Raw genomic sequence first — 90,671 nt, forward strand, 5'->3', positions numbered from 1 at the left:
CCTGCACAACCTCCTCCAGGCCGGGTGAGGCGGGCGACCGCCGAGCATCGACCCGCGCCCGAGACGCCCGAAGATCAATTACGGGACAGCCCTTACGCCGGTCCGGGCCACTGGAACGACCCGGACATGCTGGAGGTCGGCAACGGCTCCCTCAGCGACACCGAGAGCCGCACCGAATTCAGCCTCTGGGCCGAGATGGCCGCACCGCTGATCGCCGGCACCAACATCGCCTCGGCCGGCGCGAACACCCTCGCCACGCTCACCAACACCCGGGTGATCGCCGTGGACCAGGACCCGCTGGGCAAGCAGGGGACCATGGTCTCCTCCGGCAACGGCCTGGACGTGCTGGCCAAGCCGCTGGCCAACGGCGACGTCTCCGTGGTCCTGTTCAACGAGACCGGCTCGACCGCCGCCATCACCACCTCCGCCGCCGCGATCGGGAAGACCGGGGCCGCGAGCTACGGTCTCACCGACCTGTGGACCGGCGCGACCTCGACCACCACGGGCACCATCAGCGCCACCGTCCCGGCCCACGGCACCACCATGCTCCGGGTCAGCGGCGGCACCAGCGGCGGCACCGCCACCAGCGGACCGGTGCGCGCCGTGGGCGCGGGCAAGTGCCTGGACGTGCCGAACTCGACCACCACCTCGGGCACCCAGGTGCAGATCTGGGACTGCAACAACCAGGCCAACCAGCAGTGGACGCACACCGCCGCCAACCAGCTGACCGTCTCCCTGGGCGGCACACAGATGTGCCTCGACGCGTACGACAACCAGACCGCGCCCGGCACCAAGGCGATCATCTGGACCTGCAACAACCAGGCGAACCAGCAGTGGCGGGTGAACACCGACGGCACGATCACCAGCGTCCAGTCCGGACTCTGCCTCGACGTCACCGGCAGGTCCACCGCCAACGGCGCCCCGGTCGACCTGTGGACCTGCAACGGCCAGAGCAACCAGCAGTGGGCCCTGTGACGCCCCCGCGGCGGCCCGGCGCGCACCCCGGGCCCGCCGCCGTCCACCGCCCCCGCCCCCTCCACCGCCCCACGCCCATCCGACGAGCCGCAGGGAGCCCCCATGCGTGACAGCCGCCGCCCGGAACGACCGACACCCCCGCCCCGCGCCCGACTCCGCACGCTGGCACGCGCGTTCGCCACGGTCCTGCTGCTCGTCGGCACCGCGGTCGGCACCGGAGGACTCGCCGGTACCGCGCAGGCCGCCACCACCGGCCCCTGCGACCTCTACGCGGCGGGCGGCACGCCCTGCGTCGCCGCGCACTCCACCACCCGCGCCCTCTACGCGGCGTACGGCGGAGCGCTCTACCAGGTCCGCCGGGCCTCGGACGGCCGGACGCAGAACATCGCCCCCGTCGCCGCCGGGGGCGTCGCCAACGCGGCCGCCCAGGACGCCTTCTGCGCCGGTACCCCGTGCGTGGTCACGATCGTCTTCGACCAGTCCGGGCACGGGAACGACCTCGCCTACCAGGGCCCCGGCGGCGCCGGCGGCAGCGACACCCCGGCCAGCGCCACCAGCGAGGCCCTCGCCCTCGGCGGGGCCAAGGCGTACTCGCTCTACATCAACCCCGGCAACAGCTACTGGCACGACGGGTCCTCCTCCGGGATGCCGCTGGGCAGCGCCCCCCAGGGCGCGTACATGGTGACCAGCGGAACGCACGTCAACGGCGGCTGCTGCTTCGACTACGGGAACAGCGAGACGGACCGCAGGGCGGACGGCGCCGGAGCCATGAACGCCATCTACTTCGGGACGAGTTGCTGGTTCGGCGGCTGCTCCGGGACCGGCCCGTGGGTGCAGGCCGACCTGGAGTACGGCCTGTACTCCGGCGGCAGCCAGTCCTGGAACCAGAACCAGCGGGCCTTCACCAGCCGCTACGTCACCGCGATGCTGAAGAACAACGGCACCACCCGCTTCGCCCTGAAGGGAGGCGACGCCCAGTCCGGCGGGCTCACCACGCTCTGGAACGGCGCGCTCCCGCCCGGCTACAGCCCGATGAAGCAGCAGGGCGCCGTCATCCTCGGCAGCGGCGGCGACTGCTGCAACGGCAACACCAACCAGAGCCTGGGGACCTTCTACGAGGGCGCCGTCGTCAGCGGCTACCCGTCCGACGCCACGGACGACGCCGTCCAGGCCAACATCGCCGCGGCCGGCTACAGCACCGGCACCGGCAGCACGACCGGGCCGCTGCACGCCGTCGGCGCCGGGAAGTGCCTGGACGTCCCGGGCTCCAGCACCACCGGCGGCACCCGGACCCAGACCTACTCCTGCTCCGGCGGGGCGAACCAGACCTGGACCGCCACGCCCTCCGGCCAGCTGACGGTGTACTCCGGCAGCAGCCAACTGTGCCTGGACGCCGAGGCCAAGGGCACCGCCAACGGCACCAAGGCGATCGTCTGGCCCTGCAACGGGCAGCCCAACCAGCAGTGGGTCCGCAATGCCAACGGCACCGTCACCGGCGTCCAGTCGGGGCTCTGCCTGGACGTCAGCGGAGCGTCGACGGCGAACGGCGCCGCCGTCCAACTGTGGACCTGCAGCGGGCAGAGCAACCAGCAGTGGAAGCTCGGCTGAGCCCCTGAGGGCCGACCGGCCCCCGCCCGGGACCGCCCCGGGCGGGGGCCGCGGTCGACAACGGGCTGACGAACCGCCCGACCTCCGCGACGATCCGCCCCCGTGGTCCCGCGCACCGACCACGCCCACGCGGCCCGCCCGTTCGCCGACGGCGGGCCCCGGGGGCCGGGCACCGTCGAGCAGGGGGTACGCCACGGCCGGGGCGGCGGTGGCGGTGCCGGCGGGGAGCGCCGTGGTGACGGGCCGGGGTGGCAGTCATCCTGGACGGGCGGGGGGCCCGGGGGAATGCCCCTGCCGATCGATTGTGTGAATACCCGTCATCCGTCGGACGGACGGCCGGGCGTCCGCTCCCGGAGTTCGGCGCTGACCCGGGCGGCGGTCTCGCGCAGCCACTGGTGGGCGGCGTCCGGGGTGTGGATGGGGTGCCACCACAGGGCCTCGGTGAGCGGGACGGGGTCGAACGGGCAGGGCAGGGTGCGCACGCCGTCCTGCGGGCCGAGGAGGTGGGCGAGGCGTTCCTGGATCAGGGCGATCCGGCGGGTGCCGGCGACCATGGCGGGCAGCAGCTGGAAGGTCCCCACCGAGACCTCGACCCGCGGTTCGATGCCGAGCAGGGCGAGTTGCCGGGTGGCGGGGGCGTCGTGGGTGCGCTGGTAGACGGCCCAGGGGAGGCGGGCCAGGTCGTCCAGGGTCAAGGCGTCGGCGACCTCGGGGTGGTCGTCGGCGACCAGGCAGACCCAGCGGTCGGTGTACAGGTCGAGGGACGGGTAGCCGGTGATCACGCCGTGCGGCAGCAGCAGTCCGTCGGCGGCGCCGAGGAAGTCGGTGATCGAGTCGACCAGGGTGGGGCCGACCTGCTGGAAGCGCAGCCGGATGCCGGGGGCCTCGGCGTGCAGGACGCGGGCGAGGCGGGCGCCGAAGACGGCGGCGCCGTAGTCGGAGGAGAGCAGGGTGAACTCGCGTTCCGCGGTGGCGGGTTCGAAGGACGACTGGCAGGTGAAGACCCGTTCCAGCAGGTCGCAGGCGGGGCCGGTCATGGTGAGCAGCGCGGTGCCGAGCGGCGTGAGGGCGTAGCTGTTGCCGGACCGGGTGAGCAGCGGGTCGTCGAAGTGCTTGCGCAGCCGGGCCAGGGCGGCGCTCATGGCGGGCTGGCTGAGTCCGAGCCGCCGGCCGGCCCGGGTGACGTTGCGCTCCTCCAGCAGGGCGCGCAGCGCGGGGAGCAGGTTGAGGTCGAGGGTCGCGAGGTTCATCGAGGTCGGCTCGCTTATCCGTGTCGTGGATGATGGGTATCAATAGAATTGATTTCCATGATTGCCGTGCCGGGGCCACATTAGTCGCAACGCATCGAGAGGAAACCTCGTGGCAACACACGCGCAACTCCGCGGCCCCTTCGCACTCGGCACCTTCGCCGACGGCGACGGCGCGCCCTTCCCCGGCCTGGTGGCCGAGGGCCGGGTCCTGGACCTCCGCGGCCGCCCCGCGCTCGGCAGCCCCGCCACCACCCGCGACCTGCTGGAGCGCTGGGACGAGGCACTGCCCGTCCTGCACGACCTGGCGGCCCGCGCGGACGCCGCCTGGCGGCCCGTCGACGGCCTGCGCACCCTGGCCCCGGTCGAGCCCCGGCAGCTGCTGCAGTCCGGCGCCAACTACCGGCAGCACGTGATCGACCTGGCGATCGCGCACCGCCCCGCCGAGGACACCCGCCCGGTCGAGCAGGCCCGCGCCGAGATCGGCGCGATGATGGACCGGCGCGCCGCCGAGGACCAGCCGTACGTGTTCATCGGCCTGCCGTCCTCGATCACCGGCCCGTACGACGACGTCGTCCTCCCGCACTGGTGCACCAAGCCGGACTGGGAGTTGGAGCTCGCCGCCGTCATCGGCGCCCCCGCGTACCGGGTCACCCCCGAGCAGGCGCTCGCCCACGTCGCGGCCTACACCATCGCCAACGACCTGACGGCCCGGGAGCTGGTCTTCCGCCGCGACATGCCGGAGATCGGCACCGACTGGCTGCGCTGCAAGAACGCCCCCGGCTTCACCCCGCTCGGCCCCTACCTGGTGCCCGCCGCCTTCGTCGAGGACCCGTCCGACCTGCGGGTCACGCTGGAGCTGAACGGCGAGACGATGCAGGACGAGTCGACCGCCGACATGCTGTTCGACGTGGCGCGGATGGTCTCCTACGCCTCGCAGACCACCCGGCTGCTGCCCGGAGACGTGATCCTCACCGGCAGCCCGGCCGGCAACGGCATGCACTGGGGCCGCTTCCTCGCCGACGGCGACGTCATGGACGGCACCATCACCGGCCTCGGCGCCCAGCGCACCCGCTGCGTGAAGGAGCCGGCGTGAACGCCCCCGACCGCACCGACCCCGAGGGCGCGATAGCCGCCGCCGCGAAGGCGTACTCCAACTGGGGCCGCTGGGGCGCCGACGACCGCCTCGGCACCCTCAACTTCCTGGACGAGGCCAAGCGGCGGCAGGCGGCCGGGCTGATCCGGCAGGGCGTCAGCTTCTCGCTCTCCCAGCGCTTCGACATGGACGGCCCGCAGAAGGGCTGGCGCCGCCGCACCAACCCCGTGCACACCATGCTCGACACCGGCACCGACGCCGCCGCCGGACTCCAGGGCTTCCCGCACGGCATCGGCGGCGCGGACGACGTGATCGCCATGCCGCTGCAGTGCTCCACCCAGTGGGACGGCCTCGGCCACATCTTCGACCACGGCCGGGCGTGGAACGGCCGCGACGCCGCCACCACCGTCACCTCCGACGGCGACCGGATCACCGGCATCGAGCACATGGCCCACCAGATCGCCGGCCGCGGCGTCCTGCTCGACGTCGGCCGCGCGATCGGCGCCGACGGCGAACTGCCCGACGGCTTCGCGATCACCGAGGAGCACCTGCGCGCCACCATCGAGGCCCAGGGCCCGAGTTCGGCCGTCGGCCGCGGCGACATCGTGATCGTCCGCACCGGCCAGCTCAGCCGGGTGCGGCGCGAGGGCTGGGGCGAGTACGCGGGCGGACCGGCACCCGGCCTGTCCTTCACCACCGCCGGCTGGCTGCACGCCAGCGAGATCGCCGCGATCGCCACCGACACCTGGGGCTTCGAGGTCCGCCCCAACGAGTTCGACCACGCCTTCCAGCCGCTGCACCAGGTCGCCATCCCCAACATCGGCCTGCTGATCGGCGAGATGTGGGACCCGGACGCCCTCGCCGCGCACTGCGCCGCCGACGGCGGCTACGAGTTCTGGCTGACCGCCGCCCCGCTGCCGATCACCGGCGCGGTCGGCTCCCCGGTCAACCCGGTCGCCGTCAAGTAGTCCGCGCGACCACCCCGGACCGCCGGCCGGTCGAACGCCCGGACAGCCCTCGGCCGGCCGGTTCTCCCTCCCTTTTCCCTCCCGTCCGCCGCGTGACGAGGCGCGGCCCACCCGCCAGGGAGCAACCCCCATGACAACAACCAGTGTCCGATCCGTTCTGGTGATCGGCGGTGGCACCGCAGGCAACGGCCTCGCCGTCCTGCTGCGCCGGGCCGGGATCGACGTCGACCTGGTCGAGGCCAAGCCCGACTGGAACGTCTCCGGCTCCGGAATCACCTTGCAGGGCAACGCACTTCGCGCCCTGCGCGAGATCGGCGTCTGGGAGCGGGTCCGGGAGTCGGGCTTCGCGTTCGATTCCGTCGGCCTCACCGCCCCCGACGGCACCGTGCTGCACGTCGCCCGCGACGTGCGCACCGGCGGCGAGGACCTGCCCGCCACCGTCGGCATGCAGCGCCCGCAGTTGCAGCGCATCCTGATCGACGCGGTGAAGGCCACCGGCGCGAACGTCCGGCTCGGCACCACCGTCACCGCGCTGCGCGCCGACGCCGACGGCGTGGACGCCGAGTTCTCCGACGGCACTTCGGGCCGCTACGACCTGGTGGTCGGCGCGGACGGCATCTCCTCCGCGACCCGCGCCATGATCGGCATCGAGGAGCGCCCCGAACCCACCGGCATGGCGATCTGGCGCACCCCCGCCCCCCGCCCGGCCGGCGTCGAGCGCACCGACCTGACCTACGGCGGCGCCGCGTACATCGCCGGGTACTGCCCGACCGGGCCCGACACCGTCTACGCCTACCTGGTCGAACCCAAGCGCGACCGCGCCACCATCGACCCCGCCGGCTACGCCGAGGAGATGCGCCGGCTGGCGGCCGGGTACGGCGGCCACTGGGAGCAGATCGCCGCCTCCCTCACCGACCCGGCGCAGGTCAACTACACCTGGTTCGACCGGCACCTGGTCGAGGGCCCCTGGCACCGCGGCCGCGTCGTGCTGGTCGGCGACGCCGCGCACGCCTGCCCGCCCACCCTCGCCCAGGGCGCCGCGATGTCCCTGGAGGACGCCCTCGTCCTGGCCGAACTCCTCACCGGAGCCGAGAAGTTCAGCGAGCAACTGCTCATCGACTACCACGCCCGCCGCCTGCCGCGGGTCCGGATGGTGGTGGAGAACTCCTGCCGGCTGGGCCAGTGGCTGATGGACGGCGTCCGCGACGCAGACGTCCCCGGCCTGATGGCCCGCACCAGCGCCGTCCTGAAGGAACTCCCGTGACTCACCCGACCGTTGACGTCCACGCCCACCTGCTGCTGCCCGAGGTCGAGGCGCTCGTCGCCGGAGAGCCCGGCCTCGCCCACGCCAAGGCGCTGGACGCCCGCCGCAACGGCCCCCGGGCCCTCGCGGTCAGCGGCCCGATGGTCGCCGCCCGGATCCCGCTGCTCACCGACCCGGCCGCCCGGCTCGCCGCCATGGACGCCCAGGGCGTCGACGTGCAACTGGTCTCCCCGTCGCCCTCGCACTACCACTACTGGGCCGGCGAGGAGACGGCGCGCAAGGTCCGGGAGGCGGCGAACACCGCCACCGCCGCGCACTGCGCCGCCGCCCCGGACCGGCTGCGCGGCCTCGGACTCGTCCCGCTCCAGCACCCGCACCTCGCCGTCGAAGCCCTCGACCACGCGCTGTCCCTCGGCCTGCTCGGTGTCGAACTCTCCAGCCACGCACCCGGAGTGGAACTCTCCGACCCCGGGCTGGAGCCGCTGTGGGCCCGGGCCGCCGAGACCGGCGCGGTGCTGTTCCTGCACCCCTTCGGCTGCACCCTCGACGAGCGCCTCGACCGCTGGTACCTGTCCAACACCGTCGGCCAGCCCACCGAGAACGCCGTCGCCCTCTCCCACCTCGTCTTCTCCGGCGTCCTCGACCGCCACCCCGGCCTGAAGCTGATCGCCGCGCACGGCGGCGGCTACCTGCCCACCCACATCGGCCGCTCCGACCACGCCTGGCGGGCCCGCCCGGACGCCCGCGGCTGCGCGCACGAACCCAGCTCCTACCTGCGCCGGCTGTACTTCGACTCGCTGGTCCACGATCCGTACGTCCTGCGGGAGTTGATCCGCACGGCGGGCGCTGACAGGGTGCTGCTCGGCTCCGACTTCCCGTTCGACATGGGCACCGAGGACCCGCTCGCCGTCCTCGCCGAGGCCGGTCTGCCGCCCGCCGACCACGCCGCCGTCCGCGGCGCCAACGCCGCCGCCCTGCTGGGCCTCTGACCCCCCCGACGACGTTTCCCACCGAGGAGGACCACCCATGAACCGCCTGCTCACCCACCTGCGGCACGTCGACCTCGCCGTGCCCGACTTCGAGAAGCAGCTCGACTTCTACTCCGGCGTCTGGGGCCTGACCGAGACCGCCTCCGACCACGGGATCTCCTTCCTGGCCGCCGAGGGCTCCCCCGAGCAGTACGTGGTGCGCCTGCGCCGGGCGGAGGAGAAGCGCCTCGACCTGGTCTCCTACGGCGCCGCGAACCCCGCCGACGTCGACACCCTCGCCGAGCAACTGCTCTCCTCGGGCGTGCAGTTGATCACCCGCCCGGGCGCCGTCGACACCCCCGGCGGCGGCTACGGCTTCCGCTTCTTCGACTGCGACGGCCGCACGATCGAGGTCTCCGCCGACGTCGCCGCCCGCAAGCACCGCCGGATCGAGACCCAGGAGTCGATCCCCGTCCGGCTCTCCCACGTCGTCCTCAACTCGCCCGACCTGGACCGCACCCGGCTCTGGTACGAGCAGCACCTCGGCTTCCGGCTCTCCGACACGCTCTCCTCCCCGCACATGGGCGAGGTCATGCACTTCATGCGGATCAGCAACCAGCACCACTCGATGGCCCTCGCCAAGGGCCCGCACACCTCGCTGCACCACGTCTCGTTCGAACTGCGCGGCCTGGACGAGTACATGTACGGCACCGGGCGGGTGCTGCGGGCGGGCGTCCGCAAGATCTGGGGCCCCGGCCGGCACCTGGCGGGCAACAACACCTTCTCCTACTTCCTCGACCCGCACGGCAACACGGTCGAGTACACCACCGAGCTGGAGAACCTCGACGAGGACACCTGGCACCCGCACGTCTACGACTTCTCGCAGCCCGAGGTCACCGACCAGTGGGGCACCGCCAACCCGATGAGCGAGATCGTCGCCAAGGAGTCCTTCAACGACGTCGACCGCGGCGTCTTCGTCGCCCCGCCCGTGTGACCCGCTGAGACCACCCCACCAAGCCCCGGGGGCGCGGCACGGCACCCGTCCAGCCCTGACACCGCGCCGCGTCCCCGGCCCCAGTCCGAGGGAATCCCCCATGCGCTTCGCCACCTACGAGCACGAGGGCCGCCGCCACTGCGGCGCGCTCGCCGAGGACCGCCTGCACCCGCTGCCCGCCGGCACCGACCTGCTCGACCTGATCCGTTCCGGCACCGAGGCCCTGCACGCCGCCGGGCGGGCCGCGCTGGCCGGGCCGCCCGGACCCGCCGTCGGCGAGGTCCGGCTGCTGCCGCCGATCCAGCCGCCCACCGTCCGCGACTTCGTCGCCTTCGAGGAGCACGTCGAAGGCGTCCGCAAGAGCGTCAACGGCATCGCGGGCGTCCCCGACCAGTGGTACGCCGCACCGACGTTCTACTTCGGCAACCCCTACGCGGTGATCGGCGCCCACGACGGCGTGCCCGTGCCGCCCGGCTCGCAGGCCCTCGACTTCGAACTGGAGGTCGCCGCCGTCATCGGCCGCGAAGGCAGCGACCTGACGCCGGAGCGGGCCCGCGCGCACATCGTCGGCTACACGGTCTTCAACGACTGGTCGGCCCGCGACCTGCAGTCCGCCGAGATGCAGGTCGGCCTCGGCCCCTGCAAGGGCAAGGACACCGCCACCACCCTCGGCCCCTGGCTGGTCACCGCCGACGAACTCGAACCGTACCGGGACGAGGACGGCTTCCTGCGCCTCGCGCTGACCGCGAGCGTCAACGGCACGGTGGTGGGCACCGACCTGCTCTCCAACATGGGCTGGACCTTCGAGGACCTGGTCGCCTACGCCTCGCGCGGCACCGCCGTCCGCCCCGGCGACGTGCTCGGCTCCGGCACCATGGGCAACGGCGGCTGCCTGGCCGAACTCTGGGGCCTGAACGGCGCCCAGCAGCCCGCGCCGCTGAAGGTCGGCGACACCGTCACCCTCACCGTCGAAGGCATCGGCACCGTCGCCAACACCGTCGTCCCCGGCGTCGAACCGCAGCCGATCCCCGCCGCCCGCCCGCGCCCCCGGACCCGCCCGTGAGCGCCGCCACCCCGGCCGGACGGCCGGACGGAGGACCGGGCGGCCGGCTGGCCGGGAAGGTGGTCGTGGTCACCGGCGCCGCGCAGGGCCAGGGCGCGGCCGAGGTCCGCGCCCTGGCCGCGGCGGGCGCCGTCGTGGTCGCCACCGACGCCCGGCCCGCCGCCGGCTGCCGCCCGCTGGACGTCACCGACCCGGACGGCTGGGCCGCGCTCGCCGCCGAACTGCGCGCCGAGCACGGCGCGGTGCACGGCCTGGTCAACAACGCGGGCGTCACCTGGCGGGCCCGGCTCGGCGAGGTCACCGCCGCGGACTTCGCCCGGGTCCACGCCGTCAACGCCACCGGCCCGCTGCTCGGCACGCAGCACCTCGCCCCGCTGATGCCGCCCGGCTCCTCGATCGTCAACGTCGGCTCGGCGGCCGCGCTGACCGGGCACTACCCGGTCGCCTACACCGCCAGCAAGTGGGCGCTGCGCGGCCTGGCCAAGGCCGCCTGCGTGGAGCTCGGCCCGCGCGGCATCCGGGTGAACACCGTCCACCCCGGCTTCATCGAGACCGAGATGACCGCCACCGCCCCGGCCGCGTTCCGCGAGGCCAACCTGCGCGAGACCCCGCTGGGCCGCACCGGCACCGTCGACGAGGTCACCGGGCTGGTGGTCTTCCTGCTCTCCGACGACGCCTCCTTCATCACCGGCGCCGAGATCCCCGTCGACGGCGGCTACACCGCGCACGGCGGCGCCAAGTCGATCTCCGACGCGCTCCGCGCCTGAAATCCCCTCTGGTTCAAGGAAGTTGTGCATGAACAAGGTCAGTCCCAGCGCGGCCGCGGCGGTCGCCGACATCCCCGACGGCGCGTCGCTGGCCGTCGGCGGCTTCGGTCTCAGCGGCATCCCCTCCACCCTGATCCGGGCCCTGCACGAGCAGGGCGCCGGCGGGCTGCGGGTGGTGTCGAACAACTGCGGCGTCGACGGCGCGGGCCTGGGCCTACTGCTGTCCGCCGGCCGGATCGCCCGGGTCACCGGCTCCTACGTCGGCGAGAACAAGGAGTTCGCCCGGCAGTACCTCGGCGGCGAACTGGAGGTGGAACTCGTGCCGCAGGGCACCCTGGCCGAGCGGCTGCGGGCCGGCGGCTGCGGCATCCCCGCCTTCTACACCCCCGCGGGCGTGGGCACCCAGGTCGCCGACGGCGGCCTGCCCTGGCGCTACGCGGCGGACGGATCGGTCGCGCTGGCCTCCCCGCCCAAGGAGCAACGCGCCTTCGAAGGACGGGAGTTCGTCCTGGAGCACGGCATCACCACCGACTACGCGCTGATCCGCGCGGCCCGCGGCGACCGGCACGGCAACCTGGTCTTCCACCGGGCCGCCCGCAACTTCAACCCGCTGGCCGCGATGGCCGGCCGGATCGCGATCGCCGAGGTGGAGGAACTCGTCGGGCCGGGGGAGCTGGACCCGGACGAGGTCCACCTGCCCGGCGTGTTCGTCCAGCGCGTCGTCGCGCTCACCCCCGCCCAGGCCGCCGACAAGGCGATCGAGAAGAGGACGGTGCGTCCCTGATGCCCTGGACCCGCCCGCAGATGGCGGCCCGCGCCGCCCGCGAACTCACCCCCGGCAGCTACGTCAACCTCGGCATCGGCCTGCCCACGCTGATCCCCGACCACCTGCCGCCCGGCGTCGACGTCGTCCTGCAGTCCGAGAACGGCATCCTCGGCACCGGGCCCTACCCGGCCGAGCCGGACGTCGACCCGGACCTGATCAACGCCGGCAAGGAGACCGTCACCGTGCTGCCGGGCGCGTCGTTCTTCGACTCCGCGCTCTCCTTCGGCATGATCCGCGGCGGCCACATCGACACCGCCGTGCTCGGCGCCATGCAGGTCTCCGCGCGCGGCGACCTGGCCAACTGGATGATCCCCGGCGCCGTGGTCAAGGGCATGGGCGGCGCGATGGACCTGGTCCACGGCGCCCGCCGGGTCATCGCGCTGACCGAGCACACCGCCAAGGACGGCACCCCCAAGCTCGTCGACACCTGCACCCTGCCCCTCACCGGCCGCGCCTGCGTCCACCGGATCGTCACCGACCTCGCTGTCCTCGACGTCACCCCCGACGGCCTGGCCCTGGTCGAGACCGCCCCCGGCACCGGCGTGGAGCAGGTGCTCGCCGCGACCGGCGCACCGGTCCTCGTCCGGGTCTGACGGGGCTGACGGGACTGACGGGACTGACGGGACTGACCGAACGGAACTGCCCCGGACGTTCGCCGAGCGGCGTCGTCCGGGGCAGCGGGTTCTCGGGGAGCGGGTTCTCGGGCGCGGTGGTGTCAGGCGGTCGCGGGTTCGGCGGACCGGTGGGGCGCGGGGACGCCGGGTTCGGCGGTGCTGACGCGGTGGGTGCCGGGGCCCAGCAGGCGGTGCGGGCGGTCGGGGAGTTCCAGGACGGCTTGGCAGCCCGGGGGGACGGTCAGTTCGGCGGTCAGGACCCCGTCGGCGAGCTGCCAGGAGATCGCGGCGGTGCCGTAGGGGGTCTCGTGGCGGGCTTTCGCCCAGGTGAGGCCGCCGCCGGGGCGGGGGGCGAAGCGAATGGTGCGGTAGCCGGGAGAGAACGCCTCCAGACCGGCGACGGTGCGGTGGAGCCAGTCGGCGACCGCGCCGAGCGCGTAGTGGTTGAAGGAGGTCATGCCGCCGGGGTTGAGGGTGCCGTCGGGGCGCAGGCTGTCCCAGCGTTCCCAGATCGTGGTGGCGCCCTGGGTGACGGGGTAGAGCCAGGACGGGCACTCGGTCTGCAGCAGCAGCCGGTAGGCGTCGTCGAGGTGGCCGGCGTCGGTGAGGGCGTCGCAGATCAGCGGGGTGCCGACGAAGCCGGTGGCGATCGTGTGGCCGCCCGCGCGGACCAGTTCGGCCAGCCGGTCGCCGGCCCGGCGGCGGGCGGCGGGTTCGCTGATGAGGTTGAAGCGCAGGGCGACGGCGTAGGCGGTGGGGCTGTCGGAGGTCAGCAGGCCGTCCGGGGTGCCCCAGCGCTGCCGGAACGCGGCGGCGACCTGCTTGGCCAGCAGGCCGTAGCGGTGGGCGTCGGCGTGCTCGCCGATCACCCGGGCGGTGCGCGCCAGCTGCCGGGCGGAGTGCGCGAAATAGGCGGTGGCGATCAGGTACGGGTCGGTGCGGCCCGCGCCGGGGTCCTCGGGCGGGGCGGCCGGGTCGAGCCAGTCGCCGAGCTGGAAGCCGGTGTCCCAGAGCCGGGTGGGCCCGGCGAGCCGGTCGACCAGGTCGACCCAGCGGCGGCCGGTGGTGTAGTGGCGGCGCAGCAGCTCGGGGTCGTCGAAGCGCCGGTGCAGCAGCCAGGGGGTGAGGGTGGCGGCGTCGCCCCAGACGGCGCCGGGCTGGATCGGCGTCCAGGCGGGCTCACCGGGGATGACCGGCACGTACCAGGGGATCGTGCCGTCGGGCAGCTGCTCGACGCCCACGTCGGTGAGCCAGGAGTCGAGCATGCCCGCGCAGTCGTACAGGAAAGCCGCGGTGGGGGCGAAGACCTGCAGGTCGCCGGTCCAGCCGAGGCGTTCGTCGCGGGCGGGGCAGTCGGTGGGGATGTCGACGAAGTTGCCGCGCATGCTCCACACGACGTTCTCGTGCAGGCGGTTGACCAGCGGGTCGCTGCACTCGAACCAGCCGGTGCGGCGCAGGTCGGTGTGGTGGACGCGGGCGGTGACGTCGGCGGGGTCGAGGTCGCCGGGCCAGCCGGTGATCTCGGCGTAGCGGAAGCCGTGCAGGGTGAAGCGCGGCTCCCAGGTCTGCGGGCCGCCGGCCAGGATGAGGGTGTCGACGGAGCGGGCCTCGCGCAGCGGGCGGACGGCGAGTTCGCCGCCGTCCAGGACTTCGGCGTGCCGCAGGACGACCTCGGCGCCGGCCGGGCCGTCGACGGTGATCCGCAGCCGGCCGACCAGGTTCTGGCCGAAGTCGAGCAGGTGGCGGCCGTCGGGGCGGCGGGTCACCGAGACGGGGGCGACCTCGGCGGTGCGGCGCACCGGCGGGCCCTGCGGGGCGACCAGGGTGCGCGGGTCGCGGGTGCGGACGGCGACCGGCGTCCAGCCGTCGGCGGCGGCCCGCGGGGTCGACCACAGCGGGTCGTCGAGGCGGGAGTCGTGCGTCTCGCCCTCGTACAGGCCGCTGAACAGGATCGGGCTGGGGGCGGCCGTCCAGCCGGGGCCGGTGGCGACGGTGGTGCGGGTGCCGTCGGGGTGGGTGATCTCCAGTTGGGCGATCAGCGACTGGTCGGTGCCGTAGATGTTGCGGGTGCCGCCGTCGAAGCCGTACTTGCCGCGGTACCAGCCGTCGCCGAGCCAGGCGCCGATCGCGTTGGCGCCGGGCACCAGGTGCGCGGTGACGTCGTGGGTGCGGTAGCGCAGGCGTTCGGGGTAGACCGTCCAGCCGGGGGCGAGCGCCTCGTCGCCGACCCGGCGGCCGTTGATCTCGGCCTCGTACAGGCCGTGCGCGGTGACGTACAGGCGGGCGCGCTCGACGGGCTTGTCCAGGTGGAAGCCGGTGCGGACCCGCGCGGGGCGGCGTTCGGCGTCGGGGTCCTCGGGCCAGGCGGCGCCGACCGGGACGGCGCTCCAGTCGGTGGGGGAGAGCAGTCCGGCTTCGACGGCGGCGGGCGCGCTCCAGGCGGAGGGGCCCTCGCCGTCGGCCCAGACGCGGACGCGGACGGTGGCGCGTTCGCGGGAGGCGAGCGGCGCGGCGGGCCAGGGCACCAGGCGGTGGTCGGCGCCGGGCAGCGGGCCGGTGGTGGTGCGGCGGCCGTCGCGTTCGACCTCGACCTCGTAGGCGTCCTGGGCGCGGGTGCCGGCGGGCAGGGTCCAGGACAGGCGGGGGGCGGCGACGCCGGTGCCGAGGCCGTCCGGCAGGTGTTCGAACGTCACCGGGGCGGGCGGGAGGAGCATGGGGACCTTCCGGGGTGTGGGTGGTGCGGGGCGGCGGGGGCGGGGGCGTCAGCCCTTGACCGCGCCTCCGGTGAGGCCCTTCATGACCTTCTGGTTGAGGAAGAGGTAGATCGCCAGCGTGCCGAAGACGTTGAGGCAGATCGCGGCGAACAGCGGGCCGTACTGGGTGGCGCCGAAGTCGCCGGTGAAGTTCAGCAGGCCGACCTGGACGGTGCGCAGGTCCTGGCTGTTGGTGAAGGTCAGGGCGACCAGCAGGTCGTTCCAGATGAAGAAGAACTGCACCAGGCCGACGGTGAGGATCGCGTTGCGCACCATGGGCAGGCTGATCGTCCAGAACATGCGCAGGATCCCGGCGCCGTCGATGGTGGCGGCCTCGAAGAGCTCGCGGGGCACGCTCTTGTAGTAGGTGGCCATCATGAAGACGGTCAGCGGCAGGCCGGTGCCGGTGTAGGTGAGGATCAGCGGCCACAGCGTGCCGGACAGGCCGGTGCGGAAGTACACGGTGAACAGCGGCAGCAGGATCATCTGCGAGGGCACCATGACGCCGGCCAGGAAGACCAGCAGGGTCAGGCTCCGGCCCTTCCACACCATGATCTGCAGCGCGAAGCCCGCGGCCGCGCCCATCAGCAGGACCAGCGCGAGCGAGGGGACGACGGCCAGCAGGCTGTTGCGCAGGTACAGGCCGATGTGGCCGGTGGTCCACGCCTCGGTGTAGTTGCCCCACTCCCAGTGGGTGGGCAGGCTCCAGGTGGAGTGGTCGAGGTAGTCGTTGTTGGACTTCACCGAGGTGAGGAACATCCACAGCAGCGGGTAGACCTCGACGACCACCAGCAGGGCGATCAGGATCTTGGCCCACAGGCCGCGCAGCGGGCGGCGGCGGCGCGGGGCGGCCTTGCGGACGGCGCGGGCGGGTGCGGTGCGCAGCGGCGTGTCGACGGACATGGCGGCTCAGCCCTTCGTGAGATCGCGCCGCGAGACGCGGAAGACGACCAGCGTCACCAGCAGGCACAGCACCGTCAGCAGGACCGCGATGGTGCTGCCGTAGCCGTACTCGCCGTAGGTGAAGGACGTCTGGAACATGGAGAGGGTCAGGGGAGTGGTGCCGCTGCCGGGGCCGCCGTTGGTGAGCGCGACGATCGAGTCGAACACCTTGAGGGTGCCGTTGATGCTGAAGATCGCCGAGGACATCAGGACCGGGAAGGACAGCGGCAGCACGATGTGGCGGATCAGCCGCAGGCCGGAGGCGCCGTCCAGGCGGGCCGATTCCAGGACCTCGTCGGGGATGTCCACCAGGCCGGCGAAGAGCAGGACCGCGTAGAAGCCCATCGAGCGCCAGACGTCCATCAGGATCAGCACCCAGAACGAGCTGCCGGCGCTGCCGAACCAGTCCACCGAGTGCAGGCCGACCAGCTCCAGCAGGGAGTTGACCGGGCCGGTCTGCGGGGCGACCTGGAAGAGCTTCTGGAACAGCAGGCCGACCGCGACGGTCGGCAGCACCACGGGGAAGAACACCAGGGTGCGCACCAGCGCGGAGGCCTTCTTCAGGTAGAAGGTGTACAGCAGGGCCAGCGCGTACCCGGCCGCGACCTGGCCGACGGTGACGACGGCCGCGTACTTGACGGTGAACCAGAGGGCGTCGTGGACGGCCGGGTCGTCGGCGAGGCGCTGGAAGTTGGCGAGGCCGGCCCAGCTGAACCCCGTGATGCTGTTGCCCTTGGTGAAGGAGTACCCCAGCGACCAGCCGATGGGGACGAGCATGACGAGGGTGTACACCAGCAGGGCGGGGCCCAACAGGATCGCGACTGCCCTGCGGTCACCGAGTACGCGGTGCATTGGACGTGTCCTTCGTTGTCGTGGAGGGAGCGGTTGCGGCACGCGGCCGGGCGGGTGGCGGGGGGGGGGGGGGGGGGGCGCCCCCCCCCCCCCCCCCCGCCACCGGATCGGGTGCCTTACTGGGCCAGGGCGTCCTGGACCAGCTGCATGAACTTCTCCGGGCTGATCGCGCCGGTCACCAGGGGAGCGGCGTTCTGCTGGCTGACGGTGGTGGCCTTGGTGCTGAACAGCGCCTCGAACCACAGCACGCTCTCCTTGGAGGCGCCGATGGTGTCGCGGATCTGGCCGGTGACGGCGTTGGCGTTCTCCACCGGGGTGTTCACCTTGAAACCGGAGATGGTGCCCTGGTCCTTGAGCGCGACGCTGCCGTAGTTCTGCGCGATGCACTTCACCCAGTCGCCGGTCTTCGCGTCGAAGCTCTTGGCGTTCATCGCGACCGGCAGGCCCACGTTGGAGGGGTACTGGTCGATGGAGCCCTTGCCGCCGGCGACCGCGGGGAACGGCATGAAGCCGACGTTCTCCGCGCCCAGGGTGTCCTGCTCGGCGTCGGCGATGTTGGCCAGCGCCCAGCTGCCCATGTAGAACATCGCGGCCTTGCCGCCCAGGAACTGGTTCATCGCGGTGTCGTAGTCGATGGAGCCGACGCCCTGCCCGAAGTAGCCCTTCCTGCCGAGCTCGGCGACCTGCTGGGCGGCCTTGACGTACTCGGGGTCGGTCAGCTTCGCGGTGCCGTTGGCGATCGCGTTCATCGCGCCCGGGCCCAGGCTGCGGTACAGGTAGCCGCTGACCAGGCGGGTGAGCGGCCAGCCCTGCTGGCCGGAGGCGGCGAAGGGCTGCACGCCCGCGCCCTGCAGCTTGGCGGCCGCGGCTACCAGTTCGTCCCACGTCCCGGGGACGGCGATGCCGTTGGCCTCGAAGACCTTCTTGTTGTAGAAGATGCCCTCGATGTTGTACTCGTACGGCAGCACGGCGAGGTTGTTCTGGTAGAGCGCCTTGATGGTGGAGACCGCGGCGGGCTGCAGCTGGTCGAAGACGCCGAGCTTGGTGAGCTCGTCCTCCAGGTTGGCGACGTTGCCCGCGGTGAAGAGCTGGGTGGTCAGCGCCGGGGCGTTGCCGGCCGCGAACTGGACCGGCAGGGCGTTCTGGCCCGCCAGCAGCTGCAGCTTCTGGTCCAGGCCGGACTGCGGGACGGTGTCGACCTTCAGCGGCAGCGCCTTGTTCTGGTCGGTGCAGGAGGTCGTCGACAGCGTGGTCAGCGTCTTCTTGATGGTGGTGTTCTCGGTGACCGACAGGTAGTCGAAGTTCTTCGGGGAGGCGCTCGCGCCCGTCCCGCCGCCGCCGCACGCGGAGGCGAGCAGCACCACGGCTGCGGCGGCGGCCGTGCAGCCGACGAGGCGGGTTCTGCCGGTGCGGGTGGGGTTGATGGTCACGGCTGTGCTCCTGGCGTCATTGAGCGGAGGCAGAGGTGGGGGGATCGCTGAACCGGGGAACGCGGGGCACTCCCGGAAGACGGGGCCCGACTTTGTAGAACGTTCTCCACGATGAGGTCCACAGTGCCCCCGAGGGCGAGCCATCGTCAAGACACGGGGACGTAACGAGCCGGTCACCAGGGCGGTTCGGCTGGTCCTGGCCGGGAAAGATCGTGTAGAACGTTGCGCAACGGTGACTTTCACGACCGTGACTTCTGAGATCGTGACTCTTGAGAAAGTGGGCCATGGAGCCGACGAAACGCCCCAAGCGCGTCACCATCACCGACGTCGCCGCCCGCGCCGGCGTCTCGACCGCGGCCGTCTCCAAGGTGCTCCGCAACGCCTACGGCGTCAGCCCCGCCATGCAGGAGCGGGTGCGCGCCGCGATGGCCGAGCTGGACTACCGCCCGCACGCCGCCGCGCGCGGGATGCGGGGGCGGACCTACACGATAGGAGTGCTGCTCGACAGCCTCCGCAACACCTTCTTCGCCGACATCCTCGACGGCGTCCAGCAGCAACTGCGCGGCAGCGACTACACGGTGCTGATCGGCGCGGCGGGCTTCGGCGCGGCCGAACAGGCGCGCACCGTCCAGTCGATGGTGGACCGCCAGATGGACGGCCTGATCCTGATCGCCCCCGGCACCAGCCGCGCCGAGGTGCTCGCCACCGCCGAGACCCTGCCCACCGTGGTGATCGGCCACCACGACACCGCCGCCGTGCACGACTCGGTCGTCGACGCCGACGACCAGGGCGCGGCGCTGGTCGTCGACCACCTCGCCGCCCTCGGCCACCGCCGGATCGCCCTGCTCGCCGCCCCCGGCCTCAAGGGCAGCCAGTGGAAGCTCACCCCCGAAGCGGTGCTCGCCAAGGGCTACAGCGCCGCGATGAAGCGCCACGGCCTCGCTCCGCAGGCCCTCGCCGCCGCCTACTCCGAGGAGGGCGGCTACGAGGCGGGCAAGCGGCTGCTGGGCGCCGCCGACCGGCCCACCGCCATCATGGCCGGCGCGGACGTCGCCGCCCTCGGCGTCTACCGGGCCGCCGCCGAACTGGGGCTGGACATCCCCGGCGACCTCTCGCTGGTCGGCTACAACAACACCGCGGTCGCCGCCCTCGCGCCCGTCCAGCTCACCAGCGTCGACCAGGCCGGCACCACCATGGGCGCCACCGCCGCCCGGATGCTCCTCGAACGGGTCGAGGGCCGCCGCACCCGGGCCATGCAGACCGCCATGACCCCCCGGCTCGTCGTGCGCTCCAGCACCGCCGCGCCGCACGCCGACTGAGCCGCGTCCATCGAAGCCCGCCGTTGAATGGATTCAACGGCGGAACCCTCAGGCCGTCCGCGGGGCCGACAGCGTGGAGCCGCGCACCACCAGCTCCGGCTCGAAGACCACCTGCCGGTGCCGGTGCGCGCCGCCGCCGGTCTCCTGTGCGAGCAACTCCACCGCCGTGCGCCCCATCGCCTCGGCGGGCTGGCGCACCGAGGTCAGCGGCACCGCCGCCGCGGCGGCGAACTCGATGTCGTCGTAGCCGACGATCGCCAGGTCATCGGGCACTCGCAGGCCCGCCGCGAACGCGGCCTGCAGCACACCCAGCGCCAGCAGGTCGTTGGCGCAGAACACGGCGGTCGGCCGCGGCAGCATGCCCAGCAGCCGGGCGCCCGCGTCCCGGCCCGCGGCGACGTCGAGGCCGTTGACTTCCAGGTCGAGCAGCTCGGCGCCGGAGCCCGCCAGCGCGGCCAGCGCGCCCGAGCGCCGGTCGGCGACCTGCTGGAGGCGGTGGCGGCCGCCCGCGAACGCGATCCGCCGGTGCCCGGCCGCGAGCAGGTGCGCGGCCGCCAGCGAGCCGCCCTGGACGTCGTCCACCGACACCGAGCAGGCGTCGATCCCCGGGGCGAGCCGGTCGACCAGCACGAACGGCACGTCGTGGCGCCGCAGCGCCGCCGCCCCCGAACCCTCCGCGTCGGCCGGCGTCAGCAGCACCCCGCGCACCCGCTGCTCGGCGAACAGCGCCAGGTAGTCCGCCTCGTCGGCCGGCCGCTGCGCGCTGTTGCAGACCATCACGCCCAGGCCCTGGGCCCGCGCCGCCCGCTCCGCGCCCCGGGCCACCGAGACGAAGAACGGGTTGCCCAGGTCGAGGACCAGCAGGCCGATGATCCGGCTGCTCCCCGAGCGCAGCTGGCGCGCCGACTCGCTGCGCACGTAGCCGAGCCGGTCGATCGCGGCCTGGACCCGGGCCCGGGTCTCCTCGCCGACCACCTCCGGCCGGTTGATCACGTTGGAGACCGTGCCCACCGACACCCCGGCCGCCCGGGCCACGTCCTTGATCCCTGCCGTGCTGCCCATGCCCGTGCCCGTCTCCGTTCCGGATTGAAAAGTTTCACCGAGGTGATCGCTGGACGGTCGCCAGATTACGGCAGTGGCTTGACGGTTCCGCGTCGTTCGACCTACGGTCTGGTTGAAACGATTCAAACCGAATGATCCAAGAGGTGCTCCGGTGACCGACCGATCTGCCGTGCAGGACGCCCTCCGGGCCCAGCGCATCGAGACCCCCTCGTGGGGCTACGGGAACTCGGGCACCCGCTTCAAGGTCTTCGCCCAGCCCGGCGTGCCGCGCGACCCGTACGAGAAGCTCGCCGACGCCGCCCAGGTGCACGCCGCCACCGGCGCCGCCCCGAAGGTCTCGCTGCACATCCCCTGGGACAGGGTCGAGGACTACGCCGCGCTGTCCGCCCACGCCCGCGGCCTCGGCCTGGAGATCGGCGCGATCAACGCCAACGTCTTCCAGGACGACGACTACAGGCTCGGCTCGGTCACCAACCCGGATGCGCGGGTGCGCCGCAAGGCGGTCGACCACCTGCTGGAGTGCGTCGACATCATGGACGCCACCGGCTCGACGGACCTCAAGCTGTGGTTCTCCGACGGCACCAACTACCCCGGCCAGGACGACACTTCGGCCCGCCAGGGCCGACTGGCCGACGCGCTCGCCGAGGTGTACGAGCGGCTCGGCGACGACCAGCGGATCCTGCTGGAGTACAAGCTGTTCGAGCCCGCGTTCTACACGATGGACGTCCCGGACTGGGGCACCGCGTACGCGCACTGCCTGCGGCTGGGCCCGAAGGCCACCGTCGTGGTCGACACCGGCCACCACGCGCCCGGCACCAACATCGAGTTCATCGTCGCGTTCCTGCTGCGCGAGGGGAAGCTCGGCGGCTTCGACTTCAACTCCCGCTTCTACGCGGACGACGACCTGATGGCCGGCGCGGCCGACCCGTTCCAGCTGTTCCGGATCATGCACGAGGTCGTCAAGAACGGCGGCCTCGCGCCGGAGACCGGCGTGGCGTTCATGCTCGACCAGTGCCACAACATCGAGGCGAAGATCCCCGCGGTGATCCGCTCGGTGATGAACGTCCAGGAGGCCACCGCCAAGGCCCTGCTGGTGGACACCGGCGCCCTGACGGCCGCTCAGGACGCGGGTGACGTGCTCGCCGCCAACGAGGTGCTGATGGACGCCTACAGCACCGACGTCCGCCCGCTGCTGGCCGAGGTCCGCGCCGAGGCCGGACTCGACCCGAACCCGCTGGCCGCCTACCGCGCCACCGGCTGGGCCGACAAGATCGCCGCCGACCGCGTCGGCGGCCACCAGGCCGGCTGGGGCGCCTGACCCACCGGCAGCGCGGGCCGGTCCGCATCGGCGCAACCACGGACCGGCCCGCACACCCCGTGAGCGCCACCGCCCCTCCGTCCAGACGTAAGGAAACCCCTCCCGCCATGGCCCTGCACCCCGAAGTCGCCGCCCTCCTGGCCCGCTCCAACCGGCTCGGCGCCGATGCGCGCAACACCAACTACGCCGGCGGCAACACCTCCGCCAAGGGCACCGACACCGACCCCGCCACCGGCCGCGACGTCGAACTGCTCTGGGTCAAGGGCTCCGGCGGCGACCTGGGCACCCTCACCGCCTCCGGCCTGGCGGCGCTGCGCCTGGACCGGCTGCGCTCCCTGGTCGACGTCTACCCCGGGGTGGAGCGCGAGGACGAGATGGTCGCCGCGTTCGACTACTGCCTGCACGGGCGCGGCGGCGCCGCCCCGTCCATCGACACCGCCATGCACGGCCTGGTCGACGCCGCGCACGTCGACCACCTGCACCCCGACTCCGGCATCGCGCTGGCCTGCGCCGCCGACGGCGAGAAGCTCACCGCCGAGTGCTTCGGCGACAAGGTGGTGTGGGTGCCCTGGCGCCGCCCCGGCTTCCAGCTCGGCCTGGACATCGCCGAGATCAAGCGCGACAACCCGCAGGCGATCGGCTGCATCCTCGGCGGCCACGGCATCACCGCCTGGGGCGAGAGCAGCGAGGAGTGCGAGGCCAACGCGCTGCACATCATCCGCACCGCCGAAGCCTTCCTCGCCGAGCGCGGCAAGCCGGAGCCGTTCGGCCCGCTCCTGGACGGGTACGGGCCGCTGCCGCAGGCCGAGCGGCGCGAGCGGGCCGCCGCGCTGGCGCCGCTGATCCGCGGCCTGGCCTCCACCGACCACCCGCAGGTCGGCCACTTCACCGACACCGCCGAGGTGCTGGACTTCCTGGCCCGCGCCGAGCACCCGCGGCTGGCCGCGCTCGGCACCTCCTGCCCCGACCACTTCCTGCGCACCAAGGTCGCCCCGCTGGTCCTCGACCTGCCCGCCACCGCCACCCCGCAGGAGGCGGCCGCGCGCCTGCGCGAGCTGCACCAGAACTACCGCACGGACTACCGCGCCTACTACGACCGGCACGCCGGCGCCGACTCCCCGGCGATCCGCGGCGCCGACCCGGCGATCGTCCTCGTCCCCGGCGTGGGCATGTTCTCCTTCGGCAAGGACAAGCAGACCGCCCGGGTGGCCGGGGAGTTCTACCTCAACGCGATCAACGTGATGCGCGGCGCCGAAGCCGTCTCCCGCTACGCCCCCATCGAGGAGGCGGAGAAGTTCCGCATCGAGTACTGGGCGCTGGAGGAGGCCAAGCTGCAGCGGATGCCCGCCCCCAAGCCGCTGGCCACCCGGGTCGCGCTGGTCACCGGCGCCGGCTCCGGCATCGGGAAGGCGATCACCGAGCGGCTGGTCGCCGAGGGCGCCTGCGTGGTGGTCGCCGACCTGAACGCCGAGAACGCGGCGGCCGTCGCCGAGGAGCTGGGCGGAGCGGACAAGGCGGTGGCGGTGACGGTCGACGTCACCGACGAGGAGCAGATCGCCGAGGCGTTCAAGGCCGCGGCGCTCGCCTTCGGCGGCGTCGACCTGGTGGTCAACAACGCGGGCATCTCCATCTCCAAGCCGCTCCTTGAGACCACCGCCCGGGACTGGGACCTGCAGCACGACATCATGGCCCGCGGCTCCTTCCTGGTCTCCCGCGAGGCCGCCCGCACCATGATCGAGCAGGGGCTGGGCGGCGACATCGTCTACATCGCCTCCAAGAACGCCGTCTTCGCCGGACCGAACAACATCGCCTACTCCGCGACCAAGGCCGACCAGGCCCACCAGGTCCGGCTGCTGGCCGCCGAGCTGGGCGAGCACGGCATCCGCGTCAACGGCGTCAACCCCGACGGCGTCGTGCGCGGCTCCGGGATCTTCGCGGGCGGCTGGGGCGCGCAGCGCGCCGCCACCTACGGCATCGCGGAGGACAAGCTCGGCGAGTTCTACGCCCAGCGCACCCTCCTCAAGCGCGAGGTGCTGCCCGAGCACGTCGCGAACGCGGTCTTCGCCCTCACCGGCGGCGACCTCACCCACACCACCGGCCTGCACGTCCCGGTCGACGCGGGCGTCGCCGCAGCCTTCCTGCGCTGACCCGCCAGCAGCTGCGGTGCGGGCCGCGTACTCCTCTTCGCGGCCCGCACCGCCTCCCCAGCGCCGTCGCGCCGCACCGCACCGCCGTCGCACCACCTCGCCACCACCACCGCACCACCGAGGACACACCGCCGTGAAGCCCCACGCCCCCCACGCCCCGACCGCCTTCGCCGCGGCGGACCTCGGCGCCACCAGCGGACGGGTCGTCGTCGGCCGCGTCGGCCGCGACAGCCTCGACCTCACCGAGACCCACCGCTTCGACAACACCCCCGCCCAGCTCCCCGACGGCCTGCACTGGAACGCCCTCGGCCTGTACCAGGGCGTCCTGGGCGGCCTGCGCGAAGCCGCCGCCCGCTTCGACATCGCCTCCGTCGGCATCGACAGCTGGGCCGTCGACTACGGACTCCTCGACGCCGACGGCGCCCTCGTCAACAACCCCTTCCACTACCGCGACCCGCGCGGCGCCGCCGCCGTCGAAGAGGTCTGGCGCCGCGTCCCCGCCCGCGACCTGTACCGCATCACCGGCCTCCAGCACCTGCCGTTCAACACGCTCTTCCAGCTCGCCGCCGAGAAGAACCTCGACCGGGCCCGCACCCTGCTGCTGATCCCCGACCTGCTCACCCACTGGCTCACCGGCACCGTCGGCACCGAGGCCACCAACGCCTCCACCACCGGCCTGTACGACGCCCGCACCGGCACCTGGTCCACCCCGATCCTCGCCGCCCTCGGCCTCGATGCCGCCCTGCTGCCCCCGCTGCGCCGACCCGGCGACCACGCCGGCACCGTCCTGCCGCACGTCGCCGCCGCCACCGGGCTGCGCCCCGGCACCCCCCTGGTCGCCGTCGCCTCCCACGACACCGCCTCCGCCGTCGCCGCCGTCCCCGCCACCACCGCCGACTTCGCCTACATCTCCTGCGGCACCTGGTCGCTGGTCGGACTCGAACTCGACAAGCCGGTGCTCACCGACGCCTCCCGCGCCGCCAACTTCACCAACGAGCTCGGCATCGACCACACCGTCCGCTACCTGCGCAACGTCATGGGCCTGTGGCTGCTCAGCGAGACCCAGCGCACCTGGCGCACCCGCGGCCGCAGCCACCAGCTGCCCGAGCTGCTCGAACGCGCCGCCGCCGCCCGCCCCTTCGCCGCGCTCGTCAATCCCGACGCCCCCGAGTTCCTCGCCCCCGGCGACATGCCCGCCCGCCTCGCCGAGTACTGCGCCCGCACCGGCCAGCACCTGCCGGCCGAGGACCAGGGCGCCGTCGTCCGCTGCATCCTGGAGAGCCTCGCCCTCGCCCACCGCCACACCCTGCGCCGGGCCGCCGAACTGACCGGCAAGCCCATCCGCACCGTCCACCTCGTCGGCGGCGGCAGCCGCAACGAACTGCTCTGCCAGTTCACCGCCGACGCCACCGGCCTGCCCGTCGTCGCCGGCCCCACCGAGGCCACCGCCATCGGCAACATCCTCGTCCAGGCCCGCGCCCACGGCCTGGTCGCCGACCGCCGCGCCATGCGCCGCCTGGTCGCCCGCACCCAGCACCTCAAGCGCTACGAGCCCAGCGGCGACACCCGCGCCTGGGACTCCGCCGCCGCCCGCGTCGGCCTGAGCTGAACCGGCCGGAGAAGCACCGTGGTGAACTCGTCGCGCCGGGCCCCGCGGAAGCCGTACCAGCCGATCGCCAGACCCGCGGCCGACACGGCGGCCAGCCCGCCGTAGAGCAGGGCCGGATCGAATCGCAGCAGCGCCGGGGTGACCAGGGCGAACGCGGCGGCGAGGTAGCGGGCGGTGGCGATGACCGCGCCCTGCGCGGTGGCGCGCAGCAGGGTGGGGAAGGACTCCTGTGCCCAGGTCTTCATGATCCCCTCGAAGGCGAACGCGCCGCCGACCGCGTTGACCGCCATGGAGAGCGCGAGCGTGGCCAGGGAGAACCCGAACAGCGGCGGGATCAGGTAACCGCCCGCCAGGCAGGCGGCGCCGAACACGAAGAACCCCATGCGGCGCGGCGTGCCGGCGATCCGCATGAACCACAGGCCCGCCGCCACGGTGACGGGCAGCACCAGCAGCGACAGTCGCGCGCTGACGTCGACCGGGAGGCGGGCGACGTCGGTCGCGACGTAGGCGCCGAACTGGCCGCTGGTGTTGGCGGCCAGGTTGGTCAGCGCGTAGAAGCCGAGCAGCGCCGCGAACGGGCGCAGGTACGGGCCGGTGAACAGGGCGCGGGCCGAGGCCGCAGCCGCCCGGGGCGACGCCGGTTCGTGCCTGGCGGCCAGCCAGGCCGGGGACTCCGGCAGGCGGAGCCGGGCCAGCAGCAGGACCAGGGCGACCGCGCCGACGTGCCCGTAGAGGAGCTGCCCGCCGGCCCGGCCCCAGCCGCCGACGACGCTGGCGACCGTACCGGCGGCCGCGGCGCCCACGCCCCACAGGACGTTGGAGAAGCCGATCAGCGCGGCCCGGTTCCGGTCGGTCGCGGACTCGGCGACCATCGCGAGCGCCACCGGCAGGTCGGCCCCGGAGCCCAGCCCGAGCACCAGGACGCCGAGCAGCAGCGGGGCGAACCCGGTGGAGAGGACCGTGAGTGCGCACCCGGCGACGACCATCGCCATGGTGGCGGCGAACACGCGGCGGCGGCCGAAGCGGTCGCCCAGGCGCCCGCCCAGCAGGGCGCCGGTGGCGATGGCGGCGGTCAGCGCGCCGGAGAGGACGCCGATGTGGCCGCCGGTCAGGTGCAGCGGCTCCTGGTAGAGGACCAGGGCGATGCCGGTGGAGACGATCGCCGCGGCGTCCACGTACGAGGCCATGCCCGCGACCACGCCCGTGCGCCAGGCGTGCGGGGGCTGTGCGGGAGCGCGGTGGTTCACGGGGGCTCCTGGAGGTTCACGCCGGTCGGTCGGGCGCGTGGCGACCTGGGTCGAGCGGCGTCGACGTCACCGGAGCCCGGAGGGGTTCCGCTCCCATGGTGCGGGAGCGGGCTCCGGTCTCCGGGCGCCTGGTGGTGTGAGGTGCGCCGCTTCGCCTCCGGCGGTCAGCCGGCGTCGTCGACGCAGGCGATCTTCCGCAGCAGGTCGATCGCGACGGGTCGCTCGCCGTCCTGGAGGGAGGCCAGCAGCAGTTCGTTGACGTGTTCGGCGGGCGGGATGAGCTCGTGCAGCAGTCCCTCGCCGTCGGCGGTGAGCTCCAGCAGGGTGCGGCGGCGGTCGGCGTCGTCGCGGACCTGGCTGACGTAGCCCTGGTCGGTCAGGCGCCGGACGATGTTGTTGACGGTGGAGCGGTCCAGGGAGGTCGCGGACGCCACCGTGCGCTGGTCGTTGCCGGGCATGCGGGCGAGCGCGTTGAGGACGGCGAACTGCTGGGAGGTGACCTCGCGCGAGACGTGCGCGGCCCAGAGCGAGGTGTGGACCTGTTCCGCGCGGCGGATGAGGTGCCCGACGTAGTGGTCCAGTTCCAGTGAGCGTGTCAAGGTGCTGCCGTTTCCTTCGCCGAGGGGTGCCGCGGGCGCGCGTGGGTGCGACCGGTCGTCGAGTCTACGAGCGCGCGGCACCGCCCCGGCGCGGCGCGGGGCCCGGATCAGTCGGCGGCGCGCACCCGGCGGCCGGGCCGCTCGGCGTACGGGGTGGCGCGGCTGCCGTCGACGCCGACCTCCAGCCGCCCGATCCGCTCGATGTCGACGGTGATCCGGTCGCCGTGCCGGATCGGGCCGACGCCGGCCGGGGTGCCGGTGGCGATCACGTCGCCGGGGTGCAGGGTCATCACGGAGCTGGTGTAGGCGATCAGCTCGGCGACGCCGAAGATCAGGTCCGCGGTACTGGTGTGCTGCCGTTCCTCGCCCGCCACCGCGCAGCGCAGGTCGAGCGCGTCGGGGTCGGGGACCTCGTCGGCGGTGGTGATCCACGGGCCGAGCGGGGTGAAGGTGTCGTAGGACTTGCGGGTGGAGCGGTCCTCGGTGGAGCGGACGGTGATGTCCAGCAGGCAGCTGTAGCCGAACACGTACGAGAGGGCGTCGGCCGCGGGCACGTGGTGGGCGGTGCGGCCGATGACGACGGCGAGCTCGCCCTCCTGGTCGGTGCGCAGGTCGCGGTAGGGCAGCAGGACGTCCCGGCCCGGGCCGATCACGGAGGAGTTGGCCTTGAGGAAGACGCCGAGCTCGGCGATGGAGGTCGGGTACTCCATCTCGGCCTTGTGGTCGAGGTAGTTGACCGGCGCGCCGACGATCTTCCCGGGACGGGGGAGCGGGGCTTCGAGCTTCGCGTCCGCCAGCGGGACGCGCGGCAGGCCGGACAGGTCGGCGGGCAGGGTGCCGCCGAGCTCGATGTGGCGCTGCAGGGGCCCGGCCGGGCCGTACGGGCCCGGACCGGCGAGGAGTTCGGTGACGTCGACGAGGTGGTCGCCGTCGACCAGGCCGATCCGGTCCTGGTCGAAGAGTGCGAGGCGCATGGGAGGTCCTTGCTGGGGAGGGGAGGAGGATCAGGCGCCGGGGTCGCCCGGCTCGGTGCGGTACAGGCCCAGGGAACGCATCACCGGCTCGTCGCTGTAGGAGAACAGCACCGCGTCCTGCGAGGCGGAGGCGTTGACGTGCCGGTAGGTGGCCCAGCCGGGGATCGCGATGGTGTCGTGCTCGGACCACTCCAGGCGGACGCCGTCGACGATGGTGGCGCCCTCGCCGCGGACCACGTTGACGATGGTGGAGGCGGTGTGGCGGCGGCCGGCGCCGTCGAAGCCGGGGCGCAGGCGGTGGATCCGGCAGCCGATGGTGGGCATGACCGGTCCGCCGGTGAACGGGTCGGTGTACTCCAGCGCGATGCCGTCCACCTCGCTGCCGGTGGCGTCGTCGGCGATGGCGTCGAGGGCGCGGGCCGTCTCCTGCCAGGTGTAGCGGGTGACGGGGGAGTTGCCGGTGCCGTCCGGGGCGAGCCAGGTGGGGGTGAGGCGGCCGTGCAGGAACTGGCGGCTGCCGAGGTCGGCGGTGCGGGTGAGCGGCTGGAGCCGCTGGTGGTACTGCTCGTAGAAGCCGGCTTCGAGGGCGTTGACCAGCGGGTAGTCGAGGGCGTCGAGCCAGATCATCGGCGCGTCGCCCTGGTGGGTGTGGTCGTGCCAGTGCCAGCCGGGGGTGAGCAGCAGGTCGCCGGGTGCCATCCGCACCGGCTCGCCGTTGACGGTGGTGTAGGCGCCCTCGCCCTCCAGGACGAAGCGGAAGGCGTTGGAGGTGTGCCGGTGGGCCTGGGCGGTCTCGCCGGGCAGGATGACCTGCAGGCCCGCGTACAGGGTGGTGACGGTGGCGGGCGGGTCGGTGAGGCCGGGGTTGACCAGCATCAGCACGCGCCGCTCGGCCTCGTGCAGGGACAGCGTCTCGGAGAAGTGCAGCAGGTGCGGGCGCAGGTCCCGCCAGCTCCAGCGGAACGGCACGGCCCGGCTGCGGGGTTGGGCGGGGAAGAGGTTGCCGTAGAAGCGCCACAGCGGGGCGGCGCCGAGGCCGTCCAGGGCTGCGTAGGCGTCGTCGGTCATGCCGGGGCTCCGATCGAAGCGGTGGCGGCGGGTGCGGCGACGGTGTCGGGGGCGGGTGTCCACACCCAGGCGATGTCGTCGAAGTCGGCGGGGGAGTGGTGGGCCAGGGCGAGATTGCGCATCGTGGCGCCCATGCCCTCCAGGTGGCAGAGGTCGCCGAACAGGTGCGCGCCGGTCTGGATCCGCCCGGCCCGCTCGGTGCGCCGCGCGGCGTAGGCGGTGAACGCGTCCGAGGCGTCGGGCTGTTCGCGCAGCGCCCGGCCGAGCGCGGTGGCGTCCTCCAGCGCCTGGCAGGCGCCCTGGGCGAGGTACTGCAGCATCGGGTGCGCCGCGTCGCCGAGCAGGGCGATCCGGCCGTAGGCCCACCGCTGCAGCGGCGGGCGGTCGTACAGCGGCCAGCGGCGGTCGCGGGCGACCAGCGGCAGCGCGTCGCGGACGGCGTCGCAGGCGCCGGCGAAGCGCTGCTCCAGCTCGGCCTCGGTGCCCCAGTCGTCGGAGTCGGGGGTGTAGCCGTCGCTGCGGAACACGGCGACCTGGTTGTACAGCTCGCCGCGCCGCACCGGGTACTGGACCAGGTGCATGGCGGGCCCGGCCCAGAGCATGACGGCCTCGTCGGCCGCGGCCCGCGACATCCGGCCGGTCATCCGTTCGGTGGGGATCGCGCCGCGGTAGGCGACGTAGCGCGAGCAGACCGGGTCGCCCTCGCCGGTCAGTGCGCGGCGCAGCCGGGAGTGCAGGCCGTCGGCGGCGATCACCGCGTCGGCGAGCAGTGCCTCGTCCTGCTCGGCGAAGGACAGCCGTACGTGGTCGCCGTCCTGCTCGGCGCGGGTGACGGTGAGGCCGGTGCGCAGGGTGATCAGCGGCTCGGCCCGGCAGGCGGCGAGCAGGGCCGCGTGCAGGTCGGTGCGGTGGGTGACCAGGTAGGGGTGCCGGAACCGCTCGGTGTAGGCGCTGCCGCGCAGGTCGAGCGAGGTCACCTCGGTGCCGGAGACGGCGTCCATCATGACCAGCCGGGGCGGCATGACGGCGTTGCGCCGCACGTCGGCCAGGACGCCGAGCTCGTCCAGGGCGAGCGAGGCGTTGGGCGCCAGCTGCAGGCCGGCGCCGATCTCGCCGAACTGCGCGGCGCGCTCGACCAGTGTGACGGTGCGGCCCGCGCGGGCGGCGGCGAGCGCCGCGGCGAGGCCGCCGATCCCGCCGCCGACGACGGCGAGCGGACGCGGGGATGACGAGGGCACGTGGCCTCCTCGGGATATGATCAGTACATCAATCATTGATGGGCAGACGATATGCGGCCAGGTCGGCGCCGTCAACGGCTCCGGCGGCAGAACGTTCTACGGCTTTTCACCCTGCTCGACTGGTTGACCGTCGGAGTCGGCGCGTCTAGATTTCCGCCAGCTGTAGAACGATGCACACTCGAAACCCCCGCCCGGGGCGGTCCGGCCCACCGCCGCGCCCCGCGCGCCACCCCACCGCCGGTGCGCGTGTCCCCACCTGCCGCGCCCCGGCCCGCTGCCACCTTCCCCCTCGGAGAGCCGCATGAGACGCCGCGCGTTCCTCACCACCGCCGTCCTGTCCGCCCTGGCCACCACCGTTCCCCCGCTGGCCGCCGCACCCGCCGCCCGCGCCGCCACGGCCGGCGGCACCCCCCGGACCCGAGCCGACCAACTCCTCGCCACGATGACGCCGGCCCAGAAGGAAGCACTGATCCGGTGCGACTTCGGCGCGCTCGCGGGCCTGGGCATCCCGGCCCTGTCCATCGCCGACGCCTCGGCGGGCCTGCGCGGGGAGAGCGGCGTGACGGCCTTCCCCGTCCCGATCGCCCAGGCCGCCACCTTCGACGCCGACCGCACCGGCGCGCTCGGCGCCGCCATCGGCGCGGAAGGCCGCGCCAAGGGCTACAACAACCTGCTCGCCCCCACCGTCGACATCGCCCGGCACTGGCACTCCGGCCGCCAGGCCGAAGGCATGGGCGAGGACCCCTACCTCACCGGCACCCTCGCCACGACCTTCACCGCCTCGATGCAGCAGCAGGGCGTCGTCGCCACCGTCAAGCACTTCACCGCCTACACCCAGGAGGACAACCGGAGCGCGGTCAACGTCACCGTCTCCGACCGGGCCCTCCACGAGGTCCACCAGGCCCCGTTCCGCCGCATCGTCGCCACCACCCCGCTGACCTCCGTGATGATGGCCTACCCCAAGGTCAACGGCGTCTTCGCCGTCCAGAGCCAGGCCCTGTTCGACGACCTGAAGAACACCATCGGCCTGCAGGGCTACACCGTCCCCGACTTCTGGGCCGGTGACGACCAGGTCGCCGCCGTCCGGGCCGGGATGGACCTCGTCGGACTCGGCCCCGGCGGCGTCCAGGCCCCGGCCGGCAGCATCACCTCCGGCGTCGGCTCCGCCCGGCTCGACGACGCCGCCCGCCGCGTCCTGACCACCATGATCGGCGCCGGACTGTTCGACAACCCGCTCCCGGCCCCCGCCGCGAACGTCAGCACCCGGGCCCACCAGGACCTCGCCCACGACCTCGCCGTCCACGGCACCGTCCTGCTGCGGAACGAGAACGGCGCGCTGCCCCTGGCCCAGCCCGCCCGCATCGCCGTCATCGGCCCGGCCGGCACCGACACCATCACCGGCGTCTCCGGCTCCAGCTACGTCGACCCCGGCACCTGGACCACCCCGCTGCAGGCCATCCGCGACCGGGCCGGCAGCGCCACTACCGTCACCTTCACCCAGGGCAGCACCGGCGACGTCCCGCTCGCCGCCGTCCCCGCCGCGGTCCTGAAGACCGCCGCGGGCGCCACCGGACTGACCGTCAGCTACTACGCCGGCCCGCAGCCCACCGGCACCCCCGTCGCCACCCGGACCGTCTCCGGCATCGACTTCGCCGAGGCCCCGCTGAGCAGCCTGCCCCCGATCTGGTCCGCCCGCTGGACCGGCACGCTCACCCCCACCAGCACCGGCCTGCACCGCTTCTCGCTGCTGCCCTCCGGCACCGCGAGCCTCGTCCTCGGCGGGAGCACCGTCGTCTCCGGCACCCGCCACATGGCCCGCTTCTTCCTCGGCCCCTTCGACTACCCCCTGCAGGGCACCGCCACCCTCACCGCCGGAACCCCCGTCGACGTCGAGGTCACCTACACCAACGCCAGCGCCCAGTACGGCACCTGCGGCCTCACCCTCGGCTGGCAGCCCGACTCCCTCATCCCCGCCGCGGTCGCCGCCGCCCGCACCGCCGACACCGCCGTCGTCTTCGCCAACCGCATCGCCGGCGAGGACATGGACCACACCTCGCTCGACCTGCCCGGCGACCAGAACCAGCTGATCGCCGCCGTCGCCGCCGCCAACCCCCGCACGATCGTCGTCCTCAACACCGACGGCCCCGTCGCGATGCCCTGGCTGAACTCCGTCAGCGGCGTCGTCCAAGCCTGGTACGGCGGCCGCGCCGCCGGCACCGCCCTCGCCGCCGTCCTGTTCGGCGACAGCGACCCCGCCGGGCGCCTGCCCGTCACCTTCCCCGCCACCGCCACCCAGGGCGCCGGCGCCACCCCCGCGACCTACCCCGGCGACGGCACCACCGTCGCCTACCGCGAGGACGTCGCCGTCGGTTACCGCTCCTACGACCGCTACGGCCAGAACCCGCTCTTCCCCTTCGGCCACGGCCTGTCCTACACCACCTTCGCCATCGGCGACCTCACCCTCGCCTGGGACGCCGCCGCCAGGACCCTCACCGCCACCGCCAAGGTCACCAACTCCGGCGCCCGCACCGGCTGGAGCGTCGTCCAGCTCTACGCCGCCCTGCCCGCCGCCGCCGACGCCGAACCGCGCCGCCTGGTCGGCTTCCGCAAGGTCCAGCTCGCCAAGGGCGCCGCCACCCGGGTCACCTTCACCGTCACCGCCCAGGACCTCTCCACCTGGAACTCCGGCGCCTGGTACCTCACCCCGGGCCTGTACACCCTCTCCGCCGGCCAGTCCTCCCGCGACCTGCCCGTCCAGCGCACCGTCACCCTCGGCTGATTGCGCCCCGCCGCCGGGCGCCGGCCGCCCGCGAGGGGTGCCGGCGCCCGGCGGCGTCACCGGAGGAGGCGCGCACGACCAGGTCCGGTGCGACCAGGAGGTGGTGGTCGGTGCGGTGGCCGGACGGCGCGTCCGGAGCGGAGGGGGATCCGGTCGAAAGTATTGACGTGGCCGCAACGGATCTCCATAGTGATGCTCGGCCGTCGTCGAGCCGAACTCCCTTTCGCCCCAAACGTCTTGAGCCTCCGCCCGGGTGAATTGTTAGCGCTAACAAAGCGCAGCCGACTCCACCCGCCGTGGTCGGCTCCGCCGTCGGGGCCCAGGCGCGGCCGTCTCCTCGGGACCTCCCGACCCCCACCCACCAGCAAGGAGCCCACCCTTGGCTGTCCACACCCGGCTGCGCCGCGCCCGGCGCGCCCTCCTCGCGACCGGCACCACCGCGGCCCTGGCCGTCGCCCTCCTCGCCGGCGCCCAGACGGCCTCGCAGGCCGCCACCCAGGGCCCGTGCGACCTCTACGCCTCCGGCGGGACGCCCTGCGTGGCGGCCCACTCCACCACCCGGGCCCTGTACGGCGGGTACGGCGGCGCGCTCTACCAGGTCCGCCGCGCCTCCGACGGCGCGACCAGGGACATCGGCGTCCTCGGCACCGGCGGCTACGCCGACGCCGCCGCCCAGGACGCCTTCTGCGCCGCCACCACCTGCGTCATCACCGTCATCTACGACCAGTCCGGCAAGGGCAACCACCTCACCCAGGCCCCCGCCGGCGGCGCCGCGTCCGGCCCGGACAACCTCGCCCCCGCCACCGCCGCACCGGTCACCGTGGCCGGCCACAAGGCGTACGGCGTCTACGTGGCCGCGGGCACCGGCTACCGCAACAACGCCACCCACGGCATCGCCACCGGGGACCAGCCCGAAGGCATGTACGCCGTCCTCGACGGCACCCACTTCGGCGGCGGCTGCTGCTTCGACTACGGCAACGCCGAGACCAACAACCTCGACACCGGCAACGGCCACATGGAGGCCATCTACTTCGGCGACAGCACCATCTGGGGCTCCGGCACCGGCAAGGGCCCCTGGGTGATGGCCGACCTGGAGAACGGCCTGTTCTCCGGCGTCAACGCGGGCTACAACGCCAACGACCCGAGCGTCAGCCACCGCTTCCTCACCGCGATCGTCAAGGGCGCCCCCAACCTGTGGGCGATCAAGGCCGGCAACGCCCAGTCCGGCGGCCTGTCGACGTACTACAACGGCGTCCGGCCCAACGTCTCGGGCTACCACCCGATGCACAAGGAGGGCGCGATCATCCTGGGCATCGGCGGCGACAACAGCAAGTCCTCCAGCGGCACCTTCTACGAGGGCGTGATGACCTCCGGCTACCCCTCGGACGCCACCGAGAACGCCGTCCAGGCCAACATCACCGCCGCCGGCTACCAGAACGCCGGCGTCACTTCGAGCGCCCTCACCCCCGGCGCCCGGGTCTCGCTGAAGGCCACCACCGCCTGCTGCACCGCCGACTACCTGCGCCACAACGCCGACGCCACGGTGGCCATCTCCCCGATCACCTCGACCAGTTCGGCCGCCGACAAGAGCGACGCCACCTGGATCGTCCGGGCCGGACTGGCCGACGGCTCCTGCCTGTCCTTCGAGTCCGCCGCCGCCCCCGGCCAGTACCTGCGGCACTTCGCCTACCAGCTCCACACCGCCGCCTCCGACGGCAGCACCCTGTTCAAGCAGGACGCCACCTTCTGCCTCCAGGCCGGCCACAGCGGGCAGGGCTACTCCTTCCAGTCCGCCAACTACCCGGGCCGCTACCTGCGCCACTACGCCTACACCGGCTACGTGGCCGGTGACGGCGTCGGCGGCAACACCTGGGACAACGCGGCCTCCTGGGCCGAGGACACCTCCTGGCTGACCGCTCAGCCCTGGTCCTGACCCCTCGCGCCCGAGCCGGCGTTCCGGCCCCGTGCGGGACCGGAACGCCGGCTCGGGCCGGTGGGGCCGACCTGCCCCATGAAAGTGTGTATGTATTAATAACTGGCTTGCAGCCCGGCCGTCCGCACGGGGTCGGCGGGGTGGTGACCGTCCCTTCCCGGGCGTGCCGGCTCCGTGGTGACCGTCCTTCGGCCGACCACGGAGCCGGGGCCGGGATCAGTCCATGGCGTCCGCGGTGACGGTGGTGGGGTTGGTGAGGTCGGCGGCCAGGGGGAGGTTGCGGGAGCTGTCGCCGACCAGGATCCGGTAGGTGCCGGCCGTGGCGGTCCAGTGGGAGGCGGTGGTGTCCCAGTGGGCCAGGGCGTGGGCGGAGACGGTGAAGGTGGCGGTCGCGGAGGCACCGGGGTTCAGGGTGATCCGCTGGAAGCCCTTGAGCTGGTGCGGGGGTTCGCCGGTGGCGGCGGGGGCGCCGACGTAGAGCTGGGCGACCTCGGTGCCGGGGCGGGTGCCGGTGTTGGTGACGGTGGCGGTGACGGTGGCCTTTCCGTTGGTGAGCGGGCCGACCTGGAGGTTGGAGAAGGCGAAGGCGGTGTAGGAGAGGCCGTGGCCGAACGGGAACAGCGGGGTGAGGTTGTTGGAGTCGTACCAGCGGTAGCCGATCTTGAGGCCCTCCGAGTACTGGACGGTGCCGCCGGTGCCGGGCCACTGGGCGGGGGTGTTCGCCGGGACCTGGGAGAGCGAGGCCGGGAAGGTGATCGGCAGGTGGCCGGAGGGGTTGACGTCGCCGAACAGCAGGGCGGCGATCGCCTCGCCGAACTCCTGGCCCTGGTAGAAGCCCTCGAAGACGCCCGCGACCTGGTTCAGCCAGGGCATCATGACCGCCGAGTTGTTGCTGAGCACCACGACGGTGTTCGGGTTGGCCGCGGCCACCGCCGCGATCAGCCCGTCCTGGTCGTCGGGCAGGTTCAGGGTGGCGGTGTCGGCGGTCTCGTGGCCGTAGTCGTCGGCGGCGAAGACGACCGCCACGTTCGACGCCTTGGCGAGCGCGACCGCGGCGGCCCGGTCGGTGCCGTCGTTGTAGCTGACGGTGGTGTTCGTGCCCGCGGTGCGCTGCTGGAGGCCGTACAGCGGGGTGTAGGTGCCGGAGCTGGTGGCGTTGCCGCTGCCGCCGCCGGAGGTGAGGGTGCCGGGGCCGGCCTGGGTGCCGATGACGGCGATCGACCGGCCGGCGTCGGCGTTCAGCGGCAGCAGGCCGTTGTTCTTGAGCAGGACGGTGCCCTCCTCGGCGCCGCGCAGGGCGACCGCGCGGTGGGCGGGGGTGGCGACGATCGCGGTCTTGGAGCCGCTGGGCGCCTTGTCGAACAGGCCGAAGCGGAACATCTGGGTCAGCACCCGGGAGACCATGGCGTCGAAGGTGGCCTGGCTGACCTGGCCATTGGCGACGGCCTGCAGCAGCGGCGCGGAGAAGAACCCGTCGAACGGCATCTCGACGGTCTCGCCCGCGTTGGCGGACGGCACGGTCGCGTGGATGCCGCCCCAGTCCGAGGTGATGAACCCCTGGAACCCGGCCTGCTGGTACATCGCGACGTTCTCCAGCGCCGGGTTCTGGCAGGAGTACTCGCCGTTGACCATGCTGTAGCCGCACATCAGCGCCGCCGCGCCGCCCTTCTCGATCGCGGTCTGGAAGGCCGGCAGGTAGATCTCCTGCAGGGTGCGGGTGTCGACGATCTCGTTGCCGGGCGCGGACGGCTGCTCGACGTTGTACGCGGCGAGGTGCTTGACCTCGGCCATCACGCCCTGGCTCTGCATGCCCTGGACGTCCGCGGAGGCGATCTGCCCGCTCAGGTACGGGTCCTCGCCGAAGGTCTCGTAGGAGCGCCCCCAGCGCGGGTCGCGCACCATGTTGATCGTCGGGCCGAGCGAGACGTGCACGCCCTTGCCGGCGAACTCCTGGCCGGCCGCGACGCCGAACTCGTGCACGTAGTCGGTGTCGAAGGTGGCCGCGGACACCTCCCCGTCGGGGAACTGGGTGACGCCGCCGAGGCCGTCGCCGACCCCGCTCGGGCCGTCCTCCAGGTTGACGTCGGGGATGCACAGCTCGGGCTGCCCGGCGATCTGCCCGATGTAGACGTCGGAGCCGTCGCCGTACAGCATCTTGTCCTTCTGCAGCTGGGTCATCGCGCCCATCAGCTGGGCGACCCGGGTCGCGACCGGCACGGTCGGCTGGTTCAGCCACGGGCAGTTGCCCGGGGCGGGCTTGGGCGCGGGCGGCGGGATGGTGACGGTCCTGTCGCCGACGGTGCGCACGGCCAGCTCCCAGAGCGAGACGCCGTACGCGGTGGCCCGGGCGGTGGTGTAGAGCCGCAGGTAGCGGCCGGTGCCGGTGACGTTGACGGTCTGGGTGCCGCCGGTGCCGGTGGTGGTGGAGTAGACGCTCCTCCAGGTGCTGTCGTCGTCGGACAGCTCGATCCGGAAGCCGGTGGCGTAGGCGTTCTCCCACTGCAGCACCACCTGGCAGACCGGCAGGCTCCCGCCGAGGTCCACCACGATCCACTGCGGGTCGCCGACCGCGCTGGACCAGCGGGTCAGGGTGCTGCCGTCGGTGGCGTAGAAGGCGTCGTACGCCGGGTTGGCGTCCTGCGCGGAGGAGCCGGTGGCCGGGTGGCCGAGCGCCGCGTTGACGGTGCCGCAGCCGGTGCCGCCGGTGCCGCCGGTGCCGCTGGGCGACGGGGACGGGGTGGGCGACGGGGTGCTGCCGCCCCCGCCGGTGAAGACCTGGAACTCCCAGAGCGAGTAGCCGTACCCGGTGCCCCGGGCGGTGCCGTTCATCCGGACGTAGCGGCCGGTGCCGGTGACGTCCAGGGACTGGGTGCCGCCCGGGCCGGTGGTGGTGGAGTAGACGCTCGTCCAGGTGGCGCCGTCGGCGGAGACCTGCAGTTGGAAGGCGGTCGCGTAGGCGGCCTCCCAGGCCAGCGAGACGCGGCAGACCGGCAGCACGGCACCGAGGTCGACCTGGATCCACTGCGGGTCGGCGGCGGCGCTGGACCACCGGGTGCCGCCGTCGCCGTCGACGGCGGCCGCGGCCGGGAAGGCGGCGTTCTGCTCGGAGGAGGCGGTCACCGGCCGGTCCAGCGCGGCGTTCCGGGTGCCGCAGGCGGCGCCGCCGGAGCCCGTCCCGGCGGTGCCGTAGACCTGGAACTCCCAGAGCGAGTAGCCGTACTGGGTGGTGCGGGCGGTGCCGTACATCCGCACGTAGCGGCCGGTGCCGGTGACGTTCAGCGTATCGGTGCCGCCGGCGCCGGTGGTGGTGGAGTAGACGCTCGTCCAGGTGGCGCCGTCGTTCGAGGTCTGGATCTGGTAGGACTTCGCGGCCGCGGTCTCCCAGCGCAGCACGACCTGGCTGAGCGTCGCCGCGGCGCCCAGGTCGACCTGGATCCACTGCGGGTCGGCGGCGGCGCTGGACCACCGGGTGCCGTTGTCGCCGTCGACGGCGGCGGAGGCGGGCGTCCCGGCGTTCTCCGCCGACGAGGCGGTGGCCGGGCGCCCCTGCGACAGCAGCGCCGGAGCGGCCTGCGCCACGGGCGCCTCCGTGACCAGCAGGGAGGTGAGCAGGGCCAGGACGGCGAGCGCCGCCGTCCAGAGCGTCCTCGCGGTGCGCCGGGGGTGCCGGTGCTGCCGGGCGGGTCGGATGGCCGGGGCGGGCCCCGGCGGGCGTGCCGAACGTGCGTTCACGGTTCTCCTCGTAGCCGGACGAGCGGGGGACGCGCCGGGGCTCAGTAGCCGACGGCCACTTCGAGCCACTGCGGGTTCTCGTGCGAGACGTACGAGGACTGGCCGGCGTAGTCGTCGTACGGGAAGCCGTACGCCAGGCCGTCGATCGCGCGGTCGTGCCAGAACTTGGCGTAGTAGTTGGCCGGGCCCGCCGCGTAGTACTTCGTCGGGTCGGACCACTGGGACTGCGGCAGCGTCGCGACGTGCCGGTTCAGCGCCGCGCACGTGCCCGGGTCGGCGGCCAGGCTGCCCGCGCAGCCGAAGATGTTCGAGGTGCTCTCGTTGACGCCGACCGAACTCGCGTACGCCGTGAAGTAGTTGGCGTTCACGCCGCCGGTGCGGAAGCTCGGGTCGCTGCCCGGCGCGATGATCCGGTACGGGGCCTCGGTCTGTGCCAGCACCTTGAACTCCGACGGCACGGCGTTCGCGAAGTCCTGGAACAGCTGGGCGCGGCTCTCGTCGAACACCGACCGGGCGTCGCCGACCTGCACGTCGTAGCCGTCGGCGGAGTGCAGCCGCATGGCCAGCGGCAGGGCCCAGGCGTCGACCCGGGTGGTGTTGCCGTTGAAGACGTTCGGGCCGACGGTGAACTCGATGAAGTCGGCGTACTTGCTGGTCGGCGAGCCGAGGTAGAAGTACATCCGGCCGGAGGAGTTGGCGGGCATGTCCAGGTAGGGCTGCTCGGCGATCGAGTGGGTCTGCCCGTTGAAGCTCCAGTACACCTGGCTGTCCGGGTAGGCGCCGTTGGTGCGGTTGAGCACCTTCACCGTCAGCACGTTCTTCGCGGCCGGGATGGTGGAGGTGTCGCCCCAGAACGGGTCGGCGGGCGCCGTCGAGGACGGACTCGGCGACGGGGAGGGGGAGCCGCTGCCGCTCGCGGCGGTGAAGACCTGGAACTCCCAGAGCGAGTAGCCGTACGCGGTGGTGCGGGCGGTGCCGTTCATCCGGACGTAGCGGCCGGTGCCGGTGACGTTCAGCGTCTCGGTGCCGCCCGCGCCGGTGGTGGTGGAGTAGAGCGGACGCCAGGTGGTGCCGTCGTCGGAGACCAGCAGCTGGTACGCCCGCGCGGCCGCCGTCTCCCACTGGAGCTGCACCCGGCAGACGTTCTGCACCGAGCCCAGGTCGACCTGGATCCACTGCGGGTCGCCGAACGCGCTGGACCAGCGGGTGCCCGGGTTGCCGTCGAAGGCGGCGGACGCGCCGGTGGCGGCGTTCTCGGCGGAGGAGGCGGTGGCCGGGCGGTTCAGCGCGGCGTTCTGCGTCCCGCAGCCGCTCGGCGCGGCGGCGCCGTACACCTGGAACTCCCAGAGCGAGTAGCCGTACTGGGTGGCCCGGGCGGTGCCGTACACCCGCACGTAGCGGCCGGTGCCGGTGACGTTCAGCGTCTCGGTGCCGCCGGCGCCGGTGGTGGTGGAGTAGACGCTCGTCCAGGTGGTGCCGTCGGCGGACAGCTGGACCTGGTACGCCTTCGCGTACGCGGTCTCCCAGCGCAGCACGACCTGGCTGACGGCCTGGGCGGCGCCGAGGTCGACCTGGATCCACTGCGGGTCGGCGGCGGCGCTGGACCACCGGGTGCCGGTGTCGCCGTCGACGGCGGCGGAGGCGGGCGTCCCGGCGTTCTCGGTGGAGGAGGCGGTGGCCGGGCGGCCCTGGGACAGCAGGGCGACCGCGGCCCGGGCGGGCGGCGCGGGGGCGAGGGCGAGCACCAGGCCCGCCAGCAGGGCGGTGACCGCGAGGAGGGCGCACAGGGGCGTGCTCCAGCGGGCGGGGGTTCGGTGCGACCGGCGGGTCGGGGGGCGGTGCGTTCGGGGTGTTCCGGGCATGCCTGGGGCGAGCATCTGCGGCTCCTCGGGTGCGCGTGCAGGTGGGGGGTGGGGGGAGGTGCGGGCGCGCAGCGAGAGAGAGGGTGAGCGCCGAAATCTGAGAGCGCTCTCTCGCCCCAGCAGTGTGATGACCTGGGCGAATTCATGTCAAGCGGGAGAGCGCTCTCCCATTTCGGGCGTTCTGCGACGCCCGGAGAACCCGCTGTTCGGCGCCCGGAGAACCCGTTGTTCGGCGCCCGGAAGACCCGTTGTTCGGCCCCGGACGGCGCGAGCGAGGACCTCCGTCCCTTGGCGGGCCGGAGCGCTCGGAGGTGCACTGGAAGGGAGCCCGTGCCCGTCCAGCGGAGGAGGCCCGCGCGATGCCGCAGCAGACCCGAGTGGCGCCGGAACGCCCGTCCGACGAGCGGGCACCCGGCGAGGTCGCCACCGCCCGGCCGCCCGGTGGCGGCCTCCGGAGCCTGCTGGCCGGCGGCGGCGTCGAGACCGCGCTGCTCGCCGTCACCGTCCTGGCCACCGCCGCTGGCGGCCTCGCCCGGCTGCTCGGCGCCCGCGGCCTCGCCGACGGCCTGTGGATCGCCGCCACCGCCGCCGCCGTCGGCCCCGCCGTGCTCTGGGTCGTCCAGGCGCTGCGCCGCGGCCGGGCCGGCGTCGACCTGATCGCCGTCCTCGCCCTGGCCGGCACCCTCGCCACCGGCGAGTACCTGGCCGGCGCGCTGATCGCCCTGATGCTCGCCACCGGCCGCTGGCTCGACTCCGCCGCCGAACGCCGGGCCGGACGGGACCTGCGCCAGCTGCTCGCGCACGCCCCGCGCACCGCCCGCCGCCGCACCGGGGACGGGCTGGACGCCGTCGAGACCGTCCCCCTCGCCGACGTCCGGGTCGGCGACCTGCTGGTGGTCGGCCCCGGCGAGGTCGTCCCCGTCGACGGCCGGATCGCCGGCACCGGCGCCGTCCTCGACGAGTCCGTGCTGACCGGCGAGTCCGCCCAGGTCGAACGCGGCCACGGCGACGCCGTCCGCTCCGGCGGCGTCAACGCGGGCGGCGCCTTCGACCTGCGCGCCACCGCCACCGAACAGGACTCCACCTACGCCGAGATCGTCCGGCTCACCCGGCAGGCCGGCGCCGAGAACGCCCCCGTCATCCGGCTCGCCGACCGGTACGCCGCCCGGTTCCTGCCGCTCGCCCTCGGCACCGCCGCCCTCGCCTGGCTGATCAGCGGCGACCCGGTGCGCGCCGTCGCCGTCCTGGTCGTCGCCACCCCCTGCCCGCTGCTGCTCGCCGCCCCCGTCGCCATCGTCTCCGGCATCTCGCGCGCCGCCCGCAAGGGCGTCGTGGTCCGCGACGGCGCCGCCCTGGAGACCCTCGGCCGGGCCCGCACCGTCACCCTCGACAAGACCGGCACCCTCACCACCGGCCGCCCCCGCGTCCTCGACGTGATCGCCGCCCCCGGCCGCACCCCCGCCGAGGTGCTGGCCGTCGCCGCCGCCGTCGACCAGTACTCCCCGCACGTCCTCGCCGAAGCCATCACCGCCGAGGCCGCCGACCGCGGCCTCCGCCTCCCGCAGGTCACCCGGGTCACCGAGCACCCCGGCCGCGGCGCCACCGGCACCCTCGCCGACGGCACCCGGGTCTCGGTCGGCCGCCACGACGCCGACCGACCGCCCGCCTGGGCCCGCGCCGCCGACAACCGCGCCGCGCTCGACGGCGCCGCCACCGCCTGGGTCGTCCTCGACGGCGAACCCGCCGGCGTCGTCCTGCTCCGCGACCCCGTCCGGCACGACGCCCCGCGCACCGTCCGCCGACTGCGCGGAGCCGGCGTCACCCGGCTCGTCATGCTCACCGGCGACCGCCCCGAACCCGCCCGCGAGATCGCCGCCGTGGTCGGCCTCGACGAGGTCCGGGCCCGCCAGTCGCCCGCCGACAAGGTCCACGCCGTGCAGGCCGAACGCGCCCGCGCCGTCACCGTCATGGTCGGCGACGGCGTCAACGACGCCCCCGCGCTCGCCGCCGCCGACGTCGGCGTCGCGATGGGCGCCCGCGGCGCCAGCGCCTCCTCCGAAGCCGCCGACATCGTCCTCACCGCCGACCGGGTCGACCGCCTCGCCGACGCCGCCCACATCGCCGTCCGCTCCCGCCGGATCGCCGTCCAGTCCGCCCTCGGCGGCATGCTGCTCTCGCTCGCCGCGATGCTCGTCGCCGCGTTCGGCCTGCTCCCGCCCGCCCCCGGCGCGCTGCTCCAGGAAGTCATCGACGTCGCCGTCATCCTCAACGCCCTGCGCGCGCTGCGGCCCGGCCCCGGCGCCGGGCCCGGGATCGACGCCGACACCGAGGCCATGGTGCGCCGCTTCGCCGCCGAGCACGACGACCTGCGCGAAGTCGTCGAAGCCGTCCGCGAAGCCGCCGACGAACTCACCGACGCCCCCGCCCCCGAGGCCCTCGCCGCCGTCCGCCACGTCGACGACCTGCTCACCACCCGCCTCCTGCCGCACGAGGAGGCCGAGGAGCACGAGCTCTACCCCGCCCTCGCGCACGCCCTCGGCGGCCCCGAGACCACCGCCACCATGAGCCGCGCCCACACCGAGATCCACCGCCTCGCCCACCGCGTCACCACCCACCTCGCCCAGGCCGACGGCAACGGCGCCCTCGCCCCCGAACAGCGCGACGACCTGCGCGCCTGCCTCTACGGCCTGCACTCCGTGCTGCGCCTGCACTTCGCCCAGGAGGAGGAGAACTACTTCTCCCTGGCCGGTTGACCCGGCCCCCGGCGGGCTCCAGGCGGCTTCCCGGCGGTCCCCGGGCGGCCCCCCGGCGGGCGCGTGACGGATCCGGCTGGTGGAATCGCGGTGCGCGGGCGGGGGAGTGGCCTAGGCTCGGAGCATGTCGAACCCTGACGGGCTGCTCGTCGACATCGCCGCGATGGTGGAGTCCGAGCACAGTAACCAGATGTCCGTGACCGTGGTCGTTCCCGGTGCGGTGATCACCGGGAGGCTCGCCCCGGTGGCCCTGTGGTGGGAGCGGGTGGCGGACGTCCTGCAGACCTCCGACCACCTGAAACCGTTCGCCGCCCTGTTCGCCCCGCCCCCTCCCAACAACTCGCCGGAGCCGCCCACCCACCTGCACCTCCACCGGGCCCGCATCCTGCAGGGCGACTTCGGCCTGCCGCACACCGGCGGCATGTACCGGATCGCCATCGAGGACATCAGCGCCTGGTCGGTCGGTGACCTCAGCTACTCCGACGGCTGACCGTCCCCGCCCCCGAAGATCCGCCAGTACCGGAGCGCCCGCCGGACCGAGAGGTCCGGCGGGCGCTCCGTCGTTCCCCGACGCTTCGCCAACTCACCGGCACGGCAGGCGGTTCGGCGCCGACGGCCGATGGACGGTCCGGACCCCGGCAGGTACGGTACTGCTTCACAATGAATGACGTACACAAATCCCGAGAGCTCGCCAGCGGCCCGGACGGCTCCCTCTACGACCCCGGGGCCCGCTCCTCCCTCCGGGCCCTCGCCCAGGACGACACCACCCTGGCCCTGGAGGCCGCCGCCGCCGTCCGCTCGGCCGCCCAGGCCGTCGACCGGCTGCGCTCGCACGGCGCGGGCGGGCGCGGCCTCAGCGCGGGGGCGCTCGACCTCCTCGCCCGGCTGAACACCGCCCCCGACGAGGGGCTCAGCATCGGCGAACTGGCCCGCGCCGCGGGCGTCACCTCCCGCAACGTCACCGGCCTGGTCGACACGCTGGAACGCGACCACCTGGTCCGGCGCGTCCCCGACCGGCACGACCGCCGGTCCGTCCGGGCCCGCATCACCCCGGCCGGCCGGGCCTGGCTCGAAGCCTTCCGCGAGCCCGCGCAACGCGCCATGACCGCCCTCTTCCGGGGCTTCGACGAGGCGGAACTCGCCCAGCTCCGGCACCTGTGCCTGCGCCTGGTCGAGAACCAGCGGCGGATCGAACAGCACCTGGGCGCCGCCCGGCCGCAGGGCGACACCCCGCAGCCGACCACCTGAACCCCTGCCCCCTGTCCCTGCACCCTGCCCCCTGCCCCCGTCCCCTGACGCGACCACGAGGAGCGTGCGCCCCGCATGACCACCGACCCGACCGACCGGGCCACCGACACGACCGTCCGCGCCACCGACCCGACCGTCCGCGCCACCGTCCGGGCCTACCACGACGCCCGGTTCGGCGGGGACGTCGCCGCGGCCGCCGCGCTGATCGGCGAGGGCTTCGCCTTCCGCAGCCCGTTCGTCGCCTCGGACAGCCCGGAGGGCCACCTCGACGGCCTCGACGGCCTGTTGGGCATCACGGACCGGGTCGAGCTGATCAGCGAGCTGTACGGCGAGGACGAGGCCACCCTGCTCTACGACCTGCACACCGTCCCGGCGGTCGGCATCACCCAGCGCACCGCCGAGCACTTCCGGCTCCGCGACGGCCGGATCACCGCGATCACGCTGCTCTTCGACTCCGCACCCTGGCAGGCCCTGATGGCCGCGGCCGGGCCGGCCTCCGCACCGTCCGGCGGTCCGGGGGCGCGCGGGGCTCGAACGGCGGGGTGTTGAATGGAGGGCATGACTGAGAACGGGCGCGCCGCCAGCCGGACGGCGGTGCTGGTCTGCCAGGGGCGGGCGGCGGCGAACGGCCGGGCCGGGACGGAGCGGTTCGCCGACCCGGTGGCGCTGGGGCTGCTGCACCCCGAGGAGCGGACGGTGGTCGAGCAGGTCCGCGCGGGCACCGCACCGGAGGGCTGGCAGGCCCGGACCGGCTACGAGAGCGTCCGGGCCTGCGCCGAGATCGCGGTGCCGCGCACGGTCGCCGTCGACGAAGCCGTCCGGGAGGCCCTCCAGGGCCGGGAGAACGGCCAACTCGTCATCCTGGGAGCCGGGTTGGACACCCGCGCCTGGCGGCTGGACGCCCTCGCGCAGGCCGAGGTGTGGGAGGTCGACCACCCCGCCTCGCAGCAGGACAAGCGCACCCGCCTGGCCGCCGCCGAAGCCGAACCCGTAGCCCGCGAGGTCCACTTCACCGCCGTCGACTTCGCCACCGACGACCTCGCCACCACCCTGGACGCCGCCGGGCACGACCCCGCCGCCCCCACCACCTGGCTGTGGGAGGGCGTCGTCCCCTACCTCACCCGGGAACAGGTCCGCGCCACCCTCGCCGCCCTCGCCGCGCGCAGCGCCCCCGGCAGCACGCTCGTCCTCAACTACCAGTCCCCGTCGGCGAAAGCGTCCGCCGGACGGCTGCTCACCCGGCTGCTCGGCAACTCCGTCACCGCCGGCGAACCCTGGCGCTCGCTGTGGAAACCGGACCGGATGGCCGCGCTGCTCGCCGAACACGGCCTGCGGGTCACCTCCGACCACGACCTGCTCACCCTCGCCCAGGACCTCGGCACCGCCACCCGCAGCCGCTCCTCGCTGCGCACCGGCCGGGTCGCGGTCGCGGTCACGGCGGGATCGGTGCACCTCAAGTAGGGCTGCGTGCACCGCAGTTCGCTAGCATGCGCACTCATGACACTGCATGGGGGAACCGGCGGAACCAGGTTCGACCTGGCCGGGAGCGGAGCCGAACCGCTGGCGGACGACGACCCGCGGACGATCGGGGAGATCCCGCTGCTGGGCCGGCTCGGGGCGGGCGGCATGGGCCGGGTCTACCTCGGCGTGGTCGAGGGGCGGTACGCGGCGGTCAAGCAGGTGCTGCCGCAGTTCATCGAAGACCCGGACTTCCAGCGGCACTTCGGGCACGAGCTCGACAACCTGGCACGCCTGCCGGCGGAAGCCACCGCCCCGCTGCTCGCGGCCGACCGGGACGCCCGCCCGCCGTGGCTGGCCACCGCCTACGTGCCCGGCCTCACCCTGGACCGGGTCCTCGCGGCCAACGGCGGTCCGCTGGACGAGGCCCGGCTGTGGCTGCTGCTGCGCGAGACGGCCTCCTGCCTGCGGGCCGTGCACGGCCTGGACATGATCCACCGCGACCTCAAGCCCTCCAACGTCATGCTCACCGCCCGCGGCGCCACCCTCATCGACTTCGGCATCGCCCGCGCCGCCGACCAGAGCCGCCTCACCCGCACCGGCATGGTGCTCGGCACCCCCTCCTACATGGCGCCCGAACAGGCCGACAACAGCGGCCGGTTCACCCCCGCCGTCGACGTCTTCGCGCTCGGCGCGCTGATCGCCTACGCCGCCACCGGACGCCCGCCCTTCGGCGAGGGCTCGGGCGTCGACATGCTCTACCGCATCATCCACACCGAGCCCGACCTCGCCGCGCTGCAGGACCTCGCCCCCGACCTCGCCGAGACCGTCGCGGCCTGCCTGGACAAGAACCCCGCCGGCCGCCCCACGGCCGGCCGCCTGGTCCAACTCGCCTCCCGGCGCGGCGCCGAGTACGAGGCCCCGGACGGTTCCGCGGGCGCGGCCGCGGCCGTGGCCGACTGGCCCGCGCCGGTGATGAGCGCGCTCCTGGCCCGGTCCGCCTTCGCCGAGCAACCCGCGCCCGCACCCGCGCCCGTCGCGCCCCTTCCGGCCGGACCGCCGACCAACGCCCTGCGGATCACCGGCCCGCAGGGGAAGCCCGAACGGGCCTGGTACCGAAGGCTCGTGCCGTTCGTCGTCCCCGTGGTCCTGGTCGCGGGGGCGACCACCGCCGTGCAACTGCTCCCGTACGACTCGCCCTCCAAGAAGAGCGAGGGCGCCGCGCAGCTCCCCGGCGCCACCGACCCGGCGGCCCCCGCCGGTACGCCGACCCCCGGCAGCCCCGCCCCCGCCGGCACCACACCCGATGCCGGGGCCTCCACCGGGCCGACCCCGGCTCCGGCTCCGGACCCGAACGCGAACGCGAACGGGAACGGGAGCGGTGGCGGGGGCTCGAACGCGACCCCCGGCGGTACGGGCAACGGCGGTGGCGGGGGCGGCAGTTCGACGGGCAGCACCGCCACCAAGAAGTCCGGCTCCACCCCCGCGACGACCGTCAAGCCGAACCCGACGCCCACCCCCACGCCGACGCCCGCGAAGTCGTACGGCCCCCGCTGCGTGTTCGCCGGCCAGACCAGCTGCAGCAGCGACGACCCCACCGTCGAAATGACCTACACCGGCGGCTGGACCGACTGCACGTTCACCTTCACCACCACCTGGGGCGACGGCAGCACCACCTACACCGACGTCTCCGGCGTCGGCTCCACGGACGTGCGCAAGACCTACGCCACCCACCGCTACGCGCACTCCGGCACCTACACGATCAACCTCCGGGCGGTCACCGACTCCGGTTTCTGCCTGGCCACCGGCGGCACCTTCACCTTCACCCTGACCGGCTGACCGGCTGACGGGTCGGTGGGCGCTCCGGACCAACGGCCGTCCGGAGCGACGCCTGCTCAGCTGCTGCCCCCTATCAGGCCCGGGCGCGGTGCGGTCCCCCTGCGGTGCCGGTTCCGTCCATTGTCGGGGCTGCCGGCGGTGGTCGTCGACTGCTAGGTTCGGCCGGGTCGGGTGCGGCGGTGGGGCCGTGCCGGGGGAGCGGGAGAGGGGGTGGGGGTGATGGTTGCCGGGAGCGGGTTCCGTCACGTCCCGAACCGGGTCGCCGACTGAGCGGGCTTCTGCCGCCGGCGGTCCGGGCCGCTTCACGAATCCGGAGTTCACCACCATCATGCAGAGCAGTACTTCCTCTCGTCCCCCGTCCCGTCCGCTGAGCCTGCTCGTGCTGGGCGGCACGCGTTTCGTCGGCCGCACCCTCGTCGAGGCCGCGGTGGCCGCGGGGCACCGGGTGACGCTGTTCAACCGCGGGCTGACGGCGCCCGCGCTCTTCGCCGACGCCGCGGGCGTCGAGACCGTGGTCGGTGACCGGACGGTCGACCTGTCCGCGCTCGACGGGCGGCGCTGGGACGCCGTGGTCGACGTGGCGGGCTACCACCCGGAGGTGGTGCGCCGTTCGGTGGCGGCGCTGGCCGGGCGGGTGGGCCGGTACGTCTTCGTCTCCTCGCTGTCGGTGCTGGCGGACCAGGCCACCGTGCAGGACGAGAGCGGCGAACTGCTCGATCTGGACGGCGAGTTGGCGCCGCACCAGCTCTACGGCGCGCGCAAGGCGGCCTGCGAGCGGATCGTGCTGGACGCCTGCGGGGAGCTGGCCTGTGTGGTCCGTCCCGGCATGATCGTCGGACCGTACGACTCGACCGACCGCTTCCCGTACTGGCCGCGGCGCTTCCAACGGGGCGGCCGGGTGCTGCTGCCGGGCGGGCCGGACGACGCCGCCCAGTTCATCGACGCCCGCGACCTGGCCGGGTGGGTCCTGGGCTGCGTCGAGCGGCAGCGCGCCGGCACCTACCACGTGACCGGGCGCACCCTGCCGTTCGGCGAGTTCTTCGCCGCCTGCCGGGCGGTGGTGAACCCGGCCGCGGAGCCGGTCTGGGTCGGCAGCGAGCGGCTGCTGCGGGCCGGGGTCGACCCGTGGATGGGCGTGCCGATGTGGATCGCCGGGCCCGAGTGCGCGGCGATCAACCGGGTGGACGTCTCCCGCGCGCTGGCCGCCGGGCTGACCTACCGTCCGCTCGCCGAGACCATCGCCGACACCCTGGCCTGGGACAACGCGCGCGGCGGCCCGGCCCCCGGCGCGGAGGGGCTCACGGCGGAGGCGGAGCGGCGGCTGCTGGACGAGCTGACCTGACCCGCCACTGAGCCGGGCGGGCCCGGGCCGAGGACGACGAGCGGCCCGGGCCCCGCCCGGCGCGTCCCGGGGTGCGGGGATGAGCGGTCGTCACGAACTGTTCCGGACCGTGGACCTGGCGCCGACGGCTTCCGGGGGCGGTGGTGCGCGACCGGGACGGGTTCGACCTGGTGGACGCCCGCTCGGGTGCTTCGGTGCTGCGCCACCTGGGGGTGAGCCCTTCGCCGGCCCGTCCCGGTCGCTCCGGTGCGGCACCGCCTGCTCGCTCCCCCCGGCAGCCCGGTACCCCGTCCGCCCTCGACCTGCGGCCGGCGGCCCGCCGACCTCGCCGCCGTCGATGTGGCGGGGTGAGGTCCGCGGGCGGTCGGGGGGTGGGGGAGAGGAGGCGTCAGACGCGGACGCCGGGTTCCTCGGGGAGGGTGCGCGGTTCGGCCGCCGCGGCGTCGTCGTGGCCGCGGCGTTCCAGCCGGGAGGCGATCGGCTCGGTCCAACGGGCGGCCAGCGGGCCGATGATGACGAGCAGCAGGACGTACGCGGTGGCCAACGGGCCGAGGGAGGGTTCGACGCCTGCGGTCACCGCGAGTCCGGCGATGACGATGGAGAACTCGCCGCGGGCGACCAGCGCGCCGCCGGCCCGCCAGCGGCCCTTCGCGGCGATGCCGGCCCGGCGGGCGGCCCAGTAGCCGGTGGCGATCTTGGTGAGGGCGGTGACCACGGCCAGCGCCAGGGCGGGCAGCAGCACCGGCGGGATGCTGGCGGGGTTGGTGTTCAGGCCGAAGAAGACGAAGAAGACGGCGGCGAACAGGTCGCGCAGCGGACTCAGCAGGGTGTGCGCGCCCTCCGCGGCCTCGCCGGACAGCGCGATGCCGACCAGGAACGCGCCGACGGCGGCCGAGACCTGGAGCTTCTGCGCGATGCCGGCCACCAGCAGGGTCAGGCCGAGCACCACTAGCAGCAGCTTCTCCGGGTCGTCGTGCGAGACGAAGCGCGAGATCAGCCGTCCGTACCGGAGCGCGACGAAGAGCACCAGGCCCGCGGTGGCCAGGGCGATGGCGAGGGTGACGCTGCCGACCAGCAGGCCGGCGCCGGCCAGCAGCGCGGTGAGGATCGGCAGGTAGACGGCCATCGCCAGGTCCTCCAGGACCAGGATGCTCAGGATCACCGGGGTCTCCCGGTTGCCGAGCCGCCCCAGGTCGCCGAGCACCTTGGCGATCACGCCGGAGGAGGAGATCCAGGTGACGCCCGCCAGTACGACGGCGGCGACCGGACCCCAGCCGAGCAGCAGGGCCATCGCCGCACCGGGCAGCGCGTTGAAGGCGAAGTCGACGAGCCCGGCCGGGTACTGGCTCTTCAGGTTGGTGACCAGGTCGGCCGCGGTGTACTCCAGCCCGAGCATCAGCAGCAGCAGGATCACGCCGATCTCGGCACCGGTGGCGACGAACTCCTCGCTGGCGCTGAGCGGTAGCAGGCCGCCGTGGCCGAACGCGAGGCCGCCGAGCAGGTAGAGCGGGATGGGGGAGAGACCGTACCGGGAACCTATGCGGCCGAGCAGCCCCAGGGTGAGGATGATCGCACCGAGTTCGATGAAGATCGTGGCGGTGTGCAAGCGTTCACCTTTTCTCTGTCAGGACGCCCCGGCCTGGCGGGCCGGACGGAGTGGATGCTTGACGCGTGGCCGCGGGGCGGCGGGCTGGTTTTCGGCGGTTCGGGCTCAGGTCGTCGCGGGTGGCTCTCGGTGGGTTCGTCGGGTGCATCTCCGGTGCTCCTGTCGTGGTGTCCGACGGCTGGTCAGCGGTCCTGTCCGGTGCGGACGTCCGGGTGCGCTGGGGTGTGCTCGGGCGTGCTGGGGCGTGCTGGGGCGTGCTCGGGTGTGCTGGGGCGTGCTCGGGTGGTGCGTGACGACGCGCCGGCGGTGCGTGCGGCGGGCGGGCCGGGCGGTGGGTCGGCCGCGGGTCACCCGCGGCGGGTTCCGGGGCCGGGGCGCGGGCCGCACCCCGCGGGTGCGGCCGGAATCCCCGCGGTTCGGTGCGGGGAGGAGGTCACTTTCGGCCGAGGATGGCGGCGGCGGCGTCCACGCCTTCGCGGGTGCCGATCAGGATCAGGGTGTCCCCGCCGGCCAGCCGGAAGTCCGGGGCGGGGGAGGGGACGGCCCCGGTGCGGCGCAGGACGGCGACCAGGGAGACCCCGGTGTCGGTGCGCATCCGGGTCTCGCCCAGGGGCCGCCCGTTCCAGTACGACGAGCCGGACAGTTCGACCCGTTCGGCGACCAGGCCGAGGCCGGAGGTGTGCAGGACGTTCGGGCTGTGGTGGGACGGGGTCAGCGCGTCCACCAGCGCGGCCGACTCACCCTCCGTCAGGTGCAGCGAGTGCGCGCAGGCGTCCGGGTCCTCGCGGCGGTAGGTGTTCAGGGTCCGGGTGCCGTCCCGGTGGGCGATCACCGAGACGTGCTGGCGCTCCCGGGTGGTCAGGTCGTACTGCACGCCGATGCCGGGCAGCGGGGTCGATTGCATGCGTGAGACGGGCACGGGGGATCCCTCCGGGGCGGCGGCAGGCGACGTGGTTGGCTCGTACCACCTTTTCAGAGAGGGGCCCACGGCCGAAAGGTCAATCGAAGGTAAAGACATCACCAAGCGGGTGACATTTCCCACGTCGGTGTGATCGCCCGCGCGGTCCGGGCGGGCGGCGGGCCCGCGGCCGGGGGGTGGTCGCGGGCCCGGTGCTGCAGGCAACTCACCTGTTCGGCAAGGAAGTTGAAGGCGCGTCCGGAGGGTCGGTCAGGCGCCGGCGAAGCCCCTGGACCGGGCGCGGCGGTGCCCGGCGGCAGGGCCGCCGACGGGGTGGGGGCGGGGGAGGACGGCCGCGGCGGCGACGGCCACGGGCTCGGGGAGGCGCTCGTGCCCGTACCGACGCCCGAGCCCGTTCCGGTGCCTGTTTCGGTGCGGGTGTCGCGGTCGCCGTGCCGGTGGGCGCGGGGTGGGTGGGGGTGGTGGGGTCGGCAGGCGCGGTGCGGTGCGGTGCGGCGGGTGGGGTCGGGCGGGGTCGGGGGCGTCCGGGTGGCGGGTGGTGTGCGGGCGCGGGGTGGTCCGGGCGAGGCCGGCCTCGGCGGCGGCTCCGGCGGGCGTCCCGGTGGTCAGCGCGGCCACCAGCGGGAGGAGCGGGACGGCACCGAGCAGGGCGCTCCGGCGGTCGGTGGTCCGGCGGTCGGTGGTCCGGCGGCCGACGCCCCGGCGGGTGGCGGGCCGGTTCACGGGTCCCCCCGGTGAAGGTACTTGGCCGATCGTCAGCCGGGCGGCGCGGACGCTGGCGTGCGGGAGCGGCGGGCCCTACCGTAGCCGCCCCGGGTTCCGGAGCCGGAACCCGACGGTCCGTCGGGCGCCCGGCCCGGCCCCGAGGGTGGGTCCGTGTCGCCCCGGAACCCCAGCTCGCCGCCCTTTTGGGAGAGCGCTCTCCGAGTCGGGTCCAACGAAATTGAGATGTCGTCGTCAGGGTCTCTACTTTTCTCTCGCCATGAACTAACCTGATGCGGCGGCGTTTCCCCCAGGTGAAGCCGAGGTTTCAAGTCGTCCCCACGTGCGACTTGACGCCCGGTGCTTCCTGCCCCGAGACTCCGCCCGGAGAGCGCTCTCCGTTGTTTTCCCACCCCACCCACCGCTCACAGCAGGAGGAGCCATGCGGCTCGCCCCTCCCCCTTCCGGTGCCCCCATGCGCCGGACGCCTGCCGTACTCGCCGCCGCGGCCTTGGTCGCGGGTGTCGTCACGATGATCCCGGGCTCCGCGCAGGCCGCGGACTCGCTGATCTCCCAGGGCAAGGCGGTCACCGCCTCGTCGACCGAGAACGGTGGTACCCCGGCCACCGCCGCCGTCGACGGCAACCTCGGCACCCGCTGGTCCTCCGCGGCCTCCGACCAGCAGTGGCTGCAGGTCGACCTCGGCTCCGCCTCCACCATCAGCAAGGTGCAGCTGAGCTGGGAGGCCGCCTACGGCAAGGCCTACCAGATCCAGACGTCGAACGACGGCACCACCTGGACGACGATCTACTCCACCACCACCGGCGCCGGCGGCACCGAGGTCCTGAACGTCAACGGCTCCGGCCGCTACGTCCGGATGAACGGCATCAGCCGCGCCACCGGCTACGGCTACTCCCTCTGGGAGTTCCAGGTCTTCGGCACCCTGGGCGGCACCCCCACCGGCACCCCCTCGGGCGGCACCAGCACCCCGCCCACCTCGGGCTGCTCCACCGACAACGCCGCGCAGGGCAAGACCGCCACCGCGTCCTCCACCGAGAACGGCGGCACCCCGGCGTCCTCCGCGGTCGACGGCAACACCGGCACCCGCTGGGCCTCGGCCGCCGCCGACCCGCAGTGGCTCCAGGTCGACCTCGGCTCGGTGCAGCAGCTGTGCAAGGTCGACCTCAAGTGGGAGGCCGCCTACGGCAAGGCGTACCAGATCCAGGCGTCCAACGACGGCACCACCTGGGCGACGATCTACTCCACCACCACCGGCGCCGGCGGCAACGAGACGCTGAACGTCTCCGGCTCCGGCCGCTACGTGCGGATGTACGGCACCCAGCGCGGCACCGGCTACGGCTACTCGCTGTGGGAGATGGGCGTCCACACCGGCAGCGGCGGCTCCACCACCCCGCCGGTGCAGGGCGGCGGCGACCTCGGCCCGAACGTGCTGGTCTTCGACCCGTCCACGCCGAACATCCAGGCCAAGGTCGACGCGGTCTTCGCCAAGCAGGAGTCGAACCAGTTCGGCAGCGACCGCTACGCGCTGCTGTTCAAGCCGGGCACGTACAACAACATCAACGCCCAGATCGGCTTCTACACCTCGATCGCGGGCCTGGGCCTGAACCCGGACGACACCACCTTCAACGGCGACGTCACCGTCGACGCGGGCTGGTTCAACGGCAACGCCACCCAGAATTTCTGGCGCTCCGCCGAGAACCTGCACCTCAAGCCGGTCAGCGGCACCGACCGCTGGGCCGTCTCGCAGGCCGCGCCGTTCCGCCGGATGCACGTCGAGGGCGGCCTCAACCTGGCCCCCGCCAGCTACGGCTGGGCCTCGGGCGGCTACATCGCCGACTCGAAGATCGACGGCCAGGTCGGCAACTACTCGCAGCAGCAGTGGTACACCCGCGACAGCTCCATCGGCGGGTTCTCCAACGGCGTGTGGAACCAGACCTTCTCCGGCGTCCAGGGCGCCCCCGCCCAGGGCTTCCCGAACCCGCCGTACACCACGCTCGACACCACGCCGACCTCGCAGGAGAAGCCGTTCCTGTACCTGGACGGCAACGACTACAAGGTGTTCGTGCCCGCCAAGCGCACCAACGCCCGCGGCGTCTCCTGGGGCAGCGGCACCCCGCAGGGCACCTCGCTGCCGCTCAGCCAGTTCTACGTGGTGAAGGACGGCGCGACCGCCGCCGGCATCAACCAGGCGCTGGCCCAGGGCCTCAACCTGCTCTTCACCCCCGGCGTCTACCACGTCGACCAGAGCATCAACATCACCCGCCCGGACACCGTGGTGCTCGGCCTCGGCCTCGCCACCGTCATCCCGGACAACGGCGTGACCGCGATCAAGGTCGCCGACGTCGACGGCGTCAAGGTCTCCGGCCTGCTGCTGGACGCCGGCACCACCAACTCCCAGGCCCTGCTCCAGGTCGGCAACGACACCCCGGGCGCCAACCACGCGGCCGACCCGATCGTCATCCAGGACGTCTTCGTCCGGGTGGGCGGCGTCACCGCCGGCAAGGCCACCAACGGCATGCTGATCAACAGCAACAACACCATCGTCGACCACACCTGGATCTGGCGCGCCGACCACGGCGCGGGCGTCGGCTGGGAGAGCAACCGCTCCGACTACGGCTTCGTCGTGAACGGCAACGACGTCCTGGCCACCGGCCTGTTCGTCGAGCACTTCAACAAGTACAACGTGTGGTGGAAGGGCAACGGCGGCAAGACGATCTTCTTCCAGAACGAGATCGCCTACGACGCCCCCAACCAGGCCGCGATCCAGAACGGCACCACCAAGGGCTACGCCGCCTACAAGGTCGAGAACAACGTCACCACCCACGAGGGCTGGGGCCTGGGCAGCTACTGCTACTTCAACGTCGACCCGACCATCGTGGTGGACCACGGCTTCGAGGTCCCGGACACCGCGGGCGTCAAGCTGCACGACGTCCTGGTCAACTCGCTCGGCGGCAACGGCCAGTTCCTGCACGTGGTCAACAACACCGGCGCCGGCACCTCGGGCACCGGGACCGTCCCCTCGAACCTGGTCTCCTACCCGTAACGGCAGGCAGTCCGGGCAGCGCCCGGCAGCCGGGGAGCACCTGACACCCCGGCAGCCGGACAGTACCTGACACACAGCGGCGGCCACCCTCCCCGGGCCGGGGGGCGGTGGTCGCCGCCGTGTGTCATTCCGCGGTCGGGTCAGCGCTCCGCCGGGTCAGCGCTCCGCCGGGTCAGCGCTCCGCGACGTCCGCACCGGCCAGCGCCAACTCCCGGCCCCGCCAGCGGCGGCGCAGCCAGCGGTCGTGCCCCGCCAGCACCACCGCGCCCGGGCCGCCGGCGCCGATCGCCTCCTCCAACTCGTCGCACAGCAGCGGCGAGAGGTGGTTGGTCGGCTCGTCCAGCAGCAGCAACCGGGGCGGGCGGGCGACCAGCAGGGCCAGCGCCAGGCGGCGGCGCTGGCCCACCGACAGGGCGCCCACCGGGCGGTCCAGGTCGGCCGCCGCCAGCAGGCCGAGCGCCGACAGCGGTACCCGCTCCGCCGTCTCCGGGCCCAGCGCCAGCCGGTAGGTGTCCCGGGCGGTGCGCTCCGGACGGGCGAACGCGGTGTCCTGGGTGAGCAGGCCCACCGTCAGGCCCGGCCGCCGCCGCACCCCGCCCGCCGCCGCCAGCCGCCCGGCCAGCACCGCCAGCAGCGTCGACTTGCCCGTCCCGTTGCCGCCGGTCACCAACAACCGGTCCCCGTCCGCGAGTTCCAGCGTGGTCGGGGCCAGCCGGCCCGGGACCCGCACCTCGTGCAGCGCGACCAGCGGGCCGGGGGACGGGGTGGCCCCGGGGGCCGTTCCCGAGACCGGGTCCGGGGCCGGGGCCCTTCCCGAATCCGAGACCGGAGTCGTTCCCGGGTCCGAGGCCGGAGTCGTTCCCGGACCCGGGACCGTGGCCGTTCCCGGACCCGGCTCGGCGGCGGGCGGCTCGGCGGCGGGCGGGGTGAAACGGAGCGGGACGGGCGGCTCGGCGACCCGGGTGCGCTCCAGCTCCGCCAGCCGGCGGGACGCGTCGCGCACCCGCCGGGACACCTGCTGCTGCACCCGGCCCGCCCGGTGGCCGTACCCCATCTTCTCGTTGTCGGTGCGCCCCCGGTCCGGCGCCACCCGGTGCGCGGTCACCCCCGCCGAGTGCCGCAGCCGCTCCGCCTCCTGCTGCTCCTCGGCCCACCGGCGCTCCCAGCGCTCCCGGGCGGCCCGCTTCGCGGACAGGTAGGCCAGGTAGCCGCCGCCGAAGCGGACCGGGCCGTCCGCGGCCGGGTCCAGGTCGACCAGGTCGGTGCAGACCGCCTCCAGGAACGCCCGGTCGTGGCTGGCCACTACCACCGCGCCCGGCAGGGACAGCAGTTGGGCCTCCAGGAAGGCGGCCGCGGCGTCGTCCAGGTGGTTGGTCGGCTCGTCCAGCAGCACCGCCGCGGGGCGGCGCACCAGCAGCGCGGCCAGCGCCAGCCGGCCGCGCTGGCCGCCGGAGAGCGAACCGAGGGTGCGCTCCGGGGCGAGCGCGGACAGGCCGAGGCCCTCCAGGGCCAGGGCGGCCCGGCGGTCGGCGTCCCAGGCGTCGCGGGCCTCGGCCTGCTCCAGGAGCTGCCCGTACTGCGCCAACAGGTCGGGCAGGGACGGGTGCTGGTCCGGGAGGGCGGCCAACTCGGCTCCCAGGCGCTCCAGTTCGGCCAGGTCGGTGCGGGCCTCGCGCAGCGCGTCGGCCAGCACCGAGGCGAGCGTGGCGTCCGCCTCGAACGGCAACTCCTGGTGCAGGAAGCCCAGATCGGCGGGCCGGGTGACGCTCCCGGCGTCCGGCTCGTCCACCCCGGCCAGCACCCGCAGCAGCGTCGACTTGCCGCAGCCGTTCTCGCCGATCAGGCCGATCCGGCGGCCGGGCGCGGCGGTCAGCGACAGCCCGTCCAGCACCCGGCGGCCGCCCAGGACGCGCACCACGTCCTGGGCGATCAGCGCCGTCACGCCGCCACCTCCGTCAACTGCCCGTCCGCCAGCAGCAGTCGGCGCTGCACCCCGATGCCCTCCAGGAACCGCTCGTCGTGGCTGACTACCACGAACGCGCCCCGGTAGGCGTTCAGCGCGCTCTCCAACTGGCCCACGCCCACCAGGTCCAGGTTGTTGGTCGGCTCGTCCAGCAGCAGCAGGTGCGGCGCGGGCTCCGCGCACAGCACGCACGCCAGCGTGGCCCGCAGCCGCTCGCCGCCGGACAGCACCCGCACCGGCAGGTGCGCGCCCGCGCCCCGGAACAGGAACCGGGCCAGCAGGTTCATCCGCTCCGCCTCCGGTCGCTCCGGCGCGAAGCGGGCGAAGTTCTCCGCCACCGACAGCCCGTCGTCCAGCAGGTCCAGCCGCTGCGACAGGTACGCCACCCGGCCCTCGCCGTGCCGCAACTCCCCTCCGATCAACGGTAGTTCGCCGCTGATCAGGCGCAGCAGGGTGCTCTTCCCGGCGCCGTTCGCGCCGGTCAGCGCGATCCGCTCCGGCCCCCGCACGATCAGGTCCACCCCGGCGGGCCCGAACACCGGCACGCCGCCCGGCTCGGCCCGCAGGCCCTCGCCGTGCAGCAGCGTCCGCCCCGCCGGGACGAGGGTGTCCGGCAGTTCCAGGCTCAGCCGCTGCTCCTCGCGCACCGCCCGCCCCGCCTCGTCCAGCCGGGCCCGCGCCTCGTCCACCCGCGCCGCGTGCACCTGGCCGGAGCGGCCCGCCGACTCCTGCGCGCCGCGCTTCATGGTGCCCGCGAAGATCTTCGGCAGGCCGGCGCTCTTCAGGTTCCGCGCCGCGTTGCTCGCCCGCCGGTCGGCCCGCTCCCGGGCCTGCTGCAACTCGCGCTTCTCCCGCTTCAGTTGCTGCTCGGCACTGCGGACGTTGCGCTCGGCGACCTCCCGCTCGGCCTGCACCGCCTCCTGGTACGCGGTGAAGTCACCCCCGTACAGCCGCAGTTCGCCGCCGTCCAGCTCGGCGATCCGCTCCATCCGGTCCAGTAGCGCGCGGTCGTGGCTGACCAGCAGCAGCGAGCCGTGGAAGTCGGCGAGCACCTCGTACAGCCGGTGCCGGGCCGCCACGTCCAGGTTGTTGGTCGGCTCGTCCAGCAGCAACACGTCCGGGCGGCGCAGCAGTTGGGCGGCCAGGCCGAGCGAGACCACCTGGCCGCCGCTGAGCGTGCCCAGCCGGCGGTCCAGCGCCAGGGCGCCCAGGCCGAGGCGGTCGAGCTGGGCGCGGGTGCGCTCCTCGACGTCCCAGTCGTCGCCGATCACCGCGAAGTGCTCCTCGGCGACGTCCCCCGACTCGACGGCGTCCAGCGCCCGGATCACGGCGTCGACGCCGAGCACCTCGGCGACGGTCAGCCCCGCCGTCAGCGGGAGGTCCTGCGGCAGGTGGCCGAGCGTGCCGGAGACCGTCAACGACCCGGCGGTGGGCCTCAGTTCACCGGCGATCAACCGCAGCAGGGTGGACTTGCCGGAGCCGTTCGGCGCGACCAGGCCGGTGCGGCCCGGCGGCAGGCTGAACGACAGGTCGTGGAAGACCGGAGTGTCGTCCGGCCAGGAGAAGGACAGGTGGGAACAGACGACGGCGACGTCGGACACGGCGGGACCTCGAAGAGTGCGAGGGGGCAGCGGGGCGTGGTGAACTGCCGCCGCCCGGGCGGGAAGTGGAGGGGAAAAAGGGGACGACGAAACGGACCACTCCGGCAGCGCTCCTGTGCGCCGGCCCGGTGGCCGTCAGAACCGGGTCTCACCCGGAGATGTCGTCGTCACCCGCCACAGCTGTCCCTCTTTCGCACCTCGCGCGCGCACCTGCTGCGCCGCTCCGGACCCTCCGACTCTAACAGGCCGCCCGACCGGACCACTGGACGCACCAGCGGGGCGGGTGCGCGCCGAAGGGCCGGGCACCGCGCCCCGTGCAGGGGGGAAGGGCGCGGTGCCCGACGGACACCCTGCCGGTCCGGGTGGGGGTGCCGGGGTGGGGCCCGGACCGGCAGGGCCGGAGGCGGACGGACGGTGGGGGCCGCCCGTCCGCCGGGTTCAGGTGACGCGGTCGGCCGGGGCGAGCGGCTGCCGGGCCCCGGCTGGGGCGAGCGGCCGCCCGCCCGCCGCGGCGGACCCGGAGCCGGACGGGAGCGGCGGCGCACCGACCGGCTGCGCCTGCTCCTGGGGCCGGGCCGTCGACGGCGCCGGCGGGGTCGGCCCCGGGTGCGGCGGGGGTCCGGTGCGGTAGGCGACCAGGACGGTGCCGACCGTCACCAGCACCGAGGCCACCAGGTACCACCAGCGGTGCCGCCGGGACCTCGACCCCGGCCCCGCGCCGGACCGGCGGTGTCCTCGTGCCATCCTGGGCCTTCCCTCCGGTCTCCTCCGGGCGCGCGTGCGGCGCTCCTGCGGGTGCGTCACCTCGGAGACCCCGCCGGACCCGCCGGATAACAGAAATCTCACCGCGGACCGAAAAAAATCCGCGGCCGGGGAATTTCTGTTGGCGGGCGCACCCGCGGACGGTCTCCGAGGACGGAGAACGCCGCCGCACCCCACGTAGAGGAACGCACCCATGCCGCACACCAGACGCAGTGGACCCGATGCCGGGACGGTCACGGCGGCGCGCGCCGGCGACCGGCGGGCGCTCGAACACCTGGTGGCCGAGAGCCTCCCGCTGGTCTACAACATCGTCGGCCGGGCGCTGAACGGCCACGCCGACACCGACGACGTCGTACAGGAGACGCTGTTGCGCATGGTCCGAGGGCTGTCCGACCTGCGGGACCCCACCGCCTTCCGGTCCTGGCTGGTGGCCATCGCCGTCCGGCAGGTGCGCACCCGCCAGCAGGACCGGGCCGCCGCCCTCGACCGGTCCGCCCGGCTGGAGGACGCCGAGGCGATACCCGACCCCGCACTGGACTTCGCGGGCCTGACCATCCTGCGCCTGGGCCTGACCGAACAGCGCCGCGAGATCGCCGAGGCCACCCGCTGGCTCGACCCCGACGACCGCGAACTGCTCGCCCTGTGGTGGCTCAAGGAGACCGGCGAACTCGACCAGGCCGAACTGGTCTCCGCGCTCGGCCTCAGCTCCGGCCACGCCGCCGTCCGCACCGGCCGGATGAAGAAGCAGCTCGAAACCTCCCGGCTGGTGGTCCGCGCCCTGGCCGCCGACCCGCGCTGCCCCGGACTGGACGCGGCCGCCGCGGGCTGGGACGGCGCACCCACCCCGCTGTGGCGCAAGCGCCTGGCCCGGCACCTGCGCGACTGCGAACGCTGCTCCGGCGCCCAGCGCGGTCTGCTGCCCGCCGAGCGGCTGCTCTACGGCCTGCCGCTGCTGGCCGTCCCGCCGACCCTCGACCCGGCCCGGATCCTCGGCGCGCTGGGCTCCGCCACCCCGGGCGGGGGAGCGGACGGGGGAGCGGACGGGAGGCCGGGCGGGGCACCGTCCACCGACGCCTCCGGCACCGGAACCCCCTCCGGCGGGCGCCGGGCCGGCCGGCGCTCCGGCCACCGGCGGCCGCGCACCGGCCTGCCCCGGCCGGTGCTCGGCGGCGCGGCGGTGGCGCTGGTGGCGGTGGCCGTCCTGGTCGGGGCCGAGCTGACGCCCGGTCGGCACGACGACCCGTCCACCGCCACCGTCGCCGCCCCGTCCGCCGCCGTCGCCGCCCCGCCCACGGTCGCCGGCGCGGCGGCCCCGGCGCTCCCGGACAGCCCCTCGCCCTCGCCGTCCGCCCCGGAGTCCCCGTCCCCGTCCGTCTCCGCCGCCACCCCTTCCACCCCCGCGCCGTCCGCCGCCGCCACCTCCGCCAAGCCCGCCGCCGGTGCGGCCGCGCCGCAGGCCGGGATCGCCGGCTCCGCGCGCAAGGGCGTCGGCGTGTGGTCCTTCGACGGGGTGAGCCAGGCGCTCGCCGCCTCCGGGGCCGGCTGGTACTACACCTGGGCGCCCCAGCACCCCGGCATCGAGACGCCCGCCTCGGCGTCCTTCGTCCCGATGATCTGGGGCGCGGCCTCCGTCACCGACGGCGCGCTCGCCCAGGCCCGCGCCAACGGCCCCTACCTGCTCGGGTTCAACGAGCCTGACATGGCCGCGCAGTCCAACATGACGGTCGACCAGGCGCTCGACCTGTGGCCGAAGCTGATGCAGGCCGGGCAGACGCTCGGCAGCCCGGCGGTGGCGTACGGGGCGGACACCGCCGGCGGCTGGCTGGACCGCTTCATGACCGGCGCCGCCGCCAAGGGCTACCGGGTCGACTTCATCACGCTGCACTGGTACGGCGGCGACTTCCGCACCCCGCAGGCCGTCCAGCAGCTGACCTCCTACCTGGAGGCCGTGCACCAGCGCTACCACAAGCCGATCTGGCTCACCGAGTACGCCCTGATCGACTTCTCCCAGGGCACCCGCTTCCCGACCGCCGACCAGCAGGCCGCCTTCGTCACCGCCTCCACCGCGGCCCTCGACGCGCTGCCCTACCTCCAGCGCTACGCCTGGTTCGGCCTCGGCGCGGACCCGGCGAAGCCCAGCAGCGGCCTGTTCACGAACGGCACCACCGCGACCGCCGCCGGACGCGCCTACCAGGCCGCCCGCTGACCGGCCGGAACACCGACCGCCGGGCACCGCATGCGGCGCCCGGCGGTCGATCGGCGATCGATCGGCAGCGGCTCAACAGCTCAGCGGCTCAGCGGCTCAGCGGCTCAGTGGCCCAACGGCCCAACGGCCCAACGGCTCAGCGCGGCCGGGGCGCGGAAGCCGCCGAGCCGCTCCTCCAGCAGTTCGGCCAGCCGCAGCGGGGTGCGGTCCTCGTACATCGGGCCGATCAGCTGGACGCCGACCGGGAGGCCCTCGGCGGAGAGGCCGGTGGGGACGGCGGTGGCGGGCAGGCCCGGCATGGTGGCCAGGCCGGCCCAGGCCAGCTGGTCGAAGTAGGGGAAAGTGGTGCCGTCGACGGTCATCCGGCGGCCCAGCAGGTCGGGGTCCTGCTGGTGCGGGAAGGCGGCGGTGGGGGTGATCGGGGCGACGACGGCGTCGAACTCGGCGAAGAACTCCCGCCAGCCGCGCCGGTGCAGTTCGCGGCGGTGGTCGGCGGCCAGCCAGTCGCGGTGGCTGAGCATCGAGCCGCGCAGCCGGGCGGCCCCCAGGCTGTGGTCGTCCTCGCTCAACTGCTCGGCGAGCCGCCGCACTTGCTCGTACTGCGCCGGGGGGAAGTTGGCGGCGAGGGCGGAGAACATCAGCAGCGGGTAGATCTGGGCGCCGTCGGCGAGGTCGGGCAGCAGCGGGCTGTGCCGCTCGACCCGGGCGCCGCCGTCGGCGAGCGCGTCGGCGACCCGGGCGATGCCCGCGCGGACGTCGGCGCCGGTCGGGAGCAGCGGGTGCTCGTCCAGCACCAGCACCCGGAAGCCGTCCAGCCGGTCGTGGCGGGCGGGCGGCAGCACGGTGGCGTGGGCCAGGCCGAGGGTCAGCGGGTCGGGGCCGGTCATCACGTCGAACAGCAGCGCCAGGTCGCCGGCCGAGCGGGCCATCGGGCCGACCACGGCGAGGTCGATGTCGGCGGGCAGCGCGGGGGCGTGCGGCGGCACCATGCCGCGGGTCGGCAGCAGGTGCAGGGTCGGCTTGTGCGCGTACACGCCGCAGAAGTGGGCGGGGGTGCGCAGCGAGCCGGCGATGTCGGTGCCCAGCGACAGCGGGCCGTAGCCGGCGGCCAGCGCGGCCGCCGACCCGCCGGAGGAGCCGCCGCTGGTGCGGCCGTGGTCCCACGGGTTGTTGGTGGTGCCGTGGATCTCGTTGTAGGTCTGGATGTCCCGCAGCCCCAGCGGCACGTTGGTCTTGCCGAGCACCACCGCGCCGGCCGCCTTCACCCGGGCCACCTGCAGCGCGTCCTCGTCCGGCACGTGGTCCCGGAACTGCGGCATCCCCCAGGTGGTCGGCAGCCCGGCGACGTTGTACGACTCCTTGACGGTCAGCGGGATCCCCAGCAGCGGCCGCCGCTCGCCGCGCGTCAACGCCCGGTCGGCCTCCCGGGCGGCCGACCGGGCCCGCTCGAAGTCCGGTGCGCAGACCGCGTTGAGCGCCCCGTCCTCCTGCTCGATCCGGGCGATCGCGCCCTCGGTCAGTTCCACCGAGGTGACGTCCCCGGCGTGCAGGGCCGCGGTGAGTTCCCGGGCCGTGGCGTAGGTCCATTTCTCCATGGACGGGACGGTACGTGAGCTCGGTCGGGGGCACGAAATACCTTTCCGAGCAAGCGGGTTGAGCGATCTTCCGCCAGATCATGACGGCCGGTCAGCCGCTGCTGCGGCGATCGACGGCGCGCTGACGGCGCGCTGCCGGTGATCTGCCGGCGATCTGACGGCGGGTGCCGGGACCGTTGTCACCGAGGCCGGGACGCACCGGCGGGAGAGGCGGAGGAACCATGGACGTGAAGCCGGGCGCGACGCTGGACGAGGTGCCGGACGCGGCGTCGGACGAGGTGCTGGACGAGTCGCTCGTCGCGCGGATGCGGGAGTACCTGGCCGCGGGCACGGCGATGGACCTGCCGACCCTGGAGGCGCTGTACGACGAGGAGTTCGAGAACCTGCGGATCGACGAGGCCGGCCAGGTGGTGCGGCTGACCAAGGCGCACTTCATGGCGCGCTTCCGCGGCCTGGCCGCGCAGGGGCAGCGCATCGGCGAGGACACCCGGGACGTCCGCTTCCTGGCCACCACCCGGCACGGCGACCAGGGCACCGTGGTGATGTACCGCTGCGAGCAGGGCGTCCCGGCCCGCTACACCTTCGTCTGGCGCTGGGCGGACGGCCACTGGGCCACCGTGCTGCGGGAGTTCAGCTTCGAACGGGACGTCAGCGGGCTGAAGCGGATGATGGCCGAAGCCGCCGCCCGGGGCTGACGCCCGCCGCCCGCAGCGGCCCCCTCACGGACTCACAGGCTGGTCTGGCCCTTGCGCAGCGGCAGCAGCCGCTCCTGCGGGCCGTTCCCGTCCTCCCAGCGCAGCCGCACGGTGAAGCGGCGCTCGCCGCGGTGCACGGTCCCGACGGGCAGCCAGGGCAGCGGGTAGCGGCCGTCGCGGTCGATCCGGGCCAGTGGGAACTCGTCCGGCGCGAGGTCGGCGAGCTGCACCGGATCCCCGTCCGCGGCGGCGAGTTCGACCCGCACGGCGGTCGCGGGCGCGGGCCCCCGGTTCCACACCACCAGGTGGTACCCGGCCTCCCGGACCGTCTCGTCCGGCAGTTTCACCTTCGCGAACTCCGCCGTCCGGTGGAAGTACGCGGTGACCTCGGCCGCCCGCTCCTGCCGGCCCCGGAGGCGGTGCTGCCGGTACGCGGTGACGGCCGACAGCAGCAGCGCGGCCAGCGCTATCACGGTGCCCAACCAGGCGTTCACGGTGCTCGGTCCCCCTCGCCGACGCCGCCGCCCGGCGGACCCGGGCGGCTGGCCCGCCCAGCCTAGTGCCGGGTCAGGCGGCCTCTGCCGGGAGTCGCGGCGGGCGAAGGTTGCCTGACCCGGCACTTGGGCCTTCCCGTTCCGGGCCGGTGCGGTCAGCCGTTCTTGAGGCCCTCGGCGTCGAGGTCCGGGAGCAGGCGGTCCATCCAGCGCGGGGTCCACCAGGCGGCGGGGCCGAGCAGGGTCATCGCGGAGGGGACCATCAGCAGCCGGACCACGGTGGCGTCGATCAGGACGCTGACGGCCAGGCCCAGGCCCATCATCTTGATCACCACGTTGTCGCTGACGATGAACGCGGCGAACACGCTGACCATGATCAGGGCCGCGCAGCCGATCACCCGGGCGGTGGTCTCCAGGGCGTGCGCGACCGCGCCGCGGCTGTCGCCGGTGCGGCGCCAGCGCTCGTGGACCCGGGAGAGCAGGAACACCTCGTAGTCCATGCTCAGGCCGAAGACGATCGCGAACATCATCATCGGGACGTAGCTCTCGATCGGCACCTTGCCCGACACGCCCAGCGCCGGCCCGCCCCAGCCCCATTGGAAGACCGCGACCAGCACCCCGTACGAGGCGGCGATCGACACCAGGTTCAGCACGGCGGCCTTCAGCGCGACCAGCGGGGCCCGGAACACCAGCAGGATGATCAGGAAGGCCAGCGCCACCACCACCGCGATGATCAGCAGCAGCCGGCTCGCCACCAGGTCCAGGAAGTCGACCTGGGCGGCGGTGGTGCCGGTGACGTAGGTGGCCGCGGCGGTGCCCGCGACCGCGCCCGGCAGCACCTCCTCGACGAGGTGGCCGACCAGGTCGGTGGTCCGCCGGTCCTGCGGGGCCTGCGCGGGCGTGACGGTGGTGAACAGCACGTCGCCGTCCGAACTGGTCTGCAGCGGCGGCACGTCACTCACCGCGTCCGGCACGCCGGTCAGCGCCTGCTGGACGGCGGAGGCCAGCGCCGGACGGTCGGCGGCGGGCACCGCGGTCTGGTCGACCACCGCCGTCAGCGGGCCGTTGGAGCCCGGACCGAACGCCGCCGACATCAGGTCGAAGGCCCGCCGGTCGGTGAACGAGGTGGGGTCCGCGCCGTCCCCGATGTGCCCGAGCTGGATCGACGGCAGCGGCACCGCCAGCACCAGCACCGTCACCAGGCCCACCGCCAGGTACCGCCACGGGCGGTGCTCGACCCGCCGGGCGTACCGGTGCCACACGCCGGTCGGCTCGACGCCCTCGGGCTCCCCGCCGCCCTCCGCCACGGGCGGGCGGACGGTGAAGCGGTCCATCCGGCGGCCGACCAGGCCCAGCAGCGCGGGCAGCAGCGTCAGCGCGCCGCACACCGCCGTCACCACCGTGACGCCCGCCGCCAGCCCCAGCTTGGCCATGAACGAGATGCCCGACACCGACAGGCCCGCCAGCGCGATCACCACCGTGCAGCCGGAGATCAGCACCGCCCGGCCGCTGGTCGCCACCGCGTGCCCGGCCGCCGCGACCGGGTCCGCGCCGTCGATCAGGCCCTGCCGGTGCCGGGTCAGCAGGAACAGCGCGTAGTCGATGCCCACCCCCAGCCCGATCATCGTCGCCAGCGTCGGCGCCACCGTCGCGAAGGTGGTCAGCGCCGCCAGCAGGCCCAGCAGCCCCAGGCCCACCACCACCGCCAGCAGCGCGCTGACCAGCGGCAGCCCCGCCGCGATCACGCTGCCGAAGCCGAGCAGCAGCACCACGACCGCGACCCCGAACCCGATCAGCTCGCTGACCCGGTCGCTCGGCGCCGGCCGCGCCAACTCGCCCAGCGGGCCCCCGTACTCGACCTGCACGCCGGCCTGGCGCAGCGGCGCCACCGCCGCGTCCACCTGGTCCAGGTAGTCGTCGCCGAACGTCGCCAGCACCCCGTCGAAGCGCACCGTGACGTACGCCGTCAGCCCGTCCGCGGACAGCGGCCCGCCCGGCTGCGGGGCCTGGCCCGGCGGCGGCAGCGGGTCCTGCGCCGACAGCACGTGCGGCAGGTGCTGCAGCGACGTCACCGCCTGGTCCACCTGCGACTGGAACTGCGTCAGCGGCTGCCCGTCGTGCAGCACCACCTGCGCGCTCGTCCCGCCGATCGCCGGCTCGTGCGCGGCCAGCACGTTCGCGCCGTCCTGCGCCTGGGAGCCCGGCAGCGAGAAGTCGTCCGAGTAGCCGCCGCCCACCGCGTGGTTCGCGACCTGCACCCCCGCCAGCACCAGCAGCCAGCCCACCAGCACCAGCACCGGCCGCCGGGCGCACCACGCGCCCAGCCGCCACAGCAGGCCGCGGCCCCGCTCCGGCACGGACCCTGACACGGTGTCGGACGAGGACATCGACCCTCCCGGGGACGCGGTGTCACCCGCACCCGGTGACCGGACTCCGAACGGTAGCCACGCCCCCGCCGCCCGCCCCGGCCACCCGGCCCGCGACACGGCCGAACCCACCCGTACGCCGCCACCGGCCCGGCCCGGGCGGGGCGGGGCGGTCGCGGCGTACGGGTGGGCGCCGGGTGGGTGCCGGGGGCGGTCAGCCGCCGAGGCCGAGCCCGAGGCCGCCGGCGACGGTGACCTCCTGGCCGGTGACGTAGCGGGCGGCGTCCGAGGCGAGGAACGCGACGACCTCGGCCACCTCCCCGCCCGTCGCGAACCGCTGGAACGGGATGCCCGCGCTCATGGCCGCCCGCGCCTCGGCCGGAACACCGAGCTTGTCGTAGAGCGGGGTCTCGGTCGATCCGGGGCTGACGGCGTTGACGCGGATCCCCCGGGGCGCCAGTTCGAGCGCGAGCGACGGCAGCATCGCCAGCAGCGCCCCGCGCGTCGCCGCGACCACGGTGGCGCCCGGCGCTCCCCGGTCGGCCCCGACGATCCCCACGGTCAGGACGATCGAGCCGCCGTCGGTCAGCAGCGGCAGCGCCTTCTGCAGGGTGAAGTACTGGCCCTTGAAGTTGACGTCGACCGCCTCGTCGAAGGCATCCTCGGTCACCTCGGAGACCGGCGCGGGCCGGAAGACGCCCGCGTTGAGGAACAGCAGGTCCAGCGAGCCGAAGTGCTCGCGGACCGACTCGATCAGGGCGTCGGTGTCCGCCGTGACGCGGGCGTCGGCGCGGACGACGAGCACCTCCGGCGGCAGTTCGCGCCGGGCCCGCGCGATCGACTCGGGGTTCCGGCCGGTGACCGCGACGCGGTACCCGCGCTCGTGCAGCAGTTCGGCGGTGGCTCGGCCGATGCCGCTGGTGCCGCCGGTGATGAGGGCAGTGGGCATGGGGACTCCTCTGAGGTGGGGTGGAAGGGGGGTGAGGGCGGGCGGCCCGTGGTGTCCGGTGCGGGCGGTGCGGAGCAAGTGCGTTCGGGTGCCGGGTGCCGGGTGTTGGGTGTTGGGCGTCGGCTAGCGCGGGTCGGTCGGGCCGCGGTCGGCCGGACCGCTCGGCAGCGTCACGGCCGTCTCCTCGATCCGGACGAAGCGGCCGTCGGGGTCGCGCCGCGCGAACACGTACACCTCCTGGACGGTCCGGCCGCCGTCGCGGTCGACCAGCTCGACGACGTGGCGCTCCGCGTAGCCGCTGCCGTCGGCGAACTCGTCCAGAACGGTGACCTCGGCGCGCTCGACGGCCTCGCGGAGCCGGACGACGCGGGCGAGGAACCCGGCGCGGTCGACCCAACTCCCGTCCACGCGCTGGCGGAAGGCGGGGGCGAAGTGCCGGTCGACCGCCTCGTGCGCCGGTAGCCGCCGGTTGTTGAACAGGTCGTCGACGGCGTCCTTGAGCGTGCTCATCGAGGTCCTCCCGTCGTCGCGCGGGACGCGCTTCTCGTCGTGGTGCTCACGGGCCGGGCGTCCCTCACGCGGCGGTGAGCACGATCTTGCCCCGGAGGTGCCCGCGGGCCGCCCGCTCGTGCGCCTCGCGGGCCTCCGCGAGCGGGAACGTGCTGTCGACGGCGACGCGGAGCGCGCCCGTGTCGAGCAGGCGGCCGAGTTCTTCGAGCTGCCGGCCGTTCGAGCGCACCTGGGTGCCCGAGGTGGTGACGCCCAGTCGGGCGACCTCCGCCGGGTCGTACGCGGCGAAGAAGACGTAGTACAGCGCGCCGCCGGGCTTGAGCGTCCGCAGGAAGCGACCGCTCCCGGGGCCGCCGACGGTGTCGAGCACCAGGTCGACGTCACGGACGGCCTCCTCGGGCGCGGTCCTGGTGTAGTCGACGAACTCGTCGGCGCCGAGCTCGCGCAGGAACCGCTCGTGCGGGCCCGAGGCGACCGCGACGACCCGGGCGCCCTTCCACTTCGCGAGCTGCAGCCCCAGGTGCCCCACGCCGCCGGCCGCGCCGTTGACCAGCACCGTCATCCCGGGGCCCAGCGGCCGGGGTCGGTGCTGCTCCTCCTGGAGGGGGTTCGGGTGGTCGTGCCCGAGCTCCACCAGGTGCTGCCACGCGGTGAGCCCCGACATGGCCGCCCCCGCGGCGTGCACGTGGTCGACGCCGGCCGGCTTGTGCGCGAGGTCGGCGGCGGGCGCCGTCACGTACTCGGCGTACGCGCGGCCGTCGAAGCTCGGGAAGCGGAGCATGCCGAAGACCTCGTCGCCGACCGAGAAGCCCGCCACGTCGGCCCCGACCGCCGCGACCACGCCGGACACGTCCGACCCCGGGACGGCGGGGAGGCGCACGGGCGGCCTCAGCTCGGGCGGGATGCCGGGCATCCCGTCGCGCAGGTACCAGTCCGGGGGGTTGAGGCCGACGGCGTGGACCCGGACCAGCACCTCGCCCGGCTGCGGCCGGGGGACCGGCACCTCGTCGCAGCGCAGCACCTCGGGGCCGCCGAACTCGTGCAGCCGGATCGCCTTCATCGTCTTCGCCGACATGGTGATTCTCCCTCTTCCCGCAGGCGGGATAGGCTAGGCGTAGCACCGCTACGCATATCCGTAGCAGTGGTACGAATATAAGTAGCACTGCTACGCATGTCAAAGGAGGACCCTTGCGAGCCGACGCCAGGAAGAACCGCGACCACCTGCTCGCCGTCGCGCGCGTCGCCGTCGCCGAACAGGGCGCCGACGCGTCCCTGCGCGACATCGCCCGGCGGGCCGACGTCGCCCTCCCCACGCTCTACCGGCACTTCCCGACCCGGGAGGCGCTGCTCGACGCCCTGCTCCGGGAGGGCTTCGACGCACTGGCCGACCGGGCGGCCGCACTCGAAGCCTCTGACCCGCCCGAGGACGCCCTCGTCGCGTGGCTGCGCGACTGCGTCGCGCTCGCCCGCGAGTACCGGGGCGTCACCGAGCTGATGGCGGCCGCCATCGCGGACCCCGACTCCGCGCTGCACACCTCCTGCGTCACCATGCGCGCGGCGGGCACCCGGCTCCTCACCCGCGCCCAGGACGGCGGCGCGGCCCGGGCCGACCTCGACGGCGCGGAACTGTTCGCCCTCGTCGCGGCCCTCGCGTGGCTCGGCGACCACGGCTCGTTCGTACCGTTCGCCGACCACCTCTTCACCGTGATCACCGACGCGGTCCTGACCGGAGGGGCGGACCGCGGCGCCGAGGAGGAACGCCACTGACGCCAGGTCGGGCGCGGACGGGGACGGGAGCGCGGACGGGAGTGCGGACGGGGGCGTTGGCGCGGGTGCGGGTGCGGGTGCGGTGTTGGCGCGGGCGCGGGCGTGAGCGCCCCCGGCCCGCCCCGGCCGGAGGCTGCTAGCATCGGCGCCGTCGCGACTGGCGAGAGGTGGAGCACCACCGGGGAGCGGCACCGCACTGCACGGGACCGGCACCGTCCGCCTGGGTGTCCTCCGAAGCCGACACGCGACTTCACGGAGGGGGCCACCGCCATGGACCTTCGGTACGGGATCAACCCGCAGAACACCCGCGCCCGGATCGAGCCGCTGCCCGGCGCCGAGCTGCCGCTGCGCCTGCTCAACGGACAGCCCTCGTACGTCAACCTGCTGGACGCGCTGAACGCCTGGCAGCTGGTCAGCGAGGCCGCCGCCATGTTCGGCCGCCCCGCCGCCGCCTCCTTCAAGCACGTCTCCCCGGCCGGCGCCGCCCTCGCCGGACCGGTCGACCCGGCCACCGCCGAACCGTACGCCCTCGACCCGGCCGCCGTCGGCCCGCTCACCTCCGCCTACCTGCGGGCCCGCGACGCCGACCCGAAGTCCTCCTACGGCGACCTGGTCGCCGTCTCGCACGAGGTCGACGCCGAACTCGCCGACCTGCTCGCCCGGGTGGTCTCCGACGGCATCGTCGCCCCCGGCTACGCGCCCGGCGCCCTCGACGTGCTGACCCGGAAGAAGGGCGGCCGCTACCTCGTCCTGGAAGCCGACCCCCGGTACGTCCCGTCCGCCGTCGAGACCCGCGAGGTGCACGGCCTGCGCCTGGTCCAGGACACCGACACCACCCCGCTCACCGCCGCCCTGCTCGCCGACGTCCGCACCGGCACCCTCACCCCCGCCGCCGCCGACGACCTGCTGCTCGGCCTCGCCGTGCTGCGCCGCACCCAGTCCAACTCGGTCTGCTACCTGCGCGACGGCGCCGCCCTCGGCATCGGCGCCGGCCAGCAGTCCCGGGTCGACTGCACCCGGCTGGCCGGCGCCAAGACCGACACCTGGTGGCTGCGCCGCCACCCCGCCGTCCGGGCCCTCGACTTCCGCCCCGAGATCCGCCGCCAGGACCGGATCAACTGGCGGATCCGCTACCTGGAGGGCGACCTCACCCCCGACGAGCGCACCCGCTTCGCCGCCGCCCTGAGCGGCGGCGGCGACGTCCCCGACGAGCTCGGACCCGACGAACGCGCCCGCTGGGCGGCCGAGTTGGACGGCGTCGCGTTCGTCTCCGACGGCTGCCTGCCGTTCCGCGACAACGTCGACCACGCCCGCCGCCACGGCGTCCGCGCGATCGCCGAACCCGGCGGCTCGCTGCGCTCCGCCGAGGTCGAGACCGCCTGCGCCGAACACGGCATCACCCTGGTCCACACCGGCCTGCGGCTGTTCCACCACTGACGGCCGGGTGCCGGAGCCCCGTCACCGGAGTCCCGTCACCGGCCTTCCGTCACCGGCCTTCCGCGATCGGCGTCCCGCTGTGGGCGCCGGGGCATCCGGTCCGTCCAGGCGCGCTGTTCGGGGGTGTCCGGGACGGCCAGGCCGCGGGCCCGGGCGATCCGGTCCCAGGTGTCGTCCGGGTCCGCGCCGGAGCGGACCAGGACGGCGGCCGCCAGTAGTGAGGAGCGGCCGATCCCGGCCCGGCAGTGCACCACCAGGTGGTCGCCCGCGGCCAGACGCCGGGTCAACTCGTCCACCGCCGGCAGGACTTCGGACAGGACGGGCACGGTGCGGTCCGGGATCGGCACGGCGGTGAAGCGCAGTCCGGCGGCCCGGGCGAGGGAGGCCTCCGCGGCCAGCCCGAGCTCGGCGGACTCCGCCGGGGTGAGCGCGCTGACCAGCCCGCTCACCCCGAGGGCGGCCAGCGCCGCCAGTTCCTCCGCCAACCAGTCGCCGCCGCGCGGCCGGGCCATGGTGCTGAGCCGACCCGGTCCGGGACGGTCGATCGTGAACAGGGCGGGACGCATGACGGGAGCCGACCTCCGGACGGGGCGGGGGTGTTCGGCCGCGCGGGAGGGGGCGGCCGGTGCGCGGTGCGCGGTGCGCTACGTGGTGCGGTGCGTACCGGCCCGGCGGTCGGCAGGACAGCGGACCGGGGCGTCGGCAGCGGGGAACGGCCGACCGGACGGGCGCGCGCGGACGAACGGGCGCGGCGCGGCGGCGGGCGGTGCACCGAGGCTAGCACCACCCGCCGGGCCCGAGGAGTCGGCGAGCCCTCCCGGCCGGTCCGTCCGGGCCGGTTCGTTCAGGGGTGCGGCGTGCCGAGGAAGCGCAGCACGGCCAGGACGCGGCGGTGGCCGGTGTCGGCGACCGGGAGGTCGAGTTTGGCCAGCCCGCTCAGCCCCGTCCCGGTGGCGGGGCCGGCCCCCACCGCCCCGTCCTGGTGGAAAACGTCGCGGCCCAGGACCACACCGGCACCAGGGCCAGGTGCGGCAGGACGCCGACGGCCAGGAAGCCGGCGTCGCGCCGCACCCGCCGGGCTCGGAGGACCGGGCGCCTCAGCCCGGGTCGAATCATCACGGCTCGACGGTAGGCCACCGCCGCAGGAGCACACCATGAAGCCCGCACCCGACTTCATGGTGAACCCAGCACCACCCCGCCCGAGGAGCCAGGCCTCCCCACCCTCCCCGCCGAACCGCGCCCGCCGGGGTGTCACGGCCCGTCAGCGCGGGAAGCACCGGGGCATGCGGACGGAACCGACCTCCTGGGCCAGGGCGCTGGCGGAGCACGAACTCGCCGGGCCGCTGCCCCGTCGCTGGGCGCACACCCGGGGCGTGGCCGAGCAGGCCGGACGGCTCGGAGGAATCCTGGGGCCCCGGACCGGCCTCCTCGTCCGCGCCGCTCTGCTGCACGACGTCGGCTACGCGCCGAGGCTGGCGGCCACGGGGTTCCACCCGCTCGACGGCGCGCGGTTCCTCCGTGACGCCCATGGAGCGGACGATCAGCTCACGCGGCTGGTGGCGAACCACTCGTTCGCGCTGCTCGAAGCGGAGGAGCGCGGTCTCCGGCGGGTGCTGGAGGCCGAGTTCCCGTTGCCGGCGGACCAGCGCCTGGTCGACGCACTGGTGTGGTGCGACATGACGACGACGCCCGACGGCCTCCCGACCACGGCCGGCGCGCGCGTGGCGGAGATCCTCGGCCGCTACGGGGCGGAGAGCGTGGTGGGACGGTTCATCAGCCGGGCGTCGCCGGAGATCCTCGCGGCCGTGGCGCGGGTGGAGGCGGCGCTGGCGGTTCACCCCAGGTAGGGGTAGGTGCCCGCGAGGTAGTCGCCGATCTGCTGGCGCATGCTGGGGTGGATGTCGTACTGGTCGAGGTCGGCGGGCCGGACGAAGCGGACGCCGTCGGCCTCGTCGTTGATCGTGGGTTCGCCGCCGACGGGGCGACCGATGTAGGTGTTCTCGTACTGCTGGCGGATCTCACCGTCGGTGTAGGCGACGATGTGGTGCGGGTTGGTGTAGACGCCGAGGAAGCCGGTGATCTCGGCGACGATGCCGGTCTCCTCCAGGCACTCGCGGACCGCGCACTGGGCGGCGGTCTCCCCGATGTCCTGGGCTCCGCCGGGCAGCGCCCACTGGCCCGTGTCGCGGCGGCGCTGCAGCAGAACGGCGCCGGAGTCGTCGACGACGAGCAGGTTGCTGGCCGGGATGAGGGTGTTGGCCTTGGGCGCGCTCGGGTCGTTGTAGTACTCAGTCCTGCCCATGTGTGGCGATCCCCTCCTAGTCGGGCATCCAGGGCCGCGCCCGGGCCCAGACTGCTTCGAAGCTCTGGACGTAGTTGTCGAACCAGCCGGTGGTGTCCACCCGCTTGAGGTGGAGCAGGGGGTTGGCGCTGGCCGGCCGGCCGTAGATGTGGGGGTTGACCAGCAGGTCGTCGTCGTAGCGGAAGAGGGAGTTGTACAGCGTGGTGTCGTGCAGCCGTACCTCGCACCCCTCCTTCGTGAGCAGGGAGCGGTAGTAGGTGAGGGAGGCCCGGATCTTGGCGGCGAGGGCGTCGCCGATGCCTTCCTCCCGTCCCCGGACGGCGGCGGTCTGCCCTCCGGGATCGCCGAAGCACAGCCGAACCCGGACGCCGTCGGCAGCCCGTTCGGCGAGCATCTCGGCGACGTGCGGATTGGACTGCGCGAAGAACGTCCCGGAGAAGACCAGCACGTCGATCTGTCCCCGGGATTCCCGTAGCAGGGACAGCCAGGTCTCACGGGGCACGCTGGCCCGGTTCTGGTGGGTGCCGACGAGTTCAGCGCCTGACCCGCCCGGCCGCCTGCCCGCACGGAGCTGCGGGTCCGGCCAGAGGAAGGTCTCCTCCACCCGCAGGAAACGGGCGACGCGGAATCGGTGCCTCGGACGGGGCACACGCCCGCCGAGCCAGCGACCGACGGTCTTGGGGTCCACCCCGCAGGCTTCGGCGAGCGCCTCGGGCTCGACGCCCCGCCGGGCCAGCACGGAGTGGAGTCGCTCGTTCACGGAGACCATCCAAGCGGAGCCGGGCGGGGCGCTGCAAGGAGGCCGCCGGGCGCTCGGGCGGAACTGACGGCCCGACAAGCTGCTTACCCTGGCGGCATGCAGCTCATCGTCCTGTGGGACATCGACCACACCCTCATCGAGAACGCGGGGGTGAGCAAGGAGATCTACGCCGCCGCGTTCACCGCGCTGACCGGAACCCCTCCGGTCACGGGAGCGTCGACGGAGGGCCGCACCGACCGCCTGATCATGCGGGACATGTTTCGCGGGCACGGTCTTCCGGAGCCCGACTGGTCGACCGTCGAGGCTGCTCTCACCCGGTCCGGCGAGGAGCGCCGGGGGGAACTGCGGCGACGCGGGACGGTGCTCCCGGGGGTGCTCGATGCCCTCGAAGCCGCTTCGGTCCGGGCCGATTGGGTGTCGTCGGTGCTGACCGGCAACATCGCGGCGAACGCCCGGGTGAAGCTGACGGCATTCGGTCTCGACAGCTCGCTGGACCTCGCCGTCGGGGCCTACGGCGCCGACGCGGAGCGGCGCCCCGACCTGGTCGAGGTCGCCCGCAGGCGGGTTCGGCGCCACCGCGGGCTGTCCGTCGGCGTTCCGGTGGTTCTGGTGGGAGACACGCCGCGGGACGTCGAGGCGGCGCTCGCCACGGGTTCCGGGATCGTCGCGGTCGCCTCCGGTGTCCACGGCCGGGCCGAACTTGAGGCGGCGGGCGCTCCGGTGGTGCTGCCCGACCTGTCGGACACGGCAGCTCTCCTCGCACTGTTGGAAAACGTCCCAGGACGTCCCTGAACCGTCCGCGAACGCGGTGGTGCGGTCCACGCGGGCTCCGCGACCATCGGATTCCCGAGGAAAGGCGCACGTGGATGACCGACTGGGAGTTCGTGAAGGACCGGACCGCCGCCGACGGCGCGGTGTGGAGGTCCGCCGACGGCCTGCTCTACAAGCGGACCGGCGGCGAGGACCTGCGGGCGGAGGGCGAGTTCCAACAACTGGTTTTCGGCCTCGGCTACCCGGTGCCGGAGATCGTCGACAAAGGCCCGGAGGGCGGGCGGTACTTCGTCGTCGAGCGCGCCATCGGCGACACCTCGCTGCACGAGGAGGCGTTGGCCGACGCAGGGCGGGACGGTCAGGTCAGCCATCGGGTGGTCGGTACGGCGGCCGCCGTCGCGTCGAAGCTGCTGCAGGCCCAGGCGAGGCACCCCCTCCCCACCACGCCGTGGTTCGAGAAGGCGGCCTTCGCGGCCGAGGTCTTCGAGGAGAACCCGGACTTCGACACCCCGCGCGTCCACGAGGCGGTCGAGCACGCCCTCGACCGGCTGGCCCGGCTCCCGATGGTGCGCGGGCACCTGGACTACGGCCTGCCCAACGTCCTCCGGGCCGGGGTCATCGACTGGCAGCATCACGGACCGGTCCCGCTCGGCTACGACGTCTACCCCGCGCTCGACATCGTGGCCTTCAAGGGCGGCGGCAAGGGCTACAGCGTCACCCCGGAACAGCGCACCGCCTACACCGCCGCCCTCGACGAGACCACCGCCTCCCTGATCGGGCAACGCGTCAGCGAGCACTTGAGCGACTTCCTGCTCGTCAAGTGCTTCTTCTTCCTCGCCCTCATGCGGCCCACCGACCCCGCACGGCACGACAAGCACGTCAAGTGGCAGTACCGCCGCACCCTCTTCACGACGGGACTCGATCAGTATGAGTCGTCCGGCACGATCGACACCGGCACCTTCCCCAGCCTGGAACGGTTCACCGCTGAACACCGGTAGGCCGGTCCCCGCCGTCCGCGACCGCGACTACCTGATGGACCACCACGGGGTCGTCTTCAAGGTCATCGGTGACAGCCACCCCGGCAGCCACTACCTCGGTTACGTCAAGTACCACCCCGACGAGAAGGGCGACCGCAGGCTGTTCGGCCGGACCTACCGGCAGAACAGCGTCGTGTCGAAGTCCTTCGGCATCCTGGCCGGCAGGCCGGAGTGCTACGTCTACTCCGACACCCTCGGCTGCGTCATCACCGGAATCCCGCGCGAGGACGTGGCCGTCCACTACTCCTGCCGCCGGGCCCTCGCCGCCATCCACGAGGACCCCGGTACGGTCGCCGACAACCCGGCCGGCAAGGACCTCCTGGCGATCGCCGGGTGGATCACCGCGAACGACGCCCGGGGCCTGATCGGCGTCACCGGCTCCTTCCTCGTGGGCTGCTTCAACGAGCGCTCCGACATCGACCTGGTCTGCTACGGGCCGGAGGGCTACCAGGCCGCGCAGGAGCTGTTCCGGCAGGCCGATCTGATCCGTCCGTACGACGGGGACGACCTCACCCGGCTGTACCTCCGCCGGGCCAAGTACCTGGAGGGCAGTTCCTTCGACGCCCTCATCACGCAGGAACGTCGCAAGCTCCAGGGACTCACCGTGGGCGCCGGCGCGCACGTCAACTGCGAACCCATCCGCTCCGACCGCGACAGGACCTTCGCCCGGATCTCCTCCAAGGAGATCGGCGAGATCTCGCTCCTCGCCAAGATCACCGACCACGCCGAGGGCCTCACCACCCCGGCCGTCTACGGGATCAAGGTCAAGACCATTCTCAGCTCGACCATCGACGAGACCGACTCCTTCGCCCGCCGGATCACCCACATGCGCTCGTACCTCGGCGCCTACACCGGTGCGTTCCGATCCGGCGACACCGTGCACCTGGCCGGCAAGCTCGTCCACACCCGGGACGGCGAACACAGCGGCTTCGGCATCGAACTCACCCCCTGGACCGTCAGCGGCTCCTACACCGCCCACCTGACCGGATAGGAGCCGCACCGTGACCCTGCTCGTCATCCGGCACGCCGAGTCCGTCGAGAACGCCGACAAGTACAACGGCTTCCACCAGGACCCCCGCCCCTACAGCGGAGCCGCCGCCCACGCCGTCTCCCGCACCATCGTCGGCCTCACGCCGCGTGGCTACCGGCAGGCCCAGTGGCTCGCCGAGGTCCTCCCGCAGCTCGCGGGCCCCGAGCCGCACGTCTACACCTCGACCTACCGCAGGGCGATCGACACCGCCGCGATCGCACTCCCGGCCCTCCCTGACGGGTGGCCCCGGCAGACCGCGCTCCTGGACGAGCAGCACTACGGCGACGCCACCTACATGACCAAGCGCGAGCTCTACGACAGCTACCCCGCACTCGCCGAGGACCGCCGCCTGCGCAAGCACCTCTGGACCGCGCCGGGCGGCGGCGAGTCACTCGCCGAGGGCGTGCTCAAGCGGGCCGCCGAGTTCGCCGCCCTCGCCCAGGCCGAACTCCAGGAATCGCGCACCGTCGTGGCCTTCACCCACCAGACCGCCGCGGTGGCGCTGCGATCCCTGCTCGAACTCCGCACCCTGCCCGAGATCCTCGCCGAGGAGCGCAAGGGCAAGACGCCCAACGCCGCGATCCTCCACTACCAGCTGCACGACGGCCGGTTCACCCGGACGGGAACCACCACCCCACCGATCTAGGAGGAGCCCGTGCGACACCTGTTCCTCAACGGGCCCGTCCAGAACGGACCCTTCACCTTCGCCACCCACCCCGGCAAGGCCGTCGGCATCCGCCTCGCCGCCGCCCTCAACGCCATCCTCGGCTCACCCCCCGCACCCCACCTGTGGAACACCGTCACCCTCGCCGGAGACCTCCGCCACCGCCAGGCCGACGGCCCGACGATCCCCCGCCGGCGCTTCGAGGCCGACCTGATAACCGACAAGTACCCGTCCGGACAGGACCCGGCGGGCGGCATCATGACCGACACCGACGCCGAGGTCGCCGACCTCGCGCTGGAGATGATCGAGACCAACCTCCGCGCCGGCACCCTCACCCTCAGCCGCGAGACCGTTCCCACCTGCCGGGCCTGCGGCCACATGACCGGCACCGGCAGCCACCCCTGCAACGCCTGCGGCAGCACCGACACCGAGGACCGTACCGGCCTCCACCTCGTCGCCGAACCCGCGAAGGACCGCCCCGTCCTCGACCGCTCGGACATCCACGCCAGCCACCGCCGGCAGCCCAAGCACCTCCAGCACACCGCCGGCAACGTCGCCGGGCGGCTGATGCTCTCCCGGACCCGCGACCACGGCATCGACCTCTCGCCCCTCGGCCTGGGCGGCCTCGTCCTCGACCCGCGCGCCGGCATCCACGCCACCGTCCTCGCCGCAGCCCGACGGCACGAAGCGGACACGGCCGTCATGACCATCACCGAGAACGCGGCCCACCACATCGCCGCCCACGGTCGGCACTTCCGCGAACACGGCGGCACCCGGCTCCAGTACGCCCTGCACGGCCGCCTCCCGTACGACCACACGGCAAGCCTGCAGCCGCTGTACGAGACGTACCGGGCGACCCGGGAGGTCGAGGACGACTTCGTGCAGTGGTTCCTGCCGCTCTTCTCCCTCGCGGCCAAAACCGGGACCCGGCCCGGCCAACTGCCCGCGCTCTTCAAGTATTACGTGCGGACGCGGCTGGCACGGCCCGACCAGGTGGACGAGGCCGTCCTCGATTTCGTGCGGTGCTCGGTCCGGTCCGGGCGGGTGGGGTGGATCGTGGACGGGCAGGCGCTGGGCGCGGTGATGGCGGAGTTCAGGGGGTGTGCGGGGGGCGGCCGGCGAGGCCGTGGAGGAGGAGGTCGGTGAGGGTGTCGATGACTTCGGCGTCGGGGTGGGCGGGGGAGGGGGTGGTGAGCAGGGCGTAGGAGAGCAGGGAGAGCATCGCGCCCATCGCGGGGGCGAGCAGGGCGGGGTCGCCGGGGAGGGGGTGGCCCTGTTCGGCGAGGTAGGCGAGGTGGTCGCGCAGGACGTCGGTGTCGTCGGTGAGGCGCTGCCAGGCCCGGCCGGAGCGGGGGCCGGCGGCGACGATCGACTCGAAGAGGGCGACGGCGACCGGCAGGTGGTCGCGCATCGCCTGCCAGGACGCGCCGAGGTGAGCGTGCAGTTGGGCCCGGTCGCTCAAGTCGTGGTCGCGCGGGTGGACCTCGGCGACGACCTGTTCGCGGGCCTGGGCGCGGACGTCGTCGAGCAGGGCGCGCAGCAGTTCGTCCTTGTCGGCGAAGTGCGCGTAGAACGAGCCGGTGGCCCGGCCGGCGGCCGCCGTGATGTCGGTGATCTTGGTGTTGAGGTAGCCGCGTTCGACGAACTGCCGCCGGGCGGCCTCCAGTAGTGCCGCCCTGGTCTCCGCCGCCTGCGCCTTGCGCACGCTCATCGCGTCCGGCCTCCCTCGCCTCGTCCTGTTCCGGCCCGTTCCGGTCGCGCCTTGACCCGACGCTCGTGCGGACATCATACTGACGGCCGGTTCAGTGAATCTAAATTCATTGAACGAGGATTCAGTGAGGGGTGGACACATGAAGGCGGTAGTGATCGGCGCGGGAGTGGCCGGGTCGGCGAGCGCGATCGCGCTGCGCCGGATCGGCGCCGAGGTGACGGTGTACGAGGCGTACCCGGACCCGGCGGGACCGGTCGGGGCGTTCCTGAGCCTGGCCGTCAACGGCCTGCGCGCGTTGGACTCGCTGGGCTGCCTGGAGGCCGTGCGGGCGGTGGGCTTCGAGGTCGATCGGCAGCTGATGTGGTCCGGGCGCGGCAGGCGCCTCGGCGACGTCCCGCGCGGCCGGGCGGCGGACGACCCGCTGCGCAGCGTGACGCTGAGGCGGGCCGACCTGGTGGCGGCGCTGCGGGCCGAGGCGGTCCGGCGCGGCGCGCGGATCGTGGTCGACGAGCGGCTCGGCGGCCCGGACGGGGGAGCGGGGCAGGCGGACGAGGCGGTGGCCGGGGCCGACCTGGTGGTCGGCGCCGACGGCCTGCGCTCGACCGTCCGGCGGATGCTCGACCCGGCCGGGCCGCAGCCCGCCTACGCCGGGCTGTACGGGGTGGCCGGCGTCGCCCGCGCGGTGCCGGAGGCGGGCCCGGGGCGGACGTTCAACATGACCTTCGGGCGGCGCGGCGCGTTCGCGCACCTGCCCGCGCCGGACGGCACGGTCTGGTGGTCCGCGCAGATCGCCGACCCCGTCGCGCCGGCCGAGATCAAGCTCGGCGCCGAGGAGCTGGCCGAGCTGTTCGCGGCCGAGGCGGTGCCCCGGCGGATCCTCGGCGCGACGGAGCGGATCGACGCGGCGACGCTGTTCCACGTCCTGCCGCCGGTCCCGCGCCGCCAGGACGGCCGGTGCGTGCTGGTCGGCGACGCGGCGCACCCGGTGGGCGCGGGGCAGGGCGCGTCCATCGCGCTGGAGGACGCGATCGCGCTGGCCCGCGCCCTGCGCGCCGAGCCGGACCGGCCCACCGCGCTGGCCGCCTTCGACCGCGAGCGCGCCGACCGGGCCGGGAAGCTGGCCCGTACGGCGGCCACCAACCGGAGCGCCAAGACCGCCGGCCCGCTGGCCTCCCTGGTCCGGGAGGCGGTGATGCCGCTGGTGTTCACCCGGGTGTACAGCCGGTCCACGGACTGGCTGTACGACTACCGGCCGGGCGCGCTCCCGCAGTGAGGAGCGGGAGCGGGTGAGGGGCGGGAGCGGCTGAGGGACGGGAGTGGGTGAGGAGTAGGTGAGGGGCGGGGGCGGCTGAGGGTGGAGCGGGGGAGTCAGGCCCGGACGAAGCCGATCTCCACCGAGGCGAGGAACGGCTGGACGCCCACGCAGCGCCAGCCGACCGCCTCCACCGCGCTGATGATGACGTCGATCTCCTTGCGGATCCGGCGCATCGGCACCGGCCGGTCGAGGTCGAAGCCGGCGACGAACGTCAGGTCGCCCCGCTGGTGGGCGGTCCTGGCGTCCGAGACGAGTTTCTGCATCCGCCAGGCGTGGATCAGGCCCACGGGATCCCTCCCTCTCGGTCGGTCACCTCCACTGTCGCACTCGTTCGGCGATCCGTCAGCAGGTCTGGCAGGTAAGGGAGTTGAGGAGAAAAGGGACCGGCCGGCCCCGGGGGAGGGGCCGGCCGGCGGGGGAGGGGATGCGGTCAGCGGGCGCCGAGCAGGTGCTCGATGGCCAGCTGGTCCAGGCGCTCGAAGGCCATGCCGCGCTCGGCGGCGGCGGTGACGTCGAACTCCTCGAACGCGGAGCGGTCGGCGATCAGCGCGGCCAGGCCGTCGGCGGCGGTCGGCTGGGCGAGCTCGTCCAGGCGGGCGGCGCGCAGCGCGTCCTGCACCTCGGAGTCGGCGCGGAAGGCCAGCGCCCGCTCCTTCAGCAGCAGGTAGTTGCGCATGTTGCCGGCCGCGGACTCCCAGACGCCGTCGAAGTCCTCGGTGCGCGGCGGCTTGAAGTCGAAGTGCCGCGGGCCCTGGTAGTCGGACGACTCCAGCAGGTCGACCAGCCAGAACGCCTGCCGCAGGTCGCCCGCGCCGAACCGGAAGTCCTGGTCGTACTTGATGCCGGACTGGCCGTTCAGGTCGATGTGGAACAGCTTGCCCGACCACAGGGCCTGGGCGATGCCGTGCGGGAAGTTCAGGCCCGCCATCTGCTCGTGGCCGACCTCCGGGTTGAGGCCGACCAGCTCCGGGCGCTCCAGGCGGTCGATGAAGGCCAGCGCGTGGCCGATGGTCGGCAGCAGGATGTCGCCGCGGGGCTCGTTCGGCTTCGGCTCGATCGCGAAGCGCAGGTCGTAGCCCTGCTCCGTGACGTAGTCGCCGAGCAGGTCGAACGCCTCCTTGAGGCGGTCCAGCGCCACCCGGACGTCCTTGGACGCGCCGTGCTCGGCACCCTCGCGGCCGCCCCAGGCCACGTACACGGTGGCGCCCAGCTCGACCGCCAGGTCGATGTTGCGGATGGTCTTGCGCAGCGCGTAGCGGCGCACGTCCCGGTCGTTGGCGGTGAACGCGCCGTCCTTGAAGACCGGGTGGGTGAACAGGTTGGTGGTGGCCATCGGGACCCGCAGGCCGGTGGACTCCAGGGCGCCCCGGAACCGCTTGACGATGGCCTCGCGCTCGGCGTCCGAGGAGCCGAACGGCACCAGGTCGTCGTCGTGGAAGGTCACGCCGTACGCGCCCAGGGCGGCCAGCTTCTCGACCGTCTCGACCGGGTCCAGGGCCGGACGGGTGGCGTCGCCGAACGGGTCGCGGCCCTGCCAGCCGACCGTCCACAGACCGAAGGTGAACTTGTCGTCGGGGGTGGGGGTGAGCTGGCTCATGGCGTACTCCAAACGCTGGTGATCGACCGGGGGGATCGACCGAGGGATCGACCGGTGGCCCGACGCGGATCGGGCCCGGCACCGACGGTAACCCGGATTGGGGGCTATTCGTAAGGCCGGAAGACAAATTAGTATGGCCAGGCCGCGAGGGGAAGCCCCCGCGCGCAACACCCGAAGAAAACCCCCCGGCCCGGACGCCCGCGGACCACCGGACGACCCCAGACAGGAGCAACGCCCATGGCACACCCGCAGGTGGTGATCGGCGTCGACAGCTCGACCCAGTCCACCAAGGCCCTGGCCGTCGACGCCGAGACCGGACAGGTCCTCGGCGAGGGCCGCGCCCCCCACCGGGTCGACTCCCGGCACGGCCAGGAGAGCGACCCCGACCAGTGGTGGGACGCCCTCACCACCGCCGTCGCCGCCACCGGCTGGGCCGACCGCGCCCAGGCCCTCGCCATCGGCGGCCAGCAGCACGGACTCGTCACCCTGGACGCCGCCGGGCGCCCCGTCCGCCCCGCCCTGCTCTGGAACGACGTCCGCTCCGCACCCCAGGCCGCCGACCTGGTGCGGAAGTTCGGCGCCCAGTGGTGGGCCACCGAGATCGGCAGCGTCCCCGGCGCCTCCTTCACCGCCGCCAAGTGGGCCTGGCTGCGCGCCACCGAACCCGACAACGCCGACCGCACCGCCGCCGTCCGCCTCCCGCACGACCACCTCACCGAACGCCTCACCGGCACCGCCACCACCGACCGCGGCGACGCCTCCGGCACCGGCTGGTGGACCCCCGACGGCTACCACGCCGCCGTCCTCGACCACATCGGGCTCGACCCCGCCCTGCTCCCCGCCGTCACCCCCGCCGGCACCGCCGCCGGACACGCCCTCCCCGGCGGACCGCTGCGCCCCGGCACCCCGATCGCCACCGGCACCGGCGACAACATGGCCGCCGCCCTCGGCCTCGGCCTCACCCCCGGCACCCCCGTGCTCAGCCTCGGCACCTCCGGCACCGTCTACACCGTCGCCCGCAACCGCCCCGCCGACCCCACCGGCACCGTCGCCGGCTTCGCCGACGCCCTCGACGGCTGGCTCCCGCTCGCCTGCACCCTCAACTGCACCCTCGCCGTCGACCGGATCGCCACTCTGCTCGGCCGCGACCGCCAGGACGTCGAACCCGGCGGCACCGCCGTCCTGCTGCCCTACCTCGACGGCGAACGCACCCCCGCCCTCCCGCACGCCAGCGGCCTGCTGCACGGCCTGCGCCACGACACCACCCCCGGCCAGCTGCTCCAGGCCGCCTACGACGGCGCCGCGTACTCGCTGCTCGCCGCCCTCGACGACGTCCTCGCCGTCGACGGCCCCGACGCCGCCGACCCCGACCGGCCGATCCTGCTGATCGGCGGCGGCGCCCAGGGCCGGGCCTGGCAGGACACCGTCCGCAGGCTCTCCGGCCGCCCCGTCCAACTGCCCGCCGCCCGCGAACTGGTCGCCCTCGGCGCCGCCGCCCAGGCCGCAGCGCTGCTCACCGGCGAGAGCGCCGACGCCGTCGCCCGCCGCTGGGGCACCGCCGACGGCCCGGTGCTGCCCGCCCTCACCCGGGACGACGCCGCGCTCGAACGGATCGCGACTACCATTTCGCACGCGGCCGCCCTGCAGGGGGACGGCGCGCACTGACGCGACACCCGGGCCGCCCCGCACCGAGGGGCGGCCCGGTCCGGTCCGGGCCGACCCGCGCGGGGCGGCCCGACAGACGCACGGACGAGCCGGACGACGGCACGGAGGAACGGGGCAGACGTGACAGAGGACGGGCAGCAGCCGTCGGACGGCGACCTCGCGACCAGGCGCGGCCCCGCCTCGCAGCAGGACATGCGGCGGCAGAACCTCGCCCTGGTGATGCGCACCGTCGCCGCCGCCCACCCGCTCTCCCGCGCCGACGTGGCCGGCCGCACCGGCCTGACCCGCACCGCCGTCTCCAGCCTGGTCGACGAACTCATCGGCGGCGGACTGCTGCTGGAGGGCGAACTCGAACGCAGCGGCCGGGTCGGCCGCCCCGGCCGCGCCCTGGTCCTCAACGGCAACGGCCCGGCCGGGCTGGGCCTGGAGATCGGCGTAGAGCACCTCAGCGCCTGCGTCCTCGACCTGCGCGGCGAGGTCCGGGTCGAACTGCACCGCCCCGCCGCCAACGCCGGCCGCCCCGCCGGGCAGACCCTCGCCGAACTCGCCGAACTCGCCGCGGCCGCCGAGGCCGAGGCCGTCGCGCTCGGCCTGCGGGTGGTCGGCCGGGTGCTCGCCGTCCCCGGCAGCGTCCCGCTGGACAACCCCGGCAACCGGATCGAGCACGCCCCCAACCTGGGCTGGCACCAGGTCGACGTCACCGAGCTGTGGCCCGGCCCCGGCACCGCCCCCGCCGTCGAGAACGAGGCCAACCTCGGCGCGCTGGCCGAACTCTGGCAGGGCACCGGCACCGGCACCTTCGTGCACATCTCGGCCGGCGAGGGCATCGGCGGCGCGCTCGTCCTGGACGGGCGCCTGTTCCGCGGCGTCCTGGGCTTCGCGGGCGAACTCGGCCACCTCACCGTCCGCCCCAACGGGCGCACCTGCTCCTGCGGCGCCCGCGGCTGCCTCGAACCGTACGCGGGCCTGGCCGCCGTACTCCGCTCCGCCGGGATCACCGACGACCTGGACCGGCCGGATAACCTGACGGACGGTCAGGAAGCCGACCCTATCACCGAGTTGGCCCGCCGGGCCGAAGAAGGGGACGCCGCCGTCCGGCGCGCCCTGCGGCACGCGGGCACCGCGCTCGGCACCGCGCTGGCCGCCGCGGTCAACCTGATCGACCCCGCCACGCTCGTCCTCGGCGGCGGGTACGCCGACCTCGCGCAGTGGCTGCTGCCCGCGATGCGGACCGAGCTGGCCGAGCTGATCCGGGTCCGCCCCTGGCCCGAAGAGGCCCTGCGCGCCTCGCCGTTGGGCCGCCGCGGCCCCGTCCTGGGCGCCGCCCTGGTCACCGTCCGCGGCCTGCACACCGACCCGGCCGGGCTCTGGCAGCCCGAGGCCGCCTGAGCCGTCCGGCCGACTCCGTCCGCCCGATCCCGTCCGCCCGATCCGTTCGGCGGGCGGGGTCGGGCGGACGCACAACGGCGGGGCCCGTCCGGGCCCCGCCGTCATCGTTCACGCTGTTCGGGTCGTTCGCTTCGTCCGCTCCGTCCGCTCCGTCTACCGGGAGGCGTCAACCCGCCCGTCTCCCGGGGGAGTCAGCGAACCGGCCGGTTCAGCGGTGCGCGCCCCGGCGGCGGCGACGCGCGACCAGCACGCCACCCGCGCCGAGCAGCGCCAGGCCGGCCACGGTGCTGCCGACCACGCTGGTGCCGGTGAACGCCAGGCTGTCGCCCGCCGGGCTCTCGGAGGCCGAGGCGCTCGGCGAGACCGCCGCGCCGGAGGGGCCCGCGCTCTCGGACGGGCTCTCCAGCACGGACTCGGAGGGCTTCGGCGACGGGGAGGTCTCCGTCGCGCTTGCCGGGCAGGTGTGCGACAGGTTGGACGTGCTGCCGCTGCCGGCCTTCACCTCGGCCACGGTCGACACGAGCTTGGCGCCCTCGGCCGACGCCAGGTGGGCGTGCTTGCCGACCGGGTTGGCGGGGAAGCCGGTGACGACCTGGGCGCCGCCCGGCTCGAAGGTCACGGTGAGCTTGACGAACTCGCCGCTCGGGAGGACGAAGTGCCAGCCGTCCCGGGCGACCGCGACGCCGGCGCAGGTGCGGACGGTCCCGGATCCGCGGTTCCACCGGTGACCGGACGCGTGGTGCTGGGCGGGTGCGTCCGGCCACCGGGGTCTGGGGGAGGGGGAGTTGCGGCGCGCGGTCGGTGCTGCTCGGTGCGGTGGCGGGACTCAGTGCTGCGGTAGGACGGCGGAGCGCAGGCCGCGCACGGTGAGTGCGGCGAGCACGGCGGGCAGTGCGGTGACGGTGTTGCGGTTGCCGTGGTCGTGCAGCAGGACGGTGTCCCCGGGGCGGGCCGTGGTGAGGACGGCGACGATCTCGGCGGGCGCGGTGCCGTCCCAGTCCCGGGGGTCGACGTCCCAGAGCGTCTCGGTCAGGCCCGCGTCGGCGGCGATCCGTCCGATCTCGGGGGAGGTGGCGCCGTACGGCGGGCGGAACAGGGCCGGCGGGCGGCCGGTGAGTTCGGCCAGGACGCGGTTGGTGGAGTGGATCTCGTCCCGGACGGCGGACGGTGCCAGGCCCGGCAGGGACGGGTGCGACCAGGTGTGGTTGGCGATCGCCATCCCGGCCCGGTCCAGGGCGCGGACCAGTTCCGGGTGGCGCTCGGCCTGCGCGCCGCACAGGAAGAAGGTGGCGCGGTGGCCGGCGGCGGTCAGGGCGTCGATCAGCTCGGGCGTGGAGTCCGGGTGCGGACCGTCGTCGAAGGTCAGCGCGAGGGTGCCGGACGGCGCGGGTGACGGGTGGGCGGCGGCGGTCTCGGCCATGCTGCTCTCCTCCGATCGATCCATCCGAAAGTTTCGAATACATTTCGAATGTTACGGTGTGACTCGGACGACGGTAGGGGAGCCCGGCGGGGCCGTCAACCACTCTGCGCGGCCCGGAACGTCCGGACCGCGCAGGAGAGTTGGCGTGCGTCGTGCAGTGTTCGGTTGTCGGTCGCCCGGCCGTCCGGTCGTCAGTCGTCGGTCGGCGGCGGGGCGGTGCTGGCCCGGACGACCAGGCTGGTGGCGAGGTCGACCCGGGTCGCGGTGGGCTGCTCGCCCCGGCCGAGCCCGATGGCGAGCCGGGCCGCGGTCTCGGCCATCTCGACCAGCGGCTGGCGGACGGTGGTGAGCGGCGGACCGACCCAGCGGGCCAGCGGCAGGTCGTCGAAGCCGACCACCGAGAGGTCCTCCGGCACCCGCAGCCCCAGTTCGCGGGCGGCCTCGTACACGCCGAGGGCCTGCAGGTCGTTGCCCGCGAAGATGGCGGTAGGCCGGTCGGGGCGGGTCAGCAGGGTGCGGGCGGCGGCGTACCCCGCCTCGTGGTGGAAGTTGCCCTCCAGGATCAGCTCCGGGTCGACCGGCAGCCGGGCCGTCCCCAGTGCGGTGCGGTAGCCGTCGACCCGGGCGCGGCTGCACATCATGCCGGACGGGCCGGAGATCATCCCGATCCGGCGGTGACCGAGGTCGAGCAGGTGCCGGGTGGCGGCCAGACCGCCCTGCCAGTTGCCGGTGCCGACGGCGGGCACCCCCTCGGCCGGGTCGCCGGCCGGGTCGAGCACCACGAACGGGATGTCCCGGCTGGTGAGTTGGTCGCGCTGGGCGGCGTCCAACTCGGACAGCACCAGCACCACGCCGGCCGGACGGCGGGCCAGCACCCCGTCCACCCAGGTCTGCCCCGGGGTGAGCCGCCCGGCGGACTCGGAGAGCACCACGCTCAGGCCCTCGTCCCGGGCGACGTTCTCCACGCCCCGGATCACCTCCATCGCCCAGGCGCTGTCGAGCTGGTGGAAGACCAGGTCGAGCAGCCGGGACGGCGGTGCGGCGGTGCGGCGGCGCTGGTAGCCGGTGCGGCGCAGGATCTCCTCGACCTTGGCCCGGGTCGCGGGCGCGACGTCGGCCCGGCCGTTCAGCACCTTCGAAACTGTCGGCGCCGAGACGCCGGCCGCCCGGGCGATCTCCGACAGGGTCGGTGCGGGGTCGGGTTCGAGTTCTGCAGCGCTCATGGCTCGGATAGTAGCGCCCCGAGGCGTCACGGGTGGGGTGGGTCGACGGCCTCGACCCGTGCGGGGAGGGGATCTTAGCGTTGTCGAAACATTCATCGATCATGCGAAAAATTCGCCCCTGGAGCACGGTGCGCGGGCGCCGAACGACCGGTCCGGGGCGCGGGGAGGCCGCCCAGGGGGCCGGAAAGCCGTACGCCGCCCAGTCGTTCAGCACCCGCTGTCGCAGTTCCGCCGGGAACGAGCCCGCGAAGTGGCGTTCGGCGAGGCGGTCGGGTTGCCGGCTGCCCCAGGGGCGTCCGGGTTCGGTGGCGGGGTGGAGGGCGCCGAGCCAGGCGGTGACGGCGTCACGGCGGTCGCGGAGGTGAGCAGCAGCCGACCGCCGACCGGGTAACCCGAACCCGGACCGCCGGGGCCGGTCACCCCGGCCAGCCGTGACTTTTCCATCTTCCCTGCCCCACACGCTCGTTCGGAGACCCCGCCGCGATGCCGCCGCGATGCCACCGCGATGCCGCCGTGCCGGTGGGGGAACCCCATGGCCTGTCCGGTGAACGATTCCTCGATCGTTCCGCGGGGGCCGGGGGCGGGAGAATCACGGCTGCCGGGCCGGTCGGTCCGGCGCGAACCAGGAGGTGGCGGAGTGTCGGGCGGCGAGAGCGGCGTCGACGGGTCGTTGGCCGCGACGGCCCGGGAGCGGTTGCGCACGGGGGCGGCGCCGGCCGTGGTGTGCGGCGAACTCGCCGCGCGGACACCGCGGTGGTCGGACGCGGCGCTGGCCGTCGGGCTGGCCAGGGGGATACCGGAAGCGGAGCTGCGGGAGCGGCTCGGAGGGGGCCAGCAGTGGCAGGACGAGTTCCGCCCGGGCGAGGAGGAGGCGTACGGCAAACTGCTGGAGATACACGGCGTGTTCGACGTCCCCAAGCAGCTCGACGAGCGGGAAGAGGTGATCGCCGGACACCTGCGGGCCGCGTGGGCCGCGATGGGCGGCATGGGAAGTGGCTACGCCACCGGCCTCTCCCGACGCTTCGTCAGGGGCGAGTTGTCCTCCGCCTTCCGGACGCTCGCCCGCTTCGGCCCGCGCCGGGGCCGCGGCCGGCCCGCGGAGTTCTGGACTGCCATGGTGGCCGCAGGTGAACTCCTCGATCCGGCGGACGGGGACGAGCGCGGGACGGTGGCCCGGGCGCTCGACGAGAGCCGGCGGCGGCTGGCCGAATCCGCCCGCTGACGGGCGGCGGCCCCGCGCCGGGCGGCCCCGCGCCG

The 90,671-nt window shown here is 74.1% G+C and carries 72 protein-coding genes, 1 pseudogene and 1 riboswitch; of the genes and pseudogenes, 39 read left to right on the forward strand and 34 right to left on the reverse strand.

All coding sequences use genetic code 11. The annotated features are described in order from the left end of the window. Window positions 1-24: 24 nt before the first annotated feature. Both ACWEO5_RS04950 and ACWEO5_RS04955 read left to right on the forward strand, forming a co-directional pair. On the forward strand, window positions 25-975 hold the full coding sequence (locus tag ACWEO5_RS04950) for an RICIN domain-containing protein (protein WP_452160193.1): 951 nt from the start codon (window positions 25-27) through the stop codon (window positions 973-975). 102 nt (window positions 976-1,077) lie between these two features. Continuing rightward, window positions 1,078-2,583, forward strand: a complete 1,506-nt coding sequence (locus ACWEO5_RS04955; RefSeq protein WP_452160195.1) for an arabinofuranosidase catalytic domain-containing protein — start codon at window positions 1,078-1,080, stop codon at window positions 2,581-2,583. Window positions 2,584-2,900: 317 nt separating this feature from the next. Here the strand turns inward: ACWEO5_RS04955 and ACWEO5_RS04960 are convergent, their stop codons facing one another. Further along, window positions 2,901-3,833: a LysR family transcriptional regulator gene (locus tag ACWEO5_RS04960; RefSeq protein ID WP_452160197.1), complete on the reverse strand. Its 933-nt coding sequence runs from the start codon at window positions 3,831-3,833 to the stop codon at window positions 2,901-2,903. A gap of 109 nt (window positions 3,834-3,942) precedes the next feature. On the opposite strand from ACWEO5_RS04960, the gene ACWEO5_RS04965 reads away from it, so the two are divergent. From ACWEO5_RS04965 to ACWEO5_RS05005, 9 genes are all read left to right on the forward strand, one after another. Continuing rightward, window positions 3,943-4,926: a fumarylacetoacetate hydrolase family protein gene (locus ACWEO5_RS04965; RefSeq protein ID WP_452160199.1), complete on the forward strand. Its 984-nt coding sequence runs from the start codon at window positions 3,943-3,945 to the stop codon at window positions 4,924-4,926. Continuing rightward, window positions 4,923-5,894 carry a cyclase family protein gene (locus ACWEO5_RS04970; protein WP_452160201.1) on the forward strand — a complete coding sequence of 324 codons (972 nt, stop codon included), beginning with the start codon at window positions 4,923-4,925 and terminating at the stop codon, window positions 5,892-5,894. The genes ACWEO5_RS04965 and ACWEO5_RS04970 overlap by 4 nt, the downstream gene beginning before the upstream one ends. A 130-nt stretch (window positions 5,895-6,024) precedes the next feature. Further along, window positions 6,025-7,158 carry an FAD-dependent oxidoreductase gene (locus ACWEO5_RS04975; protein ID WP_452160203.1) on the forward strand — a complete coding sequence of 378 codons (1,134 nt, stop codon included), beginning with the start codon at window positions 6,025-6,027 and terminating at the stop codon, window positions 7,156-7,158. Beyond that, window positions 7,155-8,147 (forward strand): amidohydrolase family protein, encoded by a 993-nt coding sequence (locus ACWEO5_RS04980; protein WP_452160205.1) that lies wholly within the window; start codon window positions 7,155-7,157, stop codon window positions 8,145-8,147. The genes ACWEO5_RS04975 and ACWEO5_RS04980 overlap by 4 nt, the downstream gene beginning before the upstream one ends. Window positions 8,148-8,184: 37 nt before the next feature. Continuing rightward, window positions 8,185-9,120, forward strand: a complete 936-nt coding sequence (locus ACWEO5_RS04985) for a VOC family protein (protein WP_452160207.1) — start codon at window positions 8,185-8,187, stop codon at window positions 9,118-9,120. Window positions 9,121-9,220: 100 nt separating this feature from the next. Further along, window positions 9,221-10,183, forward strand: a complete 963-nt coding sequence (locus ACWEO5_RS04990; RefSeq protein ID WP_452160209.1) for a fumarylacetoacetate hydrolase family protein — start codon at window positions 9,221-9,223, stop codon at window positions 10,181-10,183. Beyond that, window positions 10,180-10,950, forward strand: a complete 771-nt coding sequence (locus tag ACWEO5_RS04995; RefSeq protein WP_452160211.1) for an SDR family NAD(P)-dependent oxidoreductase — start codon at window positions 10,180-10,182, stop codon at window positions 10,948-10,950. Before ACWEO5_RS04990 ends, ACWEO5_RS04995 begins: the two co-directional genes overlap by 4 nt. Window positions 10,951-10,978: 28 nt before the next feature. Next, window positions 10,979-11,734, forward strand: a complete 756-nt coding sequence (locus ACWEO5_RS05000) for a CoA transferase subunit A (protein ID WP_452160213.1) — start codon at window positions 10,979-10,981, stop codon at window positions 11,732-11,734. Continuing rightward, window positions 11,734-12,369: a CoA transferase subunit B gene (locus ACWEO5_RS05005; protein WP_452160215.1), complete on the forward strand. Its 636-nt coding sequence runs from the start codon at window positions 11,734-11,736 to the stop codon at window positions 12,367-12,369. Before ACWEO5_RS05000 ends, ACWEO5_RS05005 begins: the two co-directional genes overlap by 1 nt. A 122-nt stretch (window positions 12,370-12,491) precedes the next feature. On the opposite strand, the gene ACWEO5_RS05010 is transcribed toward ACWEO5_RS05005, so the two are convergent. The 4 genes from ACWEO5_RS05010 to ACWEO5_RS05025 form a co-directional block, all read right to left on the reverse strand. Then, window positions 12,492-15,104 carry a family 78 glycoside hydrolase catalytic domain gene (locus tag ACWEO5_RS05010; RefSeq protein ID WP_452160217.1) on the reverse strand — a complete coding sequence of 871 codons (2,613 nt, stop codon included), beginning with the start codon at window positions 15,102-15,104 and terminating at the stop codon, window positions 12,492-12,494. Window positions 15,105-15,152: 48 nt separating this feature from the next. Then, window positions 15,153-16,046 (reverse strand): carbohydrate ABC transporter permease, encoded by an 894-nt coding sequence (locus ACWEO5_RS05015; protein WP_452160219.1) that lies wholly within the window; start codon window positions 16,044-16,046, stop codon window positions 15,153-15,155. A 6-nt stretch (window positions 16,047-16,052) separates the two neighbouring features. Further along, window positions 16,053-16,937 carry a carbohydrate ABC transporter permease gene (locus ACWEO5_RS05020; protein ID WP_452160221.1) on the reverse strand — a complete coding sequence of 295 codons (885 nt, stop codon included), beginning with the start codon at window positions 16,935-16,937 and terminating at the stop codon, window positions 16,053-16,055. Window positions 16,938-17,053: 116 nt separating this feature from the next. After that, window positions 17,054-18,367 carry an ABC transporter substrate-binding protein gene (locus ACWEO5_RS05025; RefSeq protein ID WP_452160223.1) on the reverse strand — a complete coding sequence of 438 codons (1,314 nt, stop codon included), beginning with the start codon at window positions 18,365-18,367 and terminating at the stop codon, window positions 17,054-17,056. A gap of 284 nt (window positions 18,368-18,651) precedes the next feature. Between ACWEO5_RS05025 and ACWEO5_RS05030 the strand changes: the two genes are divergently transcribed. After that, window positions 18,652-19,686, forward strand: coding sequence for a LacI family DNA-binding transcriptional regulator (locus ACWEO5_RS05030; protein WP_452160225.1), 1,035 nt, complete (start codon window positions 18,652-18,654; stop codon window positions 19,684-19,686). 48 nt (window positions 19,687-19,734) lie between these two features. Here ACWEO5_RS05030 and ACWEO5_RS05035 read toward each other — a convergent pair whose 3' ends face one another. Beyond that, entirely contained in the window at window positions 19,735-20,748 is a 1,014-nt protein-coding gene (locus ACWEO5_RS05035) for a LacI family DNA-binding transcriptional regulator (RefSeq protein ID WP_452160227.1), read from the reverse strand. A gap of 151 nt (window positions 20,749-20,899) precedes the next feature. On the opposite strand from ACWEO5_RS05035, the gene rhaI reads away from it, so the two are divergent. The 3 genes from rhaI (at window position 20,900) to ACWEO5_RS05050 (ending at window position 25,822) form a co-directional block, all read left to right on the forward strand. Further along, window positions 20,900-22,066 carry an L-rhamnose isomerase gene (rhaI, locus tag ACWEO5_RS05040; RefSeq protein WP_452160229.1) on the forward strand — a complete coding sequence of 389 codons (1,167 nt, stop codon included), beginning with the start codon at window positions 20,900-20,902 and terminating at the stop codon, window positions 22,064-22,066. 107 nt (window positions 22,067-22,173) lie between these two features. After that, window positions 22,174-24,213, forward strand: a complete 2,040-nt coding sequence (locus ACWEO5_RS05045; protein WP_452160231.1) for a bifunctional aldolase/short-chain dehydrogenase — start codon at window positions 22,174-22,176, stop codon at window positions 24,211-24,213. A 133-nt stretch (window positions 24,214-24,346) separates the two neighbouring features. Beyond that, complete coding sequence (locus ACWEO5_RS05050) at window positions 24,347-25,822, forward strand: rhamnulokinase (RefSeq protein ID WP_452160233.1); 1,476 nt, start codon at window positions 24,347-24,349, stop codon at window positions 25,820-25,822. Here the strand turns inward: ACWEO5_RS05050 and ACWEO5_RS05055 are convergent. The 5 genes from ACWEO5_RS05055 to ACWEO5_RS05075 form a co-directional block, all read right to left on the reverse strand. Next, complete coding sequence (locus ACWEO5_RS05055) at window positions 25,759-27,069, reverse strand: MFS transporter (RefSeq protein WP_452160235.1); 1,311 nt, start codon at window positions 27,067-27,069, stop codon at window positions 25,759-25,761. The two genes, ACWEO5_RS05050 and ACWEO5_RS05055, sit on opposite strands and share 64 nt — an antisense overlap. Window positions 27,070-27,233: 164 nt before the next feature. Beyond that, complete coding sequence (locus tag ACWEO5_RS05060; RefSeq protein ID WP_452160237.1) at window positions 27,234-27,668, reverse strand: MarR family winged helix-turn-helix transcriptional regulator; 435 nt, start codon at window positions 27,666-27,668, stop codon at window positions 27,234-27,236. A gap of 107 nt (window positions 27,669-27,775) precedes the next feature. After that, window positions 27,776-28,642, reverse strand: a complete 867-nt coding sequence (locus tag ACWEO5_RS05065) for a fumarylacetoacetate hydrolase family protein (RefSeq protein WP_452160239.1) — start codon at window positions 28,640-28,642, stop codon at window positions 27,776-27,778. A 30-nt stretch (window positions 28,643-28,672) separates the two neighbouring features. After that, window positions 28,673-29,710 carry a cupin domain-containing protein gene (locus ACWEO5_RS05070; RefSeq protein WP_452160241.1) on the reverse strand — a complete coding sequence of 346 codons (1,038 nt, stop codon included), beginning with the start codon at window positions 29,708-29,710 and terminating at the stop codon, window positions 28,673-28,675. After that, window positions 29,707-30,948: an FAD-dependent monooxygenase gene (locus ACWEO5_RS05075; RefSeq protein WP_452160243.1), complete on the reverse strand. Its 1,242-nt coding sequence runs from the start codon at window positions 30,946-30,948 to the stop codon at window positions 29,707-29,709. The genes ACWEO5_RS05070 and ACWEO5_RS05075 overlap by 4 nt, the downstream gene beginning before the upstream one ends. 301 nt (window positions 30,949-31,249) lie before the next feature. On the opposite strand from ACWEO5_RS05075, the gene ACWEO5_RS05080 reads away from it, so the two are divergent. Continuing rightward, window positions 31,250-33,727 carry a beta-glucosidase H gene (locus ACWEO5_RS05080; RefSeq protein WP_452160245.1) on the forward strand — a complete coding sequence of 826 codons (2,478 nt, stop codon included), beginning with the start codon at window positions 31,250-31,252 and terminating at the stop codon, window positions 33,725-33,727. 379 nt (window positions 33,728-34,106) lie between these two features. Further along, window positions 34,107-35,660 (forward strand): alpha-L-arabinofuranosidase B, encoded by a 1,554-nt coding sequence (locus ACWEO5_RS05085; RefSeq protein ID WP_452160247.1) that lies wholly within the window; start codon window positions 34,107-34,109, stop codon window positions 35,658-35,660. A 216-nt stretch (window positions 35,661-35,876) separates the two neighbouring features. On the opposite strand, the gene ACWEO5_RS05090 is transcribed toward ACWEO5_RS05085, so the two are convergent. Both ACWEO5_RS05090 and ACWEO5_RS05095 read right to left on the reverse strand, forming a co-directional pair. Beyond that, on the reverse strand, window positions 35,877-39,350 hold the full coding sequence (locus ACWEO5_RS05090) for a discoidin domain-containing protein (protein ID WP_452160329.1): 3,474 nt from the start codon (window positions 39,348-39,350) through the stop codon (window positions 35,877-35,879). 83 nt (window positions 39,351-39,433) lie between these two features. Continuing rightward, window positions 39,434-41,269 carry a discoidin domain-containing protein gene (locus tag ACWEO5_RS05095; protein ID WP_452160249.1) on the reverse strand — a complete coding sequence of 612 codons (1,836 nt, stop codon included), beginning with the start codon at window positions 41,267-41,269 and terminating at the stop codon, window positions 39,434-39,436. Window positions 41,270-41,613: 344 nt separating this feature from the next. On the opposite strand from ACWEO5_RS05095, the gene ACWEO5_RS05100 reads away from it, so the two are divergent. From ACWEO5_RS05100 to ACWEO5_RS05130, 7 genes are all read left to right on the forward strand, one after another. Beyond that, the gene (locus tag ACWEO5_RS05100) at window positions 41,614-44,007 is read left to right on the forward strand and encodes a heavy metal translocating P-type ATPase (RefSeq protein ID WP_452160251.1); all 2,394 of its coding nucleotides are present in this window, start codon (window positions 41,614-41,616) and stop codon (window positions 44,005-44,007) included. A 124-nt stretch (window positions 44,008-44,131) separates the two neighbouring features. Beyond that, complete coding sequence (locus ACWEO5_RS05105) at window positions 44,132-44,497, forward strand: hypothetical protein (RefSeq protein ID WP_452160253.1); 366 nt, start codon at window positions 44,132-44,134, stop codon at window positions 44,495-44,497. A 170-nt stretch (window positions 44,498-44,667) separates the two neighbouring features. Continuing rightward, a complete protein-coding gene (locus ACWEO5_RS05110; RefSeq protein ID WP_452160255.1) occupies window positions 44,668-45,255 on the forward strand; it encodes a MarR family winged helix-turn-helix transcriptional regulator in 588 nt (195 codons plus the stop codon). A gap of 75 nt (window positions 45,256-45,330) precedes the next feature. Then, window positions 45,331-45,804 (forward strand): nuclear transport factor 2 family protein, encoded by a 474-nt coding sequence (locus ACWEO5_RS05115; protein WP_452160257.1) that lies wholly within the window; start codon window positions 45,331-45,333, stop codon window positions 45,802-45,804. A gap of 9 nt (window positions 45,805-45,813) precedes the next feature. Then, window positions 45,814-46,716 carry a class I SAM-dependent methyltransferase gene (locus tag ACWEO5_RS05120; protein WP_452160259.1) on the forward strand — a complete coding sequence of 301 codons (903 nt, stop codon included), beginning with the start codon at window positions 45,814-45,816 and terminating at the stop codon, window positions 46,714-46,716. Between the two features lie 36 nt (window positions 46,717-46,752). After that, window positions 46,753-48,552 carry a protein kinase domain-containing protein gene (locus tag ACWEO5_RS05125; RefSeq protein ID WP_452160261.1) on the forward strand — a complete coding sequence of 600 codons (1,800 nt, stop codon included), beginning with the start codon at window positions 46,753-46,755 and terminating at the stop codon, window positions 48,550-48,552. A 328-nt stretch (window positions 48,553-48,880) separates the two neighbouring features. After that, a complete protein-coding gene (locus tag ACWEO5_RS05130) occupies window positions 48,881-49,894 on the forward strand; it encodes an NAD-dependent epimerase/dehydratase family protein (protein WP_452160263.1) in 1,014 nt (337 codons plus the stop codon). Between the two features lie 388 nt (window positions 49,895-50,282). On the opposite strand, the gene ACWEO5_RS05135 is transcribed toward ACWEO5_RS05130, so the two are convergent. Beyond that, window positions 50,283-51,500 carry a cation:proton antiporter gene (locus ACWEO5_RS05135; protein WP_452160265.1) on the reverse strand — a complete coding sequence of 406 codons (1,218 nt, stop codon included), beginning with the start codon at window positions 51,498-51,500 and terminating at the stop codon, window positions 50,283-50,285. 433 nt (window positions 51,501-51,933) lie between these two features. Next, window positions 51,934-52,404 carry a cation:proton antiporter regulatory subunit gene (locus ACWEO5_RS05140; protein WP_452160267.1) on the reverse strand — a complete coding sequence of 157 codons (471 nt, stop codon included), beginning with the start codon at window positions 52,402-52,404 and terminating at the stop codon, window positions 51,934-51,936. A gap of 1,192 nt (window positions 52,405-53,596) precedes the next feature. Between ACWEO5_RS05140 and ACWEO5_RS05145 the strand changes: the two genes are divergently transcribed. Continuing rightward, on the forward strand, window positions 53,597-56,185 hold the full coding sequence (locus ACWEO5_RS05145) for a discoidin domain-containing protein (protein ID WP_452160269.1): 2,589 nt from the start codon (window positions 53,597-53,599) through the stop codon (window positions 56,183-56,185). A gap of 172 nt (window positions 56,186-56,357) precedes the next feature. Here ACWEO5_RS05145 and ACWEO5_RS05150 read toward each other — a convergent pair whose 3' ends face one another. The 3 genes from ACWEO5_RS05150 to ACWEO5_RS05160 all read right to left on the reverse strand — a co-directional run bounded on the left by ACWEO5_RS05150 (window position 56,358) and on the right by ACWEO5_RS05160 (window position 60,493). Continuing rightward, complete coding sequence (locus ACWEO5_RS05150) at window positions 56,358-58,127, reverse strand: ABC-F family ATP-binding cassette domain-containing protein (protein WP_452160271.1); 1,770 nt, start codon at window positions 58,125-58,127, stop codon at window positions 56,358-56,360. Further along, a complete protein-coding gene (locus ACWEO5_RS05155; protein ID WP_452160273.1) occupies window positions 58,124-59,749 on the reverse strand; it encodes an ABC-F family ATP-binding cassette domain-containing protein in 1,626 nt (541 codons plus the stop codon). The genes ACWEO5_RS05150 and ACWEO5_RS05155 overlap by 4 nt, the downstream gene beginning before the upstream one ends. 438 nt (window positions 59,750-60,187) lie before the next feature. After that, window positions 60,188-60,493 (reverse strand): hypothetical protein, encoded by a 306-nt coding sequence (locus ACWEO5_RS05160; protein ID WP_452160275.1) that lies wholly within the window; start codon window positions 60,491-60,493, stop codon window positions 60,188-60,190. Window positions 60,494-60,704: 211 nt separating this feature from the next. Between ACWEO5_RS05160 and ACWEO5_RS05165 the strand changes: the two genes are divergently transcribed. Beyond that, window positions 60,705-62,717 (forward strand): sigma-70 family RNA polymerase sigma factor, encoded by a 2,013-nt coding sequence (locus ACWEO5_RS05165; RefSeq protein ID WP_452160277.1) that lies wholly within the window; start codon window positions 60,705-60,707, stop codon window positions 62,715-62,717. A 104-nt stretch (window positions 62,718-62,821) separates the two neighbouring features. On the opposite strand, the gene ACWEO5_RS05170 is transcribed toward ACWEO5_RS05165, so the two are convergent. Beyond that, window positions 62,822-64,312: an amidase gene (locus ACWEO5_RS05170; RefSeq protein ID WP_452160279.1), complete on the reverse strand. Its 1,491-nt coding sequence runs from the start codon at window positions 64,310-64,312 to the stop codon at window positions 62,822-62,824. Between the two features lie 221 nt (window positions 64,313-64,533). On the opposite strand from ACWEO5_RS05170, the gene ACWEO5_RS05175 reads away from it, so the two are divergent. Beyond that, entirely contained in the window at window positions 64,534-65,007 is a 474-nt protein-coding gene (locus tag ACWEO5_RS05175; protein WP_452160281.1) for a nuclear transport factor 2 family protein, read from the forward strand. A gap of 32 nt (window positions 65,008-65,039) precedes the next feature. Here the strand turns inward: ACWEO5_RS05175 and ACWEO5_RS05180 are convergent, their stop codons facing one another. The 5 genes from ACWEO5_RS05180 to ACWEO5_RS05200 all read right to left on the reverse strand — a co-directional run bounded on the left by ACWEO5_RS05180 (window position 65,040) and on the right by ACWEO5_RS05200 (window position 70,401). Then, window positions 65,040-65,501, reverse strand: coding sequence for a hypothetical protein (locus ACWEO5_RS05180; protein WP_452160283.1), 462 nt, complete (start codon window positions 65,499-65,501; stop codon window positions 65,040-65,042). Window positions 65,502-65,656: 155 nt separating this feature from the next. Beyond that, complete coding sequence (locus tag ACWEO5_RS05185) at window positions 65,657-67,888, reverse strand: MMPL family transporter (protein ID WP_452160284.1); 2,232 nt, start codon at window positions 67,886-67,888, stop codon at window positions 65,657-65,659. 193 nt (window positions 67,889-68,081) lie between these two features. Beyond that, window positions 68,082-68,816 (reverse strand): SDR family oxidoreductase, encoded by a 735-nt coding sequence (locus tag ACWEO5_RS05190; RefSeq protein ID WP_452160286.1) that lies wholly within the window; start codon window positions 68,814-68,816, stop codon window positions 68,082-68,084. A 123-nt stretch (window positions 68,817-68,939) separates the two neighbouring features. After that, window positions 68,940-69,326, reverse strand: a complete 387-nt coding sequence (locus ACWEO5_RS05195; protein WP_452160288.1) for a nuclear transport factor 2 family protein — start codon at window positions 69,324-69,326, stop codon at window positions 68,940-68,942. Between the two features lie 64 nt (window positions 69,327-69,390). Then, complete coding sequence (locus ACWEO5_RS05200; protein ID WP_452160290.1) at window positions 69,391-70,401, reverse strand: NADP-dependent oxidoreductase; 1,011 nt, start codon at window positions 70,399-70,401, stop codon at window positions 69,391-69,393. A 113-nt stretch (window positions 70,402-70,514) separates the two neighbouring features. Between ACWEO5_RS05200 and ACWEO5_RS05205 the strand changes: the two genes are divergently transcribed. Next, window positions 70,515-71,093: a TetR/AcrR family transcriptional regulator gene (locus ACWEO5_RS05205; protein ID WP_452160292.1), complete on the forward strand. Its 579-nt coding sequence runs from the start codon at window positions 70,515-70,517 to the stop codon at window positions 71,091-71,093. Between the two features lie 143 nt (window positions 71,094-71,236). Beyond that, window positions 71,237-71,326, forward strand: a riboswitch (ZMP/ZTP riboswitch). Between the two features lie 37 nt (window positions 71,327-71,363). Further along, the gene (locus ACWEO5_RS05210) at window positions 71,364-72,530 is read left to right on the forward strand and encodes a phosphoribosylaminoimidazolecarboxamide formyltransferase (RefSeq protein ID WP_452160294.1); all 1,167 of its coding nucleotides are present in this window, start codon (window positions 71,364-71,366) and stop codon (window positions 72,528-72,530) included. Window positions 72,531-72,565: 35 nt separating this feature from the next. Here ACWEO5_RS05210 and ACWEO5_RS05215 read toward each other — a convergent pair whose 3' ends face one another. Together ACWEO5_RS05215 and ACWEO5_RS05220 are read right to left on the reverse strand one after the other, a co-directional pair. Then, complete coding sequence (locus ACWEO5_RS05215) at window positions 72,566-73,096, reverse strand: protein-tyrosine phosphatase family protein (protein WP_452160296.1); 531 nt, start codon at window positions 73,094-73,096, stop codon at window positions 72,566-72,568. A 278-nt stretch (window positions 73,097-73,374) separates the two neighbouring features. Continuing rightward, window positions 73,375-73,458 (reverse strand): annotated as a pseudogene (locus ACWEO5_RS05220) (DNA-binding response regulator); the annotation flags it as partial. 355 nt (window positions 73,459-73,813) lie between these two features. Between ACWEO5_RS05220 and ACWEO5_RS05225 the strand changes: the two are divergent. Further along, on the forward strand, window positions 73,814-74,377 hold the full coding sequence (locus ACWEO5_RS05225) for an HD domain-containing protein (protein WP_452160298.1): 564 nt from the start codon (window positions 73,814-73,816) through the stop codon (window positions 74,375-74,377). Here the strand turns inward: ACWEO5_RS05225 and ACWEO5_RS05230 are convergent. Continuing rightward, window positions 74,365-74,832 (reverse strand): NUDIX hydrolase, encoded by a 468-nt coding sequence (locus ACWEO5_RS05230; protein ID WP_452160300.1) that lies wholly within the window; start codon window positions 74,830-74,832, stop codon window positions 74,365-74,367. The genes ACWEO5_RS05225 and ACWEO5_RS05230 overlap by 13 nt on opposite strands. 16 nt (window positions 74,833-74,848) lie before the next feature. Next, a complete protein-coding gene (locus ACWEO5_RS05235; RefSeq protein ID WP_452160302.1) occupies window positions 74,849-75,592 on the reverse strand; it encodes an XRE family transcriptional regulator in 744 nt (247 codons plus the stop codon). 96 nt (window positions 75,593-75,688) lie between these two features. Between ACWEO5_RS05235 and ACWEO5_RS05240 the strand changes: the two genes are divergently transcribed. From ACWEO5_RS05240 to ACWEO5_RS05260, 5 genes are all read left to right on the forward strand, one after another. Then, window positions 75,689-76,384, forward strand: coding sequence for an HAD family hydrolase (locus tag ACWEO5_RS05240; protein WP_452160304.1), 696 nt, complete (start codon window positions 75,689-75,691; stop codon window positions 76,382-76,384). Window positions 76,385-76,458: 74 nt separating this feature from the next. Further along, window positions 76,459-77,361 carry a phosphotransferase gene (locus ACWEO5_RS05245; protein ID WP_452160306.1) on the forward strand — a complete coding sequence of 301 codons (903 nt, stop codon included), beginning with the start codon at window positions 76,459-76,461 and terminating at the stop codon, window positions 77,359-77,361. A gap of 34 nt (window positions 77,362-77,395) precedes the next feature. Beyond that, complete coding sequence (locus ACWEO5_RS05250; RefSeq protein WP_452160308.1) at window positions 77,396-78,391, forward strand: hypothetical protein; 996 nt, start codon at window positions 77,396-77,398, stop codon at window positions 78,389-78,391. Between the two features lie 10 nt (window positions 78,392-78,401). Next, window positions 78,402-79,076, forward strand: coding sequence for a histidine phosphatase family protein (locus ACWEO5_RS05255; RefSeq protein WP_452160310.1), 675 nt, complete (start codon window positions 78,402-78,404; stop codon window positions 79,074-79,076). Between the two features lie 9 nt (window positions 79,077-79,085). Beyond that, window positions 79,086-80,240, forward strand: coding sequence for a hypothetical protein (locus tag ACWEO5_RS05260; protein ID WP_452160312.1), 1,155 nt, complete (start codon window positions 79,086-79,088; stop codon window positions 80,238-80,240). On the opposite strand, the gene ACWEO5_RS05265 is transcribed toward ACWEO5_RS05260, so the two are convergent. Beyond that, window positions 80,188-80,805 carry a TetR/AcrR family transcriptional regulator gene (locus ACWEO5_RS05265; protein ID WP_452160314.1) on the reverse strand — a complete coding sequence of 206 codons (618 nt, stop codon included), beginning with the start codon at window positions 80,803-80,805 and terminating at the stop codon, window positions 80,188-80,190. The two genes, ACWEO5_RS05260 and ACWEO5_RS05265, sit on opposite strands and share 53 nt — an antisense overlap. Before the next feature lie 139 nt (window positions 80,806-80,944). Here ACWEO5_RS05265 and ACWEO5_RS05270 point away from each other — a divergent pair, with 139 nt between their 5' ends. Next, window positions 80,945-82,078 (forward strand): FAD-dependent monooxygenase, encoded by a 1,134-nt coding sequence (locus tag ACWEO5_RS05270; RefSeq protein ID WP_452160316.1) that lies wholly within the window; start codon window positions 80,945-80,947, stop codon window positions 82,076-82,078. A 95-nt stretch (window positions 82,079-82,173) separates the two neighbouring features. Here the strand turns inward: ACWEO5_RS05270 and ACWEO5_RS05275 are convergent, their stop codons facing one another. Together ACWEO5_RS05275 and xylA are read right to left on the reverse strand one after the other, a co-directional pair. Next, a complete protein-coding gene (locus ACWEO5_RS05275; RefSeq protein ID WP_344550202.1) occupies window positions 82,174-82,407 on the reverse strand; it encodes a hypothetical protein in 234 nt (77 codons plus the stop codon). A gap of 143 nt (window positions 82,408-82,550) precedes the next feature. Continuing rightward, window positions 82,551-83,717 (reverse strand): xylose isomerase, encoded by a 1,167-nt coding sequence (gene xylA / locus ACWEO5_RS05280; protein WP_344550201.1) that lies wholly within the window; start codon window positions 83,715-83,717, stop codon window positions 82,551-82,553. Between the two features lie 237 nt (window positions 83,718-83,954). Here xylA and xylB point away from each other — a divergent pair, with 237 nt between their 5' ends. Together xylB and ACWEO5_RS05290 are read left to right on the forward strand one after the other, a co-directional pair. After that, a complete protein-coding gene (xylB, locus tag ACWEO5_RS05285; protein WP_452160318.1) occupies window positions 83,955-85,382 on the forward strand; it encodes a xylulokinase in 1,428 nt (475 codons plus the stop codon). 120 nt (window positions 85,383-85,502) lie between these two features. Beyond that, window positions 85,503-86,771, forward strand: a complete 1,269-nt coding sequence (locus ACWEO5_RS05290) for an ROK family protein (RefSeq protein ID WP_452160320.1) — start codon at window positions 85,503-85,505, stop codon at window positions 86,769-86,771. 208 nt (window positions 86,772-86,979) lie between these two features. Here ACWEO5_RS05290 and ACWEO5_RS05295 read toward each other — a convergent pair whose 3' ends face one another. The 3 genes from ACWEO5_RS05295 to ACWEO5_RS05305 all read right to left on the reverse strand — a co-directional run bounded on the left by ACWEO5_RS05295 (window position 86,980) and on the right by ACWEO5_RS05305 (window position 89,414). Next, complete coding sequence (locus ACWEO5_RS05295) at window positions 86,980-87,390, reverse strand: LPXTG cell wall anchor domain-containing protein (protein ID WP_452160322.1); 411 nt, start codon at window positions 87,388-87,390, stop codon at window positions 86,980-86,982. Window positions 87,391-87,597: 207 nt separating this feature from the next. Further along, on the reverse strand, window positions 87,598-88,191 hold the full coding sequence (locus ACWEO5_RS05300; protein ID WP_452160324.1) for a polysaccharide deacetylase family protein: 594 nt from the start codon (window positions 88,189-88,191) through the stop codon (window positions 87,598-87,600). Window positions 88,192-88,382: 191 nt separating this feature from the next. Further along, window positions 88,383-89,414, reverse strand: coding sequence for a LacI family DNA-binding transcriptional regulator (locus tag ACWEO5_RS05305; protein ID WP_344550195.1), 1,032 nt, complete (start codon window positions 89,412-89,414; stop codon window positions 88,383-88,385). Between the two features lie 637 nt (window positions 89,415-90,051). On the opposite strand from ACWEO5_RS05305, the gene ACWEO5_RS05310 reads away from it, so the two are divergent. Continuing rightward, complete coding sequence (locus ACWEO5_RS05310) at window positions 90,052-90,636, forward strand: hypothetical protein (protein WP_452160327.1); 585 nt, start codon at window positions 90,052-90,054, stop codon at window positions 90,634-90,636. The last annotated feature ends 35 nt before the right edge of the window (window positions 90,637-90,671 follow it).

The organism is Kitasatospora sp. NPDC004272 (genome assembly GCF_053603035.1).

Coding starts and splice junctions, on each gene's coding strand:
- ACWEO5_RS05165 (WP_452160277.1), top strand. CDS start 60,705: ATGCCGCACACCAGACGCAGTGGACCCGATGCCGGGACGGTCACGGCG.
- ACWEO5_RS05120 (WP_452160259.1), top strand. CDS start 45,814: ATGACTGAGAACGGGCGCGCCGCCAGCCGGACGGCGGTGCTGGTCTGC.
- ACWEO5_RS05115 (WP_452160257.1), top strand. CDS start 45,331: ATGACCACCGACCCGACCGACCGGGCCACCGACACGACCGTCCGCGCC.
- ACWEO5_RS05170 (WP_452160279.1), bottom strand. CDS start 64,312: ATGGAGAAATGGACCTACGCCACGGCCCGGGAACTCACCGCGGCCCTG.
- ACWEO5_RS05175 (WP_452160281.1), top strand. CDS start 64,534: ATGGACGTGAAGCCGGGCGCGACGCTGGACGAGGTGCCGGACGCGGCG.
- ACWEO5_RS05250 (WP_452160308.1), top strand. CDS start 77,396: ATGGACCACCACGGGGTCGTCTTCAAGGTCATCGGTGACAGCCACCCC.
- ACWEO5_RS05000 (WP_452160213.1), top strand. CDS start 10,979: ATGAACAAGGTCAGTCCCAGCGCGGCCGCGGCGGTCGCCGACATCCCC.
- ACWEO5_RS05215 (WP_452160296.1), bottom strand. CDS start 73,096: ATGCGTCCCGCCCTGTTCACGATCGACCGTCCCGGACCGGGTCGGCTC.
- ACWEO5_RS05095 (WP_452160249.1), bottom strand. CDS start 41,269: ATGCTCGCCCCAGGCATGCCCGGAACACCCCGAACGCACCGCCCCCCG.
- ACWEO5_RS05100 (WP_452160251.1), top strand. CDS start 41,614: ATGCCGCAGCAGACCCGAGTGGCGCCGGAACGCCCGTCCGACGAGCGG.
- ACWEO5_RS05270 (WP_452160316.1), top strand. CDS start 80,945: ATGAAGGCGGTAGTGATCGGCGCGGGAGTGGCCGGGTCGGCGAGCGCG.
- ACWEO5_RS05185 (WP_452160284.1), bottom strand. CDS start 67,888: ATGTCCTCGTCCGACACCGTGTCAGGGTCCGTGCCGGAGCGGGGCCGC.
- ACWEO5_RS05145 (WP_452160269.1), top strand. CDS start 53,597: ATGCGCCGGACGCCTGCCGTACTCGCCGCCGCGGCCTTGGTCGCGGGT.
- xylA (WP_344550201.1), bottom strand. CDS start 83,717: ATGAGCCAGCTCACCCCCACCCCCGACGACAAGTTCACCTTCGGTCTG.
- ACWEO5_RS05245 (WP_452160306.1), top strand. CDS start 76,459: ATGACCGACTGGGAGTTCGTGAAGGACCGGACCGCCGCCGACGGCGCG.
- ACWEO5_RS05265 (WP_452160314.1), bottom strand. CDS start 80,805: ATGAGCGTGCGCAAGGCGCAGGCGGCGGAGACCAGGGCGGCACTACTG.
- ACWEO5_RS05230 (WP_452160300.1), bottom strand. CDS start 74,832: ATGGGCAGGACTGAGTACTACAACGACCCGAGCGCGCCCAAGGCCAAC.
- ACWEO5_RS05105 (WP_452160253.1), top strand. CDS start 44,132: ATGTCGAACCCTGACGGGCTGCTCGTCGACATCGCCGCGATGGTGGAG.
- ACWEO5_RS05190 (WP_452160286.1), bottom strand. CDS start 68,816: ATGCCCACTGCCCTCATCACCGGCGGCACCAGCGGCATCGGCCGAGCC.
- ACWEO5_RS05070 (WP_452160241.1), bottom strand. CDS start 29,710: ATGACCGACGACGCCTACGCAGCCCTGGACGGCCTCGGCGCCGCCCCG.
- ACWEO5_RS05160 (WP_452160275.1), bottom strand. CDS start 60,493: ATGGCACGAGGACACCGCCGGTCCGGCGCGGGGCCGGGGTCGAGGTCC.
- ACWEO5_RS05130 (WP_452160263.1), top strand. CDS start 48,881: ATGCAGAGCAGTACTTCCTCTCGTCCCCCGTCCCGTCCGCTGAGCCTG.
- ACWEO5_RS05305 (WP_344550195.1), bottom strand. CDS start 89,414: ATGAGCGCTGCAGAACTCGAACCCGACCCCGCACCGACCCTGTCGGAG.
- ACWEO5_RS04990 (WP_452160209.1), top strand. CDS start 9,221: ATGCGCTTCGCCACCTACGAGCACGAGGGCCGCCGCCACTGCGGCGCG.
- ACWEO5_RS05210 (WP_452160294.1), top strand. CDS start 71,364: ATGGACCTTCGGTACGGGATCAACCCGCAGAACACCCGCGCCCGGATC.
- ACWEO5_RS05110 (WP_452160255.1), top strand. CDS start 44,668: ATGAATGACGTACACAAATCCCGAGAGCTCGCCAGCGGCCCGGACGGC.
- ACWEO5_RS05195 (WP_452160288.1), bottom strand. CDS start 69,326: ATGAGCACGCTCAAGGACGCCGTCGACGACCTGTTCAACAACCGGCGG.
- ACWEO5_RS05080 (WP_452160245.1), top strand. CDS start 31,250: ATGAGACGCCGCGCGTTCCTCACCACCGCCGTCCTGTCCGCCCTGGCC.
- ACWEO5_RS05030 (WP_452160225.1), top strand. CDS start 18,652: ATGGAGCCGACGAAACGCCCCAAGCGCGTCACCATCACCGACGTCGCC.
- ACWEO5_RS05225 (WP_452160298.1), top strand. CDS start 73,814: ATGCGGACGGAACCGACCTCCTGGGCCAGGGCGCTGGCGGAGCACGAA.
- ACWEO5_RS05200 (WP_452160290.1), bottom strand. CDS start 70,401: ATGTCGGCGAAGACGATGAAGGCGATCCGGCTGCACGAGTTCGGCGGC.
- ACWEO5_RS05125 (WP_452160261.1), top strand. CDS start 46,753: ATGACACTGCATGGGGGAACCGGCGGAACCAGGTTCGACCTGGCCGGG.
- ACWEO5_RS05300 (WP_452160324.1), bottom strand. CDS start 88,191: ATGGCCGAGACCGCCGCCGCCCACCCGTCACCCGCGCCGTCCGGCACC.
- ACWEO5_RS04985 (WP_452160207.1), top strand. CDS start 8,185: ATGAACCGCCTGCTCACCCACCTGCGGCACGTCGACCTCGCCGTGCCC.
- ACWEO5_RS05015 (WP_452160219.1), bottom strand. CDS start 16,046: ATGTCCGTCGACACGCCGCTGCGCACCGCACCCGCCCGCGCCGTCCGC.
- ACWEO5_RS05140 (WP_452160267.1), bottom strand. CDS start 52,404: ATGCAATCGACCCCGCTGCCCGGCATCGGCGTGCAGTACGACCTGACC.
- ACWEO5_RS05240 (WP_452160304.1), top strand. CDS start 75,689: ATGCAGCTCATCGTCCTGTGGGACATCGACCACACCCTCATCGAGAAC.
- ACWEO5_RS04975 (WP_452160203.1), top strand. CDS start 6,025: ATGACAACAACCAGTGTCCGATCCGTTCTGGTGATCGGCGGTGGCACC.
- ACWEO5_RS04955 (WP_452160195.1), top strand. CDS start 1,078: ATGCGTGACAGCCGCCGCCCGGAACGACCGACACCCCCGCCCCGCGCC.
- xylB (WP_452160318.1), top strand. CDS start 83,955: ATGGCACACCCGCAGGTGGTGATCGGCGTCGACAGCTCGACCCAGTCC.
- ACWEO5_RS05005 (WP_452160215.1), top strand. CDS start 11,734: ATGCCCTGGACCCGCCCGCAGATGGCGGCCCGCGCCGCCCGCGAACTC.
- ACWEO5_RS05045 (WP_452160231.1), top strand. CDS start 22,174: ATGGCCCTGCACCCCGAAGTCGCCGCCCTCCTGGCCCGCTCCAACCGG.
- ACWEO5_RS05035 (WP_452160227.1), bottom strand. CDS start 20,748: ATGGGCAGCACGGCAGGGATCAAGGACGTGGCCCGGGCGGCCGGGGTG.
- ACWEO5_RS05010 (WP_452160217.1), bottom strand. CDS start 15,104: ATGCTCCTCCCGCCCGCCCCGGTGACGTTCGAACACCTGCCGGACGGC.
- ACWEO5_RS04960 (WP_452160197.1), bottom strand. CDS start 3,833: ATGAACCTCGCGACCCTCGACCTCAACCTGCTCCCCGCGCTGCGCGCC.
- ACWEO5_RS05065 (WP_452160239.1), bottom strand. CDS start 28,642: ATGCGCCTCGCACTCTTCGACCAGGACCGGATCGGCCTGGTCGACGGC.
- ACWEO5_RS05020 (WP_452160221.1), bottom strand. CDS start 16,937: ATGCACCGCGTACTCGGTGACCGCAGGGCAGTCGCGATCCTGTTGGGC.